Genomic DNA, 83484 nt, shown 5'->3' with positions numbered 1-83484 from the left:
AATCAGCGCGATCGTGAATCCAGTCGCCGCCGTCAACTTCATTGTGCTGACGAGGTAAGTGGGAATGTAGGTAACGACTATGAACAGAGTGACATTCGTGACAATGATGATGCCACTCGATTGCAGCAACGCTGCCATGTGTGTCTGGATTAGCTGTCGCATACCAGCGGGCGCGTGATTCTCTTCAAAGGTCGGGGTTTCCTCGAGTCGATAGCGAATATACAGACCGATCCCGCCAAGTGGCAGCGCGAGCAGAAACGGCAAGCGCCAAGCCCATGCATCAATCTGGGCTGTACTGAACACGTTCGTCAGGATCGCCGTGACAAGTGCCCCAAAGCAAAATCCACTCATGCATCCGACCTGGATCCAACTTGTCATGAAGGTACGATTGCGATCCTGACAATACTCAGCCACAAAAATCGCCGCACCGCTTGCTTCGCCACCGGCCGACACGCCTTGCAGCAGGCGAAGAAACACGAGCAGCAACGGCGACACAACACCGATAGTCCTATGATCAGGAATGAGACCGATGCTGAATGTCGCGCATGCCATCAGAATAATGGTCACGGTCAAGACGCTCTTACGTCCGTAGCGGTCGCCGATTGGTCCGAAGATCAGCCCTCCAAATGGACGTGCGAAGAACGCAACCGCGAAGGCCGCCAGCGATGCAACAAGTTGCATACCTGGAGCGCTAGCTGGGAAGAACACACGCCCCATCACGGCCGCCATGTAGCCGTAAACAGAAAATTCGAACCACTCAACGAAGCTGCCCACTACCGACGCAAGCACCACGCGAAAGAGTTCATTGGACGTGACGTGTCGACGCTCTTCGGACGTATGCATGTCACCTGACTTGTTGGCGGCATCGTCGTAACCAACTTGCACTGCGGTCTCGGAAGAAATATTTGAGCTCATCAAGTCCGTCCCATGCCGTTGAAGACCTGCTTAGCAGCGTCCGGAGATCAGGGGCACTGAATACGGTCCAGTGCCCCTTCCCGCCTTGCGCGACCGCTTAGAAGCGGTGACGCAGACCGACAGTCACGATGGCCTGCGAGCTCTTCCCTGCGTCGACGTCGATCGAGCCAATAACGGCTTGAGCTGCGCCCGAACCGTTCTGCCCCGTGGCGTGTCCGTACGACGCCACCGTATAGATGTCGGTACGTTTGCTGAGGTTGTAGTCCGCGCCGAGGCTGAACTGGTGGTACTTCGCCGACGAATCGCCGAGTGAGCGGAGGTAGTTGTAGCCAACTTCGGTCAGCAATGCCGGGCTCACTTGCCAAACCGCATAGACCGAGCCGTTGTGATACTTCTCGGCACGATTGAACGCCGACGACGCATCCGGGTTGTACTGCGAGTAGCTGTAGTAGCCGCCGAGCGTGAATGCACCGAGTGCGTATCGACCACCGGCGCGCGCAATGTTGACGGAACGCGCGGACGCATAGGCCGCATTGACACTACTGTTGAACAGCGAATCGGCCGAGGTCTTCGTCCGTTGCGCGACGGAGCCGTTGCCATTGTCGACGTGCAAGTAGCCTGCCGCCAGCGCCAACGGACCGTTGGTGTACGCGGCCGCTCCGCTGTATGTCTGCCCGGAACCAACCGTGCCGGCAACACCGCCGAACGAATACATCGCGGAGAGTTGCAGACCGGACCAGCTCGGGCTCGACCACTTCACTGCGTTGTTGATACGGACGCTGTTGTCAGCGTTGTCGATGTCGCCGGGCGAGGAAAAGAATCCGCCAAGGTAGTTGTCGCTTTGCACCGGCTGCACGAGATCGATGAGCGGATCGTATTGTCGCCCCAACGTCACCGTGCCCCAGGTGCTGGCGTTGGAGAGCCCGACGAAAGCCTGTCGACCGAACATGCGGCCGCCTTGACCGAGGCCGCCCGACGTGGAACTGAAGCCATTTTCGAGCTGGAAGATCGTTTTGAGCCCCCCGCCGAGGTCCTCACTGCCCTTCAGCCCCCAACGCGATCCCGATTCAGTCCCGCTCGCCATCAGAATCTGCGACGACTTTCCGCCGCTGTTGTGGATGTACATCAGGCCTGTGTCGACGACCCCGTAGAGTGTCACGGAATTGTCTGCGTAGGCGTGCGATGCGAAAACACACGCGGCGACGGCGGTTGCTTTTACGTATGGAGTCCTCATTTAATCCCCTAAACCCTGTCTATGAATTTGCGTTACTTGTGAAAACACCCCGGATGATCTTTTCGGTCTTCTGCTCAATCCACACATCCGGAGTGTGGCTCGATGGTGCTCGTTCCGTCAGTTCTTGACCGGCTCGACCTTATCGCCAATCGCGATTGCTTGCGGCACCCACTTCCCGCCGATGACCTTGTAAAAGGTCGCAGCCGGATCTTTCAAGTCGCCGTTGGGCAGAAAGCCAATGCTTCCCGAGATCCCCTCGAACGAGATCTGCTTGACGAAGGGCGTATAGACCTTCGGGTCGGTCGAATTTGCCTTTTGCATGGCGTCGATCAACACCATGGTCGCATCGTAGGCCTGGGGCGCGTAGGCAACGACACCCTGGTTGTACTTTGCCTTCATCTTCTCGTCGAACGCCTTGCCCTCTTTCATCTTGGACAACGGAACGCCGTAGTCCCACGAAACGGCGCCTTCTGCGCTATCGCCGGCGACCTTCAGGAAGGTTTCGTTCTCGAAGCTACCGCCGCCCAAGAGCGTCGCGCGGATACCCAGTTGGCGCATTTGCTTCACGACCATACCGGCCTGCTGATCGAGACCCGCCCAGAAGATCACATCGGGGTTGAACGACTTGATGCGCGTCAGTTGCGCTCGGAAATCGACCGCCTTGTCGGTCGTAAACTCGCGGTCGACAACTTTCCCGCCGGCCGCCTGCACGCCCTTGACGAACTCGTCTGCCATGCCTTGACCAAACGCGGTGCGGTCATCCATCACGGCAATGCTCTTGCCCTTCAGCGTCTCCACTGCCGACCGGCCGGCCAGTCGCCCCATTTGAGAGTCCGAGTTCATCACGCGAAAGACGGTGTTGAAACCCTGCGACGTCAGCGTCGGATTGGTCGCCGACGGCGAAACCATCGGAATTCCCGCGGTGTAATAGATACGCGATGCCGGAATGCTCGTCCCGGAATTGAAGTGGCCCACGATGCCCGCGACCTTCGAATCGACGAGCTTCTGCGCGACCTGCGATCCGGTTCGAGGATCCCCTTGATCGTCCTCCGCATCGAGCACGAAGCGCACGGGTTGGCCTGCGATCACGAACTTCTTCGCGTTCGCATCAGCGATGGCGAGTTCGACTCCGCGCTTCAGATCGACCCCATAGTGCGCTGACGCGCCGGTCAGCGGCGCCGCGAATCCGATCGTGACGTCAGCGGCGTTTGCCGCGTGACCGAGTGTGAGGCCTGCAGCCACCAGAGAGGCGGCCTTCGCAACGCGCGTAACAACAAACGAAATATTCATCTAACACCTCTTCCAATTTAAGAAGGCCAATTCCACAGCGCCAACCAAATTCGTCACACGAATAAGTCTTGACTCATCGGGTGGCTACGCGGATCCACGGTTTTTGCCATTCCACCGACAAAACTGCCGGGTGCGACACCTCAGAAGGCAGGCTGAGTGGGCAGCTCAGCCATCAAAGTATTAGGTGAGACGTCATATGTCAACGACTCAATAATATGCCTGTGCACAGGGTTTTCCATGGTTTCGGCGGTCTCTATCGAGGTGTTTTGGGCCCCGGCCGGCGCATGACACGCATCCGCCGCTCGAGGTCGCCGCCCGCTATCCCGGCCATCCCGGGATAGCCGACTACCGGACTCTATGTCTCGAAGCAGTACGACTCGCGGTGCAGCTCAGCTTGAAGCGTTCTGTGGATATGCCAAGACCCCGCAAGTACGAAATCGGGACCCCTAAGCAAACGTCGTGGCACGGCTCCCTCACGATGCTCGCGAAAAGTTATCGACTCCGGTTTGCGTGTTCTCCACATGACGCCTGCAGGTGCTGGCCTGCGGTGCCCGCCACCGCAATTACGGCGCTCCGGCGCTGTGAGACGGACTATCGGCAGGGTGGCCGGGTTGCGTTGCCGGGCGTGGCGTCGGCACCGATTGTGGCACCCAAGCCGCTCGCGGTGCGGCCGGCGACGGACTAGTGGTTTTTCGTGGCGCGTGCGCGTTGCGAGCGAAGGTTCTGGCATGACGCAAGCAAGTTGACCGAGGTGGCACGTTGCTACCGGCGCGCGCAGACGCAGGCTGGGTGCGCCGGGCCTTGACGAGCACGAACCGGTGATAGATCGCTCTAACCGGAAAAATGCGCAGGAATCAAGGTCACCCCTTACCGGCGTGCAATTGCTTTGACGGACTCACCTGTACAATCAGTCACTGCTATCTACACGTCCAGAGACCGCCGGCACCGAAATGCCTTTGGCGACCAAGTGCTTAACAAGGTGTACGAATCCGGGGATCGAAATGCGAGAAAACCACAAGAAGAGCTTATTTCGAACGATCCTGCACACACCGTTTCGCGTGCACCTCTCCCCAACGCAATTGGACCTGGACGAGCTCGAGCGGCACAAACCAAAGCGGCATCAGCTAGCAATCTATGTCGAACCGCCCAACGCCCCGGGGCTCAGCCAGGTCATTCCAGTGTTGCGACGGCGGGTGCGAACCGACAGGAAGCGCCATCCAGCCGGGAACGGGTACACTCCATTGGCCGGCAATGGTCTGCGTATCGACAGACAGACTGCGTCAAAACGCATCGATATGGCGCTGGGCGACGAACCGGGCCCTGAGTTCGTGGCTCGAGCCCAATATAGGCTCATCGTCACCGACCGTCTTGATCCCATTGGCTACTGTACATTCTGCATCGCGATTAGCCACTGGGAGGACGTGGAAATTGATCTCGACGAGGTGTGGCTCGACCGACGCTATCGGAGTCAGGGTATCGGCCATGCGATGGCCGACAAGGTCTCCACCATCACGCTTTCCACGTTACGAGAACTCGACTCTCGTGTCAGCGAGAGCTCGACGAGAAAGCTCAAACTCGAAGTACTCGTAGGCGGCGACGTCTACTCTGAATCCGGCGCTTCATTTGTCAGATGCACAAGCGACGCGTTGTCGTTCAGAGCAGCCTTCGAGCGGTGGGACGCGCTCAAAATATCGCGTTTTCAATGGGAGCCACGATGGTAAGAGGTGGCCTCACTCGTTCGGACAGTATTCTGAGGTTTTTAAGTGGAACGTCCGAGGCGATCACGCTGCCTATTTGATCGTAGGCAGCGTCGCGAAGTATACCTGATCCGGCGTCTGATCCGCGAGACTCGAATGCACATCCGTATCGACGCGCAACCTTTTCAAGTCTGTTTATCGATCTTGAAGTCGCGATATAGCATTGTTGATGCGATCGACGGTTCTATCGGGTTGGCAGGGTCGAACTGCTTTGCAATCGCGAATCCTTCCTTTCGGAATCGCTCTAAGCTTGATGAAAGACCTGCGAGCGAGCCAGTGTGCAAAACAAGGCGAATTGCAGTGCCGGAAAACGATGTCTGAAGATCAGTCTTCCCTTTGTCACTGAGGATGAGACCGGCAGCCCCGCTGCACACAAAAAAGCTTCCTCCATTTCGGCAGAGGCGATTGGTCATATATAGGCCGAATCCAGAATTTTGCCAAACATCATTAGATCGACGTTTAACGCCTTTATATGTTTTTCCAGATACAGCAGGCATTAATGCGAGATGAACGGCATCGCGATCAGAATTTACCCGGATGAAGGGATTCCGCGACAAGGATGCTCGAATTCCTACCCCGGAATCGAGAACAACGATCTCGACCTTCTGTTTGCTTGGCCAATATTGGCCGCAAAACTCAAGGACTTCAGATCCGGAGTGTTCAACAACGTTGCGCATAATCTCACGCAAAGAGAATGTGACAGTGTCAACCAATTCACCAGTATCGGCTTGCGTCAGGATCTTGGCGAGTCGCGATGATTCGACTTCGATAACATCGCCGACTGCTCTCCCAGTACTCAATGCTTCAGACTCAATGTCATGGACTCGGAGGATTGTCAAGGGAATGTATGTCGAACTTCCTTTTGCCTCACCCGGATCATTGCCATGATTCAGGCCGGCAGCCTTAAAAAAACCCATGTGGGCCGCAAACGTGTGATGTTCATAATTTTCGAAAATCACGGAGACTTCTGGGCACGATCTTGCGAATCGCGATATCTCCGCGGAGACATATGCCATTGCGAAGGGCTCCACATGCTTCAGTCGAACGCAGTCGAATACAATCCTGTCTCCAACATCTTGCTTCCAGAGCCGATTGCAGAAATTTAATGCGTTGAGCAGCGATAAATTTTGTGGAAGTGTAATTTTAAGCATTTAATTTATTTATTTCGCATTGCTCAACGTGATAAGGGATGTCGGCGTCCCTGAGGCCGATATTTTTACAACGAATTCGTCAGATTCCATATGGCAATCAGATTGCGGCCTTCACTTTCGCCAAAATTCTGTCCCACACACTTAGATCAAAATCCTCTGCGAGCATCAGGGATGCCGATGATGGATCGATATTTACAATTTCACGATAACGACTCTGTATTTCGAACCCTTCACTCCGATACTTGCTCAAGGTTTCCCGAAGATCGCGGACCTGATCTGTGCGCATAACCATGCGTACAGCGGTGCCCTGAAAACGGCAATCGTAGTAGCGCTTGCCTTCCGATTTTTGAGTCAACAGTAGCCCCGATTCCCCGGTCGCTATGAAGAAAGTTCCCCCATTTCTACATATGCGACTTGTCATATAGAGGCCGAAACCCGAGTTCGCCCACGGGCCACGTTGTTTGTTTCTGGCACCCTTAAATGCCTTTCCAGAAACAGCTGGCATTAATGCATAGTTGATGGCCCTCTTGTCATCAGATGCATCTATGTGCGGGTTGTTTTTTAGACTTTCGCGTAACCCAATGCCGCGATCCAAGATTCCGACTTCAGCGCGATTTTTCGTAGGCCAATACTGGGCACAAATTCCAAATCTTTCTGCATCACTATGTTCTACAACATTACGCATCAGTTCACGAATGCTATACGACAACGTCTCAAAGAGTGCTCCATTTTCACCATTGCAAAGCGTCGAGGCCAACTTTCGGCTGTTTTCTTCGATTTCGTTTCCGACCTCAATGCCTTTTTGCGCTGCTTCCCTGCGTAATGAATTGCAGTCGAATATTGTCAAGGGGACGTATCGACTACCACCTTTTGCCTCCCCAGGGGCATTTCCGAAAGAAAGGCCGAAGGCGCGAAAGAAACCCATATGCGCGGCATAACCCATGTGCTGAAAGTTCGCGCATCGCAGTTGTACATTCGGGAAGCGCCGCTTTAGTCGGCTGATTTCGCTCGAAACTAGAAGCATCGCGAACGGCTCAACCATGCGGACATTCGAAAAATCAAAGACAAATTCCTCGGCGCCTTCCGACCCTCCTAGCTCAAGTGATAGGCTAAGGGCCGCAGGTAAATCTAAAGCCGCAGGGATTTGGAGTAAAAATCTAGATTTGCTTGTCATCTGATGTCGAAAAACTAATCTGCCACCATCGAAATCGGGATAGTCACCAGTGGCGAACCGCAATCGGACAGCGCCAACCTGCCTGTTACAAGTTTAGCGTATCTCGGGTGCCAGCGATTCACCAGACTTCAATGAATGCTGGGTCGATGACTTTCACCACTTGCCCAGTGGTGTACCGCGCATGCAGGTTTATGCGTTCGAGGTCGATGGCACCCAGAGGTGCAGCGAAGGCACTCAATCCGGTGCTCGCTGGCCGGGCCAAGGTTGGGGATCGCTATCTACCACTGACGCCGGCGCGGAGTCCACACTGTGGGATCCGCCAGCGTTGCGGTGCCGTGCGCGCGCGGCGTAGCCACCGCGCGTGCCGGCAGCCCCCGGCAGACGCCATCGCGAATTCGCGAAACAGGCGTGCGCGCCTGCCGCAGCGCCTCGATCGCATCGGCGACTCACTTCGCGTCCCGTAAGCACTCACCTTTAGGAGGGGCGAACCCGTTGGCCCAATTCGGACGGGCCGTGCGACTTCAGCAGCTGACGGCGCATCCTGCCGAGGATACCGCGCGCCGGTCGCCGTGCGCCGACGCGGTCAAGCGGTTCATGCGCCAAAGCTGGGCGAACGACACTGGCGGCCGCCCCCGAGCGTAGCCTGGCCAGTTCATCCGTATTGAAAGATCGTTGATGCTCGATTCGATCGAACGTAGGAGGTCAGGCGGATCTGCTGGTCTGCGAGTTTTTCAAAACAATCGTGCTGTAGTGATAAGAGTTATTATCTGCCAGCCATCAAAATACATATAAACGAATTAGCGATCGTATTCAGTCGCTTCGCGGAACCTCCCGCCTCGCAATATCACCCTAGTCTTGCATCCGTCCGTCGGTGGATGTTCAAAGCACGACCATTGATTCCGTCATGTTCTGCTTCATGTAGTCGAGGAAACGCTTCTGGAACAGCATCGTATGCTCGTGCGCGGCGCGTTCGGCCGCGTCCGCATCGCGCCGCACGATCGCGTCGATCAGTTCGTCGTGGTCGCGGCCGAGCTTCGCGGCCGTCGGCGAACTTACCGTGAAGTCGAAATGCAGATGGAGCAGGCGCTGCCCTTCGCCGAGCAGCCGTTCGTAGTAGCCGACGAAATACGGGTTGTTCGCCGCGTGCGCGATCGCCATGTGCAGCGCCTTGTTGGTCTCCGACATCGCCTGGAAGTCGCCGCTCTCGACGGCTTCCATGTAGACGTCATCGGCCTTGCGGATCTTCGCGAGGTCGGCATCCGACCGCTGCGTGGCGGCAAGCCGCGTGACCGCGCGCTGGATCAGGTCGAGCGCCGAGATGTACTTCGGGAATTCCTCGATCTCGAACGGCGTGACGAGCGTCGTGCGGTTCGGCAGGATCGTGACGAGCCCTTCGCTGCTCAGCCGCGCGATGGCGTCGCGCACCGGCGAGCGCGACAGCCCGAACTGCGCGGCCAGCGAGATTTCGTCGAGCTGCACGCCCGGCTTCAGCTTCAGCGTCAGGATCTGCTTGCGCAATTCCTCATACACATACCGCCCGCCGTGCCGGCGGCCGCCCCCTTCGGTTTCAACGGCCTCTTTGCTCATCTCGCTACCCTTCCTGTAATCGGCCCCGTTCGCCGGGCGCGCTCTGGAGTTTAGCATCGCGTCCTCACGTGCCTGACGCGGCCGACGGCCCGAATCCGTCGCCCCACGTGTCGCTGAGCATGAACCCGGCGGCGAGCGGATCGTCGGGGTCGACGCCGAGCTGCTGGAACCCGAACACCCACGCGCGCCCGGTCACGCGCGGCAGCACGGCGGGCCGGCCGCCTACTTCGGTCGTGCCGACCAGCTCGACGCGGAATTCGCCGCCGATCGTCGAGCGCGACGTGAGCACGTCGCCGACCTGCACGCGGCCGCGCGCGGCGAGCGTCGCGAGGTTGGCCGAGCTGCCGGTCCCGCACGGCGAACGGTCGACGCGGCCGGGCGGCAGCGTCGTGCAGGTCTGGTAGACGGTATCGTCGACGCGGTTGCGAAACATCACGTACGCGACCTCGTCGATCTCCGGGAACAGCGGATGCCGCACGGCGACCTGCCGGTTGATGATTTCCTTGAGCCGAACGCCATGCGTCGCGAGTTGCCGTGCGTTGTCCGGCGCGATGTCGAGCCCGATCTGGCTGACGTCGACGAGCGCGTAGTACACGCCGCCGAATGCGATGTCGACCTTGATCGTGCCGAACTCGGGAGTGTGTATGTGCACGTCGAGCTGTTCGACGAACGCCGGCATCATGTCGAGCGACACGCCGACGCAGCGGCCGTCGCGGCACGCGGCGCGCGCCGTGACGAGCCCGGCCGGCGTGTCGAGCACGACGGTGGTCTCCGGTTCCTGCATCGGCACCATCCCGAGTTCGAGCAATGCCGTGACGACGCAGATGCAGTTGCTGCCCGACATCGGATGCGCCTTGTCGGCCTGCAGCACGATGAAGCCGGCGTGCGCTTCCGGCCGTGTCGGCGGCAGCAGCAGGTTGACCGACATCTGCAGGCAGCCGCGCGGCTCGAGCACGACGAGGCGCCGCAAACTGTCGTCGGTCTCGTTGATGTAATTCATCTTGTCGAGCATGGTCGTGCCCGGCACGTCGAGGACGCCGCCGGTGATGACCTTGCCGATCTCGCCCTCGCAATGCACGTCGACGAGCTGCAGCGTTTTGTTCCAGCGCATGATCGATTCACCTTCTGCTTACTTGATGTACCAGCCCCACGGCTTGTCGCTGTCGTAGCGCGTGATCTGCTTGATTTCCAGGTAATTGTTCAGGCCCCACTCGCCGAGTTCGCGGCCGATCCCGCTCTGCTTGTAGCCGCCCCACGGCGCCTCCGTGAACGTCGGCTGCGAACAGTTGATCCATACGATACCCGCACGCATCGCGCGCGCCACGCGCTCGCAGCGCGGCAGGTCGGCCGACATCACGGCCGCCGCGAGACCGAAGCGCGAGTCGTTGGCCGAGCGAACCGCTTCGTCTTCCGTATCGAACGGCCGCACGCACACGACCGGCCCGAAAATTTCCTCGCGCCAGATCCAGCTGTCTTCCGGCACGTCGGCGAATACCGCCGGTTCGATGAAGTAGCCGCGTTCGAGATGCGCCGGCCGTTCGCCGCCAGTCACGAGCCGCGCGCCTTCGTCGCGGCCGCGCGCGATCGCTTCCCGCACCTTGTCGTATTGCCCGCGGCTCACCAGCGGGCCGAGCAGCACGCCGTCGTCGCGACCGTTGCCGATCCTGATTTTGCGCGCTTCCTGCGCGAGCCGCTCGACGAGCGGCGCATACAGCGAGCGTTCGACGAGCACGCGCGACGTGGCCGAACACACTTCGCCCTGGTTCCAGAAGATGCCGAACAGGATCCATTCGACGGCCGCTTCGAGATCGCTGTCGCCGAACACGATGAACGGCGACTTGCCGCCGAGTTCGAGGCTCACGTTCTTGATGTCGCGTGCGGCGGCCTGCATGATCCGGCTGCCGGTCGGCACGCTGCCGGTGAACGCGAGCTTGTCGATGGCCGGATGCGCGGCGAGCGGCGCACCGGCGTCCGCGCCGAGGCCCGTCACGACGTTCAGCACGCCGGCCGGCAGCCCGGCCGCGTCGGCGATGCCGGCCAGTTCGAGCGCAGTCAGCGGCGTCAGTTCGGACGGCTTCAACACCATCGTGCAGCCGGCCGCGAGCGCCGGCGCGACTTTCCACGCGGCCATCAGCAGCGGGAAATTCCACGGGATGATCGCGCCGGCCACACCGATCGGCTCCTTGCGGACGACTGTACTGAAGCGCTCGTCCGCGAGCGGCACCGGCGTTTCGGCGCTCCCGTCGAGCTGTTCGGCGAGCCCGGCGTAAAAGTCGAAGCAACCGGCGGCATCGCCGAGATCCCACAGCGCTTCGGGCAACGGCTTGCCGTTGTCGCGCACCTCGAGCTCGGCCAGCTCGGGCAGGCGATCGCGAATTCCCTGTGCAATCGCGCGCAGCACGGCGGCGCGCTGCGCGCCGGTCATGCGCGGCCACGGACCTTCGTCGAACGCACGGCGCGCGGCATTGACCGCGGCGTCGATATCTTCCGCGGTGGCGGCGGCCACCTGTGCGATCACGGTTTCGTCGCCCGGATCGAGCGTGTCGAAGGTGCGGCCCTGAACGGGCGCCACCCAGCGGCCGTCGATGAAAAGTCGTTCGTAGGATTGCATGAAGAGTCTCGTAGGTCAGGCGAATCGGTAAGCGCTGAATGGCGACAGGTCCTGCCGCGTCTGGCGGCCGGCCGCGAGGTCGCCGACCAGGCGGCCGGTGGTGGCGCCCAGCGTGAGGCCGAGCTGACCGTGGCCGAATGCCATGATCACGTTCGGCAGCCGCTTCGAGCGGTCGATCACCGGTTTCGTGTCGGGCAGGAACGGCCGATAGCCGACGCCGTACTCGACGCGGGAAGTCTGCAACTCGGGCAGGATGCGTTTGGCCTTCTCGAGGATGATGTCCGCGCGCCGGAAATTCGGCGCCGCATCGCGGCCCGCGAACTCGATGGTGCCGCCGATCTGCAGCCCGCGCGTCATCGGGCTGAAGCAGAAGCCGCCGTCCGCATAGATCACGGAGTGGCGGAACTCGACGCCCGGATCGGACACCAGCGCCTGGTAGCCGGCGATGCCTTCGAGCGGCACGCGCACGCCAAGCTGCCCGAAGAATTGCCGCGAACCGGTGCCGGCCGCGACGACCACGTGATCGGCCGCGATGCGCTCGCCGTTGGCCAGCGTCACGCCGGTCGCACGTGCGTCCGATTCGTCGATGCGCGCGGCGTTCGCACGGATACGGCGTCCGCCTTGCGCTTCGAAGCTGGCCGTCAGCGCCGCGATGAAGCCTTCGGTATCGTTCACCGCGCGCCAGTCGGGAAACAGCAGTCCATGCTTGAACCGGCCGGCGAGCGCCGGTTCGAGATCGCCGATGTCAGCGGCGCTCAGCCGCTGCGACGCGAAGCCGAGCGACTGCCGCAGCTCGAGATGCGGCTGCTCGTGCGCGATGCCGGCCGGATCGTCGAACACTTCCAGCACGGGCCGCTGGCCCAGCAGCGCGCGGTCGCCGCACGCATCGAGCAGTGGCGCGTAGTCGGAATAGACGTCGTGCGTGAGCGTGGCCATCGCCTGCGCGATCGACACGATCTTCGCGTGGCGGGCCGACGCGACAAACCGGAAAAACCACGGCAGGATGCTGGGCAGGGCGCCGGGCCGCAGCGCGAGCGGGCCTTTCTGATCCATCAGCCAGCGCGGCACCTTCATCAGAATGCCGGGCTTCGACAGCGGGATCACCTCGCTGACCGCCATCTGCCCGCAGCTCCATTTTGCGGTGCTGTCGCCGGGTGCGGCCGGATCGATCAGCGTGACCGCACGGCCGTCGCGCTGCAGATAGAGCGCGCAGCATACGCCGACGATCCCGCCACCGATCACGACCGCGGTTGCCTCGCGTGCGGTGCCGGGTGCGGCGGGTGCATGGTGTTGGGCAACCGCGTTCAATTGACGAACTCCTGCAGGGTGAAGCCGTGTGCGTACGGTTGAACCGAATCGACACGATACCGCGCGCGCCCGGTGACCCATGCGCGCCCTTCGATGCTCGGTCGCACCGCGTCGAGCCCGCTGTCGAGCCGCGTCGTCGATTCCACGCGGCCGATGAAGCGGCTGCCGATCAGGCTCTCGTGGCAATACGCGTCGCCGGCCTTCAGCCAGCCGCGCGCGAAGCGCTGCGCGACGCGGGCCGAACTACCGGTGCCGCACGGCGAGCGATCGACGAGACTGTCGCCGGCGATCACCACTGCGCGTCCGTGTGCGTCATCCGCGATCGGCTTGCCCGTCCACATGCAATGCCGCACGCCGCGAATCGCCGGATGATCGGGATGCACGACGTCGAGCGCCGTGTTCACCGCGCACTGCACATCGCGGCCCCACGCCAGCAACGCGTCCGGCGTGAAGTGTTCGCAACCGGGGAAGTTCGGCTGAACCTCGACGATCGGATAAAAGTTGCCGCCGTATGCGATATCGACGGCCAGCGTGCCGAGCGCGGGAACGTCGATCTCGACGTCGCGCGCGAGCAGGAAGCTCGGCACGTTGGTGAAGCGCACCGACGTCACGCGGGCGCCGTCCATCTCGTATCGCGCGACGATCTGCCCGGCGGGCACGTCGACCGTCACCGTGCCCGGCCGCTTCGGCACGACGAGGCGCTCCTCGATCGCGAACGCGATCGAGCCGATCGTCGCGTGGCCGCACATCGGCAGGCAGCCCGACGTCTCGATGAACAGCAGGCTGAAATCCGCGTTGTCGCTGACCGGCGGATAGAAGATCGTCCCCGACATGTGCGCATGGCCGCGCGGTTCCAGCATCAGCGTGCGGCGCACCCAGTCGTGATGCGCCACGAAGTCCTCGCGGCGTGCATTCATCGTTGCACCCTGCAACGCCGGCGCGCCGTCGATCACCATGCGCACCGGCATGCCTTCGGTATGGCCTTCGATACAGGTAAAGCTGTGAATCGTCATGTTGGAATTTCCCGGTCGGCGTACCGGCGCCACTCGGCGCCGGCACGGGAGCGCATTACCGCATTACGCCTGCGACGCCTCGAAGATCGCGCGGAACTCGGCCTTCTCGTGATCGGTAAGCGGCTGCAGCGGCATGCGTGCGTTGCCGACCTTGAAGCCTGCGAGCTCGCAGCCGTACTTCACCTTCTGGATGAACTTGCCCGACTCCATGCTCGCCATCACCGGGAACAGCGAGCGCATCACGTTCTGCGCACCGGCGATGTCGCCGGCCGCGAACTTGTCGTAGAAGCTCACGACCTGTTTCGCGAAGCAGTTCGCGGGCCCGCAGATCCAGCTCGTCGCGCCCCACAGGAAGAAGTCGAGCGCCTGGTCGTCGGAGCCGCACGACAGCTGATAGTGGTCGCGGTACTTGCCGCCGATCTCGATCGCGCGCAGCAGGTTGCCGCTGCTTTCCTTGATGCCGATCACGCGCGGATGATCCTTGAACGCGTCGAGTACGCCGAAGCCGACCTCGACGTTCGTGCGCACCGGGTAGTTGTACAGGATCACGTTCACGTCGGCCACTGCCGCGAGAATCGCGTCGTAGTGGCCGATCAGTTCGTCTTGCGACGGCAGCGCGTAGTACGGCGGCGCGATCAGGATGTTCGTGTAGCCGGCATCGCGCGCCTGGCGAACCTGCTCGATCACTTCGCGCGTCGACGAGCCGTTCGCGCCGGCGATCAGCGTGCCGCGGCTGCCGACTACTTCGCGCACGGTCTTCATCACCGCGCGGCGCTCGTCGTTCGTCAGCGCGTAGTACTCGCCGGTCGAACCGAGCGGCACGAAGCCGCTGACGCCGGCGGCCAGCTGATATTCGAGGATCGACGCGAGCGTGTCGTGATCGACCGCGCCCGACGCATCGAACGGTGTGACGAGGGCGGGCAGAATGCCTTTCAGTTGCATGAGATTTCTCCGGCTTGATGAAAGCGTTGCGGGTTGTTGCGGATCAGTAGGCATAGCGCCTGAGCATCCTGGACTCCACTACGCCGACCAGGCGGGTCAGCGGAAAGGCGACGAGGAAATAGATGACGGCCACCGTGGTCAGGAATTCGACCGGGCGCGCAGTGCTGTTCGACACGTTCTGGCCGACGAACATCAGGTCGGCGATCCCGACCGACGAAATGAGCGCGCTCTCCTTGAACAGGCTCACGACGTTCGACAGCAGCGGCGGAATCGCGCGCAGCAGCGCCTGCGGAAAGATCACGTAGACGATCTTCACGTGCGGCGACAGGCTGAGCGCGATGCATGCGTCGTGCTGCTCGCCGGCGATCGACTTCAGCGAACCGCGAAACGTCTCGCTGGTGATCGCGGCCATGTACAGCGTCAGCGAGATCAGCACCGACAGGTACGGCGGGATCGGCAGCCGCAGCACGACCGGGAAGCAGAAGAACACCCAGAACAGCTGGATCAGCAGCGGCGTGCCGCGGAAGAATTCGACGAACGCGGTGACCGGGCCGCGCAGCCAGCGCGACGGCGACATGCGCAGCAGGCTCAGCACGAAGCCGAGCAGGCTGCCGACGAGCGCGCACGTGGCGGTGAACGCCAGCGTCAGGCCGAGGCCTTTCGCGAGCACGAGCCAGTACGGCCAGACGACGGAAAAATCGAGGTTCACGGCGGGCTCCTCAGCGCTGGACGGCGACGTCCTGGCGGCGCTCGATGACGTTGACGAGTTTCGCGATCGGCAGCGACAGCGCGAAATACACGAGCGCGACGACCGAATAGGTTTCGAGCGGCCGGTACGCTTCGGTCGCGATGCTCTTCGCGACGTACATCAGGTCGCCCACCGCGACGATCGCGACCAGCGCGCTTTGCTGCAGGCTGCCGATCCCGTTCGTCAGCAGCACGGGCATCGCGCTGCGCAGCGCCTGCGGCAGTACGACGAAGATCGTGCGCTGCCACGGCCGCAGGCCGAGCGCGACCGCCGCGTCGAGATGCTCCTTCGGCACCGCCTGCACGCCGGCGCGATACGCTTCCGCGTTGAACGCGGTCAGGTTCAGGCCGAGCGCGAGCACACCCATCGTGACGGGATCGATGAACACGTCGACCATCATCGGGATGCAGTAGAAGAACCAGATGATCTGCAGCAGCGCGGGCGTGCAGCGGAAGAATTCGATGAAGAGCTGCGCGGGCCAGCGCACGAGCTTCCAGCGGCTCATCGCGAGCAGGCACAGCACGAAGCCGAGCACGAGACCCATCGCGTTCGCGGCGACGGCCAGCACGACGGTGACCTTCAACCCGTCGAGCAACGCGCCGAGGCTGCCGGCGAGGAAACTGAAATCGAAGTGGTAGTTCATCGCTTCGGCCTCAGTCGAGATGCAGCACTTTCTCGAGGAATTCGCGTGTGCGCGCTTCCTTCGGACACTTGAAGATCTTGTCCGGCGCACCTTGCTCGACGATCTTGCCGTTCGCGCAGAACACGACGCGCGTCGCGATGTCCCGCGCGAAGTGCATGTCGTGCGTGACGATGATCATCGCCATCTTCTGCTCCGCGAGCTGCAGCATCACGTTCTGCACTTCGACGACCATCTCCGGATCGAGCGCCGACGTCACTTCGTCGAACAGCATCAGCTTCGGTTCGAGCATCAGCGCGCGTGCAATCGCCACGCGCTGCTTCTGGCCGCCGGACAGTTGGCTCGGATACGCATGCAGCTTGCTTTCCAGGCCGAGGCGCGCGAGATACGTGCGGGCGCGCTCAGTCGCGTCCGCCTTGGACAGCCCGCCGACGCGCACCGGCGCGAGGATCAGGTTGCCGAGCACCGACAGGTGCGGAAACAGCGTGTAGTGCTGGAACACCATCCCGACCTGCTTCTGCAGCTTCGCGTCGATGCGCCAGCCGCCGCGCGCGTCGCCGCCGCGGATGTACGGTGCGCCCTGGAACGCGATCTCGCCGCGCTGGATGCCTTCGAGGCCCATCATCACGCGCAGCAGCGAGCTCTTGCCGCTGCCGCTCGGGCCGATGATCACGAGCCGGTCGTCCGCGCGCATGTCGAGGCTAATGCCGTCCATCACGACGAGATTCGGACCGTACGCCTTGTGCACGTCGCGCAGCCGCACGAAATCGCCGTCGGGCGCGGTGGCGGCGAAGCGCGTGGTCGAAAGGGGATGCATGGCCGACCTGACGGCCGTCGTTTGAGGCGACAACATGACAGTCTCTCCAGCGGCGCCCGAGTTCGGCGCGCAAAGTGCGAATCGGAAGATCGAGGCCCGCCCGTCGGTGCTGCGGCGGGCCCCGCCGGTGCGGCGCGGCTTACTTGCCGGGCGTCAGCATCGCCTGCACGGACGTCTTGATCAGGCGGTTCACCGCGCCCGACCTGACCTGCTGCGCGAGGTAGTCGTTGAGCACGTCGAGGTCGGCCTTCGGCGTGTCCTTGCGCAGCCCGAACGCGACTTCCTGCTGCGCGAGCGGCGGCGCGGGATTGAAGCTAGCCGCCCAGTCGGGGTGCGCTTCGGTCAGCAGCATGTTGGTGATGTTCGCGTCGGCGAGCAGGTCGGCGCGCTTCGAGATCAGCGACAGGCGCGTCTCGTCGTTGCCCGGCAGCCGCATGATCCGCGCCTGTTTCAGTTCGGCCGAAATCGCCTTGTCCTGCGACGTGCCGGACATCACCGCGACCGTGACGTTCGGCTTGTCGATGTCGGCGAGCGAGCGCAGGTTCTTCGCGATCTTCGGGTTGTTCTTGTTGTAGACGAACGAGACGTTGTAGTCGGTCGCCGGCGCCGAGAACGCGACGGCTTTTTCACGCTCGGGCGTGTCGTTCAGCGCGAGCGACAGGTCCCATTTGTCCGATTGCAGGCCGGCGACGATGTTGTCCCAGCTCGTGTCCACGAATTCCACTTTCACCTTCAGCACGTTCTGCCCGAAATCGCGGCACAGATCCGAGAAGAAGCCGCTGTACGCGCCCGTCTTCGGATCGCGCATCACGTACGGCGGCGCGACCGCCGCGCCGCAGCGCAGGACGCCGGCCTTCTTCACGGCGGCCCATGCGTCGGGCCCCGCAGCGTACGACGGGGCGGTTGCGACGAGCGCTGCGGCCGCGACGGTGCATGCGGCGATTTGACGGGTGAAACGAGACAGTCGATTCATGGTGACCTCACTTTGAGATGGGTAAACCCGTATGCCCGCTGTATTCAACACATTGATGTGTGTTTTGTTGTGTGCAGCATTGTGTGCATATTAGAAGGGCAAAAATCGACGTGTCAACGAGAAATCGCGCTGTGCGGTGGTCGGGTTTTCCCCGGGGGCATGGGGGCATGGCACTTGATTGCTTCCGCGCGCGGGCATCAGACGCAGCAGATAGCCCTAGGTATTCCTGACCACGATCGGTCGTCCGGCAAGTGCAGCTACGTCTTGGCGATGCAGTTCATCTATTGGATCTAATTCTGCATTGCATTATCGCTATTGATCTGCACAAAAATGCCCGGACACGTTATTGGCACTGTCCGGAGGGCTGAGAGAGATCGAAGACGCCATTCGCGAAATCGAAGCGGAAATGACGACGGGAAGACCCGCTATGCAGTCGCTCTCGCTTGCCGTCCACACATGGGCCAATGCGCGGTTGAACCGATTCCAGCAGGAATTTGCATCGATCCACCCAGATTCCACATGACCTGGGGCGCATCGGCCTGTCGCTCCGTGTGCAATACGACTCTCAATCCTTTGCCGCAAAAAAAGCCCCGTCAGACCGAGAGGACAGAACGAAAAGCGAAAAGCACGTCAAGGTATGGGTAGTGATCCTGTTGCGGTGTCGCCATCACAATTGGACGATCTCGTGCACGGGGCAGGTCACGCCTCGTCGAAGAATGCGTCGATTCTCCACGTTGCCAATACCTCTTGTATCGACACGGAGCGTGTTGGCTGCGGTACCGCGTTAACGGTCCTCGAGAATCGCGGCGCCGGTGCCGGCTGTCCACCTGCGCCGTCGATCGCTCAGCTACGCTCTACGGCGCCGGCCAATGAGCGCAGTGACGATTTCATCCAAATCGCGCCGATTATCGCCACGACCACCGGCGGCAGAATCAAGGCCGATACAAGCGACCACCCGAATTCGCTCAACAGGTTGCCCGACACGAAAGAACCGACGACCATCGCGCCGAATACGACGAAGTCGTTGAGCGACTGCACGCGTGCCCCTTCTTCAGGCCGATGGCAAGCCAGAACCTGCGCCGACGCGCCAAGAAATCCGAGGTTCCAGCCCGCACCGAGCAGCAGCAGCGCAACCCAGAAGTGATTGACCGTCATACCTGCCAGACCCGCCAACGCGGCAAGCGCGATTAGCGCGAGACCAGCCAGCGTTACGTTCAGCGCGCCGAAACGCGATATCAGGCGACCGGTAAAGAAGCTCGGCGCATACATCGCTATCACATGAATCTCAATGCCGACGTTCGCATTCGCCCGAGAGATGCCGCATAGCTCCATGGCGAGCGGCGCCGACGTCATCATGAAGTTCATCATCGTATAGCTCACGATGCCGCAGAGCATCGCCACAATAAAACGCGGCTGAGCCAGAATCGTCGCAATCGGGCGGCCGGATGCGCGGTCAGGGTTAGATGGCTTGCGCTCGAATTTCACGCCCGCTAATACGATGGCGGACAATACGGCTACGCCGGCCGCAGTAATATAGGTCACCGCATAAATGTGCGGTGACCACAAATTCATCGTGCCGGTGACCAACTGTGGTCCGAGCACCCCTGCAGCGACGCCGCCTGCGAGAACCGCCGACAATGCCCGTGGACGATGCTCCTCGTCCACACATTCGGCAGCTGCGAAGCGGAACGTCAGTACAACAGCCGCATACGCGCCACCGAACAGCAACGCGAAGCAAAATAACGGGAAGGACTGGATCACAAGGGCCAGCGCGGCGCCCAATCCAGCGACGACTCCGCACAGATTGCCGAACAGGAAGGCGACGTGCCGGCCGTAGCGCCGCGCCAACATACCAACCGGCAGCGTCGTCAGCGCCATCCCGACGACGAACACAGATATCGGCAAGGTCGCCAGTTCGGGGCGCGGAGCAAGAAGATTGCCGATGATCGCGCCGGTCGCATAGACAACGGTCGAATTCGCACCTGCCAGCGCCTGTGCGATAGCCAGTCGCACGACAGAGCTATTGAGTTTCGGATTGGACATCAGTAATGGGCTCCGGAAACCAGTCATCAACGTTCAAAGCTCCGGCTGAGGATTCGAATCCTTGGGATAGGCCGATGCTTTGCTTATCGTGCGATCGACGTCGACGACCCGCCGGCACCGACAGTGGCCGACTGCCCGTTTTTTTGCAGCGCTAGCGCGGCGACGGACGCTACGAGCCCGCCAGCGGCAAGCGGCATATACGCCCATCCCCACTGATGCGTCCAGTCCAGCGTCGCTCCGAACGTCATCGGCGCAAACGCACCGATGCCGAATCCGAGGATCGATCTGACTCCCATCACGCGCCCAAGGTACGCAGCGGGGATCTCTTCGGTCATCGCCGCTGAAAGCACGCCCGAATCAGCGAGAATAAAGAAGCTACCGACCGCCCCCAGGGCCACGACCCAGCGAGTGCCCCACTGCTCCGACCACCCGATGAGCATCGAGCACAGCGCGCCGACGGCGCCGACGCAAATGAGTACGCGCGCCCGTCCGCAGCGATCAGACAGCGCGCCGACGACCCCGGTTGCAATCATGCCCGATAGATGAATCGTGCACGCGACGATCAGGCTTGTCGTCATCGCGCCAAATCCGCAGGGGCGAAGTGCCGTCGCCAGTAACGTGGGCGTCCACGCCCAGCTTCCAAGTAACTCCCAGCAATGCGCAACATAGCCAATTAGAAGGCATAGAGACGCGGGGCCAAACACGCGCCGCCACTCGATCCTGGCCGAAGTTGCGGCTCGCGCGGACCTGTGTTGTCGATTCTCGACTCCGATGAGGCCGATTTGCCCGAACACCGCACCCATTAGCGCGCCTACGGCGCAAATGCCGAATCCTGCCGCCGCACCATAGGCACTCGCCGCCCACATCGAGAGAAAAACCGAGAGCAGATAACCCAGCGACGCAGCGGCTAGTATCTGCCCCATCGCTCGCCCTCGTCCGGCTGTCGGACTCAAATCCGCGATTAGCAGCAGTGCCGGCGCATACGCACCACCCTGTGTCAGCCCGACCAGCACGATAAGTAGCAGCGCGCTGTGCGGCGACCGGGCAAAGATCGCGAAGAGCATCAACGCCACAGCACCCGCCCACATACTGGTTAGATAGACGCGTTTAGCCCCAAGACTATCGGAGAGCCATGCGGTCACCAGCAACGCTAATGCATTGGACAGATTGAATGCTGACTGTATCGAACCTGCGGTTGCGGCATCCATGTGCCATGCCGCGCGTAATACCGGTAATGCACCCGCGAAAGCCATCGTGCCCATGCAGGTACCGGCACGACTCAGGCACAAAAGGAGTTGACGATTCATGGCCGCCTCCGCTTCGGAATACAGACGGGCATTACAGAGCGGCGTGCGCAGTGGCGAGACAAAAAAGACACGATGATCGTCAGTGTATTGAAGTCCATGATCAACGACGCGCAGACTCATGCGCGTCGTCGGGTCGTATAAGCGAGGCCCGGGCCATCGAAACATCCGCAGCGAGCCGGCGAACCAGCTCGCGCATCACCTCTTCGTCATGCGGAGTTGTGCTGTGCGGCTCGCATGTAGCCTTCGCGCGTCTGCGGCAGTTTCATTCCAAGCAACGTTGCAGCGACCTGGGTTCGCAGAATCTGCGCAGTGCCGCCAGCAATGGTAAACATGCGCGCATCGCGTACATGCCGCTCCATCGCGTTATGCCGCCCGTAACCAGACGATCCGTAGAATTGCAGCGCGTCGTTGGTCACCTTATTGGCCGTTTCCGCCGCAAAGATCTTCGCCCGCGCCGCCTTGTCGATATCGGGAAAGTCCACACCACTGGCAGCCGCTGACCGCAGCAGCAAGCGCGCGGCTTCCAGTTGAGTCGACATGTCCGCTAGCATCCACTGCAATCCTTGGAATTCGGCAATAGGCCGACCGAACTGCTGCCTGGACTTGAGGTAAGCCATGCCCTCCTCGAAGGCGCCTTGGGCGATACCCAGCGCAACCGTTCCCGCGCCGACACGCTGGGCGTTGTAGGCAGTCATCAACGATGCGAAACCACGCTTCAGGCCGCCGGGAGGCATTACCAGCATCGACTTGTGTACCTTGAGGTCATGGAACTCGAGATGCGTTTCCGGAATGCCCCGTACGCCCATGGCGTACAGCCTGCGGCCAACGACGAGTTCAGCGGGTGTGTTGCCGTCTCGGACGCAGATGAACGCCCCAATGCCCTGCTCGACACCGTCGTCGACTACCCGCGCGAAGATGAGGTGCAACTTCGAAACACCACCGCCGGTAATCCAGTACTTCTCGCCGTTCAGGATGTAGTCATCCCCTTTCTTGTCGGCACGCGTCGTCATCTCGCTGGCGGCGCTACCGGCATTAGGCTCCGAGATGCAGATTGCCGGTTTGTCTCCCGCCAGCACGAGGTCAGCGGCCACCTTCAGTTGCGCGTCGGTACCGTACTTCGCAATGGCACCGATCGCACCCATGTTCGCCTCGACGGTGATGCGGCCCATGGTCGCGCACGCCTTGGCCATCTCTTCAATGACAACCACAGTATCCAAGTAGGAAAGACCACGTCCGCCAATACTACTGGGCAGAGTCATCCCCATGAATCCTGCATCGCGCAACGCTGCGACGTTGTCCCACGGATACTCTTCGGTGAGGTCGGTATTCGAAGCCGTGGGCGCGAACACAGATTGCGCAAGCTCACGTGCCTGCGCCTGCAGTTTCAGTTGTTCTGGGGTCAGTTCGTACATGGCGTCTCCTAGATTGTTCGATCGTTTTCAAGCCAATCCATCAGAACTTCTTCAGCATGCTCATCGAGCCGCGGCGGTGGTCGCCTGTAACTCGGCGGCGTTGCGGACATCTTCAACGGGTTGGCGAGGAGACCAATCTGTCCGTCCATCGCCCAGTCGCACGGCATCTTCAGTTCGGCGCCGCGGGCCTTGACATGGGGATCGGCGAACACGTCTTGGAGACTATTCACCGGACCGCACGGAACACCCACCGCCTCGAGCGCTTGCAACCAGGCCGCACGACGCCTGCCTCTCAGCGCCTTGTCAACGAGCTCACACAGTTCGACTCGATGACGGATCCGCATCGGATTAGTCGCGTAGCGTTCATTTAACGCAAGCTCGTCGACGCCGGCGACCTCGCAAAACCGGCGGAACTGGGCGTCGTTTCCAACGGCGAGAATCATTGGTGCGTCAGCTGTCTGGAACACCTGGTACGGAACGATATTCGGATGACCGTTTCCCAGACGCGGCGGAACTTTCCTGTCGGCCAGATAATTCGTCCCCGCGTTGACGAGCCATGCGATCTGCGTATCGAGCAGGGAAATGTCGATGTGCTGCCCTTCGCCAGTTCGCTCGCGATGGTGCAGGGCGGCCAGGATCCCGACCGTCGCATACATGCCCGTCATCACGTCAGCAATCCCGACGCCCACCTTCATCGGCTCCCCGTCCGGTACACCGGTCAAGCTCATGATCCCTCCCATCCCCTGGATCAGGAAATCGTAGCCGGGCCGGGTCGCGTACGGCCCCGTTTGCCCGAAGCCGGTAACCGAGCAGTAGATCAGGCGCGGATAGCGATCCTTGATTTGCTCATATGCCAGGCCGTACTTGGCGAGGCCGCCCACCTTGTAGTTCTCCACCAGCACATCGGCCTGTGCAATCAGCTGATGCAGGAGCTCCCTGCCCGAATCCGACCCGAGGTCGATGGCGATCGACCGCTTGTTGCGATTGGCCGAGAGGTAGTAAGCACTTTCATCGGTTTCCTCGCCGGACGTCCCGCGTGCATACGGCGGCCCCCATTTGCGCGTGTCGTCCCCTTCATCGGGCTTTTCGACCTTGACGACATCGGCGCCCAGGTCTCCTAGAAGCTGGGCTGCACTGGGCCCTGCCAGGATGCGGGATAGATCCAGTACCTTGATTCCGGTCAACGCCGTCTTTCGATCTGCCGTCATGCAACACCGCCATTCGAGCGTTGTTCGGCAGACTGGACGGTGCAGCCTCCTGCCCATCCCGAACCGCGTGAAAAGACAACCCGATCCATCGTCTTCCTCCTAACTCCAGCTTTCTGGTTGATATCGTATAGATCACGTTTCTCACAAACAATTGAACTGGACTTCAATAGTGAGCCGCATGTCGACCCTGCGTCGCAGGGCGGCCGTAATAGGTAGGTCGCCCATCAGCCCTCGCGAACGCTCTCAGTCGGCGCACTTAGGTAAACTGAACCGCCGATGCGGCTCAACGTCCTGCAAGTGCTCTCGAGATGCGTTCGATCGCCAAGTCCACCGTTTGTCGCGAACAGCCGAGATTTGCCCGCATGAATCCGCGCCCCTCTGCTCCAAACTTGGGCCCCTTGTCCAGCCACACCCGTGCCTTCACAAGCATGAAGTCCTCCAGCTGATCTGGCGACATTCCCAGGCCACGGCAGTCCATCCAGGCAAGGTAAAGCGAATCCATATCGATCACGCTGACGCCCGCATCGAGTGCATTGATGCGATCGGCAAAGTGCTTCTGGTTCTGCGAAACGTAGTTCACGAGCGCGTCCACCCACTCGGCGCCGTGCGCAAAAGCGGCTTCCGTCGCGACCATTCCGAGCAGGTTGATGCGCGTGTTGTGGTTCCTGTCGATGGTTCGCACGACCTCATCCCGCTTTGCCTTGTCGGCAATGAACATGTTTCCGCATTGCAGCCCTGCAAGATTGAAGGTCTTGCTCGCGGACGTGCACGTGATGCTGTTATGGGCGAACCTGGCATCGATCGATGCAAACGGCGTATGCTTCCGGTTCGCAGTCAGCACGAAATCGCAATGGATTTCGTCGGCCAGAACCAGCACACCATGCTTGAGGCAGATCTCGCCCATTGTGCGCAGTTCGTCTTCTGTCCACACATTGCCCGTGGGATTGTGCGGGTTCGAGAGGATGAAAACCTTTGTGTTGTCGCGAATCGCATCTTCGAACACCTTCGCATCGAAGCGGTATCGCACACCATCGAACTGGAGTGGCGCCGCAGCGACGTGTCGACCATTGATCACGACGTCATTGTGGAAATGCACATATACCGGCGGCTGGATCAGCACCGAGTCGCCCGGCTGCGAGAAGGCCTGCACGACGATCTTGATTGCGGCGACGACGCTCGCGACTGGCACCACCCACTCCGGACGCACGTCCCAGCCGAAGCGCTTGCGCTGCCATCCCGTCACTGCATCGAGGTAACCCTTCGTCGGCCCGGCGGGATACCCATAAATACCGTGCGCCACCGCATCGTACAGCGCCTCGCTCACCGCAGGCGGCGACCTGAAGTCCATATCCGCAACCCACATCGGCAAAGGCTCGGCTCGTGCCTGTTCAGCGCTCATGAAACCTGACGGATCGCCCCACTTCATCGAATTGCTTCGACTACGGTCCACGACGGTATCGAAGTCGAATCGGGGCCTCTCGGCCGGGGACGTGTTCATCACTTGAGTCATAACCTTTCATCCTCTTTCGGTCTGGCGTGGCTTGCAAACCGCATCAGTACCCCAGCGCCTTGAGTACGGGCGACAGGCTCACAACGACGCCAAACAGAAACACGAGCAACAAGCGGTAAGATCGATACTTCTTAAGGGCGGGTACCTTGCACACGAGCACGCACGGAATGATGAACGACGCGATGCCATAGATCGGAGAGGCAAGCTGTTGCAAGAGCAGAATCGAGAAGCGTGTCTGCACCCAGACCCACAAACCGAGCACGATGAATACGCACACGCAAACGGATACGACGCGGGAGTCGATACGCTCTTGTGGAACGAAGCGCGCGAGAATATTCAACACCATACCTTTGATCGATTCCTCGAACCCCAAGTAGATCCCTAGAAATGCAGTCAAAATGGCGAACACGTTAAGAGCCGTCGTCATATACAGCACAGCGTTCCCCGGCATAACGCTACCCGCCAACGCCAGGGCCGAAATGTTCTGCGCCTTGGCCGACAACGCCTGTTCATGGGAGATGGAAAGTGAAAACGAGGTTGCAAAGAAGAGGACCGCAATGACCAGTACCGCGTATGCAATACGGTTGGCCCGAACAGCTCGGTACGTCGCAACACACGGGTCTTTCTCTACCCTGCGGAACGCCACATTCATTGGACTGAGGATCTGCACGAACAGAATAGAAAACAACGTGAAGGGAACGGTCAAGATGGTGTCCACAACGAAGCGCTTGAGTTCGGGTAATGGCGGCAAGTTCGCACGAATATCCCAATGTGGGATCATTACCACACCAAGAAGGACAACCACGCCGAGCTTAAAGATCACCAGCGGGCCGGACACCTTGAATATCAGCTTCTCGCCCTGCGCCGCGATAAGCACCAGCCCGCACAGAAGTGATAGCGAGAATAGCGGGCTGTCGGAAAGCAATCTAGTCGTTACACCGAAGCTTTGCAGGTACTTGGCCGTGTCGAAGGTGACTGCCAGCGAGTACGTGAGCATGCCCTTGAGCAGCATAAGGAAGTACACGATGGCGAGCACGATTCCCCAGTTCTTGCCAAAGTACTGCGAGATGATTCCCGCATAGTTTTCGCACTCAGTGCTTTCAGACAGGGTCTGCAGGTACAGTTTCTGCATCATGTACAACGCCGGATAAGCGAGTGCCACCGATGCGGCAAACACCCACACGCCGGTGATCCCTACCTGGACCGGCAGAAAGACGATGCCAGCGCCAATCGCCATACCGATGCAAAGGATGACCCATCCCATGTCATATCGAGTGAATGGAATCTTGCCAGCGGATTCAACGGGCGATACCAAATCAGCTAAAGCGCTCAATGTTGTCTCCTTTGTGTACGAGCGTGGCAACGCATCGCGACTCACATCACCACATTCAGCATTTCTTATTATCTATTTTGTAAGGTTCCGTGAACCAGCAACCAACTCGGTTAATTGGCGCTTCGCTCCGGCAGCCGAATTGCCAGCATTTCGCCGACAGCGCATGTGTCGCCACTCGCTGTCAATGTCAGGTCGATCCATGCCTTGCGCCCCTCCAGAGACCGAAGCGTGCCGGTTACGACGAGTTCGACGCCGAGCGGAGTGGGTCGCTTGAAGTCGACCTTCAGCGACGCCGTCACGAAGCGAATCGACTGCGGCCCCTCGCCGATCTCACGCCCCTCGCTCTGGTAAGCGAATGCCGCAGCCGACGCGGCGCCGTGACAGTCGAGTAGCGACGCGATCATCCCGCCGTACACGTGATCCGGAACGCCTCCGCTGTATTGAGCTTCGGGCGTAAACCTCGCGACTGTCTGGTCACCAACTAGGTGGCTCTTCAGGTGATGGCCGTGCTGGTTTTCAGGTCCGCAGCCATAACAGTGAGCAAACTCCGGGGTGTACAAGTCTTGGATCGCGCAAGTAGACATCTGTCTGCCTCCTTTTCCTTGGAATTTGAGGCTCCGGCAACTACCAAAACGCCATTGCGTGGCAATGGTTGGCTGTTTCGGAGCCTGCAGTTATCGTACATTTCATCAAATTCATGAACAATTGAATTTAATATCAAGTCTAAGACCAGGCTGACCGACTGCCGCGCCCGTCCCATGTGGCCCCAATCGACGTACCTTTCGGGATCAACTTGCAAGCGAGATGATTGGCAAATAGGATTCATGTAGTCGAGAATGACTTGAAGGAAAATTCAATGGCGCGTCGACCTGGCACAACGTCCCCGACCCTCCGGCAACTCGAGCTTCTGGTTGCCCTGACTTCCTCCGACGGAATAGCCGGTGCCGGAGCGAAGCTCGGCATGTCGCCGTCAGCTACCAGTCACGCGTTGCGCGCGCTGGAGACAGCGCTGGGTACGGAATTGATCGACCGGAATGCATCCGGCGTCGCACTGACCTATACGGGAGAACATGTTCTCCCTCACGTGCGAGATGTTTTCGCATCGCTTCAATTGGTTCAGGCGACGGCGCTGGCGGGGGCGGAACTGAAAACCGGCTTGCTGCGTCTGGGTTCATTCGGAGCGAGCGCCACGACGAGGGTTCTTCCACCGCTGCTCGATCGTTTCAAGGCACGCTATCCCGGCGTTGACGTCATGGTGACGGAGAAGCCGGATGAACAAACGTCGCGAGATTTGATCGAGCGGCGGCTGGAACTCGCCGCAGTCACGCTTCCAAAGTCGGATTTCGATTCGCAAACTCTTGCCGTTGATGAACTCGTCGCCGTGCTTCCCGCCGACCATCGGCTCGCAAAACTGGATGTCGTACCGCTCAACGAATTGACGATGGACCCTTTCATCCTGACTCGCGCCGGATCGCAGACACTGGTCACCAAGTTGTTCGCGAGAAACAACCTGCATCCGCGAGTGGCGTACGAACTTCTCCAGTTGATGTCGATACTGGAGCTGATCGCAGGCGGGAAAGGAATTTCGGTTCTCGCGAAGCTCGCCCTTCCCAACCAGTACAACGGTACGGTCTTCCGCCCTATTTCGCCAAGTACTTCGCGGCGTATCGGACTGGTATGCCTCAACGAGAACCGCCTTTCACCAGTCGCACGCGCATTTTGGCAAGAAACTCGGCGACATCAAGCAAGCATCAAACCAACGTCTCGGTAACTATTTCGCAAATCGGCAGGGAACAGCCACAGGCGACGCGGAAGTTGAAGTCAGATTCAATTGCTGATGATGACGGGTTGGAGAAGAATCAGTCATGGCCCCATCGTGAAGCTAAATAGGCCTTGCAGAGAGAAGTTGGGATAGCCACGCCAATAGCCAATGTCCGGAGACACCCGATGCCCGTTTCATCGCCTCGCTTCGATCGCTTCGTCCACGAATTCACAAAGCTCGTTGACAATCTCTCGAACGACGAGCCGCAATTGCTCAGCAAAGGTCGCGAACTCCTTGCTGACATCGTCCGTCACGATGACTGGCTTCCGGATGAATACGCTCGCCCCCATCCTCAGTACTATCAGCAGTACCTTCTGCATGCTGATCCGGCCAATCGATTCTCGGTCGTCAGTTTCGTTTGGGGGCCGGGGCAGAAGACTCCGATTCACAACCACACGGTCTGGGCACTGATCGGCATGCTGCGAGGTGGGGAGCGCGCAGAGTCATTTGAACTGGGGCTGCCCAGCCGACCCATGCGGTCCGTCGGAGTTGAGTATCTGGAACCCGGCATTGTCGAAAGCATTTCACCAAAGACCGGCGATATTCACCGCGTCTCCAACATGTATGAGGATCGCATCTCAATCAGCATCCATGTCTACGGCGGAAACATCGGGAGGATTTCGCGGCACGTCTTCGATCCTGAAACGAGCATGCTGAAACCGTTCGTCTCCGGCTACTCCAACGAGGCGGAGATACCCACGTAGCCGCTCCGCGCTCGCAGTAATCTATCCGTGCAAGGCGCGCTAATTTGCACGATGAAATCCTGATGCCATTCGCCCGCGTCAACGGCAACGTACTACGCTTGGCCATCGTACTCTTGGCTAAGGGCCGTGCGAGGCCATTCGCTACGACGCCGCTTCCTTGAGCAGCCAATCTCGAAAAGCCACGAGTTTCGCGAGACTAGAGCACTCTTCGCGAAACACAACGTAGTAAGCCAGCGGCGAAGCGTACGATATTTCCGGGAAGAGTCGCACTAGACGTCCGGCTGCGAGATCGTCGCGCGCCATGACACTACGTGCAAGCGCAACGCCGTGCCCGTCAATTGCGGCCTGAAGGACCGCGGCAGAATTGTTGATCTGCATCCCGCGCCCGGTCGCGACATCCATCACACCGGCTTTCTGAAGCCACGTATCCCAAGCGGGAAAGCCCGTGCGGCTATCCATCGACAGGTCGTGAATCAAGGTCTCCCGGGCCAGATCAGCCGGCTTTTGCAGCGAACGTCCGCGTAGCAGTTCGGGCGAGCACACGGGATAGACATCTTCGTCCATGAGCTTTTCCGCAACAAGCCCCGGCCAACTTCCCGTTCCGTAGCGCACACCGATATCGATCTGCTGTGTCACGAAATCCACCGGCTTGAGGTTGGTGTCCAGTCTCACATCCGTTTCTGGCCACGCGCTCTGAAAGCGCTCGATCCGCGGCAACAGCCACTTGGCAGCAAAAGCCGGGCTGATCGCCACGGTGAGTACCCCGCTCGCGGATCCCTCCTTCAACCGCTCCAGACCAACTGTCAGCCTGTCGAAGCCGGCGCGGATATCCGGTAGCGCTCGTTCAGCCGCCTCGGTCGGCACGAGTCGAAGGCGCCCACTGGAGCCGCGGCGGAATAGCGGCGTACCCAGCCATTCCTCCAGCCCGCGGACGAGTTGGCCAACGGCCGCCGGCGTCACATGCAGTTCGGCCGCAGCGGCCGAAAAGCTCTGATGACGAGCGCTTGCCTCGAAGGCGCGTAATGCATTCAGGTGGACGGGCGACTTCATGACGACAAAGATTTTCTTTCAATGAGGAACACTTTATCTCGTTTGCTGACGAAAGTGAATCGGCGAAGAATCCATTGTGTATCGGTTCTTTTCTCGATGTGGCGACGTGCGGACCCGCGTCAGGGTTCATTCTGAGCTGCCTCTATCAATAGCTTTTCTTCTCAATGGATTTCACCATGAGCAATCAATTCCGCGGCAAGAAGCTGCTGGTCGTCGGCGGCACCAGCGGAATGGGGCTGGAGACGGCCCGCCTGGTTCTCGCCGAAGGCGGCAGCGCGGTCATCGTCGGGCACCGGGCTGACAAGGCCGACGCGGCACGCAAGGAGCTGGCAGCGCTCGGCTCGGTCGAGGTGCTGACGGCGAACCTGTCCAGCGACGATGGCCTCGCCGCACTGCTTCAGACACTCGACGAGCAACACACGGATATCGATCTGCTGGTCAACGCCGCGGGTGTGTTCTTCCCCAAGCCGTTCCTCGAGCATGGGGACGCGGACTACGACCAGTATATGAAGCTGAACAAGGCGTTCTTCTTCATTACGCAGAAAGTCGCCGCTAACCTGGTCGCCGACGGCCGCCCGGGCGCGATCGTCAATGTCGGCTCGATGTGGGCGAAGCAGGCGATCGCCGCGACGCCTTCGTCAGCGTATTCGATGGCGAAGGCCGGCTTGCACTCGCTGACGCAGCACCTGGCGATGGAGCTGGCCCCGAAGCACATTCGCGTCAACGCGGTGTCGCCGGCGGTCGTCCAGACACCGATCTACGAAGGCTTCATCCCGAAAGCCGACGTGCACGACGCGGTCCAGGGCTTCAACAGCTTCCACCCGATCGGCCGGGTCGGCACGCCGCAAGACGTTTCCCAAGTCGTCGCGTTCCTGCTGTCGGACAAGGCGAGCTGGGTTACGGGCGCAATCTGGGACGTGGATGGTGGCGTGATGGCCGGCCGCAACTGATGGACGGTGGGCAGAAGCACGACGTGCTCACCTGCCCCGTTCGATCCGGACTATCGAACCGTGCGGATCGACGCCGAGAATTCAATACGCATGCTCGTTTACTGAGGAGAAACGAAATGGTCTATTTGCAGATCACGCTGAAGATTGCCGACGTCAACCGCGCCGCAGCGGCTGAGATCTACCGGAAGTTCAAGGCTCCTTTCCTTGACTCTGTCGTCGGAGCGAAATCGAAAGAACTGCTCCTGCGCGATGAAGACGTGCAAGTACTGCATGGCTTCGATAGCGTGGAGCACGCCAAGTCCTATCTGCAAAGCGCGCTGTTCACCGCCGATGTCGTTGCCGGTCTTGAGCCGCTGCTGGATGCCGCGCCTGACGTGCGCATCTACCAGGTCGCATAGCCACACCGCTGGGCCCCCACCCGGCCCTCGGATCAGTTTGGAGAATTTGACATGGTGAACGATTGGAACGCCTACCGCGCCACCCTGATGGAGCGCGTCGGCGACTACGCGAAACAGAGCCCTGACGTGGTGCGCGGCCTGACTACGATTGACAATGCTGCCGCGACGACGGGTCATCTGGATCCCAAAATCCACGAACTGATTGCGCTGGCCGTGGCCGTGACCACCCGCTGCGACGGCTGCATTTCCGTCCACACCAAAAAGGCGGTCGAGCATGGCGCCATGCTAGAGGAAATTTCCGAAGCGCTGGGCGTCGCGATCGCGCTGAACGCGGGGGCCGCGCTGACCTACTCGGCACGCGTCATTGAAGCACACGCGCAACTGTCCAATCAGTAATACGCACCTTGGCCAGCCGATCACCGATCGGCTGGCCAAGTGTTCATCACGCTCAGGAACAGCATCCATGCTCGTCAACGCCGATTTCTCTCGCCGTGTCGTCGTCGCGCCTCACCAGTATCGATGGGTCGCCTCGCCGCAAGCGGGTATAGAGCGCGTGATGCTGGATCGGCTGGGCGGAGAGCAAGCCCGCGCCACCAGCATCGTACGGTACGCGCCCGCGTCGTGCTTCCCGGCCCACCTGCATCCTGAGGGTGAAGAGATCCTCGTGCTATCCGGCACCTTCTCGGAAGACGGTGCGCATTACCCGGCAGGCTGGTATCTACGAAATCCGCCCGGCTCCAGTCACCAGCCTTCGAGCAGCGACGGCGCGATTATCTTCGTCAAGCTTCGGCAGATGCGCCCGATCGAGCACCGGCGGGTGCGTATAGACACCAACGACCCAGCTACTTGGCGACGTCGCGACGGCCGCGAAATTTGCCCGTTGTTCACAAACGATACCGAACAGGTCAGTCTGCAGCGGCTGGTACCGCATGAAGCACTGTTTTCGGCACCGACAGACTGCGCCGAAGTGCTCGTTCTGGCCGGGGAGATCGAAGACGGAGTTCAGTCTCACACAAATGGCAGCTGGATGCGTTTACCAAAGGGTGAATATCCGGAAATCGTCGCCGGAGCTAGCGGGGCCACCATCTATCTCAAGACCGGCTTTCCGGCCGGCATGACGGCGGAGGCATAGGCATGCAAACGGCGCGCGTCGCCATCGTCGGAGCAGGCCTCAGCGGCCTCTACGCGGCCTTTCTGCTAGAGCAGCAAGGCCTAAGGGATTACGTGCTGCTCGAGGCGCGCGAGGTACTCGGCGGTCGCATCGCAACCGCTTCGCAACACCTGGCTCGGGGAACAGCGACTGCGTCTAACGGCATGGATCGTTTCGATCTCGGCCCAACGTGGTTCTGGCCGCAGCTCCAGCCTGGGCTGGACCGCCTGATTCACGATTTCGGCCTGCAGCGTTTCGAGCAATACGAAGCAGGCGACATGATGGTGGAACGCTCGCCGAATGCCGCTCCCATCCGCATGCGGGGGTACGCGAACACGCCGACGTCAATGCGCGTGGTCGGCGGAATGAGCGCGTTGATCGACGCGCTGCACCGCCACCTCGACACAACCCGCATCGTCACCGGTCAATCCGTACTGCGCATACGCGGCAACGAAACTCACGCAGAAATCGACAGCACAAGTGCCGCTGACGGCATGACAACCTGGTGCGTCGAACACGTATTGTTGGCGATGCCTCCACGGCTAGCCGAGGAACGCATCGAGTTTATTCCGCCACTACCAACGGCACTGGCCAGGCAATGGCGTGGGACAAGTACCTGGATGGCGCCGCATGCCAAGTACATCGCCATCTATGACACCCCGTTCTGGCGCGAGCACGGATTGTCCGGAGAGGCGCGAAGCGCACGGGGGCCGCTGGGTGAGATCCACGACGCGACCATGCCCGGTGCCAGTGCGGCATTGTTCGGCTTCTTCGGTATTCCGGCACGCGTTCGCAAAATCGTGGCTGATGACGTACTGCGCGCGCATTGTCGCGCACAGTTGGTGCGCCTGTTCGGCGCGGACGCTGCGACGCCCGTTTTCGACGTCGTCAAAGATTGGGCACTGGACCCTTTCACGGCCACCGCTACCGATCTCGACGACAACGGTCACCACACGGCTACCCCTGCCGCAACCGCCTCATCTGGTGTCTGGCACACGCGTCTGACCGGCATTGCGAGCGAATGGTCACAACAGTTTCCGGGCTATGTCGCTGGCGCCATCGAAGCGGCAAGCGCGGGGGTGTACGCATTGCCGAAGCTCGGCTAACGGGACGGCGTTGCTTTTCCACGCCGAGTCCCATTCACGATTCAGGATAGACGATCATGAAAACCCATTACAGAGCCATGCAGGTCACGCGCCCCGGCGTTCTTGAACTGGTGCACCGCAAGACGCCCACGCCGTCGGCTGGAGAAGTGCTGATTTCGGTCGAGGCTTGCGGGATATGCGGCGCGGACGCTGCCGACATTGAACGCGCTGATCCGACCTTGCAACCACCGTGTGTTCCCGGCCACGAGATCATCGGACGGATCGCGGCGCTCGGTGCAAATGTGCCGTCGCGCTGGAAAGTCGGACAGCGCGTCGGTGTCGGCCGCCTTGGCGGCTATTGCAACGAGTGCGTTCAATGTCGCCAGGGACACTTTCAGCTTTGCCTCAATCAACCGGTTGTTGGTGCGACCTGTGACGGCGGCTATGCCGAGATGATGCTCGCACGCGGCACGGCGCTCGTGTCGATACCGGACGAACTTGGCACAGTCGAGGCTGCCCCGCTGCTTTGCGCGGGAATTGCGACGTTCAACGCACTCAAGAAGTGCGGCGCCACGGCCGGCGACGTCGTCGCCATTCTCGGTGTCGGGGGTTTGGGGCACATGGCGTTGCAGTATGCCCGCAACATGGGCTTCAAGGTCGTCGCCATTGGCCGCCGTGGAGAGATCGCCGCAGACGCACTGGCGTTAGGCGCACACGTCTACATCGATACCAGCCTGGAACATGCCGCCACCCGTCTGCAAAGCATGGGCGGAGCAATCGCGATCGTGAGCACAATCGGAAATAGCGATACGGCGTCAGGTCTGCTGGAGGGCCTTGCCCCGACCGGCCGCCTGGTCGTGCTCGGTGTCACCAAAGATCCGCTGTCCATCACATCAGGCCAACTGGTTGTTGGCGAGCGGACAGTACAAGGTTCGATTACGGGCTCGCCCTACGAGTGCGAGAAAGCGCTGGACTTCAGCGTGCTTACCGGAATTCGCCCCGTGATCGAAGTCATGCCACTGGAGCAGGCCAATGAGGCCTACCGGAGAATGAAGTCGGGCGACGTCAAATTCCGGATGGTGCTCACGATAGCCGAAGAGTCCTCTGCTGAAGCAAGCGATGGTCCCCAACGGGAACAGGCATGGCAAGCACACGAGCGGTGAAGATCCCGGCGTCGCACTTCGGGATGGTGCTAGGTCTCGCCGGCCTTGGGCAGGCGTGGCGTGCGGCCGCGCGGCTATGGGCGCTACCCCCACTCGTGGGCGAAACGCTGCTGGCTATCGCTGCACTGACATGGGTCGTGCTAATCGTCGGTTACGTACGCCAGGCCATTCGTCAATTCGAGCAGGTGAAAGCGGAATTTCTGCACCCCGTGCAGGGTGGCACACCGGCATTGATGTCGGCAGCCTCTTCACTTGTCGCGATGGCGGTCCAGCCGTATTCGACGATGCTGGCGTGGACATTATGCATCGTCAGCATCGCATGGCACATTGGATTCAGTCTGTGGCACACGGGCACGCTCTGGCAAGGTGGGCGGAATTCGGAGGACACGTTGCCCACCGTGTATCTACCGACCGTCGCAGGAAACTTCACCAGCGCGGCGGCACTTGGTACGTTGGGTCGTCCGGATTGGGGATGGCTGTTTCTCGGCGCGGGCGTATTCTCGTGGGTGGCGCTCGAGTCGCTGGTCGTCCAGCGACTGTGGCACCCGACGGCAGTGCCGGCATCGCAGCGCCCGTTGATCGGCATTCACCTGGCACCTCCCGCTGTATGCGCGATGGCCTGGCTGGCGTTGTCCCCCAGAAGCACCGATCACTGGATTCTCATGCTGTGGGGCTACGGTCTCTTTCAGCTGCTGCTCGGGCTGCGGCTCGCCACCTGGCTGCGCGCACAACCATTCGTCCCTGCGTACTGGGCCTATACGTTCGGCGTCGACGCTGCATCGGTTAGCTGCCTGAAACTGGCTCAGGCAGGTGTCGCGTCGGCCCGGGTACTCGCGCTACCCGTGTTCATCGGCACCAATCTTCTGATCGGGTATCTCGTCGTGCGTACCGTCGGGTTGCTCATCAGGATTCCCGTGCACCGAGTCGGACGCCTCTGACTGATCGACGGTCGTAAGTGTGATGCCGTCAGAAGTCTCGTGCAGTCGTGGCTGGATGCATCAATCCTGCTGCCGATCGGCGGCTCCGCCCTTCGCATTTACACGGCAGGAAACGTCGACGTTTCACGGATTGCACCAAAGTTGTTTGTTCTTGTCGATTCATCGATACAGGTTGACGACCTATCGACATACAAGGAGCCGGCGCGGCGATAAATTGCCTCTTCGAAAATTCCGTTTGTCTTCCTGGAAGAGGAGAAGTCTCGAATGTTCATCGGTTTTATTCCGGTGCTGTTCGCGTGCGCCGCAGCACTCGTATCGCTTCGCAATCTGGCCGCCGCCAGGCTCCTGTGGTCGACGAGCGCATTACTTGTCGTCGTGTGGACCGCCCATCACGGCAGCCATCACATAAAGGATCTGATGACGTTGGGGTCATGGTAATGAAGCTTGATACACATCGTCTCGAAGAACTCGACAGCGCAGCGCTACTCGGCATCGCCATCACGCTTCTCGCCGCCTTTTACTTCCAGTTTGCGCTCGGCGAACTTCCTTGCGCATTCTGCAACCTGATCCGGGTAGGCTTCATGATCTTCGGCAGCGGCCTGCTGCTGAATCTGCGTTTCGGCGCCCAGGCCTGGAACTATCTTCTCAGCGCCGTCGGCGCACTGATTGGTAGCCTGATCAGCCTTCTGTTCATGTTCGCAAAGGCGCCGTCCTATACGGTTCCGACGGGTTCAGCGATTCTGGGTCTGCACATGTACACGTGGACTTACGTGATCTTCACGGCTGCGGTCATGTATTGCGTACTGATGCTGTGCTTGCACGCGCAGACCAACGCAACCTCGTCCGCGAACACGTTGCAGCGCCCGCGCTCGGCAGTTCGCTCGCTTGCGATGGTGCTCTTCATCGCGCTGGTGGGCGCCAATTTCGTATCTGCATTCCTGCAGAACGGCTTCCACTCGTTCAAAGCAGGCGGACAGAAACACTACGAGATGCTATACGACGGTGACGTCATGAAACCCTGACACCGGTCAGGGCCAGGCGCCTGTGCCGCGTGACGGTCGGGTGCCGCCTCCGCTGTACATCAGCCTGACGCGCCAGCCGCGTCTCACAACAGCCCATTCGCACGATGCCACGCGTCGTATCGGCCAACCTATCCATGTCGCGATAGTCCGACCGGCCGTCAATAGCGAATCAACGAAATTTTCTTCTGGAGATAAAGATGTCGGATGTCAGAGTCGTCCCTTGGCAGGACGGGGAACCAGCCCCCGAAATATTGCTTGCCGCGATGCGTGCGCGTCGTCCGGGAGGGGAATTGATCGGCATCGACCGCGTGCTGCTCAAAAGCGAGCCGCTGGCGACGGGATGGAACGAACTGCTGCGCCGGGTGCGTGCCGACTTCAGTTTGCCGCTCGTGCACCGCGAACTGATCATGCTGCGCGTGGCCGCGCTGAACGGTGCCGATTTCGAATGGAACGCTCATTACCCGGCCTATCTGGCGGCCGGCGGTACGCACGCGCAAAGCGAAGCGCTGAAGGGGGTCAGAGTTGACAGCACGCTATTCGGTGCAGCGGAATGTGCATTGATTCGCCTGACGGATCAGTCGACCCGGCACGTGAACGTCGATGCCGACGTGATCGCCGAACTGAAGTCGTATTTCGGCGAGAGGCAGACGGTAGAAGCCGTCGCCACGGTGGCCGCCTACAACATGGTCTCCCGCTTTCTCGTGGCGCTGGCGATCTGAAATCCGCCGCGAGCAGGCATCCATGAACAGGGCTCACTGCTCCATGAGAACATACCATTGTTGCTCAAAATTTCGCGCTGCTACTCTATTCGCCATACGTGGTCACGCCGTCGGTGTGCCGTTATATCGCGAATGGAAGGGAACGTGAAGTCTCATTCTGAATTGTCTGCCGGCGGGGGCGCGTCCGAAACGCCCGGTTCGATCTTCGACGAAGTCATCGACCGCAAATCATCGAACTCGCTGAAATGGGCGTTCGGCGCAACGCTGCTGTCGCCCGATGAGCATGCGGCTGATCCGTTGCCGATGTGGGTCGCAGACATGGATTTTCGCGCGCCGCGCCCGGTCATCGATGCGCTGCACGACGCAGTCGAATACGGCGTCTTCGGCTATTCGTGCGGCGCGACCGCACGCTACGTCGATGCCGTGATCGACTGGCAGGCGCGTCGCTTCGGTTGGGAAGTGGATCGCTCGTGGGTGATACAGGCGAGCGGCATCATCACGGCGCTGAAGACGGCAATTCAAGCCTTCTCGTTGCCCGGCGATACCGTCCTGATTCAGCCGCCCGTCTACGCACATTTCCACGACGACGTTCTGCTCAACGGGCGACACCTCGTATTCGCACCGCTCGAGCGCGCCGGCACCGCCTATCGTTTCGACGAGCGCGCATTCGAGGCGGCGATACGCGACAACACACGACTCTTTATTCTGAGCAACCCGCACAACCCGACCGGCAATGTCTGGACCGAGGGCGAACTGAGGGCGATGGGCGAAATTTGCGCGCGGCGCGGCGTGATAGTCATCTCCGACGAGATCCATCAGGATCTGATCCTCAATCCGGCCAAAAAGCACGTGCCGTTCGCATCGCTTGGAGAGTCGTTCGCGCGCAATAGCATTACGTGCACTGCGCCAAGCAAGACCTTCAACCTTCCGGGGCTGCAGAGTGCAAACATTTTCGTACCGGATCGCCGTGTACGTGAAGCATTGCGGCGGCAGTTCGATCGGAACATGTATCAGTCGGTCAATACGCTCGGCATGGTCGCGGCCGAGGCCGCCTATACCCACGGCGAGTCGTGGCTCGAAGCGCTACTGACATACCTTCGTGGCAATCAAGCGCATTTTCGCGAAGCGATCCACGGCATCACCTCGCGCATCGAGGTCTTGCCGGCCGATTCCCTCTATCTGGCCTGGATGGACTGCCGCGGGCTCGGCATGGACCCCGACGTACTCAACCGTTTCATATTGACCGAGGCACGTCTCTGGCTGGACAAGGGGCAGAAGTTCGGTGTCGAAGGACATGGCTATATGCGCGCGAACCTCGGGTGCCCACGTATCCTGATCGACGAGGCCATCGAGCGCTTGAGTCTGGCACTAGCCGCGCTCTGATTTTATTGATGCAAGTCCGAGCGAAGCGGGACTAGCCCTCGCTTCGCATTCGATGCCCCGGTTCCGGATGCGCATGTCCCTCGAAAAGACAGCATCAATTATTAAGTAATACATACAAAAATTAAATTTCCATGCACCTGCACAGACAGATGAAGACACTCTCGGAGAAGACATGACACAGAACTCTGAAATCACGGCTTACGAACAGGAAGACCTGAAGCGCGACCTGTCAAACCGGCACATCCAGATGATCGCCATCGGCGGCGCAATTGGAACCGGCCTTTTCTACGGTTCATCATGGGCGATCCGCACGGCCGGACCGGCCATCCTGCTCGTCTATGTGCTCGCCGCCATCGCGATCTACTTCGTGATGCGCGCGCTGGGCGAGATGGCGGTCGAGGAGCCGGTCTCCGGCTCCTACATCTCATATTCGAACCGCTATATCCACCGCTTCGTGGGCTTTCTGAACGGCTGGAATGCCTTCATCTTCCTGTTGGCCACCAGTGCAGCGGATCTGAACGCGCTCGGCAACTACGTGCACTTCTGGTTCCCCGGCATCCCGATCTGGGTGACGGCAGGCACGGCCGTCTCGATCATGTTTTGCGTCAATATCATCGGCGTGAAGTTTTACGGCGAGGCCGAGTTTTGGTTTGCGCTCGTCAAGGTGGCGGCGATTGTCGCGCTGATCGTCTTCGGTACCGGAATGATCGTGTTCGGCATCGGCAACCACGGCGTACCGATCGGATATCACAATCTCGTTGCCAATGGCGGATTCTTCGCCAAAGGCGTGGGCGGCACCTTTCTCGCGATCGTGATGGTGGCCTTCTCGTTCGGTGGCGTCGAGAATCTCGGGCTGGCTGCCGGCGAAGCGAAAGACGTCCGCACGACCATGCCGAAAGCGATCAACGCGACGTTCTGGCGCCTGTTGATTTTCTATGTCGGCGCGATTGCGGTTCTTCTGATGGTGTTCCCGTGGACCTCGTTGACGACCAAGGGCAGCCCCTTTGTCGAGGTATTCACGAAGATCGGCATTCCCGCCGCAGCCGGCATCATGAACCTCGTCGTGATCATGGCGGTGCTCTCAGCCGTGAACGCAAGCGTATTCACCAACAGCCGCACTTTCTACAACCTTTCGCTGCAGAAAAACGCACCGGCTTTCCTCGGCACCGTCAACAGTCGCAAGGTTCCGTACCGCGCGATCCTGATGGTCTTCGTAACGATGTTTGCGGGTGTACTGCTGAACTACTTGATGCCGGATCAGGCCTTCGAGCTGTTCTCGTCGGTAACCGTGTTCGCGCTCGTCTGTGCGTGGGGATCGATCGTCATCAGCCACCTGCGCTTTCGCAAGATTCGGATCGAGAACGGCGAAGCTGACAAACTCACTTATAAGATGCCGTTTTATCCGTACAGCAACTATATCGCACTCTGCTTTGTCGCGGCGGTGCTGGCCTGTATTGCGATCTTGCCGGACATGCGGATGTCGCTGGTGGTGTCGGCAGTCTGGGTCGCGGTCGTGTACGTAGCGTATCGCTTCTACGTTCGAAACGAATCCGCAAACGCCAATGCCGCGTGCGAGTCGTGCGATACAAAGAATCTTCCGGTGTAAGCATCAGTGGGCGGATACGGGCATGCGAAACATCAGCCGGTATCCGCCCCGGCTCGGCTGGCTTCAACGTGTATGCAATGGCGCCCGTTCGCCGAATTCAGTCCCGCGGCCACGCATGTAGGCCTGCGGGCTGCTACCCATCTCCAGCCGAAATGCATAGACGAAAGCCGATGTCGAACCGTAGCCAAGTTCCATCGCAGCACGCGTCACGCCATGTCCGCCCGCGAGTAGTTCAATCCCCCTGAAAAGGCGCATGCGACGGCGCCACGAACGCAGGCTCATGCCGGTTTCGGCGACGAACCGGCGTGCCAGCGTGCGCGCCGACATTCCTAACATCGCACCCCACTCGTCCGGGCCGCACGGATCCGCAGGATCTGCGTAGAGTCGCTCGCAGAGCGACATCAACGCCGCATCGCGCGGCCAAGGCAGCGCCGACGGGAGTGTTGGTGCGCGTCGCAGTTGATCCAGAATCAAATACGTGATTCGACCCGCATAGCCATCCTCGTCAGGGTGTCCGTCGATCTCGCTCGCCTCGACGATCAGCGCTTTCAGCAAGGGCGACACGGTAAGAACGCTCGGGCTCGCGTTCGGCAATGCCGCCCCCGCGTCATCCGAAATCCACAGGCTTCGAAATTCCGCGCCCAGGAGCGAGCCCACGCGATGCCTCGCGCCGGTAGCCAGCCAAACGGCCTGATCCGGCGAAATCACGTAGGAACCGCCTTCGGCTATCACCGTCAATGCACCAGAGATGGCGTATACCACCTGATGCCAGCGATGATGATGCTCGGGAAAGGAGTGGCGGGCAGGAATGAACTGCGCACGCACCCTGAGCGGTGCCGGTGGCGCCGCGTTCGCGGGTGCTTCGATCGTCTCCCAGACCATGATGATTCTCCAGTTGGCAGATATTCTATACATTCTGGCCATCAGTCGAAATACAGACATTGTGAATCTTGGTCTAATGACGATCACGCCTGACTCGCGGCAACTTGCGCAACTGAAATGCCGCTGTCCCGAACGCCCACGATTCATACTGGAGTTTCCCGCTTCATGGCCTGTTTCGACCGCTACAGCCTGCCCCTTTCGACACCCTCCGAATACGCAGCCAACCGCTATCGCACCGGCGTCGACTTGCTCCTGTCCTTGTGGCCGGGTGCCGCCGAAGCACTCGACGAGGCGATTGCTGCCGATCCGGAATTCGCGCTCGCACAGGCTGCCCGTGCGCGCCTGCATGCGATCCGGGCCGAGATCGGCGACGCGCGGGCGATGATCACGAACGCGGTCGCGCTCGTTGGCCGTAACGGCACACCGCGCGAGCGCAGCCATGTCGAGGTGCTGTCGCTCGCGATCCATGGGCAGGCCGCAAAGGCCCTGGCGGCTGCGCTCGAGCATGTCGATCGCTGGCCGCGCGACGTGGTCGTGCTTTCGCTGCCGCTCGGCGCGTTCGGCCTGTTCGCATTTTCTGGCATGGCTGGTCACGACCAGGCGCGCGTTGCACTTTGCGAGCGCCATGCGCGTCATTTCGAGGACGACGACTGGTGGTTCCTGACGTATCGCGGCTGGGCGCATGGCGAAAACGGCGACGTCCGGCTTGGCCGCACGCTGACGCAACGTGCACTCGAACTGCGCCGTCACAATGTCAATGCCGCGCACGCGGTGGCACACGTGCTGTACGAGGCCGGCGCGAACGACGAGGCCGATGCGATGATTGCCGGCTGGCTGCCCGAGTACGACCGCAGCGGCATCCTGCATGGTCACATTGCGTGGCATGCGGCCCTGATCGCACTTGAACGCGGCGATACCGAGCGTGCGCTGGCGATCTATGACGCGCATGTTGCACCGGCGGCGTCGCTGGGCGTGCCGATCAACGTGGTCAGCGATACCGCTTCGTTTCTCTGGCGCATGCAGGCTTACGGCCACGCCGTTCCCGCCGGCAAGTGGGACGATGCGGCACGATATGCGTCGGATTACTTTCGGCAGGCAGGCTTCCCGTTCGCCGATGTCCATATGGCCTTGATCGCGGCGGCCACGGGCGCAACGGCGGCGCTCGAGGAGCGCGCGAGCGCACTCGACGTGCTCGTCGAGGCCGGCACGCTGCGGGCCGGTGCCGTGGTGCCGGCGATCTGTCGCGCGGCACGCGCATTCGCCGAGGAGAAATACGCGAAGTGTGCGGCCATCCTTGAGCCCGTAGCGCACGAGGTCGTGCGCATCGGCGGCAGCGGCGCGCAACGCGAGATCGTCCAGGACACGCTGCTCGTCGCCTGGATGCGCAGCGGCGAAGCCGGCAAGGCACGCGCGCTGCTCGATCAGCGCCTGCATCGTCGCCCGTCGCCGCGCGACATGCGCTGGCTCAACCAACTCGTCACAGCCTGACCGAGCCGTCAGAACCATCTACGGCGACGCGATCTGCGCCATCCGTTCCTCCCGGTCGTCGATGGCCGCCATCCCGCGCGGCTCTCGCAGCCGTTTCCGTTCGAATCAGCGCGATAACGGCACGCGCGGGCGCGAATGTTCGCGCAACCACCAAGGAAGTCATATGTGTTCAAGCATCGTGGAACCGCGCACCGGTTTGCAGCGCTGGCTAGTCGGCAGGGTCGGGCCGGTCACCGCGATCGCAATCGCCCAGCTCTTCGGTACGGCGCTATGGTTCAGCGCGAACAGCACGGCGCCGGACCTGATGCGCCTCTGGCAAGCGAGCGCTGCAGACATTGGTTGGCTGACCAGCGCTGTACAACTGGGCTTTATCTTCGGCACACTCGCGATCTCGCTGAGCGGTGCCGCGGATCAGTTTCGCGCGAGTCGAATTTTCGTGTTCAGTGCCCTGCTTGGAGGCGCCTTCAACCTCGGCTTTGCCTGGCTGTCCACCGGTCTTGCTACGGGAGCGCTTTTCCGGTTTGGCGTTGGCGTCTGTCTGGCCGGCATTTACCCGATGGGCATGAAACTGATCGTCGGCTGGGCGCCGGATCGAACCGGTTCCGCGCTGGCCCAGCTTGTCGCCATGCTGACGCTGGGTACGGCGCTGCCGCACGCACTGCGGGTAATAGGCCCCGGGCTACCGTGGCAGTGGATCATTACGGCTTCATCGGTGCTCGCAGCGGTCGGCGCCGGAGTAATCCACGTCCTCGGGGACGGCGCCCGCGCGCAAACGAATGCGCCGGTCGGGCGATCTGGCGGCCCAGCCGCCGTACTCGGCGCGTTCAGAATCCGCGCGTTTCGCGCCGCAACACTCGGCTACTTCGGGCATATGTGGGAGCTCTACACGCTCTGGACCGCCGTGCCTCTACTGATCGCACATACCGCACTGGCGACGCGCTTCCCGCGTATCGGAGTGTCCGGCATGGCCTTCTGCGTAATCGGCGCGGGAGCAATCGGTTCACTCGTCGGCGGAATGCTTTCGCGCACGCTGGGTAGTGCCAGGGTCGCACTCGGTGCGCTGGCAATCTCTGGAGTCTGCGGGCTGACCTTTGCACTGGCATGGCGCGTCCTACCACCGGTGGCAATGGTCGTGCTGCTCGTCGTCTGGGGTGCGTCGGTGGTCGCAGATTCGCCGCAGTTCTCGGCGCTGGCGGCACGCGCCTGCCCGCCTGCATGGGTCGGTGGTGCGCTGGCGATTCAGAACTCAATCGGCTTCGCCATCACGGTCGTCTCGATCGCCGCCACGACAGCGCTGCTCGAGAGGATTGGGCTAGACGCGATCTGGCTGCTGCTGCCCGGGCCGGTTCTAGGGCTGTCGGCATTCCTGTGGACCTCGCGCCGGGGAACGTCGAAAGCTTGATCCTGACGGTCACCCGGCCTCGCAGTGCCTTCGGCCGGCAAGTATCACGGCACCCGTAGCTGTCTCCACGACGGTCGGTTGCATGCAATATGGGGAGTTCAACGATGCTCGATCTCCAGTATCTTTCGATCCTGATGGAAGTCCAGCGACTCGGCAGCCTGACGGCGGCAGCCGAGCGCCTCAACGTCACTCAGTCAGCGCTGTCGCATATGGTGCGCAAGCTTGAGGAACGACACGGTGTGAAGTTGTGGACCAAGAACGGGCGAGGCCTACGTTTCACGCAAGCGGGCGAATACCTGCTTGCGCTGGCCGAGCGCGTGCTGCCGCAGATCGAGCATGCCGAGCGCACACTCGTCGAGTTTGCCGAAGGGCGACGCGGCGCACTGCGCGTCGGGATGGAATGCCATCCGTGCCAGAGATGGCTAACGCGCCTGACATCACACTATCTCTCGAGCTGGCCCGACGTCGATTTCGATGTGCGCACCGCGTTCCGCTTCGACGGGGTGGCTGCACTGCTTGGCTATGAAATCGATTTGCTTGTCACGCCCGACCCGATCGCGCTACCCGACATCGTGTTCGAACCGGTTATCGACTATGAACTGATGCTGGTGGTACACGAGCAGCATCCACTTGCCGCGCGCGAATTCGCGCTGCCTCATGATCTGCTCACCGAGGAACTGATTACGGTGCCGGTCAGCAAGGAGCGACTTGATATCTATACGCGCTTCTTGGTGCCGGCCCATTGCAGACCCAAATTTCATCGCACGGCTGAGCAGATCGAGCTGATGCTGCAACTCGTGGCCGCGCGACGTGGGGTAGCAGTGCTGCCCGACTGGCTCGTTATCGAAGAAGGGGCGTCAATGCCTATCCGCACGGTGCGGCTCGGTGACAGCGGGATCCATAAATGCATCCACCTCGGCGTGCGTCGCGGGGAGGAAGACATCGCCTATATTGCCGGCTTCCTGGCGTTAGCTCGCCAGTTTGACGTCAAGACTGGGGGCGACACCAGCCAATGAGGCCCACGTGTCCAGTGGATTTCTATGTTGTTCTGCCGGTCGAGATTCGCGAAACCGGAGCCGTAAGACCATTCGCGAAGTAGTGGTGCGATCTGCATTGCATTACGAATCGAAGCTCGCAGTGCGAGATGAACCTGTACTTGCGGAGATGCGCGCTCTGTGGGCGCAGTATCCCCGCTACGACTACCGTCGAACTCAGATTTTTTCTGGAGCGGCAGGGGTCGGAAACGACTTGCAGCTAAGGTCAAATATCGTGTCAAGAGCTCGGCGCAGTTACAACGCTGGGCTCATCGCTCAAAATGTAGGAGTTCACAATCAATGCTAGCCGTGCCCAAAGGAGTGCTAGCAATGTTCACTAATACTGCTAGCGTAGTGTTTTGCTCAGCCTAAGCGGTGGGCATCGATAACGTGATATCGCCCGCAGCGCGGCGTCGAAATTCGGAGCTCTGGCAAAAATCGATTGCGGAACAGTCTCGAGCAGGCTGTGGTGCACCCGGCAGTAGTCGGCTGACGGATCGAGCCACTCCCTCTTCCATCGTGATGCAGTGACATCGGCGTCGTTCAGAACAAGACATCTGAAGCAATACACCAAGTACTTCTGGTCGAAGACCCACTCCTGCGGCGTCTGGATCATGCTCAGAATGCCGTCGTTGAGCCGCGCTACGCGAGATAGACGGCTCAGGATTGGGGATGGAGCTGGGGGAAAGAGGATCCAGCCGGCCTTGGTCAGGCTAGGCATCGCTACGCCTGTGCCCGATTCCCAGATCAAGTCTACGCTCGTCTGATACCGCGCCGCGATTCGACCCAACCAGCTACCAAACGCCTCTTCCAGGAAGGGGCGAGGTGCGATGGGCCACGGCCGGTGGGTGTCAGACATACGCACGGGCAACTCGTTCTAGGTGAGCGATATCGATGCACTCGTCACCGTTCCTAATCGCCAACTCTGCTGCTTCGTTGAGGATCGTAGATATGGCGCCAGTTAGCCCTCCGCTTATCTCGAGAACGAGCTGGACAATCTCACGCCGCGACAGATTCGATGGTTTTCGTAGCGGCAAGACTTTCTCGAACGCAGCCATGAGCCTGCGAAGACTTTCACTTTCCCTCCACCTTGGGATCTCGAATGGCCTGTAGCGGCTGATCATCTGTGAATCGGTCTGAAGCCCTAGAACGGCATCGCGCGTACCGACAAGGACCATGCTAATCTGCAGGTCGTTGGCTAGATATTTTAGAAGGTTCAAAGAGGCGCGTTGCTCACGATACGTTCCGGCGAGCAGGTGATGAACCTCGTCTACGATTAGCATCTGCGGCGACATCCGCCGCAATATGTCGCGAGCGAGCCGCTCGAGTGTGGCAAGCCCCGCCGCGGGGTTATGTGGCGCACCGAGCTCAAAGAGCAAAGCGGCGTAGAAGCGGTGCTGATCGGGGGTGGGAGGCATCTGTACGCTCACGACCGGACACCGCTCTACCCCGGTTCTCTCGTCGAACTCGCTGGGGTGCGCCCGCCTGAACTTGGCCGTTATCTTGGTTTTCCCGATGTTCGAGTCGCCGTGCAGCAGAAGACACGGCATGCGCTCACGTCTCGGCGTGTCATAGAGCCGCTGCAGTAGCTGCAAAGCTTCAGTCGCTCGGGGATAGTCGATCCACCGGTCACGTAGCAGACTCTTTATGCGATCCTCTTTTCCGAGTAGGACCTGATCTCTTGCTGCGGGTAGCAGATGCGCGAAATCATCTTGCTTCATGCTGGCCCCCCCTACCACTGTTCAACGTCATACGCGGTAACTGGTGCGTCGTAGTTCACCTGCTCGACCTGCCGCTGTTCAGTGAGTGAAAGATCTTCGATGCTGCTCTTCGGAACCAAACCGCCAGCTTGACGTGCCATGCGGCGTCGCGCTCGACTAGCCCGCCGGGAAGTGACGACCAGTTGTCGCTGCTGCTCAACAGTCTCGAATATCTCCCTCTCCGATACTGCCCGTTGTCCCCTAGCCCGGATAGCTCGCAAAGCTGCTCGCTGTTCGAACAGCGAGATGGGAGGCCGACGCAAGTCCGCGTATCGCACTTCAACGAAACTGCCTCTGCCAGCGCTTACGAAGATGCGCGAGAGGTCTTCTGGGTGATAGCGGATCGTCACGGACCGGCGTGTTTCCCGCCATGCCGCGAACAAGGGATGCCAATAGCGGATCAGGAAGAGCTTGAGGCCGTCCCGCTGAATGGTCCGGGATGCGACTGGCAGAAACCGGATCAGAAACTTCAGTTCGGCATCCGGTTGAGCTGGCAAGCATCGTGAATCCGATGCTCGCCATGTTTCCTGCCACTTTTGCGCGGGCTGAAGTCCCAACAAACCGCGGTGAGGGCTGCAGTGATAACGCCTGCCGATCTCGACAGCCAGCCACTGCTCGAACTGCTTCAACGTAAGTGAAGCTGTCTTTTCGGCCTGGCGCGCCTTGCGCCCTTTGACTGACGATCCAGTCGAACCAGGGAGGCCGCGCACGCGCTCCATCAAGGTCCTGTTCAGCCGCTCGATGTGGCCACCAAAGTGCGGCTTGCCCACCGGTCGGTACATCAGTTCAATGCCGTACTCGCGGCATCCACTGCGAAGGGCACGGCTTTTGAATTCGGCCGCGTTATCAAGATGCAGCGTTCGAGGGATACCGCGCATCGGCCAGTCAGCCTCGACGCCTAGTCTTTCGAGCCACGGCTCTTTCCGCAGAACTACGCGCGAGAGGAGCAAGCTTACCGTCGCAGCCCCCGGCCTCTCCATTGCGACATAAAAGCCAAGCACACATCTCGTAGCAACGTCGAGAGCCACAGACAGCCACGGTCGACCGATAATCTGTCCGTCCAGTTCGCTAACGAGCAGGATGTCCGCTTGCGTGTGATCAACCTGCACGATATCTAACGGATGTCGGACCTGGAATGTGCCAGGGGCAACTGCAGCGTTCGGGAGCGCAGCTCGTGCCAAAGCATCCTGCTCGCGATAGGAGAGCCACCGTCGAGCAATTGTTGACCTGCTTGGAGGCGATAGACCTGCAACGCTGCAGCGACGTTTCACCTCAAGTACAAGATCAGTTGCAGGATGCGCAAGATGTCGCTGATCAGGGAGCCATTCGTGCACGGCCTCGTCGATGACGCATTCGACGGCGGCGTCCAGTCTGCCCCCGGTCGCCCTACCCGGCTGCCTTGGCTCTAATGTGCTGGCGACCGGATCTGCGAGGAAACGTCGACGCAGGCGATATACGGTGGTGCAGTGAACGCCTAATAGCTGTGCTGCTCGTTCAGCCTGCTGTCGGGAAAGCACGCCGTTGCCAAGCGGTCGAAGCACGGACGCAATCTTCGCTGCTCGAGCGGCCCGCTCTTCGATCGAAGCCATATGGATCCCTATCAATCCACGCGACACGTGCGCTAGCAGTATTAAAGAACACGTGCAACGTGCTAGCAACGTTAGTGAACATTGGCCAAGTTTCTGTTGCAGAAACGCAACGGCTAAGCAGCCGCCAGAAAACTTCAAAAAGTCCCTGTTCGCCAAGGCTTCTTTGACAGTTTCCGCTAGCAACGTTTCTGAACACGGCTAGCGCTATTAATGAACGCCTACACTTGCCGACGCCACGGCCTGGGCGCAGGAATTGATCAAGGGCTCGCCTACCGCACTCGCGCTCGGCAAGACACTGCTGAACCAGAGCTACGAACTGTCGGCCGCTCAAATGCTGGCGCAAGGCAGCCAGGCGCAGGCTGTCTGCTACACGAGCCGCGAGCACCGCAGCGCCGTGCGTGAATTTCTCGACAACACGCGCTGACAGGAGCCATCGATGAATGTCATCGCCAAACTGATGCGTCCGGCCAGCGTCGCGGTCATCGGCGCATCCTCGGACGCCGCGAAGACGGCCGGCCGGCCCATCGCGTATCTTCAGAAGCACGGATTCCAGGGCGAGATCTACCCGGTGAATCCGCGCTATCAGTCGATTGCCGGACTGCCCTGCTACGCGGACGTCGATTCCCTGCCGGCCGCACCGGACGTCGGCATCGTGCTGCTCGGCGCCGATCGCGCCCACGTCGCCGTCGAAGCGCTGGCCAGGCGCGGGACGACCGCCGCGATCGTCCTCGCGAGCGGTTATGCGGAAACCGGCGAGGCCGGTATGCGCCGCCAGGCGCAGTTGAAGGCGGCGGCAGGATCGATGCGTGTGCTCGGCCCCAACACGATCGGCGTCGTGAACCTGGCGGACGGGGTCACGCTGTCCGCCAGCGGTGCGCTGGACACCGACGATTTCACGGTCGGCGGCGTCAGCGTCGTCTCGCAAAGCGGCGGGATTCTCGGCGCGCTGCTCTCGCGCGCGGCGGACCGCGGCATGGGCTTGTCGAAACTCGTTTCGACCAGCAACGAGGTCGATCTCGACGTGAGCGACTTCATCGACTTCTTCGTCGACGACGCGGCCACGTCCGTGATCGCGCTGTACCTGGAAGGCCTGCGCGACCCGGCGCGCTTTCGTGCGGCGGCCCGCAAGGCCGCCGGCGCCGGCAAGCCGATCGTCGTCTACAAGATCGGCCGCTCGGAATCCGGTGCGCAGTCGGCCGTCTCGCACACCGGCGCGCTGGCCGGCGAGGATCGGATGTACGACGCGTTGTTCCGCGATGCCGGCGTAATCCGCGCGAACACGTTCGGCGACCTGCTCGACATTCCAAATGCGCTGGCATCCGGCCGCTCGCTGCGCGGCAAGCGGGTCGCGATTCTCACGTCGACCGGAGGCGCGGGCACGCTCGTCGCAGACAATCTCGGCCTCGCCGGATTCGACACGCCCGCACCGGATCCGGATACGGCCGCTGCATTGCGCGCGCTGCAGACCGGCGATCACGCGGTGCTCGACCGGAATCCAATCGACGTGACGCTGGCCGGCCTGCAGCCGGACCTGCTGCGCCGCGCGATCCGGACGCTCGCCGACAGCTCGTCCTACGACGCCGTCGCCGTGATCGCAGGCTCGTCCAGCATCGGGATGCCGGACCTGATGGCCGGCGCCGTTCGCGACGCTTTGCCCGATACCGACAAGCCGGTGATGGCGTTCGTCAGCCCGCATGCGCCGACGGTCGTGCGCGCGATGAACCGGCTCGGCGTCCCGGCGTTCATGTCGCCGGAAAGCGTCAGCAGCGCGATGGCCGCCATGCGGGAGACCGGGCGTCGGCGCGTGGACGTGACCGAGGCCGCGTCCGCCGCCGAAGCGAGTACGGTGGACGTGGCCGACGTGCCGACCGGGCCGCTCGACGAAGCGCAGGCCAAGGCGCTGTTCGCCCGCTTCGGTATCACGCCCGCGCGCGAACGCGTCGTCCGGACTTGTACCGACGCCGAGCAGGCTGCACGCGACTTCGACGATCGCGTCGTACTCAAGCTGCTGTCGAACCGCATCACGCACAAGAGCGATATCGGTGGTGTGGCGGTCGGCCTGGCAGCGGAAGAGATCGGCGCGCGACTCACGCGCATGCGCTGCGACGTCGAGACCGCGGCCGGCTTCGCGCCCGACGCATTCCTCGTGCAGGAAATGGTTTCGGGTGGCGTCGAGATGATCGTCGGTCTGCATCGCGATCCGCTCGGCACGGCGATCCTGCTGGGCATGGGCGGCGTGACCGCGGAGATCCTGAACGACACAGTGCTGCGCATGCTGCCGACCGATGCACCGTTGTCGCTTCGAGACGCGAGCGACATGATTCGCGAGCTTCGCACATGGCCACTGCTCGACGGCTATCGCGGCCGGCCGAAAGCAGATGTCGACGCGCTCGCCGCCGCGCTCGTCGCGTTCTCGCGGATGGCCCTTCAACTCGGCGAGCGGCTCGTCGAAGCCGAGATCAATCCGCTGTTCGTGCTCGACGCCGGCCGGGGCGTGCGGGCGGCCGACGGGATCGCCGTGATCGCGTGACTCGGTGCCAGCCGCTCGTTCATACGATGCGATCGCTGTCGCACGAACGAGCGGCCGCCTTCGTTCCCGCCAATGCCGGACCGTTGAAGCAGTCAACCGCCAAATCGCCTCTAGCCACGACTACGCCCACGAGACGCCGTTTTGTTGTCCGTGCGCAACTGAAATACTTCAGCGATGAATGCGCGGCTGGCGATGGTCACAAGTTCGATTATGCGTTCGACCGGACGCTCACCCCTTCTAAGCGCGTCGTAGCTCGGATAGCTGATCAGCAGATCAAGCATGTCCCCAACATCGCTTTCTGGCACCGACGGCGGCCCGTATCGGTCGGCGAGACGAGCGACTAGGGCCGTGAGTGCATGGCGACGCTTCTGCACGCGTTGCGCCATCAGCTCCGCGAACTCCGGATCGATCTGCGCTTCGGCAAAGAGCCTCGCGATCGGTTCATTCTTGCTCCAGACTCCTATTGCAAGCCGGACCATTTGCTCCAATGCCACGAATGGGTCCGGCTCTGCCATGGCATCTGCTATCGCGTGCATACCTGCGTTTTGAGCGAGCCGGTCGAATACAGCCTCAAGCAGCCCCCGGCGTGACCCGAATTGGTTGTAGACCGTTAGGCGGGTAACGCCCGCCTCACGCGCGACAGCTTCCAGCGACACCTCAGCGATGCTCGTGCATTCGCGCAGCAATTGCAGGGCAGCCTCAATTACGCGATCCCGCTTCTCCTTAGCTGCGATGGAGCGGGCCGTGCTTGTGTATTGGCGTTGGCTCATAGTTGCGACTTCGGTATACACCGTGTATAGTTAAAATGGCTATACAGATTGTATAGCGAAACCGTCGCGCAACCTCGCGCGGCGAAATTGCATGTTTTCCGCTACACCGATATGTCGCCTCCCATCCATCTCCCTTTGCGCGTACAACGACGCGCTTCCCGCGCTGGCTTGCGGCTCTTCCGGCAATCCCAAAGGGAGGGCGCATGAATCCTTCAGGACATGCGAAAGGGATGCTGCGGTACGCCCGGACCGCAATGTTCGCGGCCGCCGCTTTTTTTACCGGCTGCTCTAAGCCACCGGGCAACACGTACCAAGGGTATGTGGAGGGGGAATACTTGTATATGGCGTCGTCGCAAGCTGGGCGACTCGTCAATCTCGCTGTCCGTCGCGGCGAAACGGTAACCTCGGGCGCCCTGCTATTCGCACTCGAAGCAAGCAACGAGGAGGATGCTTTCGACCAGGCGCGACATCAAGCAGATGCCGCGCGGGCTCAATATTGGGATCTGCTATCCGGCAAGCGTCCAGCAGAAATCCGCGTCAACGCGGCGCAGCTTGAGCAGGCACGCGCGGACGCCGAGCGGACGCGCTTGCAATGGCTGCGTGACGATGCGCAATTCCGCGCCGGCGGCATCTCCAAAGCCCAAGCCGACGATTCTCGCGCCGCAGCTGCAAGCAGTGCCGCGCATGTGCGCGAGCTCGAAGCGCAGCTGCAGGTCGCACACCTTCCTGGGCGCTCCGAACAGGTTCGCGAACAGTGGTCGCAGGTGCAGGCAGCGCGAGCTGCACTCGCGCAGGCGCAATGGCGGCTCGACGAGAAACGCGTAAGTGCCCTCAGGGGCGGTCTCGTGTTCGACACAATGTACCGTGAGGGTGAATGGGTGCCCGCCGGCAGTCCGGTCGTGCGTATGTTGCCACCCAGCAACATGAAGGTCCGCTTCTTTGTCGGCGAAGCCGTCGTCGGCGAAATGCGGATCGGGCGCGGCGTGGTGATTCGCTGCGATGGCTGCTCATCCGACGTCCCCGCCACCGTCAGTTACGTGTCCGACGAGGCCGAATACACCCCGCAGATGATCTACAGCAACGAGACGCGCACGAAGCTCGTGTTCATGATCGAAGCGCGGCCCTCCTCAGCCGATGCGATGAAGCTGCACCCCGGCCAACCAGTAGAAGTGATCGCGCAATGAGTTCACCTTCTACATCTCCGCTCGCAATCGACGTACGTGGACTCCACAAGCGCTTCGGCGAGCGGCACGTCGTCAACAACGTGTCGTTGCAGGTGCGGCGCGGTGAAATTTTCGGCTTCCTGGGACCGAACGGCAGTGGCAAAACGACCTGCATACGGATGCTATGCGGGTTGCTCACGCCTGACGCGGGCAGCGGCACGTGCCTTGGCTTCAACATCGCGAGCGAGAGCCCCGAAATCAAGCGTCATGTTGGTTATATGACGCAACGCTTCTCGTTCTGGGAAGATCTCAGCATCCGAGAAAATCTCGATTTCGTCGCGCGCATCTATGGCATACAGGACCGTCCGCGGGCGATCACTCGCGCGCTCGAGGATCTCGGCCTCACGCAGCGCGCGTCCCAACTCGCCGGCACACTGTCCGGCGGTTGGAAGCAGCGACTCGCGCTGGCTGCATGCCTGCTACACGAACCGCAATTGCTGCTGCTCGATGAACCTACAGCAGGCGTCGATCCGAGCGCTCGTCGCGATTTTTGGGAGGAACTGCATCGCCTTGCAGCACGAGGCATTTCGGTCCTGGTCAGCACGCACTACATGGACGAGGCTGAGCGCTGCCATAAGCTCGCTTACATCGCTTGGGGTGAACTGCTCGCACAGGGAACCGCATCCGAGATAACCGATTCGCTCGGGTTGTCGACTTGGGCAATCTGCGGCGACGACCTCGTCGGAATCGCAGATCGTCTGCGCAATGCGCCCGGCGTCATGCAGACTGTCGCTTTCGGTAGCGCCTTGCACGTCAGCGGCACAGATGCGGAGACGTTGCTATCAACAATCGACGCCGCGCTTGGCGGTACTGGCGCGCGAGCGAAGCCAATCCAAACAAGCCTCGAGCATGCGTTCATCTTTTTGATGAAGTCTGGTGCCAACGCTCCCGGTGCGGAGGGGCACTGACCATGCTGAACGGTTTTTCGGTCGGTCGATGGTGGGCCATCGTGCGCAAGGAATTCCTCCAACTTCGGCGCGACCGCATCACGTTCGCGATGATCATTGGCGTGCCGATTGTGCAACTGACGCTGTTCGGCTTCGCGATCAACAACGATCCCAAGCACCTGCCAACGGCGGTAATTGCAGGCGATCAGAGCGAATTCACGCGCAGCTTCATCGCGTCAATGCGCAACTCGGACGAATTCGACATCGTCGAGACACTGCCTGATGAAGCAGCGGGCCGGCGCGCGCTTGCGCAGGGTCGCGTGCTTTTCGTGCTAGACATCCCGACGAATTTTACGCGCGACGTCGTCAAGGGGGTACGGCCTTCGCTGCGCGTTGACGCGGACGCGACCGATTCCGTCGTTGTGGGCGCCGCTCTCGCTGCGCTTCCAGCAATCGCTTCATCTGTGCTGCGCAAGGACATGACGGGCGCGCTAGCGAATGTGGCACCAAGCGCACCGGGCGCGTTCGACGTGCAACTTCACCGCGTATATAACCCGGAATCAAACACGCAATACAACGTTGTTCCAGGTTTGATGGGCGTAATCTTAACGATGACGATGGTCATGATGACGGGGCTCTCGATTACTCGCGAGCGCGAACGCGGGACGATGGAGAACCTACTTTCGACGCCGGTTCTGCCGCTGGAGGTGACCTCGGGCAAGATCGTCCCATACGTGATGATCGGCCTGCTACAGGTGACGATCATCCTTCTCGCGGCGCACTTCGTGTTCCAGGTGCCCGTAGTTGGCAGTCTGGTGGCGATCTATCTGGCGGCGCTGCTATTCATCGCGGCAAGTCTGTCCGTAGGGATTATGTTGTCGTCGCTTGCGCAAAGCCAATTGCAAGGCATGCAACTGACCTTCTTCTACTTCCTGCCGAACATCCTTCTATCGGGCTTCATCGTACCGTTTCCAGGGATGCCCCTCTGGGCGCAGTGGATCGGAAACCTGCTTCCCCTCACCCACTTCAATCGCGTAGTCCGCGGCCTCCTGCTCAAAGGCGCGGGTTGGTCCGATCTATGGCCGCAAATATGGCCGATGCTCGCGTTCATGGCAGTCGTGATGATCATTGCCGTGCGCGTGTACCGACGCACGCTCGATTGAGCCCCGAGACAATCATGAAACTTAGACCCTTCCCCTTTCGCGGATTGAATCTGGCCGGCGTGTGCGCCGGAGTGCTTTGTGCCTGCACGGCCGGACCGGACTTCCATCGGCCGGACACCGTTGCAGACTCTACCTACACGGCGGCTCCGCAGCCAGTGGAGACCGTGGGCACCGATGGTCCGGGGGGCGACACCCAGCGTTTCGTCACGGCCGAATCAGTGGGGGGTGCGTGGTGGCAAGCATTTGAATCCGATGAACTGAACAGGCTCGTGGAACACGCGTTGGATGCAAGCCCGACCGTCGAGCAGGCCCGTGCGACGCTTGCGCAGGCTGCCCAGGATTATCGGGCCCAGGCTGATGGAACGTTGTGGCCGCAAATCGATGCGTCGTTGAACACCACGCGTGAAAAGCTAAATCCCGCCGCGACCGGCATCGGCAGCGTGATTGGCAACCGTAAAATTCCCCCGTTCACGCTGTATCAGGCAACGATTAGCGTGTCCTACTCGCTCGATCTCGCCGGCGGCAATCGTCGTGCACTGGAAGCACTCGCGGCTCAGCTCGACAATCGTCGCTTCGAACTCGACGCGGCAAGATTGACGCTCGCGGGCAACGTAGTGACGACCGCCGTTCACAGGGCGTCGCTCGCAAAACAGCTTGCGCTTACCGACGCGCTGCTCAGCGCTCAGCTCCGCCAACTCGACATCGACGACGAGCGTTACCGGACAGGTGGAATTTCGAACGCCGATCTGCTGACGCAGCGCACACTGGTCGAGCAGACGCGCGCGACACTCGCCCCATTACGCGCGCAATTAGCACAGGCCGATCATCAACTCGCCATCTACCTAGGCCGCACGCCAGCACAGGGCGCTGGCGCCGCGCCCGAGCTCGACGCCCTCGTGTTGCCCAAGAACGTTCCCCTTGTATTGCCGAGCACGCTAGCTCGGCAGCGGCCTGATATACGTGCGTCAGAAGCACTGCTGCACCAGGCGAGCGCGAACGTCGGCGTTGCAACAGCAAACCTCTATCCGAAAATCAATTTGACGGCCAGCATGGGGCCGGAGGGAACCGGACTCTCGGATCTGCTCAATGTCTGGTCGCTAGGTGCTGGACTGACGCAGCCGATCTTTCACGGCGGACAGTTACGTGCGCGTAAGCGGTCCGCAGAACAAGCATACGCGGCCGCCGCCGCGGCATATCGTCAGACGGTCTTGCAAGGATTGCAGCAGGTAGCCGACGCGCTGCGCGCGCTCGATGGTGACGCGCAGGAGCTCGCATCGCGCGATCGCGCACAACGTGATGCCGAAGCCGCCCTGCAAATCACGCGACGTCGCTTCGACGCCGGTGGGGTCAGCGAGTACGCGGTGCTGGATTCGCAGCGCCAAGCGCTGCAAACGACGTTAGATCGTACCCGCGTTCAGGCTCAGCGAATGACGGATACCGCGGCGCTGTTTCAAGCTCTGGGAGGCACTATTTGAGTGTACCTGCGGCGGCGGTGAGCGACTTCGTCCACACTGCATTCTATCCGCGCAGACTATCGAGAGCGCCTCTTGTGATGGCGCTTTTCCTGTTGAAACGCCCCAGGGTCGAGTTACGTTGCACTGGTGGGCCGACATCGAAACTCAAGCCTGTGGCGGCACAGGCTCGAGCCTTCACGCGCTCAACTGCATGCGCGTTCAAGACTAATCGCATGCTCAGGGCAAGCGGAAACGCAGTATCCGCAGCCCTCGCACGCGCTGGCATTTGGCGTTGCCGCCGTTTTCATACCGTGAACAAAGACTTTGAACTTAGCGAAGGCCGGCAAACCTCTAAACGTGTCTTCGGGAATGCGCACGATCTCGAATACATTCACCGGACACGCGGTGACGCAGTCGGCTTTACCCTCGCAACGCGCTGGATCAACCACAGGGCGCAAGACGCCTGGGATCTGGCGGCACATCTCTTTGGTTTCACTTTTCATGTTTAGCTTCTCCGGTCCTGCTTTGGCGACAAAAACTGGTCTTGTTTCATTCGGTTCATTCGCTTGTTACCTACTTGAAGTGGCGGCATGCGGCAGAGGAAGTGGCATTCGTGACCCCGCATCGCCGGCATGCACTAAGCCCGAAGATTCGCTGCCAGAAGCTTCAACGGCCGTTTGATCGACAAACACGGTCTTCATCACTGAGGTCTGCCAATCGAAATATGGATTGAATGTGAGCCGTGCGTGGACCTTCCCCTCTTCGCGGTGTCCCCAATCCGAATACCATACGGAGGCACCTTGCTCACAAGACTGGGTGGCGCGTTCGGTTTGTCCATTCAAGCAGATGCGAAGGCCGCCTTTTTCGCCGTACAGCGGATTCCTAGGAGAGAACAGCAAGCCCATGTGAGAGAACTGGCTGATGCGCAGCGCTGGAAGCCTGTCTGGCCGGATCAAGACACGCGTCGCATCGACCAGTCCGCTCGGTTTTTCGCCATACCAAACCAGGCGGCTTCGCGGGTTCGTGAAACGCTGTTGAAACACATCCAGCAAGTAACGTGTGTTGAGTACCGAATCGTGCTGAGCGACGACCATGAAAACCGGCTTGTCGTAGGGGCCGTTGCCAAGCAGCCGCCGCGCGATCACGCTGGTCCGATAAAACTGCGCGAATCCGTTGGTCGGTACATTCATGTAGCGAACGGGGGTCTGCATAGGCATCGAGCCACCGGATTTGACTAGCCATGGCCGGATTGGGGCAACAAGCGGTGCCATCCAGTCGAAGGGCATCGTCTTGAAGCCTGGGGAGAACAACACCAGGCCTGCGATCTCCGGGTGGGCGTACGCGTACTCGAGCACGAGATTACAGCCCGTTGAGAAGCCTCCTAAGTAAACTTCTTTTACGTCATGCTGTAGCGCTTCGGCCTGTTGCCACACGACCCGCTCCCAATCTTCCGCCGTAACCGTCAGGAGATCGTCGGGCTTTGTCCCATGGCCCGGAAGCAGCACAGTGCGCACGAGAAATCCCTGCGCGGCCAGTTCCTGCGCCAGATCGCGGAATGACCAGGGCGAATCGCCGAGACCATGCACGAGCAGAATACCCTTTGCGGGTCGCGAAGCTATACGCTGCGAGATGGACTGCCACTCCTTAGGCGCGTTCCAGTCCAATTCGGCCTCGTGATCCGCAGACTGGAAACTGCGCCTCGCACGCAATGTCTCGAGCGTTTCGCTTTGGTAGTCCGCGAAGCTCACAGACGATACTGGTCCCTGAAAATTCTTCGGCGCGGCGCAGCCCGCAAACAAGCTGGCCCCCGCAATGACAGGCGTCAAGAGTGTGAGGATGTTCACGAAACAGGCCTTGTGTGAGGAACCGCGCGGTCTGCTCCGGCTCTGCATCATCTTTTCGGACGAGCCAATCCATCGGCGAAAAACAGAACGGAATACTACGAACGCGCGGCACCACGGTTCTCTCACGATCACTCCCAAACTCGATCAACCTACGATCCGCACTCTACGAGGGTTCGACTTACCGGCGACTTACCAACCGCCTGTCTGCAACGACAAATGCGTCCCCCGTCCTTCGATTCGACAGTCCCAGTAAGTCGCCGGTAAGTCGATCGCCCCTACAGTGCATGCCGTCTATTCGTCCACTTCGGGAGTGATCCGTGATAAAAACATGGCGCGGCGCGCCGCTATTAATGACCCTTTCCGTTGCCGCATGGCTGCCCTGCACCGCCCACGCCGATTCGCCCGAGACCGATGCGGGGAACGGCTTTACATTTCTCAGCGATGCGACGAATGTCACGCACTGGGGGCTCGGAGCTGGGGTAGGAGTCGAAGCGAAGCCTTACAAGGGAGATGGCGCGGAAGTGCTCCCCATTCCGCTCGTATCCTTCGACGACAAATGGGTTCGCCTGTTCGGCACCTCGATCGACCTGAAAATCGGTCAGTGGAACGGCATATCGGTCGCACTGCGCGGGCAAGTCGGCCTGTTCGATGGATACAAACAGTCCGACGCTCCGATCTTGAACGGCATGCAGAATCGCAACTCGGTGACTTTCTGGTACGGGCCTTCACTCGCTTGGCGCAGCGCGTTCGGCACACTTTCGGGCAGCTACCTCGTCGGAGGGAACAAAGGGCAGCGGGCATCCATTGAGTTCGAGAAGACATTCGACGCTGGCAAGTGGTCGTTCTCGCCCCATGTCGGTACCGAATGGCTTAGCCGGAAATATGTCGACTATTATTACGGCGTAACTGCGCAGGAGGCCCGCACCTGGCGGCCGGAATACGCAGGCGCAGCGACCGAGCGGACTGAAGTCGGTATGCGGGTGGGGTATCAGCTCACCGCCGAGCAGACTGTAAGCCTCGACGTCGCTGTCACCCACCTAGGTCGCGGCATCACGGACAGCCCGTTGGTAGGCAAACGCTTCATTCCCGAAGCGAGGCTAGGTTACATGTATCGTTTCAAGTAACGGAACGTCTGATGTCGAGAGTCGCGTTAATAGAAGACCACGAGCGCCTGGCGAACATGGTTCGTCACGCGCTCTCCGATGCGGGAATTGAGACCGATCTATTTCGAAGTCTGTCGGAAGCTGAATATGGCGTAAATCGCGGAGATTACGCCGTCCTGATTATAGATCGCGGCCTGCCGGACGGTGATGGATTGGCATTTCTCCGCGGCCTGCGTGGCGCAGGCATGGCGACGCCATGCCTGATGCTGACTGCCCGTGACGCGTTGCACGATCGTGTAGATGGACTGGAGAGCGGCGCCGACGACTACGTGACCAAACCGTTCGCGATGAGCGAACTGGTTGCGCGGGTACGCACGCTGATGCGGCGTACCTTGCCACTCAGAACACTGACGGTTTCCTTCCGGGACTTAACTATCGACCCAGCCCAGCATGCACTGATTTGTGGCACGAGATCAGTCCGCCTCGCCCCTGCGGAGTTGCAGATCATGCAGTGCCTTGCCAAAGCCGCTGGCCAGACCGTACGCCACGCAGCGCTGGAGCACGCTGCATGGGGATTGGGAACCGCCGTAACACCCAATGCACTTGAAGTCACCATGCATCGTTTACGCAAGAAGCTTAGCGCCCTCGGCACGACTACACGCGTCGTCAATGTTCGGGGCACGGGATTCGCCCTTCAAGGCACGGAATCGGCTTGACGCCATGTTCAATCGCTGGACTCGCAGACTTTCGGTACGACTTTGGCTAACGGGTGTCGTGGCATTTGCCGCGGCCCTCTACATGCTGATCGCCGGAGTCATATATGCCTTCAACCACTATCCCGAAAAAACGCTGATCTGGGCGGAGCAACGGGAACGCATCAGTCAGATCAAGCATGCCATGCACTTCGACGACAATGGATGCCTGACGTCGATGACTTCAGGGCGGCTGACACGCCCATACAACATTGTTCCTAACGAACTGATGTACCGTGTCCTCGATCAGGACGGTCGTGTACTTGATGCATCCGAGGAAGCTTCAAGTGGGGGACCATGGCTGGCGGAAGAGCTCTCCGTTGTTGCCGGTCATCGGCGCGAGACAATGCTGTTTGGTAGAACGTTTCACATCGCGACGGACCGTATTGCTCCCGGAACATGCCAGTACTACATCCAGGTCGCGATAAGCGATCGGATCGTTCAGGCAATCGTGAACACAAAAGTTGGTGCGTTGTTGGGAATCGCCGCGGTGGCCGTTCTACTGACGATGCTCGCATTCGGTCTGACGCTCACTATTGCGCTTAATCGACAGTTGAGACCCCTGCGGCTTGCATCACGCGAGGCGGCAGCCCTTTCAACCCGAAACCTCGCCGCCCGCCTTTCGGTACGCGGCCTCCCCAGCGAGATTGAGCCGTTAGTCACCGCGTTCAACGATGCACTGGGCCGACTCGAGCACGGATTCGTGGTCCAAAAGCAATTTCTGGCATCGACCGCACACGAATTGCAGACACCGCTCACCCTGATTCGCGGCCAGATCGAACTCCACCCAGACATTTCAGGCAAGGCACAGCTATTCCGTGATATCGATCTAATGGCACGTCAAGTCGGCCAGTTGCTGCATCTTGCCGAAGTCAGCGAAGCACAAAACTTCTCGTGTACCGAAATCGATCCGGCCGATACGGTTCGCGATGTGGTCGGCTACCTCGAGTCAAAGGCAAAAGGTAGGCGCGTAATGCTCCGTTGGCACCAATGCACCGAGGCCTTTAATATCCTTGCGGACGCTGGCGCTCTGTTTGTCCTACTGAAGAACCTCGTGGAAAATGCGATTAACGTGTCGCCTCCCGAAGCGGCTGTCATCTTGGTTGTCGATCGCGCATCGATCCATGTTATCGATGAGGGCCCCGGTATTCCTGACGAACATGTTCCGTTCCTATTCGATCGCTTTTGGCGTGCTCCCGGCACCGAATACGATGGCGCCGGGCTGGGGCTCGCCATCTGCAAGGAAATCGCAGTGGCTCATGGATGGACGCTGATGCCCCAGCGCGCAATGTCCGGGACGAATTTTGTCATTCAGTTCGTGCAGGACAGCAATTGATGGACATTGCGCATGTCATGTACGTCATCGGCCGACCTTACCGCCACATGCGTACGCGCGGCCAACGAGCGCTACACCCTCTCACCGTTACCGATCCCGGCCGCCGCAGATTCCGTCGCAGCCGACAGTCTGAACGAAGCCACTGCCGCGTTTAGCCGATCTGCCTGCTCGTCCAGCGACTGAGTAGCCGCAGCCGCCTGCTCAACCAGCGCAGCGTTGTGCTGAGTGACGTCGTCCATCTGACTGATTGCACGTCCGATCTGCTCGACCCCACGAGACTGATCGTCCGACGCTTGAGCGATTTCAACGACAATTCCAGAAACCCGTGCAATCGCGGTCCGAATGTCGTCCATCGCTTCCTGTACGCTGCTTGCCTGCTGCGAGCCGACTCGGATCGCAGCGACTGATAGCTCGATCAGATCGTTGATTTCCTTGGTCGCAGAAGCCGCCCTCTGAGCGAGGTTTCGTACTTCGCTGGCTACTACAGCAAAACCTCGACCATGAGCGCCGGCTCGAGCTGCTTCTACTGAGGCGTTCAGCGCAAGGATATTCGTCTGGAAGGCGATTCCCCCGATCATTCCTGTAATTTCGGAAATGCGAGCCGAACCGCTGCTAATCTTTCCAATCGCACCGACCATCGCCTTCATGAGACCGGTTCCGGCGTCCGTCACTTGCGTCGCGGTCGCGGCGCACTCTCGCGCCAGACGAGCGCTGTCGGCGTTACGTTTCACGGTCTCGATCATCTGGTCCATGCTCGCCGCCGTCTGTTCGAGCGATGCGGCCTGCTCTTCGGTCCGCGCGGAAAGATCCAGGTTGCCAGCAGCAATTTCTCGCGTCGCCGTAGCGACGTTGTTGGACGAAGCTCGCACTTCGAACACGGCATGTTCGATGCGCTGCATCAATCGATCGAAGGCGACTGCCGACCGACCGAACTCATCCATTCGCGGTGCCGCCGACCGCTTCGACAGATCCAACGACGTCGCGATCTCTTCGAACTTACGCCCCATACGATCGAGGCCACCGCATATCAGGCGAAGCAAATGGCCGCCGAAATATGCCGCAATCACGAATTCAACTAGCGCTGAGAGTGCCAATACCACCAGCAACGATCGGTCAGACACCGATACCGCGGAGCCGGCACGGAGGAAAAGCATCGCCCCAGCTGTGCCAGTGACAAGACTCAGCACCATGCACGTGCCGAAAGCCGCAACCAGCTTAAGCCTAATTGTGAGAAACACACCCTTCTGCCGCATCCGACCTCCCCGCGCTTCAGCCGCTCCGCCCGATCATTTCACTCCGCACCGATCGGAGCCACCGAACTGACGTCGGTTTTTGCCCGCAGCAGATCAAGCGCGACGTCCACGATCATGTCTTCCTGTCCCCCTACCATGCGGCGTCGACCTAGTTCGACCAGAATGTCGACTGCTTTCAATCCATAGCGCTCAGCGGCCGCCTCGGCATGCCGAAGGAAGCTGGAATAAACTCCGGCGTACCCTAGCGCCAGCGTCTCACGATCCACACGCACCGGCCGGTCCTGTAACGGGCGCACGATATCGTCCGCCGCATCCATCAGCGCCATGAGGTCGCAGTCGTGGACCCAGCCAAGCCGCTCCGCTGCGGCGATGAAAACCTCTAGCGGAGCATTGCCGGCGCCGGCACCCATCCCCGCCAATGACGCATCGATACGATCGCAGCCCTCCTCCACGGCGACGATCGAATTCGCCACACCGAGACTCAGGTTATGGTGCGCATGCATGCCCGTCTGCGTCTCGGGCTTGAGAACCCGCTTTAGGGCGCGAAAGCGATCGCGTACGTCTGCCATGCCGAGAGCACCACCGGAATCCACCACGTAAATGCAGGTCGCGCCGTACGACTCCATTTTTAGCGCTTCCTGGGCGAGCCGATCCGGCGTCGTCATGTGGCTCATCATGAGGAAGCCGACAGTATCCATGCCGAGCGAGCGTGCCGTCTCGATGTGCTGGCGGGATACGTCAGCCTCAGTGCAGTGTGTGGCGACCCGAACGATCCTGGCGCCAGCCGCGTGGGCGTTGCGCAAGTCGTGAACTGTGCCGATACCCGGCAGCAGCAGCGTCGCGACGTGAGCATGTGTCACGACCTCGGCCACTGCAGCAATCCACTCGAGGTCCGTGTGTGCGCCGAAGCCGTAGTTGAAGCTAGAGCCAGCCAATCCATCGCCGTGGGCGACCTCGATCGAATCAACACGTGCTGCATCGAGCGCCTTCGCGATTTGTACCGCTTGCGCGATGCTGTACTGATGTCGCACGGCGTGGCTGCCATCGCGCAGCGTGACATCAGAGATATAGAGTTTCTTGTTCACGTCCACTCCTTCACGCTGAGATCAGGGCCACGGCTTGCGATTCCGCACAAGCCAGAGCCGCCGACGTCATGATGTCGAGATTGCCGGCGTATTCCGGCAGATAGTGCGCGGCGCCCCGCACCTCAAGCAAAACAGTCGTCTTGAGTCCGCGAATGTGGCCAACGCCGGGCAGCGCGACTACAGCTTCCTCGAACTGCACCTGTTGCTTGAGCCGGTAGCCAGGGACATAGCTCTGTACCTCGGCAACCATCGCCTCAATGCTCCCTGCCACGCCATCCTGATCCGCTAGTTCACTGAACGTGAAGACGGTATCGCGCATCATCAATGGCGGCTCCGCCGGGTTGAGAATGATGATGGCCTTGCCGCGTTCTGCGCCGCCGACAACCTCGATGGCCCGCGATGTGGTCTCGGTGAACTCGTCGATGTTGGCGCGCGTCCCCGGCCCAGCTGAACGACTCGCGATCGACGCGACGATTTCTGCGTAGTGCACGCGCGTCACGCGAGAAACCGCCGCCACGATGGGGATCGTCGCTTGGCCACCGCAGGTGACCATATTGATATTCCTGGCGCCGCGATGCTCATTTCCGTTCACCACCGGTACGACATATGGCCCAATCGCAGCTGGCGTCAAGTCGATCATCGGCACACCCAATGCCTCCAATCGAACTGCATGCTTGTGGTGCGCTGCCGCCGACGTCGCATCGAATACGAGACCGATATGGTCGAAGCCCGGCATACGCAGCAGCCCTTCGAGGCCGTCGGCGGTTGTCGGCACGCCGAGGCGCTCGGCCCGGGCCAAACCCTCCGAGGCGGGATCGATGCCGACCATCGCACCCATTTCGACGTGCTTGCCGTGGCGCAGCACCTTGATCATGAGATCCGTGCCAATATTGCCGGACCCGATGATCGCAACCTTAAGCTTTTGCGTCACGTACCTGCTCCTTCGAGGCTGATTTAGGTACACCGCCCACGCCCCAGTGGGAAGCCGGAACCTCCTGAATAATTACGCGCACCGATTCGCGCGGGGCGTCCAATGCGACGATGGCCGCGTCGGTGAGGCCTTCAATTAGCGCCACTTTCGCCTCCATCGCGCGCCCTTCAATCAGCGTCACTTGTATCAACGGCATGCGTCGTCTCCTGACTCATCTGTGGTTAACTCGACCGAGCCGAGGCCCTGCATCTCGCAACGCACGTGCATCCCCGGACCGAGTGCCTCTGCGGCGGTGGCGCCACCGGCCATAACGATCCAGCCCGCTTGCAACGGCTCGCCTGCGTCGCCGGCCAACCGCGCGGCCGCCACCAGTGATCGCAGCGGATGGCCGAGAATCCCCGCAGTGCTGCCGATCTGCCGCGGCCGGCCGTCGATGCTCAGGACCAGCCCAAGGTTCGAGAAGTCGCGCCGCGGGTCCGCCCAGGGCCCGATCACGTAGCCGGACGACGACGCATTGTCGGCAATCACGTCGGTCAGCGAGAACTTGAAGTTCTCGTAGCGCGAGTCGATCACTTCGAGCGCCGGGGCAATGGCGGCAACGGCCTCCAGCGCCTCGGCCAGACTGACGCGAGGAGGAAGCGGCTTGGACAGAAGAAAGGCCAGCTCCGGCTCGACACGTGCATGCACATAGCGAGAAAGCGAGACCGCGGCGCCTTCCTCGAGGGCCATTGCGTCGGTCAGACGGCCCCAGATCATGTCGTGTACGCCCATCTGGACCATCTTGGCCCGGCTCGTGAAGCCCATCTTCACGCCGCTGCGACGCTCGCCGCGCTCGATTCGGCGCGCTATGGACGCCGCCTGGATGGCATAAGCGTCCGAGGTGGTAAGCCGCGCGCCCTCGCCGAACTGCGCGATAGCCTGTGCGTTGCGCGCGGCATCGTCGACGCGTTGCGCGAGCATTGCCACAAAATCGTTCATGCCTCGTCTCCGAAAACGGCGCGTACGGCGCCCAGGCCCTCGATGCGAGCCTCAAATACGTCCCCCGGGCGGACGGCAACCATCGGACCGAGCGCCCCCGTCAGCACGACGTCTCCGGCCTTCAGGCCACGGCCGCGCGACGCCATGGTGTTAGCGAGCCACACCGCGGCGTTCAGCGGATGACCGAGGCACGCCGCGCCGGCGCCCAGGGAAACCTGGTCTCCGCCGCGCTCCATGACCATGCCGGCAAGCCGCAAATCGAGCCCGGCCAATGGCACCGGCGTGCTACCAAGCACAAAGGCTGAACTGGATGCGTTGTCGGCAACCGTATCGACGAAGCGGATGTTCCAATCGGCAATGCGGCTTCCGACCACTTCGATAGCCGGCAGCGCGAAGGCGGTGGCGCGCAGCATCTGTGCGACCGTGACGCCGGGCTCAGGCAAGTCGCGTTCTAACACCAGCGCGACCTCGGCCTCGACTTTGGGCTGCATCAGATTGCCCCAGCCAATCGGCTCACCATCCTGAAAAGCCATATGCGCAAAGAGCATCCCGAAGTCCGGCTGGTCGACGCCGAGTTGCTGCTGCACGCTGTGAGTCGTCAGCCCGATCTTCCTGCCGATGAGCCGCGCCCCGCTCTCCAGCTGTCGACGTGTGTTGATTTCCTGCACCGCATAGGCATCGTCACCATTGAAGTGCGGGTACGTCTCGCGCAGTGGCGCAATCGCCCGTTGCGTGCGCGCGGCGTGAAGCAGCGCGTCGGCCGCGGCCAAATGGTCTTGCATATTCATGCTTATGGCTCCAGCTTGAGGCAGACATTGGACAGTTCTGTATAGAACTCGAGCGAATGCACGCCGCCTTCCCGCCCGATGCCGGACTTTCCGGACCCACCGAACGCGGTGCGCAAATCGCGCAGAAACCAAGTGTTGACCCACACGACACCAACCTTCAGCTTTGCGCTCACGCGATGGGCGCGGTCGACGTCACGGGTATAGACCGATGCGGCAAGCCCATACGGAGTAGCGTTGGCCAAGCGAACAACCTCCTCTTCACTGTCGAAGGGCTCGACGTGGCAGCAGGGACCGAAAATCTCCTCGCTGAGCACGCGTGATTCGCGCGGCAGACCGGTCCAGATCGTCGGTTCGATCCATGCGCCTTCGCGCAAATGAGCCGGCATTTCCGGCACCCCCCCGCCGTGGTGAATGGTCGCGCCTTCTTCGCGCGCGAGCGCGTAGTAGCTCAACACCTTGCGCTGGTGCTCGCTTGAAATGAGTGGGCCAAAATTTGCATTCGGATCTTCGGGCACACCAGGCTGGAGAGTACGCGCGACGCTAGCCAACGCGGCGACCACCTTGTCGTATAGAGGCCGCTCGACATAAACACGTTCGGTCCCGAGACACACTTGGCCGGTGTTTTCGAACACCGAACGCTTCAATCCGGCGATGACGGCATCAATGTCGGCATCGGCGAACACGAGCGCGGGGTTCTTGCCGCCAAGTTCCATCGAAACGGGCTTGATGCCGTCGGCGCTGGCCTTCATGATCGCGGCGCCAGTCCGCGTCTCGCCGGTGAACGTGATCGCGTCGACATCGGGATGGCATGTGAGGTATTCGCCCGCCGAAGCGGGACCAAACCCGTGAACGACGTTGTACACACCGGCCGGGACGCCAACCGAGTTCATCACCTCCCCGAGCAGCGCCGCCGTGGCGGGCGTTTCCTCGGAAGGCTTGACCACCACCGCATTACCGCAAGCGAGCGCCGGGCCGACTTTCCACGTCATCAACAGTAGCGGCAGATTCCAAGGACAAACCACGGCGATGACACCCTTGGGCCTGCGCAGGGCATAGTTCAGCGCCGGCTTGCCGTCGGGCGCGGGGCCGGTAAAGCACTCGGTGGGAACGTTGCGAACGGCATCCGCGAAGACACGGAAGTTTGCCGCGCCGCGCGGAATGTCAAGGTGCGACGCCAGTGCACGGGGCTTGCCGGTGTCTGCTACCTCCGCTGCGAGAAAATCTTCCTTTCGGCGATCGATCTCGTCGGCGACGGCGTAAAGCAAGTCGCAGCGCTGCCCCAGCGTGAGCTTGCCCCATGGTCCGTCCAGAGCATTACGTGCCGCTTGGACCGCATCGTTGACATCCTCTTTTCCCGCCTCACTCACTTCGGCGACGAGTCGGCCTGTGCACGGGTCGATGTCGAGGAAGCGCTTGCCTCCCCTTCCTTCCCGGTACGCACCATTGATGAAATTCAGAATCATTGCGTCTTCCTTTAGCGTTCTGGGTCGCCTGCAATCAGGTAGTCCCACATGCGTTCAAATATTTGGCCCGCTGACGTTGCGCGGCGGTTGCATTCGGTGTCATCCAGTACGGCCGCTGCTTGCTCGAGGCCCGCCCCGAGAATCGCGAGTTCCAGACGCGCCGCATCTTCTAGGTACCATGTGAGCACGACGGCCTTCGTCAGCGAATCGGCCGCGACCACCGTGCCATTGCCGCGCATGACGATAGCCGTTTCATTTCCAAGCGTTTCGGCCAATGTCTTCGCCGCTGCATCGTCCCGCAGCAGTTGCGGGTCATCCCACAGCCGCGCGCCACTGCCGAAGTAAGAACCGAAACCGTGGCGGGGTCGTGGAGTCCGGCGCGCCGTACCGAGCGCCATAAGCGCAGGCGGCATTGTGCGAGCCACCGCTTGAACATCGGGTCGGCGCGCGTAGATCTGCTGGTGGACCCTCACTTCCCCGAGTACGCCGTCCGGAAGCGCTCCCACCACTGGAACCACCGTACCGGCTTCGTCTGCACCGATAAGCGCCATCGGCTTGCCGGCGCAAACGAGGAATCTGTCCGCATCGAGGCGCACGCTGACGTGTCCATAGGCGTGCGCGAGCCCATGGCGGGCAAGCGCGCGTGCGGCAACTCGAAGTTCTCTTTGCAAATTCATCATGGGGTTTTGAATTCCGCGATGTCCGGTACCGCACCCCACATGCAGTACGAACTGCTGGCTTTCGGGAACTGGCGGGGTTGATATAGCGGCTCGTCTGCGGCCGTGATGTGGCGCACGCCGGACGAGTACTCGTACACCATGCCGTCCGGCCCTTCGAAGTACAGAAACACCGCTCCAGATGTGGGATGCCTGCCAGGACCGAAGACAATCCGCACTCCGCGACTTTTCAGCAAGTACCACGCTCGCATCACGTCATCAATACTGGCTACTTGGTGGTTAATGTGCTGCACACCGCAGCGCGCCGCCGGAAACAACGCTACTTTGTGGTGGACCTCGTCTATACGCAGGAGCGGTGCGTCGCCGATGCGGTCGCTCACGCGCGCACCAAGAATGTCGGTCCAGAACTTTTCGTCGCGCGCGGCATTCGTTGTGCATAGGCCGACGTGACTGAATCCTGTAATGCCCGCGTCGCGCGCAGGAAAGTAGCGTCGACCGCTATGGTGCGGCCTAACCACGAGGTCAATGCTATTGCCGCTCGGGTCGCGAAAGTTGACGAACGCTTCCACATGGCGCTGCTCACACTCCTCAGCAGTGCCTGATTGCACATCGATTCCCGCGCCGCTCAGCTGGGCGACAGCACGATCAAGTTCGTCGATCGTGCACAACTCGAATCCGACTACGTGATCGTGCGGATCGCCCTCGAAATACACGAGTGTGTGATCGCGATCATCACTGCGAAAGTAGTGGGCGCCAGCCTCGACTCGTGCCAATTCGAGTCCAAGAAGTTCCTTCGCGTACAGATCTGCTTCCGCTAGATCTCGGGTACCGAGTCTTACGTAGCGAATATCATGGAGATCAATCACGTGTAGCCTTCAGTAAGCAATGTCATTCAGGAATGTCTGTACTGTAGGCCCTTCTCTGATATCCTTGAAATGAAGAAAACGGAATCGTGATATGCGTGTGCGTGATGACACCGGACGAGCTTCTCCCCATCTTGATCTCAACCTGCTTGAGCTTTTCGAATGTATTTGGCGCACCCGCAATCTGACGACTGCAGGTGAGCGACTAGGGCTCTCTCAGCCTGCGGTCAGTCGCGGTCTAGCTCGCCTACGGGAGACCTACGGGGACGAACTGTTCGTGAGGCATCGGCGGGGAGTTGAACCGACAGGATTCGCTAAAACCCTAGCTGAACCGGTGTCGATCGCACTCGCTATCGTGCGTAAAACGGTCGAGAAGCCAAATTTCTCGCCGAAGGAAGATGGTCGACGCTTTCGCGTCGCGATAAGTGACATCGGGGAGCGCTACTTCCTACCGCGGCTCGCGGCATTCTTCGCAGAACATGCTCAGCACGTCAGCATCGACACCGTCGCAGTATCGCGCGAAGAACTGTTGGCCGGCCTGAGTGCCGGTGAGATCGACCTGGCGGTCGGTTTCCTTCCCGGGCTAGGCAAGCAAGTCCACGAGAAGCGTCTGTTCGAGGAAAAGTTCGTCTACATCGCGCGCCTTGGCCATCCCGTTGTCGACGGGCGCCTGCGCGTCAGTCAACTGCGCGAGCTGCCGCATGTCGTCGGAAGCCCTCAGGGTACGCAACATGCGGCGGCAGTAGAAAAGGTGCTGACCGGACCTAGAGTACGCGCTGCCGTGGCGATGCGAGTCGGAAGCTTCCTAAGCATCGGCCCGATAGTTGCCAACAGCGACTTGGTCGCTGTTGTGCCCAGCAATCTTGCGGCACTCGTGTCGGAGCATGTCGGCCTTCAACTCATTAGCCCGCCCGTGCATTTCCCAAGCTTTGGTGTCTCAATGGTTTGGCACCGACGGTTCCACAGCGACCCTGCGGGGATATGGTTGCGAAAAGTATTTGTCGAACTCTTCGGCTCCTCCACCGCCCGTTTAGGCAACTGATGGCGGGAAGGCAAGTAGGCAGCCACCGATTACCTGGTGCCGGAATGCCCACCCTATCGGCACGCAATCGTGCATTTATTGCGGCTCGATGGCCAAGAGCAGCCGCGCCTAGGACTCGATTTCTGCGAGGAAGCGCGGCGGCCTCATCGTATCGGGCCGTTATGTGCGCTTCCTTCCGCAACGTTATCTTGCAGGAGGTGCTTGTCCGTCTAAGGTTGCATCGTTAAAGATACCTTTTTCGTAGTCGATGAATTCCTGCACCATCGCCCGGTAAGTCACCCCTGCGATCCTTGGCGAAAGTCCCTCTTCTTTGGCAAGTGACATTGCCTTCTGCACGACTGCTTCCGCGCGCTGGGGCGCGTCTACCTGTGCGGTGTTCGCCTTGAAACGGGCTGCCTCATGTACGTAGCGACCTCGCTCAGCCATTAGGCGCACGATCTGCCGATCGATACGATCAATGTTTTCCCTGACCTCGCTTAAGGTCTTGCAGCACGCGCCTCCGTTGACCGTTGGCTTGCCCCAAAGAGCCGGTTGTGTGGTGCTCGGCTCATCGCCATACGCCGACATGGAGACGAGCACAATTAAGCTCAGCACAAATAGCCGCATTGACGTCTCCCTATGACTAGAACTTATGACGCATGCCGACCCGAACGCCTGCCTGTTTATCGCTCGTTGAAGCCGTGAATCCGCTGATGTTGGCTACAGCCGCTTGGCCCAACGAATCCCGTCCGCTCGCTCGCTGCAGCACCAGGAGCCCGTAGAGATCCGTACGCTTAGACAGGCTGTATTCTGCGCCGACGTCGAGCTGCAGATACTTCGCCCCGCCGTCCCCATTGACCGAGTTCCGTTTGGTGAAATCGAATGCGGTGCCGACGAGCAGCGCCGGAGTTACGTACTGCTTCACGTTGAGTTCTGCGTTCCAGAAGGTGGCATTTCCGCTATATCGCAGTGGATTAGGTGCCTCGGTAGCCCCTAGACTTGAAAACCGCGTGCCGGTCATGACCAAGCCGACAGTCGTCTTGTTGAACGAATACTTAGCGCCTGCTCCCGCCACTTCCAGAGTGTGCGCCGACGCGTAGCCGGCATAGACCGGATTCGCCTGCGCCGTAGTCGATGAGCCGAATGAGCCGAGATTGTCTACGGTAGCGACACCTTTGTTCGGCGTGTTGCCATAGTACGAGACGTTTGGGTTGCGGGCATTGAGGTACCCCAGCCCCATCGCAAACGGGCCGGATGAATAATTTGCTCCTAGCGCCCATACCTGGTTACGAGAAAGATCACCGGCTACTCCGCCGAGACTGTAAAGGCCGCCGAACGTCAGACCGGAAAACGATCGCGACGTGTACTTGATGGCGTTGTTGATCCGGTTTGTATTGCCGAGGTTGTCAAGGTCGTTGGGATGCGTGCCCATGTAGCCGGCAAAGTTCGACGACGCTGCAAACGGCTGGACAGCTTCAATATACGGGTCGTATTGACGTCCGACGGTGACTGCCCCGAGATTATCCGAAGACAAGCCCACGTAGGCCTGACGCCCAAACTCCGCGCCCCCTTGGGCAAAAGTACCGTTGTTCGCAAAAAACCCGTTTTCCAGCACAAACACCGAGCGGAGGCCGCCTCCGAGGTCCTCGGCGCCGCGCAGCCCCCATCGACTCCCAGATAGTCCGCTCGCGTGTCCATCCTGCAAGGCAACTTGACTACCTCCACTGTGTTGACCGCGAACCGTACCAGTCTGCGCACTGTTTGCATACGTCAAGCCAAGGTCTATGATCCCGTATAACGTCACGCTGCTTTGGGCGTGCGCGCATACGCATGTCGCGGAAATCGCGGAAAGCAAAATCGTCTTTTTCATGCTGTCTCCAAATTAAAAATTTAGTTTTCCTTATTTATTACTGCCCCGGTACTTTCTGGATGACCGAGTGGACCATGCATCGAGTCAGAAGCAGCGGCGCTCTCTCACCCAGAACATTGCTACTGTTGCAACGGCGGGACCGGCTGCAAGAGCAGCGAATGCAACCGCGAAGGAGTTGGTTTCCTGGTAGACGACACCCACCACCAGAGGCACGATGACACTTCCCAGTTGCCAAAAAGCATTCGTCAATCCGTACGCTGACCCAATCATCCGAGGACCCGCGATCTCGGCCACCATCGCGACGATCAAGGGGGTATAGATAAATGCAGTGACGCCAAGAACGGGAGCTGCGACCATAAACGCGGCTTCCGACTTCAGGTTTCCGAATACCAGGAGCATGGAAGCGAAGGATGCAAAGCAGATGAGCAGTATGGCTTTGCGTTTTCCTCCGAGAACATCGGAGACGAATCCAATCATGGGCTTTGAAAAAATTGCTCCCACTCCGAACATGACGCCAATCAGGCCCGCGGAGGACGCCGACATTCCATGCCCCTTCACCATCAGTGCATTGACCCAGAAGGCGAATCCCCATGTTCCCCAAAGTGCGCCAAAACCGACCAAAGCCAGCAATAGTAGATCGCGGTTCCGAGACAACGAGGACAGGCTCGCGCCTGTTTCGACGGCTGAGCCGATTGTGGACAGATTCTTGTCACGCACAATCGCGAGGCACACGATACCGACCGCCGCTGTGGCTGCGCCCAAGACTTGATAAACACCGATCCAACCCACTCTTTCCGTCAGATAAGGAACCGTGGCGTTGGTGATGACAACACCAACAGACGACGCCGTCGTCAGCAAACCCATCGCGCGTCCACGCGTCTTGAAATCGAACCAGGTAGCAGTAAGCTTCACGCAGGCGGAATAGTCCGCGCCGGCTGCAAGCCCCATCAGCACTTGGATGGCTAACCCCGATTTGATGCTCGTCGCGTAGCCGAAGGCAAAGGTCGCCAGCCCGAGCGGGATCAATGCATATCCGAGCATCCGGCTCGCTCCAAATTTGTCCGTCGCTAGGCCGCCGATGGCATTCGAAACCACGTATCCAACGTAGAACGCCGTAACGAAGGCCCCAAGCCCGGAAATTGGGACTGCAAGCGATCCGCCGACCTTCAGAGCGAGATTCGCCCATGCAAGGCGGTCGACGAAGGCAAACAAAAGTCCCAACCAGGCAAGTGCCAGCACGATCCATCGATAGGCGGGTAACTCGGTCAATGCCGAGACTGACGATTCCTTCAAAGACTTAGTACGTAGCATTGCGCGTCTCCTTTATTGGAAGTCTGCGTTGGACTTCCTGTATTGGCTCGCTAATTCAAGCGTCGATTTGCACCGCGCGGGTCGCGGTACGGCGTGGCCTTCAACGCTTTCTCATTCCCCCGAGAAACACTCCTTGTGCGACAAGCATCTGCTGAAGTTGTGGAATATCGATCTCAGCGGTAGGAACGCCTTCGCGAAGCGCGAGCTCAGCAGCGGCGCCAGCCGCTTCACCCATTACGAAGCATCCGCCCGTTACCCGTGCAGCAGATTGCGCATCGTGCGTCATCGACGCGCAACGCCCCGCGACGAGCAGATTGGAAACGGCGGTACCGTCGGCGCGTTGTGGGATCATCATCCGGTAAGGGAGTTGGTTGTACCCGCGCGACTCCGGGATCGCGGGCCATTCCCAGACGACGTCCCCGGCTATGTGCTTTTCGAGCGGCCAGCCGTTGACACCAATGGTGTCTTCAAAGTTTGCGCATTCCAGTACGTCGGCCGCAGTCAACATGTATTGCCCGACGATGCGCCTTGTCTCGCGGATACCGAGCTGAGGAGCGATGTCGAGTACGTAGGATTTCTGGAATCCCGGAATCTCGTTGCGAAGGAACTTGATGTACTCGATAATTTGACGTCGGCCCTCGAGTTCGCCGGCGCTTAATGCACAAGCATCCGTACCATCGATTGCCCGACCCTGCGCGTCTGCCAACTGAGTAACATTCGCCCGCCACTCCGTAGGATTTTTCTGTGGGCGAACGATTGCTCCACGGCGCGGGAATCTGTACTTGCCGCTCTTCTCCGTCTGACGCATTACCTCGGGAATCTTGAGCCACGCCTCACCAGCCTCTTCCGGGTCTACACCGCCGATACGGAACATAAGGCTGGGATACAGCATATCGCCTGCGTCAGTACCTTTCTCGAATGCGACTCCGGACCACTGCGCGAGATCAGCGTCTCCCGAACAGTCGATGAAGATTCCCCCCCTAACGGCGATCCTGCCCGACTTTGTTTCGAGCAAGAGGGTGTCAATGCCGCCTTGGTCAGTAAGCGTCACCCCCACGGCGAGTGCATGGAAAAGAATACCCACGCCTGCGGCCTCCAGCATGGCATCAGCCGCACATTTGAACGCAGACATGTCATAAGACAGCGCATAGACTTTTCCGAAAATCAGATGGGGCTTGTTGAGACCGTCCAAGTCGCGCATGCGGTCCAGCAGTTCATCGGTAACGCCGTGCACGACCTGTTTAATCTCACCATGCACGTTCGCATAGAGACCACAGAAGTTAGTGACCCCTGCCGCAGTCCCCATACCCCCAAGAAAGCCATAACGCTCAATAATGAGCACGCTGGAGCCATTCCTCGCAGCGCTCGTGGCAGCAGCGATGCCAGCAGGACCTCCGCCCAGAACCACAACGTCAAATTCTCCGAACAGCGAAACTGTTCTGGGCGGCTCAAGGATCTTGTCAGAGGAATTGCGCATCATCGTCCGTTCCAGTCGTGGAGCAACCCATCCGACCGAGCGGCGTACTGGTTGTCTCCTGTTGTTTGTCCCCGGCCCATCGCCGAGTCCCATGTGATTTCGCTTGATCTTATCTGATGCGATTCGCGATCAGTTACGCTATATTGGAGCCATAGCTTTCGCGATTTGGAACAAGTATGGACACGCTGCAGAACCTTCGCGCTTTTCTGGCAGCCGCTCGTCACGGCAGCTTTTCCGAGGCGAGCCGCCAGTTGCACGTTGTTCCGTCAGTGATTGCAAAGCGGGTTTCGGAGCTCGAGCGAATGCTGCGCACGCAGCTCTTCACTCGATCCACGAGAAAAGTTTCGCTGACCGATGCCGGGCAAAAGTTCCATGTGCATGCCAACGCGCTCGTTGCGGAGTTCGACGCTGTGCTAAGCAGCATGACGCGTCAGGCCGGTACCATTGAAGGCCACCTTAGGGTGAAGATGCCGACCACGCTCACCGTCTTGCACCTCGCGAGAGTCGTCAGTGCGTTCCAAAGGAAGCACGAACGCATCACTATGGAAGTCGTGCTCGTAGATCGATCGATCAACCCGGTCGAAGAAGGCTACGACGTTGTCATCACCGGTCTGGCCGAGAGTTACGAGGGGGTGATAGACATCCCGCTATGTCCGTTAAAACGGATTCTTTGCGCTTCGCCAGACTATTTATCGAAAAAAGGCCTACCAGATCACCCGCGCGCCCTTGCAGATCACGAATGCCTGGTCTTCAAGCCGCAGGGCCCTTCGTGGCAATTCGAAAGCGCCAGCGGCCCCATCAACGTTGACGTTCATCAGAAGCTGACGACAAACGATAACTCCGTACTGTTTACATCTTGCTGCGCCGGCGCGGGGATTGCCGTATTACCGGAGTATCTTGTTCGATCCAGCTTGAAAAGCGGCGAGCTGCTGACCATGTTGGACGACTTCCCTCTTCGCGCAACGTGGATCAAAGCATTGGTACCGAAAAGGCGACAGGATATGCCGCACATTGCCGCCTTCACGAGTTGGATGCACGCTCACTTGAGTGGGACCGCTCCTTGGGACGAAGGCGCGTGATCGATAAGAGCCCCGACACCTCATATATAGACTTTATCGATGGTGAGGGCACCTCTTAGGGCAGGCCGACCATCGCCGCACTTTCTCGCCACAATAGATCCTGCGCGTCTCGGCTTCGCGCTAGTTCCGACGGATCAGGAAACTTCGGCTCCCCTTTGACGAGCGAGATGTAAATCCGACCGCGAGGTGGAGTGACGGCGCCGAGCGCGACGTCCGCCAGCGCTTCTCCAGAGCGGTCGGGCGTGCCTATGACGTATTCGGGTCGAAACAAGCCAATCACTCGGAAGACCGTGTGCATGAGGAGGGTCATCAGAGCGCGTTTCGCACCGGAGGCATCACGACCGAGAGAGGTACCCGCAGTGAGTCCGGGACTGAAGGCGATTATGGTTATCCGACGCGCCTTGACTTCTTCCAATGCCGAGAAGGACTGCGCGGTCAACAAGTTGCACAGCTTAGAGGCGGCGTAGGCGCGAATTCCGGAGCCAAAGCCACCCTTGCTCGGATGCGCGAGTACGTGAGGGTCGAGCGTTTTAGGTGCGATCGGCGTCATGGCCGGATCGTGCGTTTCACTCGTAGTGATCACCACCCTCCCCTCGCTAGCAATACAGGGAAGCAGAAGTCTAGCAAGCAAATAGTGAGCGAGATGGTTGACCGCGAACGTCAGCTCGTAGCCTTCCGCGCTCCGACCGTCGGTATTGGAAGTCTGCATACCGGCGTTGAGGACGAGTATGTCAATCCTGGCTTCGCCGAGCTGCTGTTTCACCGCATCGGCGAATTGGCGAACACTGTCGAGCGAGGCAAGATCGAGCGATACGACTTCGACGCCGCGCGGCGCTGGTCGTCCGGTGCCCCGGGCACCGATTATGACCCGCGTGCTGGGCCGGGCAGCGATGTGCTGCAAGGCATATGCGCCGAGTCCCGCTGTAGCGCCTGTCATGACGACAACGCGTTGCTGTTTGGCTATATCCACGATTGCGTGCCTTGCCTTATGTCGATTGTCCAAAGTGTCACCGGCTGAGCTTCAGGTCGGGCTTATCTCCCTCCCAACTCTGAATCCCTCCGGGAACCTCACGAAAGCGAAGGCACTTAGCCATCAAGGTGCCCGAGATACACATTGCATCCCCTTTGACCACCCACTTGACGGACAACGTGAACAGCAAAGGCCCATGTATGCTCCCGGTGCCGTCCTTGTTCAGCGTGAGCTTGAAGGTCCTGCCACTCGGCGCAACGGCCGACCAGGGAACGCCATCTGCGAGCAAGGCGACTGCTGACTGCGGCGGCAGATAGGCCTCGTCCTCTTCGGCCAACGTAGAGATCGTGGTAAGCATTGAGATAGCTGCCACCACGAGTCTTAGATGTGCCTTCATATTCAGCTCCTCTCTTTGCGCTACCCGGGCGGCAGTCGAGCTACCCGTCCTGTACAGGCCTCGGTTGCCAAACTGACGCCGCCTCTGACATCATCCTCAAGCTCAATCCCTCGATTTATTATCAATTGATAATGAAACAGCTGTCAAGATCAACCCGCGGCTCGGCCATATCGGGCAAAACTCGCGCATCGACGACCGGCCTTCAGTTGCTCGCCGGATTCATGACCCTGCGGAAGGGCCTGAGACAATGGATGCACGCGAACATGCCCACCGGCGGCGGGATGACCGTCCCCCGCGCCAGCCTGCTTCTGGGCCTCACGCTCAAGAACGAACCGGTCGGCATGAGCGAACTCGGCGAGTCGCTCGGGATGTCACCCAGAAACATGACTGTGCTTGTGGATGGACTTGAGAAAGAAGGCCTCGTCCGTCGCGTCGGCCATCAACAAGACCGGCGGGTCAAACTGGTCGAGCTCACCGAGGCTGGCAAGCAGGTCGCGGAGCAGGAGATTGGGCCATCGCAATTGGCGGCGGCGGCATTGTTCGACGATCTCACGCCCCAAGAGCGAGCGCAGTTGCTGAGCTTGCTGCAGAAGGTAGCCGATTGCTTGCGCGCTCGCGGCATTGACGTCCGATCCGGCGAACAAGGTTGATTGTCAGCCTCGCCGAAAACGGCCACCACTTTGTGTGGCGAGTGGCATTGCAGCAACCCCGCAGGAAGGCAGCGCAACCACTAGGCCGGCCGCGATCAGCGCGCCGACGCGCGCCAAGCGGCAGATCATCGGCCCAACGCCCGATTCAGGCGAGGTCGGTATGGTCTTCGTCGGTGAGACGGACGCCCCCGGCCGCGACATTTTCCTCAAGGTGCTCGAGCGAGCCCGTGCCAGGAATTGCCAGCATCACAGGGGACAACGCCAGCAACCACGCAAGCGCGATCTGAGAGGACGTGGTGCGATGCCGCTTTGCCACTCGGGCAAGGCGTCCATCGTCGATCTTGCCCATGCCGCCGCCAAGCGGAAAGAACGGGCAGAAGGCGATGCCGGCAGCCTCGCATGTTTTTAGCAAGCTCAGATCCTCGCGCTTGGCGATATGGAAGTAGTTCTGAACAGCCGCGACCGGGGCGATGGCCCGGGCCTCGGCAAGGTGATCGCCATCGACGTTGCTGATGCCAAGGTGGCGGATGAGGCCTTCTTCACGCAGCGCGGCCAGCGCCTCGAAGCGCTCGGCCAAGGACTCGCCGTGCGGCACCGTCATCTCGCCGATGCGCAGGTAGACCAAGTCGAGACTGTCCAGCCCCAGGCTCGTCAGATTTTCTTCGACGAGCTTGCGCATCTCGGCAGGCTTGGCGGGCCGATGGCTGCCATCCGGGTTGAACACAACGCAGACCTTAGTCGCGATCACCAGGCCGGCCGGATAGGGATGCAGAGCTTCGCGGATGAGAGCGTTGGCGCGTACGGCGCCATCGCTGCTCTGGTAGAACTCCGCCGTGTCGATCAGGTTGACGCCGAGCTCGACAGCTCGGCGCAGCACCGCACGACCTGCTTCCGGGTCGCGCGCCGGGCCGCGAAAGCCATTGCATGGCAGGCGCATGGCCCCGAAGCCGAGCCGGTTGATGGAAAGATCCCCGCCAAGGCGGAAGTCATGCGGAATGGCAATGGATGGGTTCATGTCGTGTTCCTAGCAGGGAGATGTTCACGCGGGGAGGCGCGACTCAAGCGCCTGCGAGCCGTTCGGCAATCCGATCGAAGATGTACTCGGTGGCCGTGGCGTAACCACCGATCTGGCAATGCGACTGCGCCGTCGAGCTGTCATCAAACAACAGATATTCCTTGGGGCACTGCAAGGCGTCGTAGAACGGCTTGGCTCCGTGGAAGACCTCGCCGGTGCCGTCCAATACGAGCGTTTCGCACGTCACCTTGTCCAGAATGGCCGAGTTGTCATATGGCTGGAGAGCTTGCACCACATCCCTGATCGTGTTCGGCACGCCATGCTTCCACGCGTAATCGCGCACCAGGTTGCGCATTTGCTCCGGAATCTCGTCAAGTGCACGATCGCTGAAGCGCTCCAGTTGCGCGATGATTTGACGCCCCCAGCTGATGTTGCCGGGGTCGGTGATGCAGACCTTGATACGCTTGTCGAACGCGGCGGCGCGCGGCGCCAGATAGCCGCCGAAGCTCAGTCCCATCAGAGCGATGTTGAAAGCGTCGATCTCGGCAAATCTCTCCAGCGCAAAGTCGATCAAAGGGCTTACGACCTTCTCCCAGTCGGGCCGGAAGGTGAAATTATTCAGCCGCAGCGCGAACCCCTGGCCTGGACCATCGTAGGTCAGGCAGTGAATGCCTCGCTGAAGCGCGCCATCGCAAACCCATCGGGTATCTTCGGCCCAAGTGTCCCGGCCGGGCGTGACGATGAGCAGCGGCGCCTTTTTCCCTGCATGGGGTGATCTGTAGAAGTAGCCGGGAAGGAAGCCGTCCTCGTAGGGGATTTCGATGCGCTCGCCGGGGTAACCGGACAGTTTGATATAGCGCTGGTAGCTCGAGGCGCTAGCGACCGCATACACTTTCATGCGCTTGTCCTTGAAGTCGCTGAAATACAACAGCGCGCAGCGCCAGTAGGTAGAGGCCCTGAGGTAGGCGCTGGCCGCGGTCACGCGCTTACCTTTTCGGTCCGCTTCTTCGGCCCTGTCTTGCAGACGGCCTGCCAGCGCGGCCCAGGCTTTGATCCAGACCTCTTCGTCGCTGCCTTCGAGTTGATACACCACGTCCATGACCTCTCCGAAATCAGTCATGCCGTAGGGCATCAGGCTCAATATGTGTTTGACCAGCGCATCGATCAGCACATTGCCGTTGAAGAAGCCGGGTTGCGCCCAATGATTTGCCACCAACGCCGATGTCGCCGTACTGGCGTTTTCGCCGAGCGCTTTTCCGATGCCGGCGTGCTTTTCCTGATCGTCCATAAGTGCTTACCTCGATCGTTACTACTCTGACGTTGATTTCGCCTTGGCTCGGCTAGCGAGACCCTGACCGTCACCGAAGCATGAGACGAGGGCTAGACACCACTCGTAAAAACTGTTGTTCTCATTTCCCGCACGGGTTCGGTCCCACCGCGTGATGCTCAGTACAGAAGAGGCTTTACGGCACGGTCGACAATTTCGTCGACCTCGCTCGGACAAGCTCGTTATTGCTCGCCAGCAGGCTGATAAAGCGTTCGTTCGGTTATTTGATTGGGATTGCAATACATATCTCTACAGTGCCGTTTGTACATAGCGAAATGTCGTGATACATGGGCCCCGTGAGCTCCGCAATTTCAGGCGGCGGCCGCGTGCTGCGGCCGCGACTAGAAGATCAACACGGTCCTACCTCTCGCTCCGTTCTCTACAGCTGCGATAGTCGCAACTGCATCCGAGAAGGGCCTCTCCCGGGCGATCACCGAATTCAATCGGCCCTGACCCGCGAGTGCGGCGATTTCGGAAAGATGCCTTGTGCCCATAGTCGCGAACGCCAGTTTGTATCGGGGCGACAGCATTCCTCGTAGCATCCTGCGTGGCGTCGGGTTAATGTCAACGAATACTCCCCTTGGCTTGAGCATGGCCAGCCCCCGACCCACCTCTAAGGTTCCGGCAGTATCAAAAATTGCGTCGAACGAGCCTGAACCGCGCCAATCGCTTTCATTGGCGTAGTCGAAGACAGGATTGACGCCAGCCAGCCTTGCACTTTGCATAGATGCTCGGCTGCACGAGCCTGCCACGCTCGCCCCATGCGCCAGCGCCAATTGGACTGCCGACGTTCCCACCGCGCCAGTGCAACCGTTGATTAGTACGCGAGACTCGTTGGATACCCGCGCCTTGACAAGCAATGCGGCCCACGCAGTAGTAGCGGGAATCGGCAGGCATGCGGCCTCGGCGAACGAAAGCCGCGAGGGTTTTTTCGCCACAAAGCGAGCTTCCGTCACGATTACTTCTGCAAAAGCCCCTGGGTTATACGCGCTCATTGTGCCGAACACCTCATCTCCGGCCGCGATGTTACGCACGTCGTCGCCTACCGCTTCCACCACACCCGCGAAATCGGACCCCATCCCCTTCGGAAATGCACCGTTCATAAGGAACTTCATGGCCCCTTGGCGCTGCTTCCAATCCAGCGGGTTGATCGCCGCTGCCCGAACCCGCACCCTGACCTGTCCCCGCTTCAACGCTGGGACTTCGTATTCCCCCATGTACATCGTGGAACTCGCGCCGTAGCGGTCGAATTGAACTCTCTTCATCGATGGACTCTCATTTTGCACTCAGTGCAAACTATATTACACCCAGTGCAACTTTTCAATGGGTGTAATTTTGTGTCACAATCGCGCCATGGAACCCTTGAATCAAGAACAGGACGGACTGCGAGAAAGGAAGCGTCGCGACACACTCCAGCGCATCGCCGAGAAGGGACTTGAGCTCTTTATCGCAAACGGATACGAAGAGACGACGCTCGATGACATCAGTGCCGCCGCGGGCATATCACGACGGACGTTCTTTCACTATTTCAAGTCGAAGGACGAGATCCTGCTTGCCTGGCAAAGCGGCCTAATCGAATCTCTTCGTAGCGCTGTCTTGGCGGAAGCAACAGATCAGTCTCCTTTGGACGCCCTCGCGAACGCGCTGCTGAGGCTGGCCGCGCCTTACGAGGGCGACACCGCTATTGTCATGGCCCGAGTTATCAAATCAAGCGAGCAACTCCGGGTAGCCAACCAGGTCAAATTCCTACAACTTGAGCACGCTGCATTCGAGGCGCTCTGTCATCTTTGGCCGCAAAATAGCCGGCGTGAGCGTCTGCGAATGATCGCAATGGTCGGCGTGGGCGTCCTGCGTGTTGCGATCGACGAATGGATCGACGAGGGAGGCAAGCGGTCGTTCCCCTCGCGGCTAAAGCGCGCACTCGCGAGTTTACGTGCCGAGCTAGATGGGATGCCGGACTAGAACGCAGCCAAAATTAACCGCCTCGGCTCGGCGTTACCTGCCCATCGGCAGGCGGCACTTCACCGAGAGCCCGGTGAGGCCGACTCTCGTTGTATTCGACCCGCCATCGTTCAATCTGCTCCCTGGCGTCGGCCAGCGATGTGAACCAGTGCACGTTCAGGCATTCATCGCGTAGCGTGCCGTTGAA

The 83484-nt window shown here is 60.4% G+C and carries 79 protein-coding genes and 4 pseudogenes; 33 read left to right on the top strand and 50 right to left on the bottom strand.

Annotated elements, in window-relative coordinates; translation table 11 throughout:
- The 3 genes from U4012_RS31970 to U4012_RS31960 form a co-directional block, all read right to left on the bottom strand.
- On the bottom strand, window positions 1–885 hold an 885-nt coding region (locus tag U4012_RS31970), incomplete at its 3' end, for an MFS transporter (RefSeq protein ID WP_321803529.1).
- Window positions 886–1012: 127 nt separating this feature from the next.
- The gene (locus U4012_RS31965) at window positions 1013–2149 is read right to left on the bottom strand and encodes a porin (protein ID WP_321803527.1); all 1137 of its coding nucleotides are present in this window, start codon (window positions 2147–2149) and stop codon (window positions 1013–1015) included.
- Between the two features lie 117 nt (window positions 2150–2266).
- On the bottom strand, window positions 2267–3439 hold the full coding sequence (locus U4012_RS31960; RefSeq protein WP_321803524.1) for a branched-chain amino acid ABC transporter substrate-binding protein: 1173 nt from the start codon (window positions 3437–3439) through the stop codon (window positions 2267–2269).
- 1001 nt (window positions 3440–4440) lie between these two features.
- Here U4012_RS31960 and U4012_RS31955 point away from each other — a divergent pair.
- Window positions 4441–5160, top strand: coding sequence for a hypothetical protein (locus U4012_RS31955; RefSeq protein WP_321803522.1), 720 nt, complete (start codon window positions 4441–4443; stop codon window positions 5158–5160).
- Between the two features lie 161 nt (window positions 5161–5321).
- Here the strand turns inward: U4012_RS31955 and U4012_RS31950 are convergent, their stop codons facing one another.
- The 19 genes from U4012_RS31950 to U4012_RS31860 all read right to left on the bottom strand — a co-directional run bounded on the left by U4012_RS31950 (window position 5322) and on the right by U4012_RS31860 (window position 27557).
- Entirely contained in the window at window positions 5322–6155 is an 834-nt protein-coding gene (locus U4012_RS31950; protein WP_321803520.1) for a hypothetical protein, read from the bottom strand.
- A gap of 289 nt (window positions 6156–6444) precedes the next feature.
- Complete coding sequence (locus tag U4012_RS31945; protein WP_321803518.1) at window positions 6445–7521, bottom strand: hypothetical protein; 1077 nt, start codon at window positions 7519–7521, stop codon at window positions 6445–6447.
- A gap of 879 nt (window positions 7522–8400) precedes the next feature.
- Window positions 8401–9108 (bottom strand): GntR family transcriptional regulator, encoded by a 708-nt coding sequence (locus tag U4012_RS31940; RefSeq protein ID WP_321803515.1) that lies wholly within the window; start codon window positions 9106–9108, stop codon window positions 8401–8403.
- A 64-nt stretch (window positions 9109–9172) separates the two neighbouring features.
- Window positions 9173–10219, bottom strand: a complete 1047-nt coding sequence (locus U4012_RS31935) for a proline racemase family protein (RefSeq protein WP_321803513.1) — start codon at window positions 10217–10219, stop codon at window positions 9173–9175.
- Window positions 10220–10237: 18 nt separating this feature from the next.
- Window positions 10238–11719: an aldehyde dehydrogenase family protein gene (locus U4012_RS31930; RefSeq protein WP_321803511.1), complete on the bottom strand. Its 1482-nt coding sequence runs from the start codon at window positions 11717–11719 to the stop codon at window positions 10238–10240.
- 15 nt (window positions 11720–11734) lie between these two features.
- Window positions 11735–13027, bottom strand: a complete 1293-nt coding sequence (locus U4012_RS31925) for an FAD-binding oxidoreductase (RefSeq protein ID WP_321803509.1) — start codon at window positions 13025–13027, stop codon at window positions 11735–11737.
- A complete protein-coding gene (locus U4012_RS31920) occupies window positions 13024–14040 on the bottom strand; it encodes a 4-hydroxyproline epimerase (RefSeq protein ID WP_321803507.1) in 1017 nt (338 codons plus the stop codon). Before U4012_RS31920 ends, U4012_RS31925 begins: the two co-directional genes overlap by 4 nt.
- Window positions 14041–14103: 63 nt before the next feature.
- Window positions 14104–14982 carry a dihydrodipicolinate synthase family protein gene (locus U4012_RS31915; protein WP_321803505.1) on the bottom strand — a complete coding sequence of 293 codons (879 nt, stop codon included), beginning with the start codon at window positions 14980–14982 and terminating at the stop codon, window positions 14104–14106.
- 43 nt (window positions 14983–15025) lie between these two features.
- Entirely contained in the window at window positions 15026–15691 is a 666-nt protein-coding gene (locus U4012_RS31910; RefSeq protein ID WP_321803503.1) for an amino acid ABC transporter permease, read from the bottom strand.
- Window positions 15692–15701: 10 nt separating this feature from the next.
- Window positions 15702–16373: an amino acid ABC transporter permease gene (locus U4012_RS31905; RefSeq protein WP_321803501.1), complete on the bottom strand. Its 672-nt coding sequence runs from the start codon at window positions 16371–16373 to the stop codon at window positions 15702–15704.
- Between the two features lie 10 nt (window positions 16374–16383).
- On the bottom strand, window positions 16384–17223 hold the full coding sequence (locus U4012_RS31900) for an amino acid ABC transporter ATP-binding protein (protein ID WP_321803499.1): 840 nt from the start codon (window positions 17221–17223) through the stop codon (window positions 16384–16386).
- 103 nt (window positions 17224–17326) lie between these two features.
- Entirely contained in the window at window positions 17327–18160 is an 834-nt protein-coding gene (locus U4012_RS31895) for a substrate-binding periplasmic protein (protein WP_321803497.1), read from the bottom strand.
- Between the two features lie 843 nt (window positions 18161–19003).
- Window positions 19004–20203 carry an MFS transporter gene (locus U4012_RS31890; RefSeq protein WP_321803495.1) on the bottom strand — a complete coding sequence of 400 codons (1200 nt, stop codon included), beginning with the start codon at window positions 20201–20203 and terminating at the stop codon, window positions 19004–19006.
- A gap of 83 nt (window positions 20204–20286) precedes the next feature.
- The gene (locus tag U4012_RS31885) at window positions 20287–21630 is read right to left on the bottom strand and encodes an MFS transporter (protein ID WP_321803493.1); all 1344 of its coding nucleotides are present in this window, start codon (window positions 21628–21630) and stop codon (window positions 20287–20289) included.
- 86 nt (window positions 21631–21716) lie between these two features.
- Window positions 21717–22922: a 3-sulfinopropanoyl-CoA desulfinase gene (acdA, locus tag U4012_RS31880; protein ID WP_321803491.1), complete on the bottom strand. Its 1206-nt coding sequence runs from the start codon at window positions 22920–22922 to the stop codon at window positions 21717–21719.
- Window positions 22923–22930: 8 nt separating this feature from the next.
- Window positions 22931–24130 carry a CaiB/BaiF CoA-transferase family protein gene (locus U4012_RS31875; protein ID WP_321803489.1) on the bottom strand — a complete coding sequence of 400 codons (1200 nt, stop codon included), beginning with the start codon at window positions 24128–24130 and terminating at the stop codon, window positions 22931–22933.
- Window positions 24131–24413: 283 nt separating this feature from the next.
- Window positions 24414–25640 (bottom strand): MalY/PatB family protein, encoded by a 1227-nt coding sequence (locus U4012_RS31870; protein ID WP_321803487.1) that lies wholly within the window; start codon window positions 25638–25640, stop codon window positions 24414–24416.
- A gap of 43 nt (window positions 25641–25683) precedes the next feature.
- Window positions 25684–26973 carry an amino acid permease gene (locus U4012_RS31865; protein ID WP_321803485.1) on the bottom strand — a complete coding sequence of 430 codons (1290 nt, stop codon included), beginning with the start codon at window positions 26971–26973 and terminating at the stop codon, window positions 25684–25686.
- Window positions 26974–27083: 110 nt separating this feature from the next.
- Complete coding sequence (locus tag U4012_RS31860) at window positions 27084–27557, bottom strand: PaaI family thioesterase (protein ID WP_321803482.1); 474 nt, start codon at window positions 27555–27557, stop codon at window positions 27084–27086.
- Between the two features lie 257 nt (window positions 27558–27814).
- On the opposite strand from U4012_RS31860, the gene U4012_RS31855 reads away from it, so the two are divergent.
- Window positions 27815–28744 carry a LysR family transcriptional regulator gene (locus tag U4012_RS31855; RefSeq protein ID WP_321803480.1) on the top strand — a complete coding sequence of 310 codons (930 nt, stop codon included), beginning with the start codon at window positions 27815–27817 and terminating at the stop codon, window positions 28742–28744.
- Window positions 28745–28920: 176 nt separating this feature from the next.
- The gene (locus U4012_RS31850; RefSeq protein ID WP_321803478.1) at window positions 28921–29499 is read left to right on the top strand and encodes a cysteine dioxygenase; all 579 of its coding nucleotides are present in this window, start codon (window positions 28921–28923) and stop codon (window positions 29497–29499) included.
- Window positions 29500–29640: 141 nt separating this feature from the next.
- Here U4012_RS31850 and gcvA read toward each other — a convergent pair whose 3' ends face one another.
- On the bottom strand, window positions 29641–30549 hold the full coding sequence (gene gcvA, locus U4012_RS31845) for a transcriptional regulator GcvA (RefSeq protein ID WP_321803476.1): 909 nt from the start codon (window positions 30547–30549) through the stop codon (window positions 29641–29643).
- A gap of 176 nt (window positions 30550–30725) precedes the next feature.
- Between gcvA and U4012_RS31840 the strand changes: the two genes are divergently transcribed.
- From U4012_RS31840 to U4012_RS31785, 12 genes are all read left to right on the top strand, one after another.
- Window positions 30726–31499, top strand: a complete 774-nt coding sequence (locus tag U4012_RS31840; RefSeq protein ID WP_321803474.1) for an SDR family oxidoreductase — start codon at window positions 30726–30728, stop codon at window positions 31497–31499.
- A gap of 116 nt (window positions 31500–31615) precedes the next feature.
- Entirely contained in the window at window positions 31616–31897 is a 282-nt protein-coding gene (locus U4012_RS31835) for a hypothetical protein (RefSeq protein WP_321803472.1), read from the top strand.
- Window positions 31898–31948: 51 nt separating this feature from the next.
- Window positions 31949–32293: a carboxymuconolactone decarboxylase family protein gene (locus tag U4012_RS31830; protein WP_321803470.1), complete on the top strand. Its 345-nt coding sequence runs from the start codon at window positions 31949–31951 to the stop codon at window positions 32291–32293.
- A gap of 67 nt (window positions 32294–32360) precedes the next feature.
- Window positions 32361–33029, top strand: coding sequence for a cupin domain-containing protein (locus U4012_RS31825; protein WP_321803468.1), 669 nt, complete (start codon window positions 32361–32363; stop codon window positions 33027–33029).
- A gap of 2 nt (window positions 33030–33031) precedes the next feature.
- A complete protein-coding gene (locus tag U4012_RS31820) occupies window positions 33032–34153 on the top strand; it encodes a flavin monoamine oxidase family protein (RefSeq protein WP_321803466.1) in 1122 nt (373 codons plus the stop codon).
- Window positions 34154–34209: 56 nt separating this feature from the next.
- Entirely contained in the window at window positions 34210–35295 is a 1086-nt protein-coding gene (locus U4012_RS31815; RefSeq protein WP_321803464.1) for an alcohol dehydrogenase, read from the top strand.
- Window positions 35274–36233, top strand: coding sequence for a dicarboxylate transporter/tellurite-resistance protein TehA (gene tehA / locus U4012_RS31810; RefSeq protein WP_321803462.1), 960 nt, complete (start codon window positions 35274–35276; stop codon window positions 36231–36233). Before U4012_RS31815 ends, tehA begins: the two co-directional genes overlap by 22 nt.
- A gap of 264 nt (window positions 36234–36497) precedes the next feature.
- Window positions 36498–36671 (top strand): hypothetical protein, encoded by a 174-nt coding sequence (locus U4012_RS31805; RefSeq protein ID WP_321803460.1) that lies wholly within the window; start codon window positions 36498–36500, stop codon window positions 36669–36671.
- Window positions 36665–37255 carry a disulfide bond formation protein B gene (locus U4012_RS31800; RefSeq protein ID WP_321803458.1) on the top strand — a complete coding sequence of 197 codons (591 nt, stop codon included), beginning with the start codon at window positions 36665–36667 and terminating at the stop codon, window positions 37253–37255. Before U4012_RS31805 ends, U4012_RS31800 begins: the two co-directional genes overlap by 7 nt.
- A gap of 197 nt (window positions 37256–37452) precedes the next feature.
- A complete protein-coding gene (locus tag U4012_RS31795; protein ID WP_321803455.1) occupies window positions 37453–37974 on the top strand; it encodes a carboxymuconolactone decarboxylase family protein in 522 nt (173 codons plus the stop codon).
- A 144-nt stretch (window positions 37975–38118) separates the two neighbouring features.
- A complete protein-coding gene (locus U4012_RS31790) occupies window positions 38119–39357 on the top strand; it encodes a MalY/PatB family protein (protein ID WP_415750420.1) in 1239 nt (412 codons plus the stop codon).
- Window positions 39358–39529: 172 nt separating this feature from the next.
- Complete coding sequence (locus U4012_RS31785; protein WP_321803450.1) at window positions 39530–40963, top strand: amino acid permease; 1434 nt, start codon at window positions 39530–39532, stop codon at window positions 40961–40963.
- A 63-nt stretch (window positions 40964–41026) separates the two neighbouring features.
- Here U4012_RS31785 and U4012_RS31780 read toward each other — a convergent pair whose 3' ends face one another.
- A complete protein-coding gene (locus U4012_RS31780) occupies window positions 41027–41845 on the bottom strand; it encodes a helix-turn-helix transcriptional regulator (protein ID WP_321803448.1) in 819 nt (272 codons plus the stop codon).
- A 165-nt stretch (window positions 41846–42010) separates the two neighbouring features.
- Between U4012_RS31780 and U4012_RS31775 the strand changes: the two genes are divergently transcribed.
- The 4 genes and pseudogenes from U4012_RS31775 to U4012_RS31760 all read left to right on the top strand — a co-directional run.
- On the top strand, window positions 42011–43333 hold the full coding sequence (locus U4012_RS31775) for a tetratricopeptide repeat protein (RefSeq protein WP_321803446.1): 1323 nt from the start codon (window positions 42011–42013) through the stop codon (window positions 43331–43333).
- 163 nt (window positions 43334–43496) lie between these two features.
- Complete coding sequence (locus U4012_RS31770; RefSeq protein ID WP_321803444.1) at window positions 43497–44735, top strand: MFS transporter; 1239 nt, start codon at window positions 43497–43499, stop codon at window positions 44733–44735.
- 104 nt (window positions 44736–44839) lie between these two features.
- Entirely contained in the window at window positions 44840–45751 is a 912-nt protein-coding gene (locus U4012_RS31765; protein ID WP_321803442.1) for a LysR family transcriptional regulator, read from the top strand.
- Between the two features lie 82 nt (window positions 45752–45833).
- A pseudogene (locus U4012_RS31760) lies at window positions 45834–45972 on the top strand (IS3 family transposase); the annotation flags it as partial.
- 143 nt (window positions 45973–46115) lie between these two features.
- Here U4012_RS31760 and U4012_RS31755 read toward each other — a convergent pair.
- From U4012_RS31755 to U4012_RS31745, 3 genes are read right to left on the bottom strand one after another with little or no spacing between them, the layout of a single operon-like run.
- Window positions 46116–46628, bottom strand: coding sequence for a TniQ family protein (locus U4012_RS31755; protein ID WP_081060359.1), 513 nt, complete (start codon window positions 46626–46628; stop codon window positions 46116–46118).
- Complete coding sequence (locus U4012_RS31750) at window positions 46621–47490, bottom strand: TniB family NTP-binding protein (protein ID WP_034184986.1); 870 nt, start codon at window positions 47488–47490, stop codon at window positions 46621–46623. The genes U4012_RS31755 and U4012_RS31750 overlap by 8 nt, the downstream gene beginning before the upstream one ends.
- Before the next feature lie 11 nt (window positions 47491–47501).
- A complete protein-coding gene (locus tag U4012_RS31745; protein WP_321803438.1) occupies window positions 47502–49118 on the bottom strand; it encodes a Mu transposase C-terminal domain-containing protein in 1617 nt (538 codons plus the stop codon).
- A gap of 223 nt (window positions 49119–49341) precedes the next feature.
- Between U4012_RS31745 and U4012_RS31740 the strand changes: the two are divergent.
- A pseudogene (locus tag U4012_RS31740) lies at window positions 49342–49542 on the top strand (enoyl-CoA hydratase/isomerase family protein); the annotation flags it as partial.
- 12 nt (window positions 49543–49554) lie between these two features.
- Window positions 49555–51648 carry an acetate--CoA ligase family protein gene (locus tag U4012_RS31735; RefSeq protein WP_321803436.1) on the top strand — a complete coding sequence of 698 codons (2094 nt, stop codon included), beginning with the start codon at window positions 49555–49557 and terminating at the stop codon, window positions 51646–51648.
- 110 nt (window positions 51649–51758) lie between these two features.
- On the opposite strand, the gene U4012_RS31730 is transcribed toward U4012_RS31735, so the two are convergent.
- Window positions 51759–52418: a TetR/AcrR family transcriptional regulator gene (locus tag U4012_RS31730; RefSeq protein WP_321803434.1), complete on the bottom strand. Its 660-nt coding sequence runs from the start codon at window positions 52416–52418 to the stop codon at window positions 51759–51761.
- A gap of 203 nt (window positions 52419–52621) precedes the next feature.
- On the opposite strand from U4012_RS31730, the gene U4012_RS31725 reads away from it, so the two are divergent.
- From U4012_RS31725 to U4012_RS31710, 4 genes are read left to right on the top strand one after another with little or no spacing between them, the layout of a single operon-like run.
- Entirely contained in the window at window positions 52622–53602 is a 981-nt protein-coding gene (locus U4012_RS31725; RefSeq protein ID WP_415750419.1) for an HlyD family secretion protein, read from the top strand.
- Window positions 53599–54549 carry an ABC transporter ATP-binding protein gene (locus U4012_RS31720; protein WP_321803432.1) on the top strand — a complete coding sequence of 317 codons (951 nt, stop codon included), beginning with the start codon at window positions 53599–53601 and terminating at the stop codon, window positions 54547–54549. The genes U4012_RS31725 and U4012_RS31720 overlap by 4 nt, the downstream gene beginning before the upstream one ends.
- A gap of 2 nt (window positions 54550–54551) precedes the next feature.
- Window positions 54552–55691, top strand: a complete 1140-nt coding sequence (locus tag U4012_RS31715; RefSeq protein ID WP_321803430.1) for an ABC transporter permease — start codon at window positions 54552–54554, stop codon at window positions 55689–55691.
- Between the two features lie 14 nt (window positions 55692–55705).
- The gene (locus U4012_RS31710; RefSeq protein WP_321803428.1) at window positions 55706–57166 is read left to right on the top strand and encodes an efflux transporter outer membrane subunit; all 1461 of its coding nucleotides are present in this window, start codon (window positions 55706–55708) and stop codon (window positions 57164–57166) included.
- 182 nt (window positions 57167–57348) lie between these two features.
- Here the strand turns inward: U4012_RS31710 and U4012_RS31705 are convergent, their stop codons facing one another.
- Together U4012_RS31705 and U4012_RS31700 are read right to left on the bottom strand one after the other, a co-directional pair.
- A complete protein-coding gene (locus U4012_RS31705; protein WP_321803426.1) occupies window positions 57349–57648 on the bottom strand; it encodes a 4Fe-4S binding protein in 300 nt (99 codons plus the stop codon).
- Window positions 57649–57714: 66 nt separating this feature from the next.
- The gene (locus U4012_RS31700; RefSeq protein WP_321803424.1) at window positions 57715–58989 is read right to left on the bottom strand and encodes an alpha/beta hydrolase; all 1275 of its coding nucleotides are present in this window, start codon (window positions 58987–58989) and stop codon (window positions 57715–57717) included.
- Window positions 58990–59306: 317 nt separating this feature from the next.
- Here U4012_RS31700 and U4012_RS31695 point away from each other — a divergent pair, with 317 nt between their 5' ends.
- Genes U4012_RS31695 through U4012_RS31685 form a run of 3 tightly spaced genes read left to right on the top strand, consistent with a single transcriptional unit; the run spans window position 59307 to window position 62180 of the window.
- Window positions 59307–60113, top strand: a complete 807-nt coding sequence (locus U4012_RS31695; protein ID WP_321803422.1) for a MipA/OmpV family protein — start codon at window positions 59307–59309, stop codon at window positions 60111–60113.
- Between the two features lie 11 nt (window positions 60114–60124).
- The gene (locus U4012_RS31690) at window positions 60125–60808 is read left to right on the top strand and encodes a response regulator transcription factor (RefSeq protein WP_321803420.1); all 684 of its coding nucleotides are present in this window, start codon (window positions 60125–60127) and stop codon (window positions 60806–60808) included.
- Between the two features lie 4 nt (window positions 60809–60812).
- Window positions 60813–62180, top strand: coding sequence for a sensor histidine kinase (locus U4012_RS31685; RefSeq protein WP_321803418.1), 1368 nt, complete (start codon window positions 60813–60815; stop codon window positions 62178–62180).
- 71 nt (window positions 62181–62251) lie between these two features.
- Here U4012_RS31685 and U4012_RS31680 read toward each other — a convergent pair whose 3' ends face one another.
- From U4012_RS31680 to U4012_RS31640, 9 genes are all read right to left on the bottom strand, one after another.
- Window positions 62252–63370, bottom strand: a complete 1119-nt coding sequence (locus U4012_RS31680; RefSeq protein WP_321803417.1) for a methyl-accepting chemotaxis protein — start codon at window positions 63368–63370, stop codon at window positions 62252–62254.
- A 101-nt stretch (window positions 63371–63471) separates the two neighbouring features.
- Window positions 63472–64518, bottom strand: coding sequence for a 4-hydroxy-2-oxovalerate aldolase (gene dmpG, locus U4012_RS31675; protein WP_321803415.1), 1047 nt, complete (start codon window positions 64516–64518; stop codon window positions 63472–63474).
- A 10-nt stretch (window positions 64519–64528) separates the two neighbouring features.
- Window positions 64529–65449, bottom strand: a complete 921-nt coding sequence (locus tag U4012_RS31670; protein WP_321803413.1) for an acetaldehyde dehydrogenase (acetylating) — start codon at window positions 65447–65449, stop codon at window positions 64529–64531.
- Window positions 65433–65645: a 4-oxalocrotonate tautomerase gene (locus U4012_RS31665; RefSeq protein ID WP_321803411.1), complete on the bottom strand. Its 213-nt coding sequence runs from the start codon at window positions 65643–65645 to the stop codon at window positions 65433–65435. Before U4012_RS31665 ends, U4012_RS31670 begins: the two co-directional genes overlap by 17 nt.
- The gene (locus U4012_RS31660; protein ID WP_321803409.1) at window positions 65636–66427 is read right to left on the bottom strand and encodes a 2-keto-4-pentenoate hydratase; all 792 of its coding nucleotides are present in this window, start codon (window positions 66425–66427) and stop codon (window positions 65636–65638) included. Before U4012_RS31660 ends, U4012_RS31665 begins: the two co-directional genes overlap by 10 nt.
- Complete coding sequence (locus tag U4012_RS31655) at window positions 66424–67215, bottom strand: 2-keto-4-pentenoate hydratase (RefSeq protein ID WP_321803407.1); 792 nt, start codon at window positions 67213–67215, stop codon at window positions 66424–66426. The genes U4012_RS31660 and U4012_RS31655 overlap by 4 nt, the downstream gene beginning before the upstream one ends.
- Before the next feature lie 2 nt (window positions 67216–67217).
- Window positions 67218–68678 carry a 2-hydroxymuconic semialdehyde dehydrogenase gene (locus U4012_RS31650; RefSeq protein ID WP_321803405.1) on the bottom strand — a complete coding sequence of 487 codons (1461 nt, stop codon included), beginning with the start codon at window positions 68676–68678 and terminating at the stop codon, window positions 67218–67220.
- A gap of 11 nt (window positions 68679–68689) precedes the next feature.
- Complete coding sequence (locus tag U4012_RS31645; protein ID WP_321803403.1) at window positions 68690–69358, bottom strand: class II aldolase/adducin family protein; 669 nt, start codon at window positions 69356–69358, stop codon at window positions 68690–68692.
- The gene (locus U4012_RS31640) at window positions 69355–70221 is read right to left on the bottom strand and encodes a VOC family protein (protein ID WP_321803401.1); all 867 of its coding nucleotides are present in this window, start codon (window positions 70219–70221) and stop codon (window positions 69355–69357) included. The genes U4012_RS31645 and U4012_RS31640 overlap by 4 nt, the downstream gene beginning before the upstream one ends.
- Before the next feature lie 91 nt (window positions 70222–70312).
- On the opposite strand from U4012_RS31640, the pseudogene U4012_RS31635 reads away from it, so the two are divergent.
- Together U4012_RS31635 and U4012_RS31630 are read left to right on the top strand one after the other, a co-directional pair.
- A pseudogene (locus U4012_RS31635) lies at window positions 70313–70516 on the top strand (LysR family transcriptional regulator); the annotation flags it as partial.
- A 36-nt stretch (window positions 70517–70552) separates the two neighbouring features.
- Window positions 70553–71260 carry a LysR substrate-binding domain-containing protein gene (locus tag U4012_RS31630; RefSeq protein ID WP_321803535.1) on the top strand — a complete coding sequence of 236 codons (708 nt, stop codon included), beginning with the start codon at window positions 70553–70555 and terminating at the stop codon, window positions 71258–71260.
- A 183-nt stretch (window positions 71261–71443) separates the two neighbouring features.
- Here U4012_RS31630 and U4012_RS31625 read toward each other — a convergent pair whose 3' ends face one another.
- The 4 genes from U4012_RS31625 to U4012_RS31610 all read right to left on the bottom strand — a co-directional run bounded on the left by U4012_RS31625 (window position 71444) and on the right by U4012_RS31610 (window position 75900).
- A complete protein-coding gene (locus U4012_RS31625; protein WP_321803399.1) occupies window positions 71444–71866 on the bottom strand; it encodes a chorismate mutase in 423 nt (140 codons plus the stop codon).
- Window positions 71867–71882: 16 nt separating this feature from the next.
- Window positions 71883–73109 (bottom strand): porin, encoded by a 1227-nt coding sequence (locus tag U4012_RS31620; protein WP_321803397.1) that lies wholly within the window; start codon window positions 73107–73109, stop codon window positions 71883–71885.
- A gap of 84 nt (window positions 73110–73193) precedes the next feature.
- Window positions 73194–74420, bottom strand: coding sequence for an MFS transporter (locus tag U4012_RS31615; RefSeq protein ID WP_321803396.1), 1227 nt, complete (start codon window positions 74418–74420; stop codon window positions 73194–73196).
- A gap of 100 nt (window positions 74421–74520) precedes the next feature.
- A complete protein-coding gene (locus U4012_RS31610; RefSeq protein ID WP_415750418.1) occupies window positions 74521–75900 on the bottom strand; it encodes an FAD-dependent oxidoreductase in 1380 nt (459 codons plus the stop codon).
- Window positions 75901–76073: 173 nt separating this feature from the next.
- Between U4012_RS31610 and U4012_RS31605 the strand changes: the two genes are divergently transcribed.
- Window positions 76074–76976, top strand: coding sequence for a LysR family transcriptional regulator (locus tag U4012_RS31605; protein WP_321803394.1), 903 nt, complete (start codon window positions 76074–76076; stop codon window positions 76974–76976).
- Window positions 76977–77031: 55 nt separating this feature from the next.
- Here the strand turns inward: U4012_RS31605 and U4012_RS31600 are convergent, their stop codons facing one another.
- From U4012_RS31600 to U4012_RS31590, 3 genes and pseudogenes are all read right to left on the bottom strand, one after another.
- Window positions 77032–77526 (bottom strand): hypothetical protein, encoded by a 495-nt coding sequence (locus tag U4012_RS31600; protein ID WP_321803392.1) that lies wholly within the window; start codon window positions 77524–77526, stop codon window positions 77032–77034.
- A gap of 72 nt (window positions 77527–77598) precedes the next feature.
- Window positions 77599–77913 (bottom strand): annotated as a pseudogene (locus U4012_RS36040) (SDR family NAD(P)-dependent oxidoreductase); the annotation flags it as partial.
- A gap of 70 nt (window positions 77914–77983) precedes the next feature.
- Window positions 77984–78343 carry a hypothetical protein gene (locus U4012_RS31590; protein WP_321803388.1) on the bottom strand — a complete coding sequence of 120 codons (360 nt, stop codon included), beginning with the start codon at window positions 78341–78343 and terminating at the stop codon, window positions 77984–77986.
- Window positions 78344–78474: 131 nt separating this feature from the next.
- Between U4012_RS31590 and U4012_RS31585 the strand changes: the two genes are divergently transcribed.
- Window positions 78475–78993, top strand: coding sequence for a MarR family winged helix-turn-helix transcriptional regulator (locus U4012_RS31585; RefSeq protein WP_321803386.1), 519 nt, complete (start codon window positions 78475–78477; stop codon window positions 78991–78993).
- Between the two features lie 145 nt (window positions 78994–79138).
- Here the strand turns inward: U4012_RS31585 and U4012_RS31580 are convergent, their stop codons facing one another.
- From U4012_RS31580 to U4012_RS31570, 3 genes are all read right to left on the bottom strand, one after another.
- On the bottom strand, window positions 79139–80008 hold the full coding sequence (locus U4012_RS31580) for an aldo/keto reductase (RefSeq protein WP_321803385.1): 870 nt from the start codon (window positions 80006–80008) through the stop codon (window positions 79139–79141).
- A gap of 43 nt (window positions 80009–80051) precedes the next feature.
- Window positions 80052–81296, bottom strand: coding sequence for an alpha/beta hydrolase family protein (locus tag U4012_RS31575; RefSeq protein ID WP_321803384.1), 1245 nt, complete (start codon window positions 81294–81296; stop codon window positions 80052–80054).
- 380 nt (window positions 81297–81676) lie between these two features.
- Window positions 81677–82600: an NAD(P)-dependent alcohol dehydrogenase gene (locus U4012_RS31570; protein WP_321803382.1), complete on the bottom strand. Its 924-nt coding sequence runs from the start codon at window positions 82598–82600 to the stop codon at window positions 81677–81679.
- Between the two features lie 88 nt (window positions 82601–82688).
- Between U4012_RS31570 and U4012_RS31565 the strand changes: the two genes are divergently transcribed.
- Entirely contained in the window at window positions 82689–83297 is a 609-nt protein-coding gene (locus tag U4012_RS31565; RefSeq protein WP_321803380.1) for a helix-turn-helix domain-containing protein, read from the top strand.
- A 13-nt stretch (window positions 83298–83310) separates the two neighbouring features.
- On the opposite strand, the gene U4012_RS31560 is transcribed toward U4012_RS31565, so the two are convergent.
- Window positions 83311–83484, bottom strand: a 174-nt coding sequence (locus U4012_RS31560) for a transposase (protein ID WP_321803531.1), incomplete at its 5' end; no start/stop codon positions are given.

This window comes from Burkholderia sp. BCC1988 (genome assembly GCF_905339895.1).
GTDB lineage: Bacteria > Pseudomonadota > Gammaproteobacteria > Burkholderiales > Burkholderiaceae > Burkholderia.
This window is presented reverse-complemented; position numbering and strand designations above follow the sequence as displayed.

Excerpts from the sequence above, each read along its gene's own strand:
- U4012_RS31965 (WP_321803527.1), bottom strand. The coding sequence starts at position 2,149 with ATGAGGACTCCATACGTAAAAGCAACCGCCGTCGCCGCGTGTGTTTTC.
- U4012_RS31960 (WP_321803524.1), bottom strand. The coding sequence starts at position 3,439 with ATGAATATTTCGTTTGTTGTTACGCGCGTTGCGAAGGCCGCCTCTCTG.
- U4012_RS31955 (WP_321803522.1), top strand. The coding sequence starts at position 4,441 with ATGCGAGAAAACCACAAGAAGAGCTTATTTCGAACGATCCTGCACACA.
- U4012_RS31945 (WP_321803518.1), bottom strand. The coding sequence starts at position 7,521 with ATGACAAGCAAATCTAGATTTTTACTCCAAATCCCTGCGGCTTTAGAT.
- U4012_RS31940 (WP_321803515.1), bottom strand. The coding sequence starts at position 9,108 with ATGAGCAAAGAGGCCGTTGAAACCGAAGGGGGCGGCCGCCGGCACGGC.
- U4012_RS31935 (WP_321803513.1), bottom strand. The coding sequence starts at position 10,219 with ATGCGCTGGAACAAAACGCTGCAGCTCGTCGACGTGCATTGCGAGGGC.
- U4012_RS31930 (WP_321803511.1), bottom strand. The coding sequence starts at position 11,719 with ATGCAATCCTACGAACGACTTTTCATCGACGGCCGCTGGGTGGCGCCC.
- U4012_RS31920 (WP_321803507.1), bottom strand. The coding sequence starts at position 14,040 with ATGACGATTCACAGCTTTACCTGTATCGAAGGCCATACCGAAGGCATG.
- U4012_RS31915 (WP_321803505.1), bottom strand. The coding sequence starts at position 14,982 with ATGCAACTGAAAGGCATTCTGCCCGCCCTCGTCACACCGTTCGATGCG.
- U4012_RS31905 (WP_321803501.1), bottom strand. The coding sequence starts at position 16,373 with ATGAACTACCACTTCGATTTCAGTTTCCTCGCCGGCAGCCTCGGCGCG.
- U4012_RS31900 (WP_321803499.1), bottom strand. The coding sequence starts at position 17,223 with ATGTTGTCGCCTCAAACGACGGCCGTCAGGTCGGCCATGCATCCCCTT.
- U4012_RS31895 (WP_321803497.1), bottom strand. The coding sequence starts at position 18,160 with ATGAATCGACTGTCTCGTTTCACCCGTCAAATCGCCGCATGCACCGTC.
- U4012_RS31890 (WP_321803495.1), bottom strand. The coding sequence starts at position 20,203 with ATGTCCAATCCGAAACTCAATAGCTCTGTCGTGCGACTGGCTATCGCA.
- U4012_RS31885 (WP_321803493.1), bottom strand. The coding sequence starts at position 21,630 with ATGAGTCTGCGCGTCGTTGATCATGGACTTCAATACACTGACGATCAT.
- acdA (WP_321803491.1), bottom strand. The coding sequence starts at position 22,922 with ATGTACGAACTGACCCCAGAACAACTGAAACTGCAGGCGCAGGCACGT.
- U4012_RS31875 (WP_321803489.1), bottom strand. The coding sequence starts at position 24,130 with ATGACGGCAGATCGAAAGACGGCGTTGACCGGAATCAAGGTACTGGAT.
- U4012_RS31870 (WP_321803487.1), bottom strand. The coding sequence starts at position 25,640 with ATGACTCAAGTGATGAACACGTCCCCGGCCGAGAGGCCCCGATTCGAC.
- U4012_RS31860 (WP_321803482.1), bottom strand. The coding sequence starts at position 27,557 with ATGTCTACTTGCGCGATCCAAGACTTGTACACCCCGGAGTTTGCTCAC.
- U4012_RS31850 (WP_321803478.1), top strand. The coding sequence starts at position 28,921 with ATGCCCGTTTCATCGCCTCGCTTCGATCGCTTCGTCCACGAATTCACA.
- gcvA (WP_321803476.1), bottom strand. The coding sequence starts at position 30,549 with ATGAAGTCGCCCGTCCACCTGAATGCATTACGCGCCTTCGAGGCAAGC.
- U4012_RS31840 (WP_321803474.1), top strand. The coding sequence starts at position 30,726 with ATGAGCAATCAATTCCGCGGCAAGAAGCTGCTGGTCGTCGGCGGCACC.
- U4012_RS31835 (WP_321803472.1), top strand. The coding sequence starts at position 31,616 with ATGGTCTATTTGCAGATCACGCTGAAGATTGCCGACGTCAACCGCGCC.
- U4012_RS31830 (WP_321803470.1), top strand. The coding sequence starts at position 31,949 with ATGGTGAACGATTGGAACGCCTACCGCGCCACCCTGATGGAGCGCGTC.
- U4012_RS31825 (WP_321803468.1), top strand. The coding sequence starts at position 32,361 with ATGCTCGTCAACGCCGATTTCTCTCGCCGTGTCGTCGTCGCGCCTCAC.
- U4012_RS31820 (WP_321803466.1), top strand. The coding sequence starts at position 33,032 with ATGCAAACGGCGCGCGTCGCCATCGTCGGAGCAGGCCTCAGCGGCCTC.
- U4012_RS31815 (WP_321803464.1), top strand. The coding sequence starts at position 34,210 with ATGAAAACCCATTACAGAGCCATGCAGGTCACGCGCCCCGGCGTTCTT.
- tehA (WP_321803462.1), top strand. The coding sequence starts at position 35,274 with ATGGCAAGCACACGAGCGGTGAAGATCCCGGCGTCGCACTTCGGGATG.
- U4012_RS31805 (WP_321803460.1), top strand. The coding sequence starts at position 36,498 with ATGTTCATCGGTTTTATTCCGGTGCTGTTCGCGTGCGCCGCAGCACTC.
- U4012_RS31800 (WP_321803458.1), top strand. The coding sequence starts at position 36,665 with ATGGTAATGAAGCTTGATACACATCGTCTCGAAGAACTCGACAGCGCA.
- U4012_RS31795 (WP_321803455.1), top strand. The coding sequence starts at position 37,453 with ATGTCGGATGTCAGAGTCGTCCCTTGGCAGGACGGGGAACCAGCCCCC.
- U4012_RS31785 (WP_321803450.1), top strand. The coding sequence starts at position 39,530 with ATGACACAGAACTCTGAAATCACGGCTTACGAACAGGAAGACCTGAAG.
- U4012_RS31780 (WP_321803448.1), bottom strand. The coding sequence starts at position 41,845 with ATGGTCTGGGAGACGATCGAAGCACCCGCGAACGCGGCGCCACCGGCA.
- U4012_RS31775 (WP_321803446.1), top strand. The coding sequence starts at position 42,011 with ATGGCCTGTTTCGACCGCTACAGCCTGCCCCTTTCGACACCCTCCGAA.
- U4012_RS31770 (WP_321803444.1), top strand. The coding sequence starts at position 43,497 with ATGTGTTCAAGCATCGTGGAACCGCGCACCGGTTTGCAGCGCTGGCTA.
- U4012_RS31765 (WP_321803442.1), top strand. The coding sequence starts at position 44,840 with ATGCTCGATCTCCAGTATCTTTCGATCCTGATGGAAGTCCAGCGACTC.
- U4012_RS31755 (WP_081060359.1), bottom strand. The coding sequence starts at position 46,628 with ATGTCTGACACCCACCGGCCGTGGCCCATCGCACCTCGCCCCTTCCTG.
- U4012_RS31750 (WP_034184986.1), bottom strand. The coding sequence starts at position 47,490 with ATGAAGCAAGATGATTTCGCGCATCTGCTACCCGCAGCAAGAGATCAG.
- U4012_RS31745 (WP_321803438.1), bottom strand. The coding sequence starts at position 49,118 with ATGGCTTCGATCGAAGAGCGGGCCGCTCGAGCAGCGAAGATTGCGTCC.
- U4012_RS31735 (WP_321803436.1), top strand. The coding sequence starts at position 49,555 with ATGAATGTCATCGCCAAACTGATGCGTCCGGCCAGCGTCGCGGTCATC.
- U4012_RS31730 (WP_321803434.1), bottom strand. The coding sequence starts at position 52,418 with ATGAGCCAACGCCAATACACAAGCACGGCCCGCTCCATCGCAGCTAAG.
- U4012_RS31725 (WP_415750419.1), top strand. The coding sequence starts at position 52,622 with ATGAATCCTTCAGGACATGCGAAAGGGATGCTGCGGTACGCCCGGACC.
- U4012_RS31720 (WP_321803432.1), top strand. The coding sequence starts at position 53,599 with ATGAGTTCACCTTCTACATCTCCGCTCGCAATCGACGTACGTGGACTC.
- U4012_RS31715 (WP_321803430.1), top strand. The coding sequence starts at position 54,552 with ATGCTGAACGGTTTTTCGGTCGGTCGATGGTGGGCCATCGTGCGCAAG.
- U4012_RS31710 (WP_321803428.1), top strand. The coding sequence starts at position 55,706 with ATGAAACTTAGACCCTTCCCCTTTCGCGGATTGAATCTGGCCGGCGTG.
- U4012_RS31705 (WP_321803426.1), bottom strand. The coding sequence starts at position 57,648 with ATGAAAAGTGAAACCAAAGAGATGTGCCGCCAGATCCCAGGCGTCTTG.
- U4012_RS31690 (WP_321803420.1), top strand. The coding sequence starts at position 60,125 with ATGTCGAGAGTCGCGTTAATAGAAGACCACGAGCGCCTGGCGAACATG.
- U4012_RS31685 (WP_321803418.1), top strand. The coding sequence starts at position 60,813 with ATGTTCAATCGCTGGACTCGCAGACTTTCGGTACGACTTTGGCTAACG.
- U4012_RS31680 (WP_321803417.1), bottom strand. The coding sequence starts at position 63,370 with ATGGTGCTGAGTCTTGTCACTGGCACAGCTGGGGCGATGCTTTTCCTC.
- U4012_RS31665 (WP_321803411.1), bottom strand. The coding sequence starts at position 65,645 with ATGCCGTTGATACAAGTGACGCTGATTGAAGGGCGCGCGATGGAGGCG.
- U4012_RS31660 (WP_321803409.1), bottom strand. The coding sequence starts at position 66,427 with ATGAACGATTTTGTGGCAATGCTCGCGCAACGCGTCGACGATGCCGCG.
- U4012_RS31655 (WP_321803407.1), bottom strand. The coding sequence starts at position 67,215 with ATGAATATGCAAGACCATTTGGCCGCGGCCGACGCGCTGCTTCACGCC.
- U4012_RS31650 (WP_321803405.1), bottom strand. The coding sequence starts at position 68,678 with ATGATTCTGAATTTCATCAATGGTGCGTACCGGGAAGGAAGGGGAGGC.
- U4012_RS31645 (WP_321803403.1), bottom strand. The coding sequence starts at position 69,358 with ATGATGAATTTGCAAAGAGAACTTCGAGTTGCCGCACGCGCGCTTGCC.
- U4012_RS31625 (WP_321803399.1), bottom strand. The coding sequence starts at position 71,866 with ATGCGGCTATTTGTGCTGAGCTTAATTGTGCTCGTCTCCATGTCGGCG.
- U4012_RS31620 (WP_321803397.1), bottom strand. The coding sequence starts at position 73,109 with ATGAAAAAGACGATTTTGCTTTCCGCGATTTCCGCGACATGCGTATGC.
- U4012_RS31615 (WP_321803396.1), bottom strand. The coding sequence starts at position 74,420 with ATGCTACGTACTAAGTCTTTGAAGGAATCGTCAGTCTCGGCATTGACC.
- U4012_RS31610 (WP_415750418.1), bottom strand. The coding sequence starts at position 75,900 with ATGATGCGCAATTCCTCTGACAAGATCCTTGAGCCGCCCAGAACAGTT.
- U4012_RS31605 (WP_321803394.1), top strand. The coding sequence starts at position 76,074 with ATGGACACGCTGCAGAACCTTCGCGCTTTTCTGGCAGCCGCTCGTCAC.
- U4012_RS31600 (WP_321803392.1), bottom strand. The coding sequence starts at position 77,526 with ATGACGCCGATCGCACCTAAAACGCTCGACCCTCACGTACTCGCGCAT.
- U4012_RS31590 (WP_321803388.1), bottom strand. The coding sequence starts at position 78,343 with ATGAAGGCACATCTAAGACTCGTGGTGGCAGCTATCTCAATGCTTACC.
- U4012_RS31585 (WP_321803386.1), top strand. The coding sequence starts at position 78,475 with ATGAAACAGCTGTCAAGATCAACCCGCGGCTCGGCCATATCGGGCAAA.
- U4012_RS31580 (WP_321803385.1), bottom strand. The coding sequence starts at position 80,008 with ATGAACCCATCCATTGCCATTCCGCATGACTTCCGCCTTGGCGGGGAT.
- U4012_RS31575 (WP_321803384.1), bottom strand. The coding sequence starts at position 81,296 with ATGGACGATCAGGAAAAGCACGCCGGCATCGGAAAAGCGCTCGGCGAA.
- U4012_RS31570 (WP_321803382.1), bottom strand. The coding sequence starts at position 82,600 with ATGAAGAGAGTTCAATTCGACCGCTACGGCGCGAGTTCCACGATGTAC.
- U4012_RS31565 (WP_321803380.1), top strand. The coding sequence starts at position 82,689 with ATGGAACCCTTGAATCAAGAACAGGACGGACTGCGAGAAAGGAAGCGT.